The sequence below is a fragment of the Thermacetogenium phaeum DSM 12270 genome, from assembly GCF_000305935.1.
Classification (GTDB): domain Bacteria; phylum Bacillota; class DSM-12270; order Thermacetogeniales; family Thermacetogeniaceae; genus Thermacetogenium; species Thermacetogenium phaeum.
This window is the reverse complement of record NC_018870.1, coordinates 690,404-805,746: the sequence shown is the minus strand read 5'-3', so window position 1 is coordinate 805,746 and position 115,343 is coordinate 690,404. Positions and strand designations below refer to the sequence as shown.

Genomic DNA, 115,343 nt, shown 5'->3' with positions numbered 1-115,343 from the left:
CGGCGGTGGTGTACCGTTTTTGCAGCAGGGCGTCGCCTGCATACCGTTCATTTTTCAGGAGATAGTCTATCGTACTGTAGTGCCACCTGTCTTTTCCGTCCCTTGTGGGGACGCCCTGCGCAGTCAGTTCATCTGCGATTTCGTCCTTGCTTTTTCCGTTCAGATAGCTGTTGAAAACATAGCGAACGATTTCAGCTTCCTGCTCATGGATTTGCAGGGTGCCGCTCTGCAGCCGGTATCCGAGGGGCGCTTTGCAGGTAATGAATGTGCCGTTTTTCATGCGGTGCTGATAGCTCCACCGCATGTTTCCCGATATGGACATGGACTCCTGCTGGGCGTTGCCGGAGAAAAAGGTCAGCAGCATCTCGTTGCTGATTTCTCCGGTATCGATGTGTTCCTTTTCAAAATAAATTGTCACGCCAAGGGATTTGAGTTCCCGGATGGTTTCCAGGCACTCCCTTGTGTTCCGGGAAAACCGCGAGATGGATTTGGTCAGGATTCGGTCGATTTTCCCTTTGCGGCAGTCGCGGAGAAGGCGCTGAAAATCCTCCCGCTTATCCATCCGCAGTCCTGTGACGCCCTCGTCGGCATAAATGTCGACGAGTTCCCAATTCTCGTTTTCCCGGATCAGCGTGGTGTAATGGTTCACCTGCGCCGCGAAGGAGTTCAGCTGGTCGTCGGAGTCGCTGCTGACACGGGCGTATGCCGCGATGCGCAGCTTGTCTTTTTTGACCTGAACGGTCGGATTGATTACAATAACCCTGGGAGCTTCCAGTTGAAGCTCTCCCGCCAATGCTCCGCCAACAATATTCTGGCTTGTTTTCACGGCTTTTCGCCTCCTTTCTTGTCAACAACATACACTACCACACAACCGGCGCCATAGCTATACCCAATAGCGCTAAACAATGAAGATGGAGGCTCCCAATTGTTCGGCAATACGCGAGGCGGTTTTCCTGCCGTCCTCGGCGGTGATCTTACCGGTGGAAACCAGCCAGTTCAAGGCATTGAGAATCCCGATATAGTCGGCGTTGGCGCTGATTCTTTCGGCAGATTCGTTCATACCAGCTTCCTCCTTATTCCATTCTCATGGCGGCAAGGCCACCATACATTTCCTCAAGCCGCGTCAGCTTGATTTCACCCTCCAGCGGGGAATAGAGTCCGATTCCAAGCTGGTCCAGTCCCCGGATGAAATCCATTGTTTTCACGGTGTCCCTGCCCAGGCGGGAGAGATTTACAATAAGCAGCACATCCATCTTGCCTTCAGCCGCGGCCTCGATTACCTCGGTAAGGCCGTTTCTGGCAAAATTCAGGCCGCTGCCGGTGTCCTGGGAGACTCCGACCACTTCAAACCCCATCTGCTCGGCGTAGTCCGCGAGTTCTTTCTGCTGCCCTTTGAGGCGGCCATGCTCGTCTTCTGGAGCGTCGATGCGGCAGTAAAGCCATGCCCTCTTGCTTTGATTCATGATTTTCATCCCTCCTGTTAATTTGAATTGATGTTTGATGCCAAAAGGATGCGGCAGGGCTTTGACGGCTCTGCCGCATAGTTTTTGGTATCAAAAGAAGGCGGTCGCGCCTGTTCTTCGTTTTCGTTTTGGCGCTTAATTCGGCACTGCTCCCCAAGCGCCAATGGCAGCGGCGCAAACTATCCGCGGTCAGCGGATATCACAGGAATTCCACCTCCCCGAGAACCTCCGGGCCGCACTCTGGGACCTAACCTCGACTATGCGGGAGTATCATTATAGGCCGTTCAGGTCAACGCGATACAGTCCACCACAGACTGTTTTATGGCCAGGCATTTCTCGCTCGTCGCCTTTGATGCTATCGTTTTTACGGATAGGCTTGACCGATCCGCAGGCAGTCTACGCGTGCTTGCCAATGTCGCTTTCCGTTTCCGGCTGAACGGCTAACGTATTTGAGCCGCTGGATATGGGACCGGTTATGAGACTCGCAAGCGAGCCTTTGCCGGTAATTTTTCAAAGAGCAATAAGGGATAAAAAATACCCCTTCACTTTTTAAGCCGAAAAAATGAAGGGGTGGACGAAACAAATTTTTATTTTTCAATGATTTTTTTAAGTTTGCTGATAATGCTGTTTTTGCGAGACTGCAAAGTTGTTCTTGGGAGCTTCATTGAATCTGCAAGCTCTCTTTCGCTTTTGCCATTAAAGAACAGTTCGTTAATTATTAACCGCTCGCAATCTGTCAATTCTTCAAGCGCCAGCATCAATTTCTCAAGCATGATTTTTTCAATAATAACGTCTTCAACAAGAAGTTGCGGATCACACATTTTCTGCTCGATAGGATAGTCCAGCTCGACTAGCTGGTCATAAGAAAGATTGTTCTTTATGCTGATTTCCTCTATGTACCTTTCACGTCTTCTCATCTTGTAATAGGCGGTATATATTTCCTTGCTTACAGTAACAATTTCATTTTTCACTCTTATTTTGTATTCTTTCATCTTTCCTTCCCTCCGTTTTGCTTTGTTTGCGGGCCTTAGCAAAACAGAGGAAATCAAGGATACCGGATGTAGTACCAAAACAAACGCTTCACGGATGTCCCCTTTCCGGCATCAAAAAAGGGCCGCACGGTTTTCCGTGCGACCCTTTTTTTGCTGCCTATGTGCAATTTAGGACGGGTTTCAGGGCATTAAAAAAACCCTCGATTCATGGCCGTATAAGCCTGAAATCGAGGGCTTTAAAGTATGCAGTTACCCATCATAATTATCGTAACACCCTGGCAGTTCATATTCAGTACTTGTTATGTAGGTATTTTGTCCTTTATCAGTTCGTATTTAGTTCACATTCCGTTTGCCATATATCCCTTAAAGCAGGTATCACATATCCCCATATGGCAATGCCCATCAAATTTATTGCTTCCTTTTTTCTTTTATAAAAGGTTGTCCTCTCACAATTGAGAGATTCAATAATTTCCTTTTCCGAATACCTGTATTTTACAATGTACTGCTTGTAAAGGATATTGAAATACAAGTCCCCATAATCAGGATAATTCTTTATTTTTAACAATGCCTTGTCCACAATTTCAATAAGCCACTTGCTTTTCAATAATGAGCACAGCTTTTCTTCAAGGTCTTTCTTATTGATATTGGGGTCATAGTCATCCAGGTAATCCAAGGCTTCAGCCAGACGACTGCCTCCCATGGCATAATACTCTGCTTCAATCTCGCATACCCTGTCTTCAATACACCAAACCACATCCCGGTATATTTTCAGCAACAATTTTGTTTTATGATATACCTGCTCTTCATCAATATGCATGGAAGCCAATCCTCGTTTCAACACAGCTAACGCCATTTTTTCAGAACTCATCTGTTTTCACCTCTTTTCAAAATTATTGACATATTTTTTGTTCTCTTGTATTATAATATGTGAACAATATTTTTGTCAATAAATTTGTTCTCTTAATGCATAACTAGTGAACAATATAGCCATAATATTACCGGAGGTGTCTTATCAAATGCAGTTTGGCGAAAAAATTAGATTATTGCGCAAAAGGGCAGGCATTTCTCAGAAAGATTTTGCAGAGCAGCTTGGAATTACAAGACGGGCTTTGGTCTATTATGAAAACGGAGAGCGTTTTCCACGGGAGGCAGGACTAATTGATAAAATCGCCGGTTTCTTTAACGTATCTTCAGATTTCCTGACAGACGATAGTGAAAGCATTGCATTGACCAAGGAAGAAATATTTCTTGAGGAAGCAAAAGCAGAAGATAAGTTGAGAGGAAAAAGCGAAGCAAAAAAATTCATTGAAACTACAAAATGTTTATTTGCCGGCGGAGAATTATCAGATGAAGATAAAGATGCGCTTTTTGAAGTATTAACCGAAATATACTTTGACTCAAAGAAAAAAGCCAAAAAGTATGGTGTCCGTAAGAATAAAGGCAGCAAAAATACACCAACTGATTAGCTGCGGGGTGAAAAGTATGGAATTTATTTTACGAGAAGCCGAGAGGTTGATCCAAAAGCATAAAACCCGAAACCCTTTTGAAATTGCCGATTGTCTTAATATTAATGTTCTCTACAGGCCGCTCGGCAAGCTTAAAGGGATTTACATATACACAAGGCGAAGCCGATATATCTGCATTAACAATGATTTGGACAGTCCTGCCAAACGATTAGTATGTGCTCACGAAATTGGCCATGACCGCTTCCACAGGCACTTGGCCATAATGAACCCCCAGGCCCAGGAGCTTATCAGCTATGATATGTCATCAAAGCCAGAAAGGGAAGCAAACATTTTCGCCGCTGAAGTCCTCTTGCCTGATGATGAGGTTATTAGATTGATAAATGATACGGAAATGAATTTTTTCAGAGCCGCAAGGGAACTTTATGTACCACCGGAATTAATGGATTTCAAATTTCAGATATTGAAAAGCAGAGGCTACAGGCTTGAAGCTCCATTAAATGCGACAGGAGATTTCCTGAAAAAATAGCACCCCGAAACATCACATGTTTTAAGAGATGTACGGGGTGCTTTTGCTTTGTTTATGCTATCGACAACTATTTTATAAGATATTTTGAGAGTGTATATAATTTTGTTCCCTTTAAGCATTGTAAAAGTAAACCCCGGGTTACCTCAGGGTCGATAATTCCTATAGCTATTCACATTGATTCATATAACGCACGCAATTCCTGCCGGCAGCCTTTGCCTCATACATCATGTTGTCTGCCTTATTCACCAATGAATCAACACTATCACCCGGACAATAACCGGCAACTCCGAAACTGGCAGTCACACGACCCACGCCCTGTATATCCATCCGGCTTAAACTTTCCCGCAATTCTTCCGCTAAACGGGCCGCATTTTCCACCGGTGTATCCGGCAACAGCAGGACAAATTCCTCCCCGCCCCAGCGGGCCAGGGTATCTATTTTGCGGATCCTGTTCTTAATCATTTCTGCCATGCTTTTAAGAACTAAATCTCCGACGTTATGGCCAAAACGGTCATTGATGCTCTTAAACCGGTCTATGTCCAGCATGATCAGGGAAAACTTATTTCCGTTCCGCTTGGCGCGCTCTATTTCTTCTTCCAGTTTTTGCATAAAAAATCGGCGGTTATAGCAGTTTGTCAAGCAATCAGTAACAGATAGACAGCGCAATTCCTTTTCCATTCTCTTGTGTTTGGTAACATCTGTAGCATAATGAAGGTAGACATCCTCTCCCAACGGGATCCACCATGTATCCCATATGTTGCCTGCCAGCTCCACTTCGCTGTTTATCGGTTCATTTCTGTCCAAGGCTTCGTCTCCGCGGCAGAAGTAGCATTTGGTGCCGGGCAGTGGTGAGCCGTTTTTTTCAAATGCCTCCCTGTATTCATCCGGCAGGTTTCCCCCGCCAAGGACTCTTTCCCAGCAATAATCACCGACTTTTGACCCAAATAATGACGCCGCCGCTTTATTCTGCGCCAGAATACGGCGCTCCCTTGATACCAGCCAGGCCGGACTGGGAATGCCCTGCAGCATCAGGCGACACAGCTCCTCTTTGCGCCTTTTTTCCTCTTCCAATTGTTTTATTTCGGTCAGGTTAGCCACCAGTGCCATGCATAATTTTTCTCCCCCATAATCGAAAAGCTGTAAATTTATTTCCACAGGATACAGGGAACCGTCCTTCCGGCGGTGCACTGTTTTAAATAGGACCTGCTCCTGTTCCCCACTGACCAGAGGGACAAGGAGTTCCCTGAAACTCTGCAGGTCAAGTTCGGGCTTGAGGTCAAGGGGTGTCATGGTGTTCAGTTCTTCGATTGTATATCCCAGGTTTTTTCTGGCAGCGCGGTTTACAGCAACAAATTTTAAGGACTTAGGATGAAAAATATAGAGTTCATTCAGGGAGTTTTCAAAAAGCCGCTCAAACATTCTGGCATGGGTATTTGCTTCATGAAGTTTCAAAGCCATTTCCACTGTGGATAGCAATGCAGCTTTGTCCGTGTCTTTTAGCACGAACCCATAAGCCTTAACCTCTTTTATTTTATCAATAATTTTCCCGGATGTGTTGGCAGTTAGAAATACAACGGGAATATCCCGGGATTTCATTATCCTGCGGGCCGCATCTATTCCGTCCATTTCCCCCGCCAATTCGATATCCATGAGAACCAGGTCCGGCGGAAAGCCGCCGCTTATCTTTTGCACCGCTTCTTCTCCTGTAATGGCAGTCTCCGTCTCATATCCGTTTTTATTCAAAAACTCCGCTACAACCATGGCAGTTAAGCGGCTGTCTTCCACTAGTAGTATCTTTTTCCTTTTTTGCATATTCTCTACTTGCAATTTTTATCGCCTCTCAGACTGTTGATTTTTACCGTTTTCTCCTTAATCTATTAATTTTGGCTGCTTTCCTCTGATTAAACATTTGTTTTATTTTATCATTCATTTTTATTCCGCATCCCCATTTTTCTCAAATTTAACTGTCCTGAAAATACGGTTTTTATCCTTATGTTGATGCCGCTTCAGCGACATATATATGGTTTTCCAGCGGGAACCCAGATAAGATGCACTGTACGTCTTCAGCGAACTTTTGACATCCAGGCGTTTTTAAATGTGGTCAGCAGTTGCCCGGGTGTTGAGTAAACTGCGTTACTCCATGGTTTGGGCTTTAAGCCTTCTCCTGTTCCGCATCATCTTGGTCTTTTTTATATACTCCTTTGATGCTCTGACAGCTATCTCATTTGCCTTGGCAAACAGGCCATTTCGTTTGTTTACCCTATAGACACTGCTTTCTGAGATGCTGAATTTGCCCATGACGGTTATGGTGTAGGCATGTTCTCTCGGTGTCAGGTCAGGTATCTGCAGGACATATCGTAAAATGTTCAGCGTCAGCAAAAATTGGGCCCTCAATCTCCGTCTGTATTTATTTCCATTTTCGCCGCAGCATCAGTATTTCCTGGCAATAACCGATGACAGACATAGGACTCATCAACATCTGATACAACAGAACATAAAGAACAAATCCTAAACGGTTGCGCCGAATCCGTAAATCAAGTTTTCTAAACACGTTGCGTTGATAGCTATAGAGTATATAGTTTTGAAGCAGGGCAAGGGGAACGACAAACAAGGTCGCGGGTCCCACTATCCAGTATTTACCGAAGAAAGCCAGGATCAGCCCTGGCATCCAACAAAAGGTGTAAACAAGATCTAAATAGGGCATGATCAGGTTAATACCTGTCAGGTATTTGACATATTTAACCGGCTGCTGCCAGGGCTTAAATAGCTTTAGGGCTTCAATCATCCCCCGTGCCCAGCGGCTTCTCTGACGCAGCAGGTGTTTCAACGTCACGGGAACTTCAGTAAAGGCTACGGCTAATGGTTCAAAAAAAACTTTTTTCTCACTGTTTAAGAACTTCCAGGTCAAGACGATGTCTTCACCAATGGCATCAGGCCAGCCACCGGCCTCCCGCAATGCTTCCGCCCTGTACAGAGAATAGGCTCCTTGTGCAACCAAGGTACCCTGATACAAGCCCTGCATGCGCTTGATACTGGCAATGCCTAAAAAGTAGTCCCATTCCTGAAGGCGGGTCAACAGATTTTCCCTGCTGTTTCTGACCAGCACCGCCCCGGCTACCGCGCATACTTCTCTGGGAGCAGATTTAATGCGGGAAACCAAATAACGGATTGCCGATTTGTGCAGTAGGGTATCGGCATCCAGGGTAACTGCATACTCGGTATTTACATGTTCCAGTGCTTTATTTAACGCATTGTACTTTCCAGGCTTTTCTTCAAATAAGACTTGTATGTCAATTCCGAGGTCTTCTCCCGCCTTTTGGGCCGTTTCTGCTGTTTTGTCTATAGACGCATTGTCCACCACAATGACCCGGATCAATCCTTGATAATCCTGACCCTTGATATAGCGAAGTGTATGGCCGATGCTTTTTTCTTCGTTGCGGCAGGCAATGATGATGGTGACCGGGTCTGTAGGGTTAGTAGTCTTAAACTGAGGCTGCCGATCGAACAGTAGGCTTACCGCTATAAACATATTAATATATCCGGGGATGTATCCTATACCGGCAATCAGGATAAAAGCAAGGGGTTTGCCAATGAGGGCACCGAGGTCGTTCAACCAGGGAACGGATACAATGATTGAGAAAAGTAACCATAGCAAAGCCGCACCATGCCCAATCCAAAACTTTTTGGTTACCTCAATATAACGGCGCTTTTTAATGATGGTTTTAATTGGCCATTGTCCCAGCGGCACATTGGGCATTTCCATACGGTCAAACTACCCCCTTTCTGCCTTCTTTGATTGGCATGTAGCAACAAGTTTGCTGTCTGCTACATTTTTTCTTCTGCCTATTTGCCCTTATCCTGTTTTTCTGGTGAACTGGCAAAATACAAGGACGTTCGATGGTGGATTTCCGCTGTATCAGCAAAGCCGACAAATTATTTTTGAATAATGAGCAAATCTTCCCCAAATACTGCAGGTTCATTTGCCAGCCACTCCTGCAGATATCCCTTAAAATATCTATTTATATAAACTATGTGGCTATGACCGTATCTCAGTCTTAAAATAGAATTATACTATTTTTTTTTTTTTTTTCAACGAGTTTCTTTATTTTTCTTTATTTTTCTTTATATTTATTGTTAATTTTACATCATATGACTTTTTATAAAACCTCTCTCACCTGAATATAATGACCCCCCGCCTTCAATACAAACACCACCTCTACCAGCGATACTACCCTAATCTGTTCCACCAGCGCTGCAAATAAATCCTCATCAAATGCCTTTACCACATCACGCTCTCTCAGCATCCTTTCAATCTCCCAAACCCTCGAAAGGGTGTCTTTGCGCATTAACTCCGCCTGCGTAAAAGCCGAATGCTGCTGTCTGAGTTCATCCATCTCCCAGGTTAAATCGGGCATGGTTTTTGGTATTTGTCCCTGTGATTCCCTCGTCGGCATATATATGCATACTCCCAATCCAGGCGCTTTTAGATATAATCGCACGTAATAGGCAACCTGTGTCTCGTAGCTGGAAAGCTGTTTTTCGGTGTCAGTGCTCACACGGCAGTAGGGAGGAAACAGATCCAATTCCTTATAAAAACCCATAAAGCCTTGCTGCGCAAGGCTTTATGGGTTTTTCTTTTAAGCGATACTAAAATGTACCCTATAGATTAGACAGTAGCGGTTTTCAGAACCCCTCAGTTTCGGACAAGTATGTTTTCAAAATCCTTGTCTCTGGACAGAAGAGCTTTTGAAACCCTTAATTTCGGACACAAGAGTTTTGACTCCAATTCAGACAGGTACTAGAATTTATTATATGAATTGGAGGAGAAACATGGCTAACAAAAAATTTACCGAAGAGGAAATGAACCATCTGCGTTCAAGTTCGTATGTTTTGGGGGTATCTCCAAATATTGTGCATTTTTCAGCTGAATTTAAAAAGAAATTCTGGGAAGCTATTATTGCAGGAAAAACACCGCGAAATATTGTTATGAATCTAGGTATTGATCCAGATATCCTTGGAGAGACTCGTTTAAATGGACTTAAAGGGATGATTCGAAATGAAGTTAAGGCCGGTAATGGATTTCGTGATTTAGATACCTACAATAAATATCTGGATGGTTATATAACCCCAGAAGCTAGGATTAAATATCTTGAACAACAATTAGCATACAAGGACCAAGAGATAGAGTTTCTAAAAAAAATTGTATCTTTAAGCCGGGAGGATTCGGAATCATGAATGTTCCCGCATCTGCCAAGTATGCAATCATTCGTGAGATGACCCAGCGAGACAACAACTTGCTGAATATTAGCTGGCTGTGCGCTGCTGCCGGTGTTTCGCGGTCCGGATACTACCATTACCTTCAAACGGAAGGACTCAGACGACAACGTGAAGAACAAGATCAAAAGGATTTCCTAATAATTCTGGAAGCTTACCAGTTTCGTGGTTACAACAAAGGAGCCCGCGGTATTTACATGCGGCTTCTTCATATGGATCCTCCGGTGCACATGAACATTAAAAAGATCCGGCGCTTGATGAACAAATATGGACTTTTCTGTCCTATTCGCAAAGCAAATCCGTACCGGAGAATGGCCAAAGCACTAAAAACCGGCAATGTCGCCCCCAACCTGCTGAACCGGGAATTTGAAACACACGGCCCCCGTGCTGTTCTGCTGACAGATATTACCTACATCATTAATGGGAAGGCGCCACGATGCTATATGTCTACTATCATCGACGCCTGTACAAAAGAGTTGCTCGCTTGGGTCTTAAGCGAATCTCTCGAAATCGATTTTGTTCTGGAAACCGTGAACCAGCTCGTTGAGAATCATGGTATCTCTTTGACAACCGAGACCCTGATTAATTCGGATCAAGGGGCACACTATACAAGTATAAAGTTTATCCAGCTGATAAAGGACAGTGAACTGAGGCAATCCATGTCCCGAAAGGCAAACTGTTGGGATAACGCTCCGCAGGAATCCTTTTACGGTCACATGAAAGATGAAATTGACATTTCTCAGTGCACAACGTTTGAAGAAATTCACCAAGTAATCAGCGACTGGACTGATTATTACAACAACGAGCGATACCAATGGGATTTGGCAAGATTAGCTCCAAGGGAGTATTACAGGTATCTTGAAACAGGAGAATACCCTTTAACAATACCAAAGGCAAAAGGTAAAGATTGAAGGTGGGGCTCTGCCCCACACCCCGAGGTTTTTCGCTTTTGTTTCCAGGGAGGCAATGCTTGCCTGCAATAAAAAGAAGCGATGCTGATGCGCAACGCCTCCCTTGTAAACCCACACGGGCTCTCGGGACGCTCCTCAGCGTTGCCCTATCCTCCCTTGTGGTAAAGCACCGTTAGTATAACATAAATACCTATTTGATTGGAACGTCAAAAACCCAAATTGTCCTTGACATGGGGTACACAATATACCACGGCTTCCACGTGCGTTGTATAGGATTATTTATTTTCGTTGTTTGGGTTGTCAATGGTCATAGGAATAACCTCACTTTTCCTGATGGATTTCTTATATAGTCGTTTCGAAGATTTTTAAAGATATACCTTGCTCATCATCTTCTCTATACAATCATCATCCTCCAGAAAAAGCACATTCCTGCTTTCAAACTCAGGTCTTCTAACTCCAAAATGTGCGCTGGCGTCCACAGCAGGTGTGCCGGACATGATAAAAGAATTCAAAATAATCTGTTTTTCGGTACACGAAGGCTGTAACCGAACTTCCAGTTCTTTTATGGTTTTGTAAAATTGTATTTTGGGGTTATTGATATTCTTTTCCAGCATCATAATGCCCTTTGGGTCAATAAAGGTTATATACTGCTTGTCGTCTTCAGCGATCCACATAATATAATCCGGATAAAAATTGCCTGCTTCAAAAAAGCCCACACCTACTTTGCTCTTGTTGCGGAGCAAGTACAGCCTCTTTTCGATAAAAGCCGACGGATTATCATCGCAATATTTCTTCAGCCTGTCAATAAACAGCTTTTCATCGCTGTTTAGGCTGACAGGCGAAACCTCGATACGGATTCCTTTATCAATAGAGATAAGGGGAGTATAAAGGTGGTTGTAAAAATCAAAGTAGCGGAAATTCAAATGCTTATCCTCGTACTTACCCAAACGCCTGTTTTTTTCCAGAGCCTCCTTGATTCCCTCAAACAGCTGTGCAAACTCGTCAAATCTCTCTTTATTGAACAAGGTAATATTATACTCATCGATAAAATTCTTATCGCTTTGTTTTAAGTCTCCGTAAACCAGGTGCGGCGCTTCCCATTGGGCCTTATGATATTTAAAATATCTGTCCAGATAGTTTTTCAAAAGCATAACACATATATCATTGATTCTGCCAATTTTATCAAAACTGTCGATTTCCATCAGCGCCTTGGGGACAAATAAAGTGTACCAGCCTTTAGTTTTAAGTATTTCCGGCAAAAATGACTTTTCGATGCTGATATTGTAATAAGCCTTTTGGTTTTTATATTGCAGCAGTTCGGCATAAAGCTTATCCACGTCTAAAAATGCAATATGCCTAGACTCTAATACCGCCTCGTCCTTTTGATATTTTATATCTTCACTCTTGGTAGAAGTAAGGCTTTGTACGGTAGCATTATAATCAATCTTGATTTTATTTTTGACCAGGTTGTCCATAAACCCGTCCGAAGGAGTGGTAAGGATCGGCCGTTTCGATTGTTTTTTGAAATTGATACCGTCCTTGACTTTAATCACCTTCAGTTTATCCTTCACATCATGAAAACGGCTTACTACAGGGAGCCTGAATTCCCTGATGGAGTCATTCAGATCCATATCTTCCTTTTCAAGATATTCTTTGAATTGTGCCATATAATCGGCTTTTACGCCAAATATAGTTAGGGTCTCAATTTTGTTAATATACTTTGGCACTTCAACAGGGTAGTCTAGTTTGGAACTGCGCTTTAGGCAGTTTCCGTACCCCTTCAGCCTTACCCCCCTGCCAAAAAGCTGGATGGCCTGGGACCCTTCTCCTTTGGCAAAGTTAATCAGCCCCATGGTGGAAACCCGCCAGCTGTTCCACCCTTCCGTAAACTTTTTAGAACCGATAAGTATGTTAATTTTGGAATTTTTATCGTTTATTTTTTTAAACAGGGATTCGTTCTCAAACTGGTTTTCATCGGTAACAATCCCGGTCTTCCCTTTTTCAATATTCTTAATCAGCTCGCTGTCGCCGCCGGCGCCAACATTGATAACCCCGAAAAATTCATTGTCGCTGCCGATCCTTAAACCAATTTCTCCGCCCAGCTGTTTTAAATTTACCAAGTGCAACCTGCCTGTGGAAGTTGTCTCAAAAACGATTTTTAACACATCGTCATAAACAGAGCCGGCATCTCGCTGAAACAGATTTTGCAGATAGGAAAAATCGCCGTAAAACAGCTCCTGTCCTCTTTCATCAAGGAGCCCGGTATTGTCATCCAGCAGCATTTTGATTCGGCTTACGGCCTTTTCTCTATTGGCTGTAAAACCGTTAATAAAGGCCAAAACTTCCTGCACGTCGGTTAATTCGTCCTTGCTGACGGCTTTATTCACACTGTTGCCCACAAATACAAGCAATGGCTTTTCAATATTGAAGGGGACAAAGGCCCCTCTATCGCTCTGATAAATTTTCATTTGCTGATAAAAACTGAGTAAACAACCCGTTAAATACAGCTCCTGCTGTTCTCTGGAAAGACTCTCTTTCAGGTTATAAATACGGTATTCCTTGCCATAGCCGTCGTTATAGAAGTACTTATAGGAATAGTCAAATATAATGGCCTTGCCGTACTGATGAGCAAGAGCCTCAGCTTCTAACTTTGTTTTTTCCTCCTTGATAGCCTGCTTAAAAGTTGCTGAATACTCAAAGGAAAACCCGTTTTCCGACAACCGGCTGCGAAAATCGTACCACACATTTCCGGAGAGTCCTTTGTGCCCTTCATCAACCAGGACAAGGTTGTTCTGCTCGAAACTGTCCACAGAAACAGTCTTTACCTTCCCCTGCTCTTCCAGCTTGTTAATGTCGATAACCAGCACTTCGTCTTTTTCCTGCAGGGTATCCTTTTCAAAGAGGCGGCAGCGGATGCCGGAAAGCTTCATTTCCTCAATGTGCTGATGAGACAACCCTTCATTGGGCGTAAGGAGAATAATTTTATTTAGTGTCAAACTTTTGTTATATTCCTGTGCTCTCTTAAAATAATGCTGGTATTGTAGGATATTGGCATGCATGATCAGGGTCTTGCCGCTGCCCGTAGCGCACATAAAGGCTAGCTTGTTCAAGCTGTCCGGTGTATAATCCGAAATTGTTTCACCATCGCTTTCAGCATTGAATTCATGCAGGAAATTATTTAAGTCGGCAACAAAGTTTTCCCTATCCAGGAAATACCTGTCGAGATACATCTCGGTAAAAAGCAAAGCAAGATACTGGAAATATTTTAGGGTAAGCCCGCCCCGACCCTCGCCGATATGCTGGACATAACGGAAGATGTTTTCATCATACTCCTTCAGCTTGTCCTTATTTAAAAAGCCCAACTTAACATACTTGCGTACTGTAAATTCATGGAAATAGGAGGTGTTCTCTTCGTTATACCCTTCCAAATCGGCAGACCGCATGTCTTCCGCCAGCTCTCTGAAATCTCTTTTGCCAAAGAGGGAAAGGAAATATTTGTTGAGCACCAGACAGTCATTGAGATTGATGGACTTATTTGCTTTCTTGGTCTTTTTTGCCCCCATCATCACACCTCCTCGAACATCCTCTTCATAAATTCAAGCTCGATTAAATGAACCTTCCACTGTTCCTTTTCGCTCTTGAGGTTTTCCAAGTTGTTATCTCCATTGACATAAATATAGTTAAACTCTCCGCCCTTTATTTCCCCTCGATATTTTTCAAAGAATGCGTCAAGAGCAGCGTTGTCGGCTGTCAGATCTTCGGTAAGATTACGCCAAATAACAAGAGCTTTATCCCCATTAGGCATAATGCCTTCCACTGTTTTAAAGGTATATTTCCCTTCCTTGTCTTCTGTGAGCATTACTGCATTTTCATATTCACCCTTAGGATCAGGGACGGCATTAAAACGGGCAGCAGCTTTTTGTCTCGTAACAGTAAGGCCAAGGAGGTAATTAAAGGTTTCCACCAGGTCAATGGTTGTTTCTTTTGTCTCATTATTTTCAGCAATTTTCATTTTATAGGCAAAAGGCTCCTTAAAGCGGTCAAGGCTTAAGAGGCTGCCCCTGCTTTCAATGTCCAGCATATAGGATACAAGGTACTCGTTAAAGAATTTTGCATCCATCCTCAGCTGCTTTTCCTGCTCAGGCGTGCGGCTAAGCTCGATATTATTCAATGTATCCTCATAGCTTTCCAGACGAATGTATTTAAAAATCTGTGAAACACCGGTATTTCTGTTTTGTGGCTTGCCGTCTTTCCAATCTTTAGCGTAGATAACCTTTTTAATCCTCGGCTTGGTAACTGTGTTGAAATAATTGCCCATTTCCACAAGAATATACTTACGATTGCCTCCGTCTTCGCGGTTGAGGTTTATTACTGCATGACCTGTTGTGCCGGAGCCGGCAAAATAATCCAATACAATTGCGCTTTTATCCAAATGGGTAGCTATATATATACAATCTCTAACCGCATGAATCGATTTGGGATAAGAAAATGGATTTTTTCCGAACAGTTTATTTAATAAATTAGTGCCATGTTCTTTTGCGCTATATTTTGAATCATGCCATACAGTCTTAAAGTTAATTAATTTTTTAGTCCGGATAATTTCTAATTCATCTCTGTTTTTATTATACTTTACGCTTAGTTCGTTTTTTATTTCTTCAACAGTACCCCGTTCAAATAACCATTTTCTTTCTGTACCATCCGCATCAACCGGATACACTGCAATAGTCCCATCATCACAGAGTACATTTGCAGATCCCGGATGATAATCATGATCACAAACATCGCCAAAGCCAATAATTAAGTTGTCCTTAACGTAAATTGGGTAAAAACAGTTCTTGCCACTTTCACGAAGATAATTGCCACCTTCTCCTTTTGCCCCGTTCATAAAACCTCTAACATCCGCATGATCATCGTCCCGGAATTCCTTGGCGAGCATTCCGTCAGTGTCGGAGTAATAAAAATATACATATTCATGGGTTGTGGAAAAGTTTTTTCCTTGTTGTCCTGATGGATTTATTACAACCGAGACTACAGTTTTACCATCAAATGAGGAAAGAGTATCATCAAGAAGAAAACCGAGTTTTTCATTTTCGACTTCGTCAATAGCCGCTATATACACCGAATTTTTATTTATTAACGATTTGGACAGTGTGACTCTATTTTCGATTAAGCTCACCCAGGAAGAATGTTTATAATTATTTTTATAGAGAATTTCACTGGATTTGGCATTGTAGGGAGGATCTATGTAAATGCATTTAACCTGTTTCTGATACCGCTCGCGCAGCAAATTCAATGCCTGAAAATTCTCACTGTGTATTAACAGACCGTTTGTCTCCTCATCTAAATTGCCTATGCTTGCAATCAGCCGCTCCTTGAATTCCGCTGTAAAATGCTTTGTATCCAGCACAAGGTTTTTATTCTGTTTTAAAAAATCTACGGTCAGCGGATTAGAATAGGCCACTGTCATCAAGTCTCCGGCAATCTCATCAATGGCATACAGTTCCACCCATTCCTGCCGTTGGGCATCATTGGCAGCTATTTCAGGATAGAAACTCTCGTCAATTTTATCAAGGGTGATACACCAGTTTGTCTCAACCACAAACTTTTTCTTGAGCCACAGCTTTTTCTGAAAGTCCTCTATTTGCGCCAAAAAGTCAATAATGGTGCGACCTACTTTTTTAATGGCCTTCACCTTGGCAAGGTAGGTATTTACTTTCACTTCATTGTCGGTGTCCAGGTCGTCTAGGTGCATTATCTCGGCTTTTATGTAAAAATCCAATTCCCTGTTCAAGAAACCGCGCAAATCTTTGTGGATAAAATAATCGAAGGTGTTCTTGGCAACATAGGTTTCCAGGTGCTTTTCCAGAATTGTCCGGGTCTTATTTTTGTCTGTTGGAGCAGGCATGTTTATAGCCCAGACAAAGCGCTTTAAATCGGCATTTTCTGAAATGGCGCCTTTAATTTTATCAACGGCGGATTTATTTAATTTAGAATTATCTTTAACCTTGTTTACGCTATCCTGCTCACTTGCAGGAACACGATATTCAAATTTTATTGTGAGTTCATTACCCTCCGCTTCCAGATAGTTTTCATCAAGCAGAATAAATTCGCGCTTTTTGTCATCACTTTCTTTGTTGTTATTTTGCTCGGTATTGGCGTCAACCAGCTTAAAATGAATCGTATACTTTTCTCCCTGTACATCTACCTTAAAGGAATAATCCCTGAAGTTTTCGCTGGTTTTGATATAGTATTGGTCATGGTTGGCCCAATAAAGTTTTACTTCTTCCCCCTCATAGGGAATAGCATAAACCCCTTCTTTATAGCGGCGTTTGCTTATAAAATCTCCCTCATCATAGTAACGGCTGAAAAAGTTATACAAAGCTGAATAAACATCGCTTTCCAACTCGGCAACTGCTGTGCCGGAGGCAAGCAACGCCTTATATTCGGCATATTCTTCTCTCAGCTTGCTGTCCTCTACCTTAACCCCTACGCTTTCACACTGCTTCTCAATTTCTTCAATACGCTTTCTTACCTGGCTGTTGTCGGTAGCATATTTCGATAGTATGGAATTAACTTCACTGGCAAGAGTATTTTCAATGAAGTTATTGATCTCGTTTTTGCGGATATTCATGATGCGGTATATGCCAAAGTCAAGATCTGATTTCTCCAACTCAAACATGTCCCTTAAAAGTTTAGTAAAGCGTTGCAGTTTTTCGCTCATTGCCTAACCCCTCCTGTTCTGGTAGCTATCTTCTTTTGCATGAATCATGGTTTCTTCTCTATCTTCTCTTTTAAACCTTGCATCTGCTGGTTTTGGGGCATCTTTAGGAATTGCCCAGACCCAGCCAAGGCGCTTGGCTCCGTCAACTCTGCCCTGTTCACACAGAACCTGCACCCGCCGTTGGGATATGCCCCATTTTTCAGCTGCTTCTTTCGCAGTAATATAATCCATTTCTCATCCCTCATCGAAATGTAGTTTTCTAGGCTCCAGCAATTTCTTAATCCTCAATCCCATAAAATAATGGTTTATCTTTAATCAGCTCCCCCATCCTTTTAACCACACTATCTATTTCAGCACTTTCTTTAAAATTATTTGATTTCAATGCTTCCATATAAGATTCCAATATTTCAGCAGGTTCTATAAAACTTATATTTTCCGACTTATTGCTGAGCATGACTTGTGCGTCTATAAATGCACCCATACTGTTGATCACTATATTAAGTAATTTTCCCGCACGCTCACAGTTTCCTTGTCTCATCTCATTCCTTGCCTTCAAGGTTAAACTGCGGATATCTTCTCCCCATATGGCATAACGTGAATGTATAGCTTTAGCCTCTTTATCACAATCATTTAAGATGGCCCGCTCCAACCTGTCCATTATCCATTCCTCGCTATTGCCCTCTTTCATGCGCTGAAGAACTACTGGATTTTCTAAACTTTGGAGATTGTAAAAATCCAGTATGCATCTTATTAGAGAATTCATATGCTTCAAGTAAACACCCCCTCCTTCTTGCCATCCATTAATTATTCTGTTACTGCATTTAATGGTTGTGTCATTCTTTTAAGAAGAATCGTACTTCTTATTGTTTATTCAAAGCATCATCTTCAGCAGCACTGGTAGACTTGGTTTCAATAGTTTTCTCTGTTGTCCGTTTAGCAATATATCCCTTGTAGACAATTTTTTTATCTTCATCCTCAACTTTTAGAGGTACATATTCGACCTGGTACCAGTACCGTTCTTCACTAATAATCGTGACGATTTCATTTTTTGTAACGGTATATACAATTGGAGCTGTTTTAGAAGGTTCTTCTCTTATTGCTGCTTTATCTGAAACGACGGTAGCCTGATGCACAAAACCGGCTATCGTTACTATTGCACTTATTATGGTAATTAACGTAACAATTGCTTGTAAAACCCGCATAACTATAGGATTTTTTTCCTGCCATTTTATTATTGCTGCATTTAGCCGTTGCTGCCAGTTTGGAGAAGAATAAATCTCTGTAATATCATTTGCAAGCTCTTCCTCTTCGATAGAGGTTAAAGATACCTCGTCAATTTCACTATCAAAATTGTTGAATATCTGAGAATACTCGTCTTCAGGAAATAAGTTCCCTAACAAATTGTTATAAGCAGTGGTATTTATTATGTTTTGGAAAAGGTTTTGATAAGTATTTAATGAATCTATAATGGACGACAGCCAGCTGTTATTAAAATTAATCCTCTCAAGGATTGCTATAGAATTCTCAAACATACTGCCTAAACGCTTAGGCATAATACCTTCAATCCTATTTGCATAAAGAATTGCCTCTCTGATTGCAGGCGTATTGACAATATCTAAAGCTCTTTGTGCTTCAGGAAAAACTGCAGCATTAGGCAATACAAGCTTTTCTATGCACGGAAAGAGTTTGTCCATTTTCTCTGCATATGAAAATGCAGAAGCAAATTCTGTACCTTTAAAAAGATTGGTAATATAGTCTTGCTGTTGAAGCAACCTACTAATAGGCGTCTCAAACATGGTTGCTGTATTAATCCTTGATGCTATTCCTGTCATCCAACTGATTCTATCCATTTGTTCCATATATCTATTCATAGTCCTGAATGGCTTCTCCATCTTACCCTTTGACATTTCTACCGAAAGCCCCCCACCTAATCGCAAACCGTTCTGATTCAACTTACAGCTAGGCATTTGCATTCTGTTTTAACCGATATATCCCATTGACATATCTCTTAAAAGTTATAATCATACAAAATATATTATATTCGAAACTACGAATAATAGCAAGTATTCCCTTCAAATCGAAGAAAATTTTCAATTGGTGTTCTCCCCATCCAAGGAAATATCTCCAACTATCCCCATAAACTCATAAAGCCTTGCTGTGCAAGGCTTTATGAGCGCAAAGTAGAAGGGCTGTGACGGTGATTATTTTTTATTCCTTGAGTCTATTTTACTTCTGCTTTCCATAAACCATGAAGGTTGCAGTAAGCGTATACTTCCGCATTTTTCTTATCACAGAATACGGCTTTAGGCTCGTCCGTTGGAGACAGTGAAATCCTTTCAGTCCCATCGTCACTAACTACAGCAATCCATTCTATATAGTGCTCTTCTGTCATGGGATGGAGGACTGACCCGACCTGGACGGTTATCTTCCCATTATCCCTTGTTGCAACAGGAATATGCTTTTCAAAGGACGCTTCGGTAGTGTTTGCCTTCAGCTCTGTCATAGGTTTGCCACAACAAACAAGCTGGCCACCTCCACGCTTTATCAAACCTACGAGGTTTCCACATATCTCACATTTGTAAAAAGCTACAGGTGCTTTCATCTTGTTATCCCCTTTCATTTTATACTTGATTCTTTGATATTTTGATATTATTAATAGTTCTCTACAAACAACTCAAAAAATGCCTGTGGATGAACACATGCAGGACATTTCTCCGGCGCTTCTGTGCCTTCATGTACATAGCCGCAATTTCCGCATTTCCACAAAACTTTTTCATCCTTTTTGAAAACTTTGCCATTTTCTATGTTCGCTGCAAGCTTGTTAAACCTTGTCTCATGCCTTTTTTCAGCAGAGGCAATCATTTTGAAGGCTTCAGCAATTTCAGGGTAGCCTTCTTCCTCGGCTACCTTCGCAAATGCCGGATAAAGGTCTGCCCACTCCTCATTTTCGCCACTTGCTGCTGCTTTCAGATTATCAAGGGTGGTTCCCTGTGCCACCGGGTAAGCTGCATTTATTTCTATTGTTGCCGACAGTTCATCTTGGAACCCCTCAAGCAGGAATTTATAAAACCTTTTGGCGTGCTCCTTTTCATTATCGGCTGTTTCAATAAAAATATTTTTTATTTGCTTGTAGCCTTCCTTGTCAGCTACCGACGCATAATAGGTGTAGCGGTTGCGTGCCTGGGACTCCCCGGCAAACGCCTTTAAAAGATTTTCAGCAGTTTTAGTCCCTTTTAAGCCCTTCATAAATTACCATCCTTTCATTTTTACATTTTTCTTTATTATACCATAAAATTCTAATGTTTTCTTCCTCGTCCACGGGAACATGCCCATATCCTTCCAGACACTCTCCAACTCTTGCCGCAATCGTTTTCAAGTGATGGGCTTTCTTTTGATAGATACTGCACACCCCATCTCCGATCTAAAATAAGTGAGTGAATTGATAACTATCCCGGTTTTCTTCTACTGCCGTTTCGCCTAATGCGCAATCACTTCATAATTTACTTTAGAAAAAAGTCATCTATTCCCATGTTTTGAAAGCATCTATAAATCTTTTCTTCCGCATCAGCATCCAATCCAACCAGCAGAGACAATAAAGCTGCACTCTTTTTGTATTCCGCATTCCTTGATTTTTCTAAATTCATCCTATCTTCACCTTTCATGCTATTTATCAATAAAACTATTTTGTTTCTTTGTCTGATGTTGAATATTTCTTAGAGTGGGGAGTTCACTGCATAGCTCACGGTGAACCGTACCACAGTTCACCAAATAAACAGACTGCCCCCTTAGTGTAAAATAAGGTTTTTCAGAGTTACCCCATCCCTGATTTTAAAAAATATATGTTGCTGCTCTTGCCCCCATTCTCACGCCACCGCTGCTCCTTGCGAAGGTAACCGCTCTTTTCAAGGTCTGCGATGGCTCTTTTTACTGTGCTCCGTGACAGCTTCAGTTCTGCGGCGATGGTACCGATCGCCGGATAGCATTTGCCATCCTTGTCCGCCCTGTCACGAAGGTACATGTAGACGGCTACAGCTCTATGGGGAAGCTCCGATGCATAAAGTGATTCAAAATAGCCCATCAAACACCTCCTAATCTGTACGCAGCGGCGGCTCCATTAGCTGCTGTGCTTTTATCTTTGTTTGCAGCCTGGACTTCAATGCTTTCACCTGAATCTCTTCAGCAGGTGCAAGAGACATGCCGCCTTGAGCTGATGTGGAGTATGATTCCTGTTCTTCTATATCCTCATATGATATGTGCCTTTTGACGATTTCCTCTTCAAGTTCTTTTTTATCAGCATAGGCCACCTTGCGGACGGATTTTTCCTGCAGCTCATACACCTTTTCAAACCGGATACCCCATTCAATGAACAGCTTTAAACTGGTTTTCATAGGGCAGGCTCCGGTCTTTGCGACAATGAAGCTGCCTTTGGGCAGGGTCTTTAATTCATCAGGAGTCATCAGGGGACGCTGGATCATTTGCAGGGATTGGGACGGATCATGCTTCCCCCGGGTGACCGAACCTGATAAAACCGTCTTATTACCGAGGCTTCTGGAAAGTATCTCCGCTGACTCCGAGTTAGGAGCAAAACCCCCGAAGATGGTATCCTGGCAGTTGTCGATGATGATGGCAGCCCCTTCCTTGCCATAGTTCTTTTCAAGCTGCGCAAAGCTCTGTATGATGGCCACGATGGAAACACGGCGGGAACGGGAAGCGGAAAACATCATCTCCGCACATTCAATTTTAGGTATGGTGCCGATCTCGTCCAGGTACATCATGACACGGTTTTGAAGCCTTCCTCCCTGCTCATCGGCCACCGACAGTATCTCCCGGTAGAGCTGCTGGACAATGAGGGAGATTAGAAAATATTTTGTGTTGTCTTCTTCCGGCATGACGAGAAAGATGGCAGACTTTCTTTTGCAAAAACGCTCCGCATCAATGGCAGTGTCAAAGCACAGTATCTGTTCCAGTTCTGAGTCCAGGAATGCATTCAACCGGGAAAGGGCTGTCGACAGGACGCTTTGCATGGCCTGCTCCGCAGTGTTTAATGCCGCTCCCGCAAACCATCTTGCCTTATGCTCTGACGGGAGCTTTTCAATAAGCAGCTGGAACTGATTTTTGCCTTTTACGCCAGAGGGAGCCAGCAAGTCCTGTATGAGCTTAAAGACCGATATGATATGGCGTTTTTCGTTTGGACAGTATTCCGCCACCAATAAAATGACGGCGGTCAGCAAGCCTTCGGCTGCATCATAGAAAAATGCATTCTGGCCGTAGGAGCCTGCATCCAGTCCCCCGGAGTTGACGATGGTTTTGGCAATAATTTTTGCATATTTCTCCGCCCTGGCTTTTGCTGGGAGATTATCAGGATTGGCAAGGTATTCATCCATATATTTGTTCACAAGGTGCAGCATATTGTTGCCGTCGCTGCAGGTGGGGTTTCTCAGGTCAATGACGGACACATCATAGCCATAGTAATCCTTGGCGATGCATCCATAATTCCTGTAAAGGTCGCCTTTGGTGTCAGTGGTGATAAAACTCATCCCGGACGCACAGGCATATTCCAGATTGGGGTAGAGGAAATTGGCAGTTTTGCCGACCCCCGCCGCACCGATCATCAATGCATGCACATCCCCCTGGTCTACAAGAGCGGTGACCACCCCTGAAGCCGTTTTGCATCCCACAACCAGACCCTGCACCTTGGGCAGGTTGATGCCCTTGCGCCACCGTTCCGGCTCATAGGGTACATGAGCATAGGTCTTCTTTATTTCATTCTTCGTTGCAAACCTTGCCGTGCCATGCTGGCCGTCACCTACAGTCCTGGCCTTGATGCCATTCAAAGTATAGTAATGAGCCAAGAGAACGATAAAACCGATGACTCCAAACATAGTTGCAGCAGCTATGATTAAAGTAACCACCTGTGATGCTTGCATTGGTTTCCCCCTTCTTTCAAAATTAAGAAAGCCATGCACCAATGTTTTTTCATTTGCACATGGCTTTCTTCAAATATGCAGTTATAATATTGCTAAATACCAGGCTGCAAAAATTCTTCGCAAACAGCCTGCATATAATCGGATCTCTCTTCATTCTGCTTTTGCAGAGCTTCTATTCTCTGTTCCTGCTCTTCAAGACATATAAAAATTAAAGCCTTGACACAATTCAGTGCAAGACTCATATATGATGCGATCAATTTTTGCTTATCCTCAAGGGTACGGATTCCAAATGTGTTGAGCCGAGCATTAATGGCATTGACATCCTGCTGGATATCCTCTGCTTTGGTTTTCAGCTTTCCCCGGTCCTGGTGCGGATGATAGCTGCGACAGAGTTCATCGGTCAGTTGCTTAAAATTCATCGGTTTTTCAAGCTGCCGGTATTGCACAATCACTGCAAACAGCGCATATACCGTCATGCTTAGCAGTTGTTCCACCAAGAAAGCTTTTTGCCCATCGGTTGACCTGGATAACTGCATGAGGAGCACTGCTTTTTCATAGTGCTCCATCAGCATTTCATGGGGATTTTTCACGGATTTGATATGTCCGCACAAGTAACGAATCTCTCCGCACAGCTCTTTGCAGGCTTCAAGCTTCGGATGCGGTTTTGCCGGAATCGGTGTTATGCCATGCTGTGCTTTCAGGTCCTCATTCCAATCCTTGCATGCAGGCTGCAAACATGAAACGCTGGTATATCCTTTCTCATGCAATATGCCTGCAAGTCGCCCGGAAGCTTCTATACCGGCAGGATCATGATCAAGGCACAATACCACATTTTTAAGGTACATATTCTTTGACAACACATGAAGCATGGCATGTTCAGCCACACCGTCCAGCGCTACATAGCTGTGCTGCTGCCAGCCGTTTTTATGCAGGGTGATAAATGACAGCATGTCGATGGGAGCTTCAAACACATAAAGGGTATCACTTGTACCGATGTAATTGAAGCTGTATTTTGGATCGGAGCCTTCCACATTGCCACGGTAACCAGCAGCGTTGGAATAGGTTCCCCTTTTATGTGCATGCCGGGCAGTACCGTTTTCATCACAGCCTACAAAAACAGCATTGTGATATTCCTTATCCTCATATATTTTTTTCTCTCTGACAAAGTGGGTGAGGACATCCCGGTCAATATATCTCTGCTTCAAGAGGTAGGCATATACCCGGCGCATATTATCGGCGGCCTCCGGAAGTATGAATTCTTTTCGTTCTGTTTCCGGGACCTTTTTATCGCTTTGTCTAAACGCCGTACCCTGTTCGCCGCCCAGCAGCAGTGTCACCGCATCAGGGAATGAGAGCCCATAAAATTCCTGCACAAAGTCAATGGCCAGGCCGCCTTGCCCGGCGCTGTGGCGGAACCACCGGTTGCCCCGGATAGTCACGCTGTCATGACGCTTCCACCGCCACTCCCTGCCGGAGCGTATGATCTGCTCTCCCTGCCGTCTGAGAAAGTCCACAAGGTCAACGGAGTTTGCACGCTGTTTCTGCTCATCGGTAAAATGTACGTATTCTGCCATAGCGATTCTCCTTTGTCAGCGTTTCCGCTTGCCCGACCTGCGAAAATAAGCCACCCTTTTCACAGGTGGCTTCAGTCTTGAGAATATATAAGAGACGGGGGGCTTTTCTTTTTTCTTTAGGTAGTTCTTCTTCATGGGAATTCCTCCTAATAGCTTTGATGCGGCGCATGGTCGTTATATGCGTGACCTTGCGCCAGTTTTTTCTCCATGAGTTTTTTGCGGAGCTTTCGGTCAACCTGGATGAGAGGATTGCCAAAAGCTTTCTGATACTCCTCTCTAAAGATATTGCCCAAGTGATGCATCAAGCGTGTTGCTGCAAGGAGTATGGATGGGTCTTTGAAGGAATCCATGCGTTCCAGCAAATACTTTGCATAGATATTTCCCTGTGCTGCAGCTGCCGACAGCCAATGCAACGCTGTTTCCTTATCCTGCCTGACATCATGCCCCAAAAGATACAGTTTGCCGAGGGCATATTGCGCATACTGATTGCCTTGTTCTGCAGATTTGGTCAACAGTTCCACAGCCTTTACGGCATCTTTCTCTAGATGGTTTCCTGTAAGGTACAGCTTCCCCATTGCATACTGTGCGAGAGCATTCCCGTTGTCCGCAGCTTTCCCCAGCCACTGCAATGCCTTTTCTACATTTTCATGCTCGCTGTCCGATTCAAGATAAATCCTGCCGAGCATATACTGTGCGTTGACATTTCCGAGCTTTGCAGATTTCTCAAAATATGTGGTGGCAGCAGCAATATCACCATCATCTTCTATTGATATATTCTGTTCCTCGTCCGGCTCAAAAGTGAAATGGTGACTGCCGATATTTAACGCTTCGGCAATCACCATGTTTTTAATGCTCTTGAATTCTTTCTGCTGTGAAAGCGGAAGAGGCGGCGGCAGCTTGTCAACATAGGTGCTTAAAACTTCATTACGCATTTCGTACCAGCTGCTGTAAAGCTCTGTTACTCTTTCATCCTTTGCAAGCTCATCGACAATCTGATTAACGACTTCCTTGAGGGGAGCCTTCAGATAACCGTATTGCTTCTTGCCGGAAGTATGCTTGAGCTTTTCAGCAAGGCGGGCAATCAATTCCTCTATATTTTTATTTTCACATATCCCTGAACGAATCTGAGTAATGATGTCCTGCATGGCCTCACGACTCTGCCTATTCAGGGAATTGCGTCGTTCAGTCTGCTTCTCATAAATCTGCATCAAGTCCTGGCGGAAGATTTCCCGTGCGAGACTTCCCCGCATATTTTCTATCCCTTGCTTTGTGACATAGGCTTCTTTGGGATTGATGGAGTAAGCAATCAGGTGGATGTGCGGGTGATGGCTCTCATTGTGAAAAGCAGCATACCATCGCAAATTTTCCGGAGCGATCTTCATATTTTCCGCGATAACGTTCCGCTGTGCCCGGATCAAATCCTGCCACGACTTTGCATTGTCATATCCCAGCCTTGACGCATCTTCGCGCCGGAGGGATACAATATTTGTCCACACATTTCCTGTGTGATTGGACACTTCTTCTGCTACTTGTGAAAGCACAATAGGTACACCCTCATCTGTAAAGAGTCCATGATTACCGAGTTTTTCAACTCTCGGGCGATTGGCGATGTAGTCTACAAAATTTTTCTTTTTACCGATCAGGTCAAGACTGTTTTCAAGGGCAATGGAGATAAACTCCGATGCATTTTCCCTTGTCGGATTTTTCAGATAGTCCTCGTACTCGAATAGGTCAGCAGTATCCGGCAGCATTTTCAGGATTTCAGAAATCAACTTCTGCTGGTTTTTTGTCGCAGGAAGAATGTGAGAGCTGTCGGAGACTTTTTCAACACCCTCACGGGTAGCAACATATTCTACCAGATTGGCCAGATGCGCTTTGGGTGTATTTTTCAAGTACCGGCACTTGAATATGATCCTGGGCATAGCATATCACCTTACTTACCCTTTTGATATTTCACTGTTTCCTCAAAGGTAACGGAGCCGATGGTCTTTTTTACATCGTTAATACATTTTCCCCGGAGCTTTTGCAGCAGGGTCTCATCGATCTCAACGGTAGACGCAAGAACATTCATCATCATGGACATCTCCACCGCCAGCTTGAAAAGCAGCCGTGCAATACGGTTTTCGGAGCTTTCAACGATGCCGGAAAGGGTGGAAGTGATTGCACTGGGAAGATATTTGTTGTTTTCACCGGATGTGATATATCCGCTGTAAAAGTGAATGGCCTTTTCTATATACTCGCTCCGGCTTTTGCAGTTGTCCTTCGGGAAAAGCTCATCTACCTTTTTTATGGTTTCGGGATACAGCCACAGGGGAATTCTCTTTTTATTCTCCTCTGCCACTCTCAATCCACCTCCGTTCCTTGTCTGGATTCCATTTACATATTCGGCAACCACCTGTGAGGTGTACCTGTAAAAGCCTTTGCATACAGGAAAAACCCGGATTTTCGACCACCCGCGAGGTAACCGCAGCCCTATTCAGGTGCACCTGCTTTAAAGTCTTTCAGCCCGCATTGCGGGCTGATGTGATTCGAGGGGAGGTCGCCTGCGACCACCCCTCTTTAACCTGCAAGGTTTTCGACCCCATGGTTCACCCCCCAAAAGGGAGGGTAGCTTCCATGCCTGCGTCCGCTTTTTTGTTTTCCCGCTCACAAAGCCCCGATACGGGGCGTTATTCTGCCCGCAGGTGTTATGATGTCACCCCCGCCGCAAAAAGCGGACACAGGGGTACACAGGCGGCGACAGTGCGTCCAAACCGCATTTACGCATTCCCGCCCGCGCTGTTGTTTTTCGCCGGTGCCGATGGAGCGGGGCATGAGGGACGGTTAGGCCTTTCAGGTTCCGGGAACTTCCGGCTTTCAATGTATTCCCGGACGGGAGCGGGAACGTGTTCTTCGTAGAGCTTCTGGAGAAAATCCTCCAGCTCGGCCTGAAACTCCGTGTCCTCTTTGCCCATGTACTGGCGGATGGCGCGAAGCTTCTCGGCGTCGTATTGGATTTGGACGGTTGATTTTCTCATAGTAGGTTCACTCCTTTACAAAATTTCTGTATCGCAGGAAAAAGTGAGCCATGTTGGTGTACTTTCCTGACCCGCCGTCATAACGGCAGCAGGAAAATGAGCCAACATGGTTACAATTCCTCCAGCGCACGGATAAGGCTGCCGGGGAGATCGGACAGCCGAACACCATCATCCGTTTCCTCTGGCAGCGTGGTTTGCGGTGGCGGCGCAGCATTTCGCAGCTCGTCCCTGACCGCCTGCCGGACAACCTGCTCCAGGCTTTCCGTCTGATGTGCCGTCAGGATGCTGGTAACCACATACTCGGTGCGCTGCCTGCTGGCCTGCCGCGCAAACAGTGTCTCGGCTTCCCGATGTCTTGGGTTGTCCATATCGAAGGAGAGATAATATCGTTTTCGCCCGGACATAGGCTCACCCCATCAGGAGCTTGTAGCCGTCCGCATTGGCGAACCGGTTCAGCACAGCCACAGTATTGATGTCGCTCCTGCGCAGCATGAGTTCGAGCAGTTCCGCACCACCGCCCGCGAACACCGTGGGGAGCCGCAGGTCAAGTCCGCGCTCCCGGAGCGCATTGAGCAGCTCCTTGCAGTAAGCCACCACAGCCTGCTCCACCACAGCATGGATCAATTTGCTGTCGGCGTGCTGGATATCCCCGCGGATCGCGTCGGTGATAAGTTCGTCCGACAGGAGGATGTCATTGCGCTGGAGCGTATCCTGAATCCGGCTGTAGAGGGTAATGGTTCCCATGCGCAGGCTGGCGCAGCTCGATCTGTCCAGCCGGAAGTCATGGAGTGTGAGGATATCCACCGTATACCCGCCGATATCCACCAGCGTGATGCTTCGGTAATCCTTCAGCTGCGGATAATACCGGCACAGCGCCGCATGACCCTGCGCGAACACCTTGCACTCGGCGATGCGGCATCGGTAAGACGTTCCCTCGAACAAGAACGAAACATTGTCACGCAGAAAATATCGCCGAAATGCCTCCTTCTGCGTCCCGTAGCTGCCAATGGGCAGGCCCACGCCAAGGGCGATTTCCGCGCTTGTGGTTCCCGCGTGCTTCATCGCATCCGCGATTGCCGGCAGCGTAAGCATAAAGGTATCCGGCTCTCTGGTCTTGTCCTGCTGAAATCGCATGCGGCGCTCGCCGATGGCGTAATATCTGCCCTCGTAGAAGAGCTGCATATCCGGCGTGATGAATTCCTTGTCGCTTGCAGTGTATCCGGAGGCATAGAGCATCCCCTCCGAGGATTTGGTGTTGTAGTTTCCGTTGTCCACACCAAGCTTAATCATTAAAATTAACACCTCCTTTTTCCTTTCCGCTGTTTACATGCTCATGGTCATGCCCTGGGTTTCTTCCTCGGCAGGTCCCTCCGTCCCGGTCTGAGCTTGCGGAGAGGAAGGCGCCTCGGTTGCTGCCTGCTCACGCTGGCGGCGGGTCTGCCTTGGCTGGCGCTGCGGTTCCGTCTGCCGTTCCTGGGCTTCCGGTCCTGGCATCTGTTCCTGGGCAGGCTCCTGTCCGATCCTGCTTTCCACATACTCCCGGACATGGACGGGGACGATCCTCTCATAGGTTTTTTCAAGGTAATCCTTCATCTCCCGTTCGATGTCCAGCTCTTTTTTGCGCATAAAAAAACGGAGGGCCTCCAGCTTCTCCGTGGGGAACAGTATCGTAAGTTCCGTTTCTCTCATGTCTCATTTCCTCCTTTCTACGGCAGATAGCTTCTTGGATTTTGGATTTCTCCATTGATGCGCACCTCAAAATGCAGGTGCGGGCCGGTGCTTCTTCCGGTGCTGCCAACCTCCGCGATGATGTCGCCGGCCTTGACCGCCTGACCCTCGGTGACGAGGATTTTGGAGCAGTGGGCGTAGAAAGTGACAAAGCCGCCGCCGTGGTCGATGGCTAAATGATAGCCGTAGCCCGTGGTCTTATAGCGTGCAAACAGCACCGTGCCGTCCAGCGCAGCGCGGATTGGCGTCCCTTGGGGCGCGGCCAGGTCGATGCCGGAGTGTCCTTTGTGCCGACCAGTGAATGGGTCGGTCCTGTACCCGAATTCCGAGGTCACCATGCCGCGCCAGCCTTCCCCCAGGGGAGAACAGAAGCCGTCGGCTCCGACAAAGGGCGCGTCGGACAGAGGCAGTCCGTTTGACCAGGCGTTGAACGCCTCCCCATAGGTGGGGATGCCGCCGCCGTACAATATGCGGTGGTAAATCTCCGAGGCGTTGGCCCGGTCCTCATGGGTGATTGTCCTGCCCAGGGTGGTTTGGAGGTTGGCGTAGATCTCCGGCAGGGATTTAAGCGGCACGGCCACGGTGTAGGTTTTACCGGTTTTGTTGCCGTCCTCATCCTTTTCGGCGCGGGTTTCGTACCGCACGAAGCAGTCGGCGAAGGCCCGGTAATCCGAGGCGTCCATCCGCAAGTTTTCAGCGCCGAAGAACAGAGAATAAAAAACCGCCTTTATGCGGGTGGCGTCAAGCTGTCCATCCTCCACCTGCGAAGATATGTCGGCGATGGCGGCGTCAAGCTCCGAAAAGCCGTTGCGCATCTCCCGGATATGGGCGGCGTAATCGGCGGGGACCCGGGAAGAGATAGCGCCGCCGTTGAAGCACAATTCTATGGCGTTGCTGTTGTGATCCGCCGCAGCCGAGAGCAGGCTCACGATCATCACGACGATAAGGATAAAGGGCGTCAGGATGGCGGCGACAAGAACGCCGGCAGCCTTCCATGTCCTTTTGTCGGTTGCCGCGGCGACGGCCGCCCTGACCGCAAGGGTGATGGTTGCGGGATCAGCCATGCTCTCACCACCATTTCAGGCCAAACAGGTTCTCCTGTTCCGGCTGCTGTTCCTCGGCCAGCCGGATGGATTTTTCCACCGCCTGTTCCAGAACCTCGGTGTCAAAGCCCGCGCTTTCATAGCCTTCCAGGATGGTGTTCAGGTAGTGATCCGAGGGCGCGCCGAAGGGATGCCCGTCGTTCATGATATACGCCATGGCGGAAACGATCCCGCCTTTCAGCTCCACATTGAGGATTTTCTTGCGGTAAAAGTGGGGATATCCCTCGTAGCGATCGAGAGCCTGCAGGTCTTTTTCCTTCAGCGTCCATAAAAGAACAGGCACACAGCCGCCTTTGCAGGGTTCCACCGTTGCCACCGCGCTATGGCGGCTGCCTCTGAACAGCAGCTCATAATCCTTAAGCTCGCTTGTCCCGACTACTTTGGCGGTGGGGCAGCGGCAGGCCATCTGCGTCAGGTTGAGGTTGCTGCCGTAGGCGATGTATAGGGTTTTGCTTTTCATTTTCTCTCATTCCTCCTTGCTACATGGACATGGAAAGGCCGGGTCCTTCTTCAGTCCCGGCCTGTTCCATGTCTGTTTGATCTTGTTCCTGTGACGCCTGTACGGCCCCGGCGGCCCGCGCCAGTTCCTTTTCTTTTTTCTGCCTTAGCCTTTGTTTTTGCCGTTCCGCCTGGGCGGGGTCTTTCCACGCGATGCAGCCGTCCAGATGTTCCAGGAGATGAAGCCGGGCGGTCTTGAATTCGTCGCCGATAAGGCCTAGCCGCAGAAGCCAGGTGCGGAAGGTATATTTTTCATTGGTGCTTTGGGTTTTGATGCGGCTGGCGCACCTCTGTGTCAGTGCCTGATGGCTGATGGCAAGGCAGATCTGGATGTATGCCTTGATCTTTCCGGCATGGGTGGTGCCGTTGAACAGCCTGAATTCAATCGTGCCCTTCTGGAACACGCTGTGGAGGTTCAAACAGTGGTAGCGGCTGTTGTGGTAATGCTCATGCCTACCGTCGTTACCGTTGTACCAGATCCGGCTGACCTGCTCCAGGGTTTTCGGCTTCTTGCGGTTGAGTTCCTCCAAAAAGCTCTGCTCCACCTTTTTGCAGTAGCGGCGTTCCCGTGCCACGCTCACCTGCAGCGCCTTGTAGATCAAGTCCTCCTTGCTGGCCATGATGTTGGTGATGTTGCGCAGGGTGTTGGCGTTGTGGGGCGAGGCGTCCACGTGGACATGGATGCCGCAGCTTGCGTTGGCGATGGCTCCGGCTGTGCGGAGCTGGCGGACGATTTCCTGTATGGTTTCGATATCCTCATACCTGCAGATGGGGCTGACCAGTTCCACGCTGTAGGTGCTGTCGGCAGGAACAATCCGCCGCCCTTCTTTTTTCTCTGTAGTGATGCTGCCGTCGCTCATGACCTTCCACCGGCGGCTTTGGCCGTCCAGGACGGAATAGATGCCATAATAGCCCCCGTCATTGGAAACCGGCGTGCCGAAGTATTCCGCCAGGACCTGGGCGGCGCGCAGGCGGGACAGTCCTGTCAATTCGATTTCGATGCCGAAGCGCTGTTCTTTCATCTCCAAAATCCTTCACCCCCTCGCTACGGCATTCGCATCCCGCCCATGCTTTTTTTGATCTCTATATTTCTCATCATCTGCCGCCCGCCTTTCCAAAGAGCCTTGCCTTGTGTTCCGGCGCGGTCACCATGAGGTTGTACCGCTCGTTGCCGCATTTGTAGAGGCACACGCCGCGCTGCGGATAGCGGATCAGGTTGTACTCGCTCTGCTCCAATTGAAGGTTTTCGATATAGAATTTGGCGTCGATGTTGCCCGCGTTGAACAGGAACTGGTGCGTAGGTATGGAGAACAGGGGCTTGGTGTATTCGCGGATGCCTTCGATGTCGAAGTCCTCAAGATTCTGCGAGGCGAGAATGACGGCGCTGTCCTTCTTTCTCACACGCTTCATGAAATTCCGGATGTACTCTATCGCCGTCAGGTTTGTGAGGAATAAATACAGCTCGTCGATGGAGGCGGCCGTGTTTCCGGCAGTCAGCAGCTCGTTGCTCATAAAGGACAGCACGTTGAACAGCAGGGCGTTGCGGATGTTCTTCGACGCCTGCAGCAGCCCCTTGACGCCGAAGGTCACGAAGCTGCCGCCAGTGATATTGGTGTGCCCGTTGAAAAAATTGGACTCCGCGCCCTTGCACAGGGAGTGGAGTCCAAGGCAGATTTCCCGCAGCGTGTCGGCGGTGTAGAGCTGGCGGCGGCTCTCGTCGAAGGCTTTGTACTCGGCCTCCACCAGCTCGTACAGGTCGGACAGGATGGGGTAATCCGCGGGCTTCAGCCGGTCGAAATTGCTCCGGTCGGTGATGCCCCATTTGTCGTAGAGCTTGCCCAGCATGATCTCAATGGTGTCGATCTGCCGGTCGTCAAAGTCCTTGTAGCAGCGGAAAAAGTCTTTGAGAAAGCTGATGTGCTGGCTGAGTTTGGATGTCTGCCGGAACGCCTGGGGTGCACCGGTGTCCCCGGGGTCGCCGGATATATCCCATGTTTTCGGCTCCAGCACATTGATGATGTATTCGCCGGACATGAGGTCTATGAAGCAGCCGCCGAGGTTTACCGTCAGTTCCTCGTATTCCATCTCAGGGTCTAAAGCCAGCACATGCATGCCGGACTCCCGCAGATTGGTGAGGATAAGTTTCAATAGATAGCTTTTGCCCTGGCCGGAATTGCCCAGGATCAGGATGTTGGCGTTGGTCTTGTCATCGGCCCGCTTGTTGAAATCCACAAGGATGTTGCTGCCGAATTTGTCCCTGCCGAGGTAAAACCCGCGCTCGTCGGTTTTGCCGCTGTAGTTGAAGGGATAGAGGTTGGCCACTGACGACGCAGGCAGCACACGCTCAAACTGGTCGCCGAACACGTTCCAGCCGGAAGGCATTGCGCAAATAAATCCCTGCTTCTGGCGGAGCAGGAGCCGGTCCACATTGAGCTTGTTCCGTATGAGCTCTGTCAGCACCTCGGTCTGCAGCAGCTTGAGCTGGTCGGGGTCGTGGGCGGACAGTTCGATATATACGGCGGCGTGGAGCAGCGGCTCCTTGTTCCGGTGCATGGAAGCCACGATATTGGCCACGTCCTGCAGGTTGCTCTCGGCGGCGACGGTCTGCTGCAGGTCGTTGGTGCTGCTTCGCTTCATGCGGTTTTTATTGGCGGCGTTTGATATGATTTTTCTTTCCTCCACCGGTGTGACATGGCGGGTATAGATGCGCAGGGTGACGCCATCCTTCTCGCCCAGGTGCCGGAGGATGGCCTGTTCCTCCGTGGCGGTCGGATACTCCCGAAGCGCCCACACGCAGCGGTAGGTATTGCCGCAAATGAAGTGGTCGGTATAGAATTTGACGACCGACGGCGCGATCATGTCAAGGAATTCCTGCACGCGTATGTCATCCTGCCGCGCTGCGGCGGGAGAACGGACTTTTTTGGGCATATGGTATCATCTCCTTAATGAGCGGAAAATTTAATTTTTTCCGGATTTGAACAGAAAAAAAGCCGCTTGCTCTATTTCCACAACAAAGCAAACGGCTTATATATGATGATAATATAAAAGAGCATCAGCCGGTAAAGCTAATGCTCTCTATGCAATAATGACCCTATATTTTTTAGTCTTTATCCCATGAAAATTTGAGTGATGCTGTTCTCTGTCAGAGGCTTGGTTATCTTGATGAACAATTCATTCATTTTGGTATAATCGCATGAGAAGGATGCCACGCTTGCTTCAATCATTTGCTTGTCGGTCACCTCGGAAAAGTCTACGCTATAGCCTGCATTTTCGGCCAAATACTCGATAAAGAGCCTCTGCGCCCTGCCGTTTCCTTCTCTGAATGGATGAAGGACATTGATTTCACCAAGATAATACGCAAGACGGATGGGAATTTCATCTGCGGAGGCATCTTTCAAGTAATTTTCTTTTTTCAGCTTAGCGAAGAGCTGATCGGCGTTTTGTTCGATGAACTCATAGTTGCAAAACATATTTCCTTTTGCGATGTTCACCCATCTGATTTCGCCCGCCCATTCGTAGATATCGCCAAATATATACTTGTGAATCTGTCGTAAATGGAGCAGATCAAAATTGCCTTTTATAACATTTACTTTGGCATTGGCAATTCTCAAGGAAGTTATTTCTCTTTCGGCTATCTGGAGCTTTTCAGCATCCCTGATGCCCAGCTTGTTGATAAGAACATTGGAATGAGGGTAGCAATATCTTTGATCCCACTCATAACTGTATTCATAGTTGCTGCTCATGGCTATAGCTCCTGGCAGCCGTGTGCTTTTTAACGAGCTCAGCTATGGTTTTTTCAACCAGTTTATCATTCCCGGCACACCGTCTGATTCTATCTTTATCATCCTTCGTAAGCGGCATGCCTTCCATTGACATTGAGCCGTTTACCTCATCTATCAGTTTTTCCAGATCTCTCATATGAACACCACCTTACCTTTATATTATACAATATTTTCACTATTAATTCAAACAACACCGGGATATCCTGGACCTTGCTGCACTGCGGTTTATGCATGTTTTTTGTTCATCAGTCTCCGAAAATGATCCACCGCTCTCCGTCAAAATCTTCAAACCGCTCGGTGGTCACGTTTTGCTCGAAATAGACCGCCAGCAGCCGCTTGATATCCTCTTTGCCGGCCCGCTTGACAGAGAAGCCCTGCTCCCGCAGGGTTTTCTCAATGCGGTTTAAGTAGGGGAACACCTCGCTCTCTTTTTCATCGCGCAGCCGGATGATGATGAGAAATTCCCTCGCGGTCGCCATCTGCACCTGGATGCGGTCGAGGAAGGTCAGGTCCGCTTCCAGCAGCTTGCGGACGGCCGGATTGTCCTCCTGTTCCGCGCGGCTTTTCAGGAACCGCTTGTTGTCCTCAAAGTTCTCACGGGAATTCAGGCAGCACATCTCAATCTCCGCCATGCCTTTCAGCACGGTCATCAAGGCGTAGATCCGCGCCGAGACGCTGGCTTCGGACAATACGGAAATGTTGCTGGGCTTGATGATAAAATATACCAGCTCGCCGTGGCCGTAGGTCTGCAGGCTGTAGTCGGTGATGGCTCTGGTGTTGATGAGCTGCCGCGTGGCCTGCCTTTGCTTCTGCTCTTTTTTTTCTTTTCTGCTCATTTGCCCACCCGCTTTCCGTCCGGTTCCCAATGGTCGCCGGATTGCAGCCGCCATTCGTAGAACTGCTGCCCGGTCAGGAAAAAGGCGCAGGCATAGCGGATAAAGTCAAGGATGCTGGTGTCGTCAAATCGAATGGTCAAAAAGGCGTAGAGAGCCGTCGCCACGATGGGAAGCAAAAAACCAAGCTGCGCCAGTGCGAAAACAGAGATAAGGCAACCGATACCGATCACGCCGATGTCCCGGAGCTGCCACAGCCACAGCACCGCCTTGGATTTCAAATTGTCGGGGTAAATATACACTTTTCAGCCCTCCTTATAATTTCATACTCATGCTGGGAGCGGGCGCGTCCTCCGGCTCCTGTTCCATTGGCCTGGGATAATAGGAAACGTTGACCGTCCCGATATTCTTCATAAGCGCTTCGGCCTTGCCCGCCGCTTCCTCATAAGTGTCAAAAGTCATGGGCTTTCCGTCCGACTTGAGCCAGGCTTCCGCCGCGCCGCAGACGGAGGCCGCGCTTCTTTTCGCCCATATTCCGTATTTTTTCATATCCTTCACTCCCGTCATTTCAATTTCGCCGATGTGTTTAATCGGGACGCCGAGCCTTTCGGCCTCCGCGATCTCACGCCGCATGCCCTCGGATATCCGGCCGCCGAAGACCCACAGTTCGGAGCATAAGGCAAGGAGCTGCAGCCCCATTTTGATCCCCAGCTCCCGTTCTTCCGGATTCGCTTCGCAGAGAAATCTCGGCATCAGCAAATGGGGAGCCAGAGGGATAACGCCGTGTTCCGCGGCGTAGCGGCAGTATTTTATTGCCATCCGGGTGTTGTATTCGATATCTCCGGCATAGGGCGAGGCAATATAGACCAGCTTCTTATCCGTCATTTCGCCGCCACCGCCCTTACCACCGTCCTTGTCATGTTGAACGCTGTTTGGGCGGCGTACACGGTGCTCATCAGATTGCCCCTGGTGGAGGTGTCCAGCCCGAATTGCCCCGCGATCCTTGGCACCTCCGAGGCCGCCAGCATCAGGCCGAGGCCTAAAAGCATGCTGCTGTTGAACACCATGAGCCCCGCGATGAGAATGGTGGACTGCAAAAACGCGGTGAGGCACAAGCCCACCACCTGCTTGCACCAGCTTATGAAGCCGTCAATGTAGCCGCGGGGAACGCTGAACATGTACAGGCTCCCCACGGCGATCTGGATCAGCAGAATGCCGCCGCGTTTCAGATTGGCAAAGAACACCTTGATCACCGCGTAGCCCATGAGGATGACGCAGAATAGCCCCATGATGGGGTTGAATCCGAAGCCGCCGACATTGGCGAGGGCGGCAAGCGTCATGGCGCTGATCCCGCCGTTGGCAAGACCGGTGATGCCCGATGTAAAGCTGCCCTGCAGAGTTATCGCCAGCTTGTATAACTCCACCGGGACAACGGTAAACAGTCCGACCGCCATAAATCCCTTAAAGGCGTTAAGAGCTGCGTCTTTGACGCTGCCGCGTCCGGACTGGTATTCAATGGCGCACTCGAAGGCGGAGACCACCAGCCCCGTCACATAAAGCGCCCACGCGAGATAAGAGAAGAACAGCACGACAGCCTGCACCCAGCTCATCTCAAACAACTCGGCGCCCATGTTGCCCATCATGGAGAAAAACTCACCGAGAAATCCAACAATCTGCGCATATATCCAGTCCATGATCTGTCCCAGCACAAGGTCGGCGGCAAAATCCCATATAAACATTGGGCGTGTCACTCCTTTCCCGAAAAGCGGAGAGCCTGCTTTTACACAGGCTCCCGCGCATCATTTTACAGTTGTCACATGCCAAGGATGCTCCAGATGTATAAGGGGGCCGTTAACATAAACACAAGGGTTGCGAACAGGATCGCCGGCGCCGCCCATTCAAACTGCCCGTGTTTGCGGTAGTCGAAGTACGCCATCCCCAGTTTGGCGAAGAAAAACACGGCCAGGATCAGGTCGATGGCGGGGAACACCACCTTGTTGACCACGGTTTTGATCTGCGCGGACGCGTCTTTCCACGTCCCTTCAATCGCCCCTGCCACATCGCCGGTGGGATCGGCATAGGCGGTCACGCAGAATATGCCTGTCAGGACAAGGATAAGGCAAAAGACAAGCAGAAGCTTCTTGGTTTTTTTCATGGTTTTTCCACCTTTCATCCTTTATTGCTGAAAAAGAAAAAACCGCAAAGCTGTTTTTGCCCTGCGGTCCATTCTTTTTCTGATGGTATTTTTAAGGCTTGACCGGCGCAATGTTATCCGAGAACTCGGATAACCTTGCTAAACTGAGATAAATGTTTATCCGAGTAAAACGATGACAAACGGCTGAATAAAAGCTGCTGTCATAAAATTTTACTCGGATAATAATTAACTATCTACCTCTATGCTGTTTGCTTAAAAATGGCAGCATACCGACCGTTGGGTGGTCGGCATACTGATTCTGCAACTCTAAGTCATTCAAAGCCTGCCCCCTTTCCCTTAAATATTTGTTCGCCAGTTCTGGCGTAACATTGGCGTAGATTGTCGTAGTCATAATTGATGTGTGACCTAAAAAAGCCTTAATGACTACGAGCGATTCCCCACATTCAAGCATATGGACTGCGATGGAATGTCTAAAAGAATGTGGAGTATATGTCTTCCTCTTAAAAAGTTGAGGATACGCCTTCTTTGATTTGATGACATATTTTTTAACAATCTCCTCAACACAAGAGATAGACATTTTTTCGTTGGTTTGACTTGAAAAAATATGCTTTAATCTGTCTTTAGGGCTGGAAGAATCTAAATTTCTGCTTTCAAGGTAGTTTTTCAGCATTACGGCGCAGTTTTGTGGTATTGTTACCAAACGCGCCTTGTTACCTTTACCGACAAGCCGGATATTTGTTTCCTTCCCCAAGTAAATATCATTAAGCGTCAAATCGCATAATTCTTGCGCGCGCGCACCGCTAGCATAAAGCAAACTAAGTAGCATTACGTCCCTTTTTCCAATAGCGCGTCCAGTATCCGGCATATTTAGAATAATGGCAATTTCTTCTTTGGTAAAATATTTTATGTCCGTGTTCTTATGCGTGTTTTTCGGCGGTATTTCGGCGACGCTTGAATGGAATTGCAGCGCTTCGCCTAAGTTTTTCTTCAGTGCGAATTTAGAGAACGATGAAATAGCTGTACGCCTTAGATTGCGCGTTGCGGGAGAACAGCCGCGGTTGACTTCAAGCCATGTCAAATATTTTGAAATTATTTCAGAGGAAAGGCTCTTAAATGTTATTTTTTCGGGAGGCAGTCCTTTTTCCTCAAGCAAAAAATCATATAACAGTTGAAAGGCATACTGATATGAAGTGATTGTATTTTGACTGTACCCTTTAACATCCGGTAAATACGACATGAAATAATCGGTTAGTACCGTTAGAAGCGTATTAGTTTTCATCAAAGCTCACCTCCGGGAACAAATTTCCTATTGCAGCGTTTACCCTTTGGTGTGACTGCTCATAAACCGTATGGTTGGAACGCAAATACGCTTCGGTTTCTTTTGCGCTGTCATGTCCAAGATAGGCCGCTAAAAATGGGGCAGTATCCTCGAACCGCCTTCCCTCGTTATCTGATTTCAAGAATGACTTTAGTGTAAAACAGTGCCTTAAACAATGAGGACAAGGCCCGCGTTTTCGGTTATTTAGCTTTGCGTAATTAACGTCTGCGACTTTAAGCACCCTTGTGAACCATTCGTAAAATGTATTATTTTTAAAGGGCTTACCCGGATGAAGGTCGCTTTCAAAAAGATATTCGCGGCAAATACCGTCGCTATGCGTCATCTTTTTGTAATCTTTCAGAAAATTAGTCAGGGAATCGTCCATAGGAACAAATCTTTGCTTTAAGTTTTTGGCTTCTCTGATTGTAAGAACACCGTTTTCGAGGTCAGCATCTGTCCAGCACAATGAGCGTCCCTCTCCCAAACGCAGTCCGCAGCCGTATAGTATGCGAAGAAGAACCGGAAATACCAACACCGAGCGCGTCAATGAGTTCCGTGCCTCAAAGTTATCAGCGGCCGATACTATACGTTTAATCTCTGCATCAGAAAACACATACGGGACGTATTCCTGCTGCATTTTTGGCAACTCAGGGCAGCTTGCTTCGATTTTTAATGAAGCAAGATATTTGACAAAGCCTTTGACATGGGACAGATTCTTGATTTTAGTTTTCATGCTGACATCCCGTGTTTTTAGCCATGCGGATATGGTGTTTGCGTCCAAAACCTTGCTTGTGAACCCATTCGTCACCAAGTATTTATCCAAATCAGTCAAGGAACTCTGGATTTGAAAGATATACTTCCCTGCACTATGAAGCAACGTTAAATGTTGGACCATCTCGGAGGAAAACGCGCTCTTAAATATATATATCATTGGATTTTCCTCCTAACCGCGTTTCCATATATGCGGCATGTTTCCCTGTTGCCGGAGGGATTTCAATCGCACATGAACGCAAAGACTCAATATCAAATTTCACATAGTGCTTGATAGAAACAGGATCATCGTGTCCAAGTATTTTTCTGACCACATCATATGGTACTTTTTCAGCAACTAATTCGCTTGCCAGCGTCATCCGCAATGAATGGGCACCGCTTTTACGCTCACCTATGATAATTCCCGCACTTTCAATGTGGGTGTGTATGTGCGCCCATATTAAACTTGGAGTTAAGGGTCTATAAGGAGCGAGGAGCGACAAGAAAATATTAGGCGAATCACAGTCAGGTCTTGCAGTTGAAAGGTATGATAATAGTGATTTCTCGATTTCAGGCAAAAGTACTAAACGCTGAGGCAGCTGCGTTTTTTCTTGGATAAAGCAGATTTCTTTGTTCGTAAAATTTACATCCGAAATTTTCAGGTTTACAATGTCTCCAGTTCGTAACCCAAGTCGCAATGCCAACATAACGATAGCGTAATTGCGTTTGCCCGTTTTAGTGCTTGTGTCAATAGCTTTCAATAGCTGCGTAATTTCGGATTTCGTATAAATTGATGGTACAGGGCTGGAGTACCTGACTGAAGGGACAAGAACAGAATAATCGTCATGGAGAACTCTATTCTTAAAAAGAAAACGGAGAAATTGCCGTAATGTTGAATAAAAGCTGTTTTTGCGATGAATTCCATTAAATATATTGTATATGTTCGCAGGTACGATATGGGCAATGTTTTTTACTCCGCTCGCATCAAATTCCTTTAACACTTTCAAAATATTAAGTCGATGATCTTCAACTGTTCTTTCCCGATAACTGCGCAATCTCAAGTCTTCCAAGTATTCTGCGAATACTCCCTCAAATTGTATAGGACATTTCCTAACTACACGCGGACTTCGCAAAGCTAAATCTCTGCCGCTCATAAAAGCATCAAAGCGATACAACATCCCCTTTAGCGTTCTAACTGTATTTTCAGTATATCTCCTTGATTCTGACACAGTTGATAAGAACTGATCCGCAATTTCATTTGAATAATTCCTGTAATGATTTTCAAGCAGAAACCGTTCAAATTGGTTTACGATCCATCTATAGTTTTGAACGGTATTTTCGCTATATCCCAACCCGAGGAGGTGATTTAAGAATGATTCCAGTTCCTCATTAAGATAGCTTTCTTTTACGAGCATTGTTTTGGCATGCATACAAATCCTCCATTTTCCATTTTAACTTTTTCAATAAGTTAATTGTTGCCACTCTTGGATTTGTATAATCTTATCCGAGTAGAACTATATGATACTGGCTCTGTTTAGCCATTTATCGTTATTCTACTCGGATAAACATTTATCTAAGTTTAGCGATATGCCAGTCGCTCCAGAGGTTCCCGCTGATGGTCACCGAGTCGGCGAGGTTCATGCTGAGCATCCCCTGGGGCGTCCAGCAGTCCATCAGGTAGGTGTAGGGGGTATAGCTTCCGTCCGGCATCCAGATGGGCGTGAAGTGGGTGCGCCGGTTATAGGTTGAATATCTGTTCCTGGCAAACTCAAACTGGGTGCCGAGGCCGCCACCGGTCCTCTCCAGCAGGCGCCAGTAGGACTGATACCGGAATTCGGGGAAATAGGTGACGGCGGTCTGCGCGGCCGTCACCGCCGAGGATTGGTTGGTGCTGACATTTGCAGTGACGGTCTGGTTGATCCCATACCCGCTTTTCATGGTTTTGCCCGAAGCAGTAGGATTTTTTGCATCCGGAACGACGCTCATGGAGGCCGAAAGGCTTGCGGTGTAAGTGTTCCAGTCGAACTCCCACCAGCCGTGATCACACCAGTACCCCGAATCCTCGTCGGTGGAGTGCCACACCCAATACGCGTGCCACCAGGGACGCCAGACGCCCCATGTGGCGGAGGTTTTCTGCGGGTTGTTCGGAACGGCCGGTTGGGTATAGGAGTCGTTGCGGTCGTTGGCGACGGGGTTTGGCGGCTCATGTCCCGACAGGTCCACAATATTGGCGGTGATGGTACCCTGGCTCGCCCTGCCCCTGCCTGTGACGGACACATGGATGGTCATGGTCTGCGGCGTGGAGGGTGTCGTCCAGCGCACCCACACAAGCTGGCTGTCGCCTTCGGGATAATATATATTATTCACCGTGTAGGTTTGGCCGCCGATGGTAAAGCGCGCCGTCACAGGATGGTCGGGATCGGCCTGGCCTCCGCTGACCGTAACCGAGGTGATGACCTGTGTGTTGACACGGTAGGTGTAGTCATAACCGCTCACCTGGGGAGGCTCCGCCTCGCTGAACCGTATGATGCCAAGGCCAAGGGAGGACTTTATATCCGCATTGGAAGCTTTTGATGTGGTGCTTCCCGACCACGCAGGATAGCCAAGATCAGGCGTTTCCAGAAACATGGCAAGTGGTAGATTTTGGTGTGAAAGAGAAGCCATTTTGCTTCTTAAACCGCCGCCGAGCTGCTCGTCATAAAGGGCAGCTTCTGTTGCAGTCACAGCAATCCTTACGCCTTGAAAGGTCATATATGCAACTGGCTCTAACAGTATTTTGTAGTCACCGTTGATAAGGGTGTCGTAATTGAAACCGGTAACATCGGCAATCCGCATCAGTGTATATTCCGAACAGAAATATCTTTTTATATCATCAATGTTGGCATTACCGCTGCCGGAGCTGATAATTCTCGGAACCGCTTGCGCCGGATTGACATAGGTATACTGCTGCATGCTGGGCGTCAGGGAAAAACCATTTGTGTAGGATATTTTGCTCACCTTTCCGAAGTGCGCCTGTATGTTGTCGGGATGCTTGTTGGTAAAATCAACGGGAATGGTAACCACCGCGTGATCACTGGCTCTGACCACCGTGATCCGCACTCCCTCGTCGCCGGGATTCCAGAAGTTTTCGCTGGTGCCGCTGCCCATGCTGCCGCTTCCATTGTCTATGTTTCCTTCGCCCTCGGCATAGGCGGTTAGGGGAAGCAGGGCGGTCAGCAGCAGGACCAGCACAATAAAAATGCTGAGTGTACGTTTCATAGAGACCTCCTTGAACATCAAAAAACGCGGCATTTCTGCCGCGTTCCCTGGAATGTTTTATTCTATTGTCGGGGGCTAATCCATCGTTCCAACCTGTTTGTTGATATCACCGTCACCGTCTACTTTTGTGCCTGAGCCGCCTGTTTCAGTTACCCAGCCGAAGCCGGGGAGATAAACCTTGCCGTCTTTTCTCTCGCCGCCCTTTGGTTCACCGGTTTGCGTGGCATCCGGTTTCTGCACATTGTTGTGGTCCGTAGCTTGCACATTGTCAACCTTTTCCCCGCTCGGTTTTCGGGTCGGGTCGGTCTTCTGGCTTTCCGTCGGCTCCGGCGGTTTGGTGACTTCCGGCTGCAGGTTTTGCACCGGCTGGTCGGTCTGAGGCGCCGTGTTATCGGCTGGCGCCGCAGTCGGCTCGCTGGCCGGGACGACCACTTCTTTTTCTCCCGCCTTGCCGCCTATATCCGCGCTTGGGTTGACCTCGACCGTGGCGATGGACGCCGGAGCGTTCCCGCCGTCCGGCGGCGTTTCCGTTTTAAATTGAGAGGATATCGCTATAACCAGCGCCACGCATACAATGCCAAGCCCGGCGATGGTCAGACGTTTCTTTGTCTTGTCCTGTATATTCCTCATAAGAATTGCCTCCTTGTCGGTTTTTCGATAGCTCTTTATAGTCCACACCCTACCACAGAAGTTTCGGGAAGTCTATCGTATTTGCGAAAAAGTCAAAATACAGACATATATTTTGCCCGCACCCGGAGATTGATCCCCATGGGCGGCAGTATCTTGCCTCCGAAGGATACCGGAACCTCCAGCCGGATCGCCGCGTCGGCCAGGAAGCCCTGCACGCCGGCGGGATCGGAGGGAGCCAGCGGCGCGTTCCGGATGTCCACCGACAGGCCGGAGAGCTTGTATTCCACACTCTCGCCCGCATACTTCACATGGTACCCGCCGCTTTTTTGCAGGCCCAGAGTTTTGTCAAGATACGCGTAAATATCGCCGTAGTCGACGCTGTCCTCCCAGGAGGCGCCCACTAGCTGGTAGCCCCCGGCGTAGCCCTCCCGCACGCCGTGATAGATGTCGTCATAGTTGTCGTTCACTGTCGAAACAACAGCGGACTGCACCGCGTCCCGAACACCCTGCGCAATCATCATCAGCCGCATGTATTCGGATACGCCGCACAAAATCATCGCCAGAACCAGGGCCACGGCGACAATCAGGGGGAATGACGATCCCTTTTTATTCCTTATTATACCATATATTTCCCTTATTTTCACTTCCAGTACACCTCGCTTTTCCCCGTGGCTTTTGCCGTCAGCGTAATGGGAAAGGAGCCGAAACCGCCAAAGAGGCCGATATCTCTCCGCAGGGTAACGGTCACCGTGAATTCCTGGTTGAGCTGGATTTTGCCTGTCTTTGACCAGGTGACGACGGGATCAAGTCCTGTTTTTTCCCGCAGCACCTGCTCCCGCAGGCTGGTTTCACTGCCCACCCGGCCTGCGATCTCCGCCTCCCGGCACAGCTCCGCGGCAAAGGTGTCCAGCTGGCTTTTGGCAATGTAGACAGGAAGCACCTTGACGGCCAGGGCAACGACCAGCATGGTGCAGAGCACCAGCACAGCCACATCGATGTATCCTTCCCCGCGGCTATCGCGCAGCTTTGTTAACACATCCGCACCCCCTGCTCCTGTCCGGGTTCGAGTTTTTCCCGAAACAGCTCCTTTATTTTCTCAATCCTTTTCATTGCGTTCTCCTTTCCTGGTATAGATTTAAAGCCCACCTTCAGAACATGGCGTTCAGAGACTTTACGATCTCATAGGCGATGACCGCCAGATAGGTGAACAGAAAGCACATCAGCATGATGAAAGAGAACACCCGGATTTTGGACGGTATCTTCTGCGCCTGGCCCTTGAGCCGCTGCAGCTCCAGGGCCTTGAAGTCATGGGCCAGCATTTGGAAATAGACGGCGCTGTCGTCCCCCCGCAGGACGCCGATCAGTCCCCTGACTACGTCCGAGAGCATGGGGGAATTGAGCCTTGCCTCGAACCGGGTGAGGGCCGCCTCGTAGGAGGAGGAGCGCATGTCCGCCGTCACAATGTCCAGCTCGCGGGCGAAGGCCTCCCCTGCGTTTTTCTTGTAGTTCTCCATCATCGCCAGCACGTCGCGGCTGCTTTTCAGCGTCTGTTCGACGGTGGCCACAAACCTCGGCAGTTCCCTTTCGATCCGCTCCCGCTTTTCCCGCAGCTGCTCGTCCGCTTTTCGGGTTTCCTTGAAGTAGACCAGCACCGCCAGGAACACCAGCGCCGGCGAGAGCGGCGGAAGCAGGAGCAGGCAGGGAATGGCGCTAAGAAGGATCATCCCCGCCTTGACCATGGCGTATGCGGCGTAGACCTCCGGCGTTACGCCGATGCCCGCCGCCTTGAGAATGTTATTCATGCGGTTCTTTTTGTACTCATCCATGGGGATGTGTTTCGAGAGCCTGACCGCAAGGGACATGAGCCACGTTTCCATGGTTTTTGCGGCCTTTTTGTCCCGCCTGCCGGTGCTGAGCATGGCCCTGGCCGCGCCGAGGGTGGGCAGCTTCAGCGCGTCGGCCAGGATCAAAAACAGCCCCGCCGCGAGCAGGGCTGCGAATAAAAACAGTAATGTCGGCATATTTCGCTACCTCCTGTACTCAATGGGCTTGGTCAGCCGGATGACGATGGCCGCGCTGATGAAAACGGCCGCCGCACAGACCGCCAGGACGAGCTGCCCCACGGCGGTGTGCATCAGCGTGTCATACCAGCCTTTATTGAGGAAATACATCACGGGGACGTTGCCCATCACCAGGATCACCATGATGATGAATTCCTTGCGCGGTTCAAACACCAGGTATTCCAGCTCGGCGTTGACAATCCGCATGTCCGACAGCTTGCCGACGATGGGCGTCAGGGTGGTCTTGAGGCTCCGGTCGTACTGGCAGGCGGCGATGGCGTCGCACCATTCGTGGAACACCTCGTTTTCGATCCGGGGCTTCATTGCTTTGAGCGCCGCGTTCACATCGGGGTTGATGAGCTTGATTTGAGTGAGGAATTGGGCGAACACGCCGCGCACCGGCGGGTTCAGGTAGTGAATGTTTTCCTCCACCGCCGTCAGGATGTCCTCATTGCGCAGATAGGCCGTGGTGATGATGCTCAAAGCCGTTTCCAGCTCCGCCGCGATGTTTTTCCTGTAGTGGGCCGCCGTCAGCCTGACATACCAGAAGGGTAAAAACATCAGGCCCAGCGCCAGGACGGGGATGAGGAACACGTTTTGCAGAAGGATGGCGATACTTGCGCCGGCGGCGAACAACAAAAGCGAAGACGCACAGATCAGCGGGAAGCGGCCGCTTCGTCCGGTGAGGGCGAGGATATCCTGGGCCTCCAGGATTTCCCGGCGCAGGAAGGACGGTTTTTTACGCTTAACGGCCTCATTGATCTCATCCCGGATACCCCTGGAGCGCCTGGTTAGAAAGGCGAACAGGCCGCCGGTGAATTCGGCGGGCGACAGCCCAAGCAGAATAAAGGCGCCAGCAATCAGGCCGACGCAGGCCATGAGTTGAAGCGTGATCATCCGGCCAGACCTCCTTTCGTGATTTGCGCCAGCACCTCCTGGGGCATGCCGTTTTCCAGGAAGCGCTTTTGCAGGCTTGTGGAAATGCCCATAACCTGCCGGTGCTGTCCCTTAATGATGAATTTGCCGTCCTCCACGCGGTTTTCCGCAATCTGGAACTGGAACAGGGTACGGAAGTTCCGCTGTCCGTCGGGCAGGATTTCGCATTCCATGATCTCCATCATCCGGCGCTTTTTATCCTCAAGCTGCTTGGTAAACACCACGATGGGAAACGCCTCGGTGACAAGGGACATGAGGGTGTCGTCCGCCATGTCGTATTTGCGCTTGCAGAGGGTGACCATCCTGCGCCAGGTGGCTTCGCAGCTGTTGGAGTGGATGGTGGTCAGCACGGTGTGGCCGGTTCTGGCCGCCTCCTGGGCGGCGTAGGCTTCCGACGAGCGCATCTCGCCCACGCAGATGACTTCGGGATTAAAGCGCAGCGCCATGTCCAGCAGCATGTCCTGGTCGATGTTCTGCTTCTCGTTTTCGCTGCTGCGGGTCAGGGTATGGATGACGCTGTTTACTATCTTGCCGTCTCTTTTCCGTACCAGCGCCAGCTCGCGGGAGCCGTTTTCTATGGTAAAGATGCGCTTGCTGTCCGGTATGGTGGTCAAAAGCCAGCCTGCCACGGTGGTCTTTCCAGAGGAAGTAGCGCCGGCCACGCACACCGAAATGCCATAGCGCAGGCACTCTGCGAGGAAGTCCAGCATCTCGGCCGTCGCTGTGCCGCCGTTGATAAAATCCTCTTTTTTGAGACTTTGCGGATTGACAATCCGGATGGAAGCGCAAACACCCACGTCCTCGTCCACCAGGGGCGTTTTCAGCACGGCGATGCGAATGTTCTTGGAAAGATGCCCCAAGATGGCGGGGCTAGCGTTGTCCAGCACCATGCCCGACACGTGGAGCATTCTCCGGATCACGTTGACGGCGTGTTCGGGGGACTCAAAGTGTTCGTCCAATTTGACCGTGGAGCCGTTGCCGTACTGGACCTCGATGTCGTTCCAGGCGTTGATGTCGATTTCCTCGATGCCCGTGCCGAAGATGTATTTGGTGAGGAAGGAAAACTCGGCCATCTCGGTATAGAGGGCGTCCACAAGCTGCTCCTCGGTCATGCCGCTTACGGCGATGCGCCCATCCTGGATGTATTTGGCGATGTACCGCTTGACATTGGTTTTGACTTCGTCCCCGCCGCCGTCAATAATGAGGGTGGAATACTTCGAAGAGATGTACTCCTGCACCTCGCGCAAAACACTTCCAAAATCCCTGGAGCTGTCGTCGGGCGCAAAGAACAAATTGCGGCTGCCGGCCAAGTTCACGGGCCGGACAATTTGCGGCGCTTCCGCCAGGGGAGCGCCCGGATTCTTTATTTGCGGGTTTTCACGGCCTTTTTGCCGGTGCTTTTTGCTCATACGCCGAACACCTCCCTGCTGATTTTTTCAATCTCTTTGCGGAAACCGCGGCTTTCCTTGAGCGTCAGGTCCCGGAACAGATCCCCGGCCAGGGCCTGGCTCTCCAGCTCGCCGGAGTGGGGTATTTTGAACGCCACGTTGCCCAGCACCTGCTCGATGTGTTCGCTGGCCTCATGGGGCTTTACGTTGCTGGCCACCCTGTACTGCTTGTCGGCGTCCCATTTGTTGTCCCGCAAAAGGGGAAGCTGGCTCGACAGGTAGCTGACGGATTTCAGGTCGCAGTTCACCAGCCGCAGCACCGAGTCTGCTTCCATCAAGGCAACGGCGGAGAGGATATCTGTTGCGATGGCGCTGCCGCAGTCAATGATGACATAGGGCGCGATATTCCGCAGATGGTCGATCAGCTCTGTTGCCAATTCGGCACTATAGGGAGGATAGGTGAACACATTCTCCCCCTTGAGCATGCCGATCAGGAGCAGATGGCGATACCGTTTGTGGGTGACGCAGTTCTGTTTGACGAGGGTGTCCGTCACATGGGCAGCCGCCAGGATGCTGCCCAGGGACTTCTCGCATTCCAGGTCGGAGGGCGGGCAGACGCAGGGCAGCATGGGGGCGGTCATATCGCACAGGAGCAGCGCCACATTGCGCTTTTTGTCCGCCAGGTGCTTGGCCAGCTTGACGCTGACGGTTGTTTTCCCCGATCCGGGGCTGCCCCACACGGCCAGCACCTGCGTATCCTTTTCCACCGCCGGACCCTCCGGCTGGTTGCCGGTGTCTCTGGAAAAAAGACTTCCTTTCATAAAGTTGAGCATGGTTATTCGCCCTCGCTTTCCGTTGAGGATTTATCTGTCGGCGGAGCGGCCCCGGTGTTTTCTTTCGTTGCGTCCCCCGCCGGAGCGGGATACAGGGTTTTAAGCGCCTTGTCCTGGGCTTCGATAAACTTCGCGGCATTTTCCTTGCTCCCCCGGTACACCAGGGACAGGTGCAGCTTTCCGTCCGCCTCCAGCCCGGCGAGGATGGTGGACTGCTCCGGAGACACCAGCAGGGTGACGGTGGCCGGAAGCTGCTTTTCGTCCTCTTTTTTCAACCCATGGCTGGTGTCGGTGTCGTAGCCGCTGCTGGCGGTGACGCCGATGACCTCCACATATTTCAGCTCCGGGGGAATGACGGTGGCTCCCATCTTCCTGTAATCCGGCGCGATGACCGAGACGATGTCGCCGGAGATCAGCTTGCCGGACAGGCCGTTGCTGAAGCTCTTGATGGTGACCGACATGGCTTGCTTTTCCCCGGTGAGATTGTACAGGTAGGCGTTTTCCGCCGCGGGCGAGTCGGTCAGCTTGGTGTTTAAGATATAGTCGCCCGGCGCCATGTCCGCCGCCGCATATTTGCCCAGGGCGGCGTCAAGGCTTCTGACCACGTTGTCGGGCAGGTTGTAGCTGCCGACCTCCACGGTTTTCACCATGTCCCTGGTGATTTGCTCCCCGGCTTTGATGTCCCTGGCGACGCGGACGATGTCCGTCTTTTTTGAAATGCCGGAATTGAAAAGCGGAGTGACCGCAAAGCAGATGAAAAGCGACAGCGCGATGCAGATCACGCCGAGAACGGTCCTGTTTCTTAAAAAGCTCATAGTGTGATTCCTCCTTGGAATATGAAATACGCGGCTATACAGCCGGCGGACAGAAAGGGCGCGAGGGGGAACGCCCTGGGGCAGTCCCTCTTGCGCAGCCTTTGCACCATAAAGCAACCGGCATAAAAAAGAAGCATGGCGGCAAGTCCCATGACCATGGCCGCCATACCTCCCCTGAAGCCGAGGACAAAGCCCGCCGCCGCCATCAGCTTGATGTCGCCGCCGCCCATGCCGCCCCAAACAAGGGCGGCAATCAGGAGCGGCAGGGCGGAAAGGCAGCCCAGCAGCTTCACCGGCGTAAAACAGATAAAGCCCGTCAGGGCGATTGCCAGGCAGATGGCGTCGGGGATGATCCTCTTTCTGACATCAATGAGGGACGCGGTCAAAAGCAGGACGATAAAAATGCCGCCCTTGAGCAGAAATAGCGGATTACCCAGACCGCTGAAATCAGCCCCCATAGTTGAACATCTCCTGAATGCGCTGTTTGAGGGTGGGCAGCACCGTGTCGCCGAACAAGGTATACAGTCCGGCCAACAAAAGAGCGCCGATAACCACGGCGATTAATATGCGGATGGCCGAATCGACAAAATTCTCACCGCGTTCAGACCGCAGCAAAGCCTTTGCCAACAATGCTTTGCCGGTGATTTGATCCTTTACCTTGGTTGCAATTTTTCTCATGGCAATTTACCTCCAAAATTCATATTTTCGTTGAGATTTCCGCGCTATGGCGGGGATTTGCATCGTGTGAATCCGTATCGTGCACATCTTCCACAGGAAAAACGGGCAGGTTCTACATGCCGCCCATCCGCATGCCGAAATCCTGTTCCGGCGCTTCTTCCAAAACAGACGGCCCGTCCGCAATTTTTTGCTCAGGGGGCTTTTGTTCGGCCGGTTTTTCTTTCTGCTTTCTTCGCGGCAGTTTATAGGTAAAGGCGGGCGGAATGCCTTCAAGGTCTTTGCGCCTCTTTACCTTGTACCTGTCGTTGTCCTCTTTATACAGGTAGTACCAGTCTTCATCAAAGCTGTACACTCCCACCATGCCCGTGGCGTTTCCGGCCTTGTAAATCAGTTGATACTTGAAAAGAGGATTGGAATCGCGGACAACCCTGATCAGGTCAAGTTCCAATTCTTCCGTAATTACCACCTCCCCGCGCAGGCAATAAAAAAACACCGGTGATTCATTCCGGTGTCTGGATGCGACCTGTGAAATTTTTATCCGGTTCTGTATTCCTCCGTTTCGTCCACATGGAGAAAGCCCCGTGCCGCGGCCTCAACAATTCCGGAAGTTACAAGGGACACAAGCGTGCCGCCCTTGATTAAAAATCCGTCGCGCATCGTATAGTTTTCCGGGAGTTTTGCGTCGGAAGGCCGCGGGTAAGAGGTTTGACCGGTGTTGGCGTCTTTGGATAACAGGCTTTTTTCTTCGCTCATGGGCATCATCTCCGTAAATCTATAATTGGGGCATGATCTTGCTTTGCTTACCCCATCCGCATTCCGGGGGTCTGCTCCGGAGAAGCGAAAGAGGGGTCGCCCTGGGTCTGGTTCCGGCTCATGCTCAGTGCCTGCTGATAGGCAAGGATGACCGCGTCGTTGAGCTGCTGCCTGAATTCCTTGGTCACGGGAAAACAGATGTCCTTGTATTCCCCGTTCTCCGCCTTGTAGCTGGGCATGGCCACGAACAGGCCCTTGCCGCCGTCCATGATTTTAACGTTGCGGATGGCAAAGCAGTCGTTCAGGTTGACCGAGGCTATGGCGCGGATGGCGCCCTCCGGACGGATGGAGCCGATCTTCACATCCACTTTCATGGGCAGGGGCTGCTCCGCGCTTTCCAAAGGGGCGACCTGGGTGTTTTCCGTTTTCTTCATAATATTTTCCCTCCTGTCTGTTTGGTTTTTGGACGCAAAGAGACAGCCGCGCGGCTGTCTCTTTGCTATAGGGCCATGGTCTGGCCATATTGCTGCTCCTGTTCGGGAGACTGGAACGCAATCTCCTTAAAGCCGAAGCGGTCGACGTAGTGGAAGGAGCTGCCGTTTTGGTCGTACAGCTCGATGACGTCCGACATGGAAAGGCTATGGCCCTGATAGCCGGGCGGATGGTCAAGGTTGAATTTTTCATAGATGGCGTCGAGGTCATTGGTTTCAATCTGACCGTCGTAAACTACACGGTAGTTGTCCGGATTCGGCTCGCCGAAGCGCTCCAGCAGCTCATCGTAGCCGATGAATTTCATCATGACATCCACTTCCGGCTTGAGCTGGTGGATGCGGCAGTTTTTCAGGACCGGAGCGTTGCCGTCCGGATCAAGCCCGCCGCCGGCCAGCCGGTCGTACACGCCGTTTGTCCACTCAATTTCCAGGCCCTGCTTCATTGTGAGATAATCCTTTAATTCCTCGCAGTGAAACATGGGGTCGACGATTGCCCTGCCGTTTTCGATGTATCCCGCGGTGTTGCCGTAGAAGAGGACGCGGTGGTTTTTGATGCTGACGCCGTTCATTGGAGATCCCTCCTTTCATCAACGCGCTGTTCACACTATTCAAAGTAATACTTAACCGAATAGGTGATGTTGGACTTGTTGTACATGCAGGTATGGTTGGTATAGTAGTAGAACTCCAACTGGGTATAGACACCTGGAGCCAGCGTCCGACTGAAGGTGATGCCGTTGGTGGTCGTCTGGTAGTCCAGTTGATCCCATTGGCGGGTATTCTTGTTGTAGCCGCGCACCCGGCCATAATCGCTTCCGCTGTGGCCGCTGACCGGGGGAACTGTGAAGGTGTACTCGATGATGGTCGCGCCCTCAATGCCTTCCTCCAGGATGACGGATTCGGGACCCGTCAGGGTCATGCCGCCGCCATTGGTGGAATCGGCCACAAAGAATACGATGGCCGTCCAGGGGGATTCCGCCCCGACGGCGTCCACCGCTTTCACACGGACAGTATTTTTACCCAGCGGATATGTGGATGTTTGAGCCGGTCTGCCCTCCCACACGTAGGTGATGGCGTCTCCATCCGGGTCCGTGGAAGACGCGGTGATGGTGACGGGCGTGCCGGGCGGTACGCTGTTTCCATCCGGCGTCCTTGTGATGACCGGCGTGTTTGGCTCCGAGTTGGCAACGGTAAAGCTGATTGTCGTCCAGTCGGAATACAGGCCATAGGTGTCCTTTGCCCTGACCTTGACGGTGTAAGAGCCAACCGCGTAGTAGCCGTCCGCGCTCTGGCCGGAGTATTCATAGGTCACCGCGTCCCCGTCGGGGTCGGTGGCGGATACGGCAAAGTTGACAAGCAGCTTCCCGTCTTTGGCTGTTCTAGTCACCGTTGCGCTGGCGGTCGGCTTGTTCGGGGCGGTGTTGGTGACGGTGATGTTTTCGGAGTGCGTGAACGTCCTACCCACATCATTGGTGACGCTGGCCATCAGGGTGTAGGTTCCGGTGGCGCCGATGGATATGCCGCCCCCGCCGTTGGTGAGGGTTCCGGTATAGCTTGCCGCACCGCCGTTCTTGGTCAGCGACCATGTGATGCTCTTGCCCTCCAGGCCGGAAACGTTCCCCATCGCAACAGTGAAGCTTGTGCCGACATGAACGGAGGATGGAATACTAAATGGGATTTGCGCAATAGGTTTTATAGCCGCGGTGTTGGAAGCAAACGTAAAGCTGCGGCCGTTTTCATCATTGGTGACAGCCGTAAACTTTACCGTGATGGTCTTGTCCGTGCTGATCCGCACCTCTCCACCGCTATTGCCGAGGGTTCCGGCGGCGTACTGGGTGTAAGGCGCCAACGCGCCTCCGTCTATCGAGATGCGCCAGACCATGTTAAGTCCGGCCAGTTCATTGCCCGAAACTGTGACCGGAAGGGCTTCTCCGCTGTATGTCAGCTGCGGCAGGCTGATTTGCATGTCGGGTATGGGATAAACGGCAACGGCTTTGCTCTGGGAGAAGGTTCTGCCCAGGGCGTCGGTCAGGGTAACAGTCAGCACATAGCCGCCTTTTGCTTTAAAGGCAATATTGCCGCCCACGTTGGAAAGGCTGCCGCCGGCGTACTCGGCGTACGGTTTGCTGTCGCCGCCGTCTTTGGAAATAGACCATGAGGCGGTAAGGTTGTCAAGCTCGCTTCCGCTTACCGACACGGAGGCCGCTTCTCCCACATAGCCAACCTGCGGGAGATTTAACTGGATTTCCGGTATGGGATAGATGGTGATTGCCTCGCTTCTTGCAAAGCTCCTTCCCAGGGTGTCGGTCATGGTGACAGTGAGGAGATAACTGCCTTTGGCTTTAAAGGTAATGCTGCCGCCCTCGTTGGTCAGGCTGCCGCCAGCGTAATCGGTGTAAGCTTTAGCCTCACCGCCGTCTTTTGAGATTGTCCATGAAGCATTTAGGTTTTCAAGATCATTTCCGCTCACGGACACCGAAGTGGTTTCTCCCGCGTAGCCAACCTGCGGCAGCGTTAGCTGTATTTCCGGTATGGGGTAGACGGTAATGGCTTTGCTTTGGGAGAAGGCTCTGCCAAGTTCGTCCGTCATAGTGACGGTCAGCACATAGTCGCCCTTCGTTTTAAAGGTAACGCTTCCGCCCAGATTGGACAGATCTCCGCTGGCATAGTCCGTGTAAGGCTTGCTGTCGCCGCCGCTTGCCGATATGGTCCAGGCGGCGGCGAGGTTTTTCAAGTCGCTTCCGCTGACGGCCGCCGCGGCGGCTTCTCCCACATACGCGGTCTGCGGCAATGCCAACTGGATTTCAGGTATGGGATAGACCGCGACAGAATCCGTATAGGAGAAGGTTCTGCCAAGGGCGTCGGTCATTGAAGCGGTCAGGGTATATTGACCCGCTTGGGTAAAACGGATTTTTCCTCCCTGCGCGTTGAGGGCGCCTTCCACACAGGCGTCAAAGGGTACGGCTATTCCATCCTTGGATACGCTCCATTCTACCGGCAGGACGCCTATATTGCCGCTGGTCCTTAAGTCGATTGTCCGGTCGGGATAGGTTGCCTCCGGCAAGCTGAACCGGATGTTCAGCACAGGATGCACCTCGGTCTTGCTCCCGTTTTCAAAGAGGAACACCCGCCCGGCGGCGTCTGTCGTTCTGGCTACCAGCTCGTAAACACCGGCGTGCTTGAAGCGGATTGTGCCCCCATCATTGTCTAATTTGCCGTCCACATAGGTGGCCCAATCCTGGAAGCCGTAGGTGTTGTCCACCAGCCACTCTACCGTCAGTCCATCCAGCTCGGCGGATGTGGTATCTACCTTGATATCACTGTCGGTGTGCGCTGTGGCCGGAAGCTGAAACGAAAGGCTTGGAACGGGATAAACGGTGACCGGCAAGGAGTAGCCGTAGGTTCTGCCTGCCGGATCGGTAAAGGCGGCGGCCAGGATATATTCGCCCTTATCCTTGAATCGGATGCTGCCGCCGTTGCTGGTCAATGTTCCCTCAACGTAGTCGCCAAGGGTGACCGGTGCGCCGTTCCTGGTCAGCGTCCAGACCGCTGTGGCGGCGTCGATGTTTTCAAAGCTGGCTTTTACAGTCACAACCTTGTCCGTGTGGGTTATTTCCGGCAGATAGAAACCGGCTACCCCAACAGGATACACCGTGGTTTCCGACGTGGCTGCATACTCTCTGCCGGTGGCATCGGTAACCGTTGCGGTTAAAGCGTACACACCTTTTTCTTTGAACCGGATTGCGCCGCCGGCGTTCGTCAATTCTCCCTCAAGGTAATCGCCGATGGCTACTACCTCGCCGTTTCGGGTGAGACCCCAATTGATAGAGAGGCCGTCCATTTCAGACAGGGTTGTGATGAGGTCAATGGTTGTATCGGTGTGCGCTTTTTCGGGGAGTTCGAAGTCTACGCTTGCCACGGGATAGACCGTGATGGAGGAGGAATGGCTAAAGCTGCGCCCCGTATCGTCGGTGACGGTGGCTGTGATGCCATAGCCGCCTTTTTCCTTGAAGGTGATTGTACCGCCTTCGTTGGAGAGGTCGCCGTCGATAGCCGTGTCCCATGCCACAGCCTCGCCGTCTTTGGTGGCTGACCACACGATGTCGAGATTTCCAAGCCCGGTGGTGGCCACCTCGATAGAAACTGTTTTATCCGTGTGGGTGTGCTGCGGCAGCTCAAAGGCTATGCCCACCACCGGATAGACCGTGATATGCTGTGAGCAGCTTGTCGTTTTGCCATCGTAATTGGTGGCGGAGGCGGTCAATGTATAGCTGCCGCTTTCCTTGAATACAATGGTGCCGCCCTCTTTATCCAGGGAACCGGACACGGCTTCCGCAAGGTCAAGGGGCTGCGCGCTGCCGTCCGCGGCTTCTTTTGCGAGCGACCAAGCGAGCGTCTTGGCGTATTTAAGGACAGGCGTTACGGTGATGCTTGTATCGGTGTGCGCCGCGGCAGGCAGTTCAAATGCAACCTGTGCCCTGGGATAACTGGCGGAGCCTCCGCCCGAACTGCCGGAGGGCGGTTTCTTTTCGCCCTCCTTTTCTGCCTTTTTTCTGATTTTTTCCAGTACTTCATCCTGCCGCACAAGCAATGTAAAGGCTTCGGCTCTTGTGGTTTTGCCCTCCGGACGGATGGTGTTGTCGGGATAGCCTTTGACCAGATCGTACCGGATTGCGATGTTGACATAGCCTTTGTCGGAGCTTTTGATGGACTTGTCGTCCGCAAAGCCGGTGTTGTCCGTGGTCTGTTTTGCTTCTTCCCCTTTGCCGATTGCCCGCACCAGCATTCGGATGATTTCAATGCGGGTAATCGGTTCATCGGGTTTTAAGCCGCCGCCATAATCCGCCGGGTCGAGGATGCCCCGGTCTACAAGGGCCTCGATGTTTTTCTCCGACCAGTGGCCGGCAATGTCGTCAAAGGTGGGCGGCTCTCTCCCTGCTGCTGCCGTGTCCACCTTGTGATTCCTGGCCAGCAGGGCGATAAATTCACCTCTGGTGATGGTGGCGTCCGGCCTGACCGTTCCGTCAGGGTAGCCCTTGATCACGCCTTTTTCCGCAAGCTCGATGATGGTCTGTTCCGCCCAATGTCCCTTGATGTCGGGGAACAGGACCGCCGCGGCGTATGCGCTGCCGCAGAGCAGCAAGGACAGAACAAGGGCAAGGACGCAGATTCTCCTGCCTTTCTGTTTCATGTGGTTTTCAATCCTTTCTGTTCGTTTTTTTATGGATTCAAAAAGCCGTGGTCTCGCTTCGGGTCCCCCGGCTCCGTTCCATGCTTGCAACACTCCATCGTCTTTACAGGTTCATGCTCATGCCGCCCCGCGCTTGCTCTTTGCGGAATGCCTCGATGGTTTCCGGTAATGGATAGATGACCTCGCCCCGCACCATCTCGAACACACAGAAGCCGTCGCGGTCGCAGATCATTACCCGGTGCTGGTACTCCTTTTGCATCTCGATGTAGTCCTTGACCTCCTTTTCGCTGCAGAGCCACACGCCCGAGGCGTATCTGCCGTCCGGCAGAAAGCTGTACCCGCTGTACCTCGGCTCATGCTCCCGCGGGTCGAGAACGCCTCTTGGCCGGATTTGCGAAAGGTGCAGCCTGGCGGAGTCGGGCAAAAGCTCCGGCTTCAGGATGCCAAGGACGTCGCCGCGGTTCCACCGCGCACGCTCGCCGTCGGCCAGGGAAACCGTGAAGATGGAACGGTCAATGGGGTTGGGGTTGCTGCCGTTGCCACCTTCGCAAAAGTACAGTTGATGCGCGCCGTCCCAGCGCTCCGGCGGCAGGGAGGACGGCTTCAATACGACGACCTTGCCCGCGATGTACATGGCATACCCGGTTTCGATGCAGTCCTCCTGGGTGAATGCGTTTTTAACCGTCATGTGAAAGCCTCCTTACTCTTTGCTGTTTTCTTCAAGGAGGGAAATGAGCCGCGCCGCGAGGGAGAGGAGGGTTTGCTTTTCCATGGTCTTGACGGCGGAGAACACATACGCCTCCACCGCCTGCGGGGACTGGTCGCCCACCTCGATGAGGTCAACCTTTTGGGCGGTGACGACCCCTTTTTGCACCGCCAGCTTTATAATGTCGCCGTGCTGCATCCCTGCGGCGGCGCGGAGCTGCCTGGGGATCAGGACGCGGCCTTTGTCGTCCAGCACCTTGTAAATACCTTTACCGGCCATCCGAAACACCTCCGCTTCTCATGACTTCCCGGACGGTGTCGGGATGGATGCCGAGATCATCGAACAGCTCCCGCAGCTCATCGGGCAGGCTATCCAGCAGATCGGCCTGCAAAATAACGACCGTGCCCCTGGCGCAGACGATCTCCAGGTCGCTGTCCAAGGGAATCTCCGCCGCCTCCAGCAGTTCATGGGGCAAGGTGAGTTCCGCGTCCTCATCGTCCTTGAGAGCGGCGACGCCGTGCGGTGTCAAGACAAATTCTTTATAGGTGTTGTGGATGGAATCTGTGGAACTGTTGATGTAAGCGAGCTTCACCGTGTCGCCGGGGACCAGTCCCATGTCCTTCAGGAACTGGGCGGGGACAGTGAGCTGGCCCTGTCCGTCCACAATGCTTTGCATTTCAATCATTTTCATAAACTGTTTCCTCCTTGGCGCCCCATCACTGGGGCGTATTCAATTTTTTTCGCATGGTCTTTTTCAGACCGCTATTCCGTGTCGTATAAGTCGTCCATCAGATCAAACAATCCTATCTGCGTGGGGATGTCCCGCATGCGCTCCGAGGTGTCGTAGTTGGAGATGAGGACTTCGGGGAATTCACAGCCGTTATCATATCTTTGGGCCAGGTTGTTGATGCGGCTGACGGCTTCGATTTGATAGTCCTTGTACAGTTCCCGGATGTATTCGCAGTCGTTGTAGGACACCAGCCATTTGCCCTGGCAGCCGGCCAGCGTGTCCCGCAGCCGCGCGTGATCCTCCCTGCGGAATTCCACTGCGTAGTGACCTTCTGTTTCGAAGTACGGCGGGTCACAATAAAAAAAGGCGTTGTCCCTGTCGTACTGACGGATCAACGCCTCGAAGTCCTTGTTCTCGATCACCGTGTCTTTGAGCCTGCGGCTCCCCGACCAGATGAGGTGGAAGGTTTTGCGGATGTCGAAGGGCTGGCAGCCATAGGAAGTGCAGCCGCTGCCGTAGCTGTAGCGGATGAGCTTGAAGAAAGCTGCGGCCCGCTTGACGTCATTCATGACGGCGTTCTCCATGAGGATGGCCTTGATTTCCTCGAACTGCGGCCCGCTCAAGTTTTGCTGGGCCAGCTCCAGTTCCTCCCGCAGGTATTCGCTGGTGAATTCCTCCTTTTCAAGATATTTTTTCAGGACGTTGAATTCGTCCCTGCCGTTTAAGGGCAGGAAGTTCAACTCCTTGAGCAGGGCGAAAGGGCGCTCCTTGACGCAGCGGAACAGGTTGGCAAGGTCGGCGTTGAAGTCGTTGTAGACCTCCATGTCGGCACCGGGCGGCTTTCCGAACAGCACCCAGCCACCGCCGCCGAAGACCTCAACGTACCGTCCAAACTCCTTGGGCATCCGCTGGTAGATAAGGGATCGCAAGGCCTTTTTCCCGCCGACCCAACTGATGATGCTGTTCAATCATCCATCACCTCCCCGGCCTGCCGGCCCGGTCCATCTCGGTGCGCAGGCAGGTTCCGTCCGTGTCCCAGCAGATAAAACCGACGCCGGGATAAGGACAGCCTTTGCACCGGTTTAAGTCTTTGGGAAGGGGGACGGTATAGATTTTTCTTGGCGGCCCGTGGTCGCTGTTTTCTTTTTTCTGTTGTGGTTTTACATCTGTGTCCAAGGTTTTAGTCTCCTTTCCGGCAACAAAATAAGACGCCGCCTTTTCAGGTAGCGCCTTATGCTCATTTGCCTTATCGATATATGTATAGACGGCATGTCTTTCTACACACCGCCCATCTTAGGAATTTCATCCGGCTCATCTTCCACATATTCATATTCGCCGGTGCTTTCATTGTAGATATATCCTGCTTCGGCAAGGTCTATATCGAGTATGCTTGCCGCCAGTTCAAGGGCTTCGGCAGAACCGCCCGCCGGGATATAACAGCTTAAGGTTTTGCCGCTTTTATACTCTGCCTTGCCGGTGTTATGCCCAAAGTCCTCGTCCGCCCATTTGTAGTCGAAACGGATATCCGGAAACATAGAGGACAGCTTTTTCATCAGATCGCTAACGCTGCTCCATGCGGTTAAGAATTTTACTGTGCAGCCGTCAAAATTGTCTGCGGTATGTTCGTCATAGCCATAGCTATTCCATTTCGTTCCCCAGTTTTTTATGCTCCAGTCATACCAGCAGTTTTCAGCACCGTACTTTTCAATCTCCTCCCTGCCCAGGTTCCCCCTGTAGATATGTTCCGGCATCGGTACAATTTTATTGAAATCAATGCTGCCGGCTCCAATCTCATCGTTCTTAATGGCTTCAAACATTGCCCTGACCTTTTCCTTATCACCATATGCGGTAAGTATGTTTGTGATATGATTGGGCATGTTACATTCCTCCCATCGTCTGTTCGCTGAAGTTTTGTTCGTTTTCCTGTTTCAGTTCCCGCTCCGGTTTGATGAAGAAATGATCACTGTTCCAGAAGCTGACGAAGATTTCACCGTCATCCGTTTTGATGGGACGCTGCTCGAACCCCTCGCCCCAGCCGTCAGACATTTGACCAACGGCAAAATCGAGCAGTTTGTCTGTTTCCGCTTCGGTCAGCTCACCATAAACCTCTGCCACCATTACGCCCCACAGCTTGCCGTTCCATTCTTCAACTGTCGGGTGGAGGCTATAGATTTTTTCAGATAGTGCCTGGTCATCGTAGAAGTAAACCATCAGACCACGGTCACCTTCGCTGGGCAGCTTTTCTTTTTCGATAGCGGAAAGGATTTCATCCATGTAATACACCGCCTCTGATGGAGATAATTCTTCAGGCAGATCACCTGCGCCGCACTCGCCGTATTCATGAGAAGGGTATGTTGTAATCGACAGTGGACTGAAAAACTTGACGGTTTGCTTGATGTTTGACATTTGATTTCCTCCAATCGTTTAAATTTTTTATCTAAAAAAGGGCACAAAAAAAGCGGATGCATTTTCATTTGAAAACACATCCGCTCATTTTATTGAAAATCCTTATTCAGCTGTATACGAGGGTTCAATTCTCTCCAGATTGCCAAAAAAGCCCAATGTCATCTCTGATTTTGAAGTGTAAAAAATGGGAGTCTTTACCTCCATAAAAGCCTTATGCCATGCGGGTTTAGCCGCATGGCATCTTTATTTACCTAAAAAGATGGTGGAGGCGAGGGGAGTCGAACCCCTGTCCGAAAGAACGGCTACAAAGGTTTCTCCGAGCGCAGCCGGTGTTTTCCTTTCGCCCTCAGAACGCCCGCCGGCAGGCTTTCTTCGGGCTAGCCCCGTGAGGTTTCCCGCCGCTCCCCCGGGGCCCGGGACCCGGCGGGTGAGCCTGCTGGGTGACGCCCATCACCGGCCCGCAGGCGAGGCCGGGTGGACGGGCCGCTTAATTAAGCAGCCAGAGCGTATTCGTTGTTGGCAGTTATTTTTCTTCCACCGTTTTACGGGCGGGTGGAACCCCGGCTCGCTACCTTTGCTCCTAATTCCCCCGTCGAAACCAGTACGCCCCCAATCGACATCTTCTTCCTCCGTACCTGCCGGTACGGGATTCTGCCACCTTTATTATAACACACCCCCTGATTTTTACAAGATGCCTGCTCTTTTGCGGAGCAGGCCGACAGCAGGAACTGTTCACCGGTAGCGTTGGCGGTCGCTCAATGCCCTGGCAATCTCTCTCTGAGCATCCCGCCTGGCGATATCCTCCCTCTTATCATAAAGCTTCTTGCCCCGCCCCAAGGCAAGCTCCACCTTCACCCAGCCGTTTTTAAAATAAAGGCGTAAGGGGATCAGGGTGTAGCCCTTCTGCATGGTTCGACCCAGCAGCCGCTTGATTTCCCGCTTGTGCAGCAGAAGCTTGCGCGGCCGTTTGGGGTCGTGGTTAAAGCGGTTACCCTTCTCGTAGGGGCTGATGTGCATCTGTTGGAGAAAAACCTCCCCGTTCAGCACCTCGGCATAACTGTCCCGCAGGCTCACCTTGCCGGCACGGATCGATTTCACCTCCGTACCCACCAGGACGATCCCCGCCTCATAGGTTTCCTCTATAAAATAGTCATGGCGGGCTTTCCTGTTTTCGGCCACGACTTTCACCCGTTCCTTCACCATCATCAACCTCGCTGCCAATGCTTTTCCTGAGAAAACCGACGCTCATCGCAGCGGCTGCCGCCCCAAATCATACCCAACCGTCCGAACCGTTCGGGCAGGGCAAGAGAGACATGGAAACGAACACCCCGTCGCCGAAGAAGCCGCCGCACCTTCGATTATATCATTAACTTGCCCCTACCTCTTCTAGAGCAACGCTCAACTGCCCTGTCCCGGCGGCTGCGGCACCAGCTCAAAATCGATCTCCCGGCTTTCAACGCTGGCGCGAACCAGCTGTACCTTAACCCGGTCACCGATCCGGAAGGTCTTCCCGGAGTGCTCACCGGTCAGGGTATAGTTCTTTTCATTGAAAAGGTAATAGTCATCGGTCATCGTGGACACATGCACCAGGCCTTCAATCCCGTTGGGAAGGGCAACGAACATCCCGAAGCTGGTAATGCTTACCACAATACCATCGAAGACCTCCCCCAGGAACTGACTGATATACTCAACCTGCTTCAGTTCGACCGTTTCCCGCTCCGCTTCCTCAGCTATCAGCTCCCTCTCCGATGTCTGCTCGGCATAAACAGGCATCATCTGCTCCAGTTTCTCCCTGCGCTTGGCGGGAATTTTCCCGTGCGCCAGCACCTCCCGGAGCACTCTGTGCACGATCAGGTCCGGATAGCGCCGGATCGGGGAAGTAAAATGGGTGTAATACCGCACCGCCAGCCCGAAGTGCCCTAAAGGTTTGGGATCGTAGCGGGCGTGCTGCAGCGAGCGCAGCATCACCGTCTGCACCACCAGCCGCTCCGGCCGGTCCTCCACCTTATGCAGGATCTCCTGGAAAAAGCGGGGATGCACCCCGTTGGCAGAGGGGATATGAAAACCGAACCCGTGCAGGAACTCGTTAAGGGCGTTTAGTTTCTCCGCTTTCGGCTCCTCGTGGACACGGTAGAGGAGCGGCACCTCCATTTTTGTAAGATGGCGGGCCACCGTTTCGTTGGCGATCAGCATAAACTCCTCGATGATCTGATTGGCGATTGACTGCTCCATGAGCAGGACGTCAACCGGACGGCCCTCTTCGTCCAAGGTCACCTTGCTCTCGGGAAAATCGAAGTCCAGGGCTCCTCTCAGCCTCCGCCTTCGCCGGAGAATGAGGCACAGCTCCTTCATCTCTTGAAATGTCTTGACGAAAGAGGAATAGCGCTGATAAAGCTCCGGAACATCCTCCTCCAGGATTCGGCGCACATTGGTATAAGTCATCCTTTCGTCCACCCGAATGACCGAAGGGCCGATCTCGTAGCGGACCACATTCCCCTCTGCATTGATCTCCATGAACACTGAAATGGCCAGCCTGTCCTCACCGGCATTCAGGCTGCAAATACCGTTTGAAAGCCTGGCCGGAAGCATGGGGATCACCCGGTCCACCAGGTAGACGCTGGTGCCCCGCCGGAAAGCTTCCTTATCCAGTTCGCTGTTTTCTTTCACATAATAGGAAACGTCGGCGATATGCACACCCAAACGGTAGTTGTTGTCCGGCAGCCTCTCCAGCGAAACGGCGTCATCAAGGTCCTTGGCATCTTCACCGTCGATGGTAACCATCGGAAGCTCCCGCAGATCCCAGCGCCCCTCCCGGTCTTCAGGTGTCACTTCCAGGGGGATCGCTTCGGCCTCTTTCATCACGCGGCGCGGGAACTCCTCTGAAAGGCCGTACTTCTTCACAATCGAGAGGATGTCGATACCGGGCTCCCCGACGGCGCCCAGGCGCTCGACAATCCTTCCCTCCGGGTTCCGGCGCGGCCCTGGCCAGGAGGTAATCTCCACAACAACCTTATCCCCCGTTTTAACCCCCTTAGCCCTGGCCCGGGGAACGAATATATCCCACCCGAGCCTCTTCTCATCCGGCACCACAAAACCAAAGTGCCTGTTGGCCTCTTCGTAAACCCCAACGACCCTGGTGTTAGCGCGCTCAATAACCCTGATCACTTCGCCCTCGAGGTGCTTTCCCTGCAGGCTCAAACCCAGAGGGCGCACAATTACCCTGTCGTTGTGCATGGCCCCGCCCAGGTTCTCTCTGGAAATAAAGATATCTTCCATCCTCCCGTCATCGGGGATCAAAAAGGCATACCCGCGCGGGTGCCCCTGAATAGTGCCGACGAAGAGATTCATTTTCTCCGGAATTCCGTAGCGGTTCTTACGCGTCCGGATTACCTGCCCCCGCTCTTCCATCTCCTGGAGCACAAAAGGCAGCTCCCCCGGATCACATCCCAACTGCTCGACAATTTCACTTAAAGACAAAGGCCTGCTGGCTGACCGCAGACAGGAGAGAATAGCCTCCGGCTCCAGTGTGCCCTTTTTTCTGGCGAGCTTCTTGCGCTCTTTCTTCTTTCTCCTCATGCTCTTTACCTCACCCTGATATATACGATAATTGTAATCTTCCCCGGCGTCAAAAACAACTGCCAGCTGCCGTCAGATCCGGTGCGACCAGCTCCACGATTAAAGCAGGCAAACGCACCTTCCCATAAGAGGCGCTCCCCTTCGGAGTTCCTCTTCGGAAATCACTCGCCCTTCTCGTCCCGGTCTAAATCCGAACGTCTGAACTTCCTGGAAACGAAGTACACCCAACGGAGAGGTAGAGAAAGACAGGGTTGAGAGGAAACCCCCCTCAACCCCGACAGCCTCTTGTCAATCTCTCGCACCCTTTTCAGGCATCTAATATCAGTTTTTCCAGCATCAGTGGTTCAATGTATTTACCGTCCTTGTAAGCCCGCATGTTCCCTCCGGAGATCTCGTCGATCAAAGCGATCTTCCTATCTTCGCCAACCCTGCCGAACTCGAACTTGATATCATAAAGCTCGATGCCCTTCTTGGCCAGCTCTTCTTTGATTATAGCGCCGATTTTCCTGGCAAGGTTTTTGACTTCCCGGTATTCCTCCGAAGACATGATCCCCAGCACAACGAGGGCATCCTCGGTTATGGGCGGGTCCTGCCGGGAATCGTCTTTGAGGGGGAACTCCACAAAAGCATCCAGGGGCTGCCCTTCTTTGTCATACATCCCGTAACGGCGCAGAAAACTGCCCACAGCTCTGTAGCGACAGATGACTTCCAGCCCGTTGCCGAAAACCTCCGCCGGCTTAACCGTCATCGTCGCCTCTTCCACATTTGCATCAATGTAGTGAGTGGGTATCCCTTTCTCTTCTAATATTTCTAAAAAGTGCTTCGTCAGCCTCAATCCTGCCCTTCCCGCCCCCTCGATCGTCAAACCGACCGTATTTGCACCGGGGTCGAACACACCATTCTCACCAGTAACGTCATCCTTAAACTTTAAGAGATAATTTCCATCATCTAAGGCACAGACATCCTTTGTCTTTCCAGTATAAATGCGCCTCATCCCGACTGCTTCTCCAAGTAAATTTTTGATCGAATGCTATTTTACCACATTTAATCAGGTACTATCGGATCAACCGAAACCTGGAAGTTTAAACTTGAGCACTGTGGCTCAACATAGCCGCCACCGCCAGGGAGCTGGGAATATGCCGGGCAACGCTGTACAACAAAATTAGAAAACACAACATCGTTATCAAGAGGACTTGCGAAAAATCGGCTCTCTAAGAGCCAAACAGCGCAAATCGCTCACCAGTACACACCCTATGTCAAGCATCAATGAAAATGTCAGGTAAAACTCGTCTGTGAATCTGTCAGGGTAGGAGTGGTATAATTAGGCCTGAGGGGTTTCCATGGTTTACGCCATGGATGATCTTGAGCGGGCCTGCGAACTGAAGAAGCGCCCGCCTTTTTATTAATATTGGCAGAAACACGAGGCTCAACCTTATACTTTGTTTCAGTAGAAGAGGTAACATCCAACGGCACTAACGAGTATATATTACCCTTCCATCCTACATACAAGCGGCCATCAAGGAGCTTATGCACCTCGACCGCGGAGGGATAACAGGCGCACCTTTAGGATTTAACACCTTATAAGCCTTACACTCGAAGCGGATGGTATAGCCGGGGTTCAACATCCTGTGTTCCTTCCAGCAGAAGACATGCTCCAGGCGCAAGTGGGAGGGGATGGGGCGGAAAGCGGAAACCGGATCAGCGGGTTGCACGGCGAACTTTTTGTTATAGCGCACGACAAAGTTTTTAAGGACGGCATTAGCCTGATCGAGGGTAGCAGCACCTGCCAGGCGCAACTCAAGAACGAGCCTTTCCTGGAGGGTCTGGAAGGAACGTTCGATGCGGCCTTTAGCCTGAGGGGAACGGGCGGGGATATGTTGAATCCCTAACTCGTTCAAGATGCGGCCGATTTGAGTTAAAGGACGCTGTTGGCCGAGGAGCTGCTGTTCGACAGTAGTGCCCTTTTCGCCTTTAGGTGAAAAGAAGAGCACTTTGTGCAAAAAGCAGCTTTGAACAGGCTGTGAACGCTGTAACTGAGGCCCTCCTTTACGGGGTACAGGATATAGACAGCCTCATAGCCATCCACAGCAGGATAACAGGCATAATCCCACAACTAGAACCGGTAAAACTTCCCGAAGGGATTCCGGAATTGACAGCATTTCGCTTCAATGCAGAGGAATACGACGAAGCCTTTCTAAAAGGCGGTGTCGATGTATGCTGAAAGACGAAATCGCCGCCTGCTGCAAAGCGCTGAAGCTCAGCCACAATCTATGGACCTGACCCCTGCAGAATGGCGCCAGAAAGAAGCTGAAACCTTAGATCTTCTATGTCAGAACGGAGAGCCTCGTGTTTACCGAAAAGAACTGTTGCATAAAAACCGCTCGCGGATACCTGTAGAAGTTGTCGCTCATGCGATAACCGGTCATGATGGTAAAGTTCACAAGTTCTTGGCTTTTATCAATATTTTGCCAAGGCATAAACATTCCCGAAAATCGTGGAGAAAACAGCGAGCATATTTCACCCTCCTCGGTTATGCGCCCAGCATCTATTATCGTTGCAAAAACGACAGAAAATGGACAATGAAATGGATCGAAGGCGATTGCTACAAACTAACGGGCTACCATGCAGAGGATTTGATCGATAATAAAACCGTGGCCTGGGGGGACTTGATTCCTCCTGATGACCTGGAGCGCACTTGGGATGTTGCCCAGATGGGCCTTCGGGATTCCAGACCCTTCCAGCAAGAATACCGCATCATTACTGCAAATGGCACGGAAAAATGGGTTCTGGAGCAGTGCCTGGGCATCGTCAACAGCAAAGGAGAAGAGTTTTTCGAGGGTTTCATTACCGATATAACCGAGCGCAAGCACTCCGAAGAGCAGCTCAGAGCCTTGCTCAACGATTACGAGAACATGGCCAGTGAAATTAACAACTTAACATCCAAGGTAATCTCCCACCTTTATATGATCCGGGACACCATTGATCACAAGGCCGAGGCCTTGATGATGATTCAAAAAAGTATCGAAGACTTGCTCTGCATCCAGTCACGGCTTAATCTCGTAAAAGAAAGCGTTAAAATCGATTTTCACGCATACGCCCGCCTCGCCGAAGAAGTGGAGTTCATCTACGATGGGAAGGATTATTTCTTTCTGAAATAGTAGTTTCGTTGTTATTCTTTTTCTCCAACCCTTCAATTAAAATGTCCAAAACCTTTTCCAGCGTTTCCGGAGAGAGCCCTTTTTCTTTGGCTTTCCGGGTCAGCTTCAAATAGGGCATGCTGTCTGCGGAAACGATAAGTTCAATGATGTCGGGCGGTAAGTCAGGGAGAACATCCATAGGGAGAGCTGCATCATCGATTTTAAAATAATTGGGGTTGACGCGCAAAGCTCTGGCAAGTTTATCTAAGATTTTATTGGATACCTCCGTGCGCTTGCCGGTTTCGATTAACAATATATATGATCGGGAGACTCCCGATAGCTTGGAAAGCTCGTCTGCCGTTAGGTTTCGGATTTTACGGAGCTGACGCAGCTTATGACCCAGCTTACTCTCAGCCACAGTTCCCCCACCCCTTCTAAAACAAACTAAAACAAACTAAAAACAATTTTTTTGGTTACCTACAGTAACCTTAACATGAGTATATCACGAAATTGTGAATTATAAAACAATTACAATTATATCTCTCGCAATAACCGTTTTCCAGCATCACTGTCAACTCGTATTTACTTATTCAACAATTAGGAGGGATATCCTCCTTTTTCCATATTATTACCTTGTTTCATTGTGGAATACCCCATCTAGCTCCTCCGCAGCTACATCGTAAACCTGGCTGTGAGGTGGTAAAGGCTCATAACGCATGAACTCCGGCGTTCGGTCATCCGCCTTAGTAAATCCTGCAGCTTCATTAAAAGAGCGCTCGATTCTAAGGATTTCCGCACCCATTAACATTACATCATCTGCTGTCCACTCAGTCCCCAGGACTCCGTTACAGGTTTCTACCACGCCTCTGAATCCATCATCAATATCCAATACAGCAAAAAGAATAAACAGGCAAAAACCTGCGGCGTCCAGGAAGGCAGTGATACTCTGAAAATATCTTGATAACTCCGTTTTGCCTGTAGACGCTAAGGGATTAACCCTGCCGCCGATGCCGAATATTTCTGCAGCTGCTGTATAACCGGCAGTATGATCTGACCCCATAGGCGAGGTCATATAGGTTATGCCTAAACCCTTAACTATTCGGGGATCATAACCCGGCATCCCCTGTCCCTTAACTACCGGTACCCTCCGGACACCCAAAAGCCTTCCTGCAGTAGCAGCACCGCTACCTAGAAAGCGGCCTGAAAGTTTTCCCTGGGCACACTCCATCACTAATCTTTTTGCTTCTCGATGACCTCCAAACGGCAAAAGACCTGCTTCCATGGCCACACCTAAAGTAACTCCAACCTCAATAGTATCTAAACCATAATTGTTACAGATCCAAATAAGTTCAGCTATCGCATCGATATCGTCTATCCCGCAATTAGCACCCAATGCCCAAACTGATTCATATTTCAAATCAACATGCTCAACTCCATCAGGGCAAGGCCAAATATGACCGCATTGAATTATACACCCTGGGTGGCATGGGTAACCAATTGTGCCTTCCCCTTTTCTCTGTTTTATCATCTCTACGATAACCTCGCCTGATAATTTGTGAGCCCCCTCAAAACTACCAGCCCTAAAATTACGAGTAGGTAAGGCCCCAATCCGATTTAATACATCCATCAAAAAGCTCATACCATAAGTATTGAGCAAACCACCAGGTTTAGTCATTCTATGTCCTCTCAAAGCTTCTATCAATTTCCGCCGTCCATCTTTAAAATTACCTTGCTTAACGACGGTTACTGACGAATTATTGCAATCATCTTCAATGACAATCGCTTTAAGCCCTTTAGCTCCCATAACAGCCCCCAATCCACCGCGGGCTGCGTACCGATAAGGACGCCCATCTTTATCATTAAAACATACCCCGGCGGCAGGCATGCACTTTTCACCTGCAGGCCCAATAACAGCAAAATCGACCTTGCCGTACTTCTTTTTTACTCGTTCGGCGAATTCATAGATTCCCATTCCAATAAACTCCTCCGCCGGTTCGAGGCTTCCACTACCACCTTTTATCCTCAAAATCCAATAACCATTCTGTACTTTTGGCTGTCCTTGGATAACTATAGCCTTTATTCCCATCTTGGCCAGAGCTTGAGCTGCCGGTGTACCGGCATTAGCCTCTTTTATTCCCCCGGTTAAAGGGGATTTACTCCCTACAGAGATTCGACCAGAACACGGCGCCGTCGTTCCGGTAACAATACCTGGTGCAAATATTAACTTATTAAAAGGTCCCAGCGGATGACAGATTGGAGGCACCTCATCATAAACAAATTGGGAAGTCAGCCAGCGTCCGCCCATCTTTCGATACTTTTCAGGAACCTCTTCAAAGCGAATCTTGAGTTCGCTCATGTCCACATTAACAAAATACTTCATACTATAACCTCCAATTACAAGATTTGTACGACAATACTTGCGATATTTTTAATTGGGTTTACAGTTTGCCTCGGCTCGATACATTTTTCTCTATGAACATTTTTGGGGTTGCTTGCTTCTTCCAGTCGGCTGGGTTTCATTATTACAAAATAATGGAGCGAACATGAAGCCGGACCAATTAATGCCCGGCTCCATCAATCCCCAAATTCTTTAAGGTTCATGAAAGATTCAAGTATTCATTTTTCTTTATAATACCGGCAGCACGATCTTCCTGCTCCAACTCGAGGGCTCGGGGCACAGAAAGCCATGTCGCTAAAGCAATACCAAGGAGTCCTCCAGTTATTTTCCCAAGCATTACACAAGCAATCATGGTCGGCTGAAAATTAGCAGTAAAAGCCATATGATCACCAAATAAAAACGCGCAACAAACAGCAAAGCTTATACACCGAACTTTATCTTTAGGCGGCATGTCTTTGATTATACGATACATCGCCAGAATATTCGCTGATGCTGCCAATATTCCTGCACTTCCAACCGATGTAAATCCACATTTACGCCCTATTCTTTCTAATGGTTTGGCCAAATACTTCTTAATGAGATACACCATTGGAAATGCTCCTGCCAACATAACTCCTATGTAACCAGCTATCTCCAGAGCCCGAAATTGATTTTCACTATCGGCAATAATGGGGTCGAACCCCCAATACCCAAAGATTGTCGAAAAAACCCCCGTAAAATACTCGACTATTGAAAAAACCAAAACTAATTTGATTCCCGTATCCATAATTTTGCCAAACCACAAAAACGCTTTAATCATAAAATTGGGATAATAACGTAGACCAAGGGCAATTAGCACACAAATAATGAACAAAGGCAAAAGATTAGCAAAAATCAAACCAAGATTATAATCAAGGTAATAATTGGGAAGAGCATCAGTTGAAATAATATCTCTTACAGGAGTATTCGTCAAAGCAAGTAAACATGTACTGGCAAGTACCCCTATAGGGACAGTTAAAATGCCGGACATAACTCCCAACGCTAAATACTTATGATCACGTTTATCCAGCATTACCAATCCGACAGGAACACTAAAAACAATTGTCGCTCCGGCCATATAACCAGTGATCATCGCCATAATCCAACTTTCTTTTGTTGCAGCTATAGCCTCAGCCAATTGGTAACCACCCATATCCACAGCGATTATAGTTGTAGCTGCAATCGCAGGATCTGCCCCCACTAGACTAAATAATGGCCCAAATAAGTATACAATTGCTTTTGATAAATAGGGTATCGACGCCATTATGCCTGCTACCGGTATAAAAATCGGACCGATTTGATATATTCCTTGCAAAAATTCATATCCCAAACCTCTCTCACTATCACGAATTGCTGCAAAAGCACCTAAAATAGCACACGCCATAATAACGTAAAGGACATACGTTCCTATCTGAGACATTCACCGATCCCTCCGATAAAAATTTATTTTTTAAAAAAGTAAATCTAAAAGATTATCAAAAAAGAGTTGCCGTCCTATAAATAAATCACCAGTAAAGCTGCTAGTTTTTAATACAAAAATAGTCCTTCCCCATGCACACCTTTGTGCACGAGAAGGACTTCATTGGCCTTCCCTAACCAACAACCATCAGTAGTTTCAAAAGTAAGGCTTGTTTCAGGTTGTCAATTCTTTCAAGAGGAAGCCCCTGATTGTTTCTCTTCCAATTCTTCGATGGAAGGAAGAATCATTTCTACGTCAGGGTGCGGACGAGGAATAACGTGGACAGCAATTAATTGACCTACTCGCTGAGCAGCGGCTGCGCCGGCGTCCACCGCTGCCTTGACTGCTCCAACGTCCCCCCGCACCAGAACCGTAACCAGACCTCCTCCAATAATCACCTTACCGATCAAATGAACATCAGCAGCTTTAACCATAGCGTCAGCTGCTTCGATAGCAGGAACCTCTCCCCGAGTTTCGATCATTCCCAATGCAATTCTCTCTCGATTCAAGCTTACTCCCTCCCAATCAGTGTTTTCTCAGAATTTTATTGGATACAGAAAAACGTGGAATCGTCCAATGCCTGAACCTGACAGCCTTCAGCGGCCTGGTATCCATCACCGGCACCTAAAAGCTGACTATCAGGTAAAACCTTCAGCTTGCCGGTAGACACAAGGAAAAGAGATTTGTGCGGCAACCGCCAAACCTCCCCGCGCGCCAGAGAAACTAAGCCCAAAGTGCACTGACCGCCAGAAGGTAGAGTTACATCTACTCCTTTCCCGCCTGATGACGTTGCCAGCAAATTAGCACGGCTGTAACGCTGCTGGCACTTCATTAAAGAAGATACAACCTTCGTAATCACTTCCTCGGCTATGGGACCATCTCCGAGCTTCTGCCTGGTTATCTCTGTAACTTTAGCAATAAGTTCATCGTATTGTTGTTCTCTAGAATCTTTTTTCTCAGAATCATCTTGCTGTACTTCCAGCAAACCATTCTCTTCTTCTCTTTCTAACCGCTCTTCTGGTTTTTTATCGTAGACCAGCGTTATGCCTGCTTCCCGAGCAAAATCACGGGCAGCAGGAGTAACAATCGTTCCTTTTTCTATAAACACCTCCTTTGAACCCTTTGAGAGAAGGTCTCGCAATCTTATTTCTGTAAGGACTCCCAAAACTTCAAACCCTCCTTACTCCAATAGTAAAGCTAGAAGGCCCCTTTCTTAATTTCTGAAGCAGGTCCGGGGATAACCACCTCTTTCACCAATAGTCCCCTTTGAGCCGCCACATCTGCACCCGCTCTCACTGCGGATTCAACCGCTGCTACATCTCCCGTTATCACCACATAAGACTTTCCACCTACTCCCACAGCCAGTCTAATCTCTAAGGGCCTGACATCAGCAGTCTTCACTGCAGCATCCGCCGCCTCAATCAACGAAGCCACACTGAACGTCTCGATGATACCTAAGGCATCCACCCTCTCGAACTCAACCTGACCGTAAAGCCCTTTTAAAACAAGGGAATGGATGTTGGGAATTACGAAAGTGTCCACTATCATTTCTTCACCACAAGCGATTCCGGCATCCACCGCTGCTCTTACTGCAGCCACATCACCTTCAACTAAAGCAATATATTTTCCCGGGCAGATAGGTCTGGCCAGGACTAATTCAACTCGCCCAGCTTTAACCATTGCATCGGCTCCTTCAATCCCTTTGGCAATACTCTGAAACTCCACAAGTCCAATCGCAGTGATCACTCTTATGCACCCCTCGTAAAAAAATACCTCTTTACGGCTACCTCTCTGCCCTAAGCACAATCACTTCCGAAGTAACATTTTTCACCATACCGTCGATAGATGCATGAAGCAAGGCCCCGATACCATCGACCACTTCAGCAATTAAATCACCTTTCTTTACATAATCCCCTGGGCGAACTCTAGGAACTGCCGGTTTACCTGCATGTTGTTTTAGCAGTAAGCGCACTTCCCGCACCTTTGAATTATCAAATTTCTTATAACCCGCATATTTATCAAAATGGCTGATTCCCAGCCGGCGGAGGACGTTCTTCGAGGGAATTAACCTCATATTTCTGACAGAACGGGGGCTTAATCTATCGTTTCTCCCCTCGTAACGCAATCCTCTCTCTGAAAGCTCTTTCTTCAACCACTGATTAACGTGCATAGGCGAAATATTCATCGGGCAAGCAATTACAGAACAAACTCCACACTCACAGCAAAGATGAGCCAGTCGAAAAACTTCGAGAGTAAGATCATCGCTGTAAGCAAATGCCCTCATGATCCGATGAGGTTCTAAGGGATGACCCAGCAAATAGCGGGGGCACATCTCCGTACAAAACGAACACTGAACACAAAATTTTTTCGAAAGGCGCAGGATGTTTGAAATCTCCGCGCTGCTGCGAATACTAACCGGTAGCCTGGGCGGCAAAACCAGGATGCCTTTCGTCGTCTTCGTCACCGGAGCTTCGGGATCAATGACCTTGCCCATCATGGGACCACCACTGATAACCAGATAATCGTTCTCTGTCGCTCCACCTGCTGCCTCAATAAGCAACCTGACAGGGGTACCTATAGGGACAATAAAAGTGGCCGGTTTTGGAACAGCTCCCGTTATCGTAACCCATTTTTCTGTTACCGGTTGCCCCTTCAGTGCATTGTGAACATTGAGCATTGTCTCGACATTGTTAACGATGATTTTTCTCTGCGCCGGTATGACCCCTGGTGGTAGGGGTTCCCCCGTAACCTCGTAGACCAGAACATGTTCATCACCTGCAGGATAATAATCATCAATGAGCTCAAGGGCCGCTTGGGATCTAGAACAAAACTTTTTGACGATACCGGCGATATCTTCGTACTTCCTCTTCATAACAATTACTCCCCGTTTGGCCCCCAAAGCTTCCATTACCGAACGAAGAGCAGCGAGGACCTGAATAACCCTCAAACGCAGGATTTCCTTGTCAACCCAGAGAAGAGGTTCACATTCAACACCGTTGACGATCACTAAATCTGCCTGTCCCTGGTATTTTATGTGGGTAGGGAAACCCGCTCCCCCAGCCCCCACAACACCAGCGAGCCGGACTTTTTCCACAAGAGGAATCGTTTCGCTCATGACTTGTCTGTGCCCTCCCGGAGCAATCCGGAACGCTCTACCTCAATACTATCGACTATCCCCACAACTGAAGCATCTACAGGAATTTCCTTTCCTGGTATTGCCTTACGGGCAGAACTTCCCTGGGTGACGATGACATCCTCCCCAATTCCGGCGCCAATTTGATCGGCAACAATCATCGTATTTCCAAAGGGGCGTCCCTGGTGATCGATAAGTTGGACCATCAAAAGTTTTAATCCCACTAGGTCCTCATTTTTTTTGGTCGACCAAATATTCCCGACCACTCTCGCTAAAAACATTACTCAGATCCCTCTCCTTTCCTGAAAACCACTTCCATTCCCCGTGCACGAAGTTGATCCCAGGCAAGCGGTGTGATCAAGATTCCCTCTTCCAACACCAACCGCTTCACACTCTGCGGCAAACTAGTAACGTCCTCGGCGGCCAGTAACTTCTTAGAAAAAATCCTGTCTTCAGAATTTTCTGAGTTGCTTTGATGGCCTAACGCTTCTCCACTACCGCCTAAAACTCGTGCCACTTCATTCAGCGGGGAAACAATGCACCCAATGAGGCGCGCCTTTTGAAGATAATCTTCAATAAAACAGCGCAATCCCTGAGTCAATCCTGGTTTAGACAACAATCCATCAGGGCAAAGAATAATCTTTTTCCCTTCATACAGGGCCTTAAATACCGCTTCCGTAGCAAAACGATCTAAGAGCCCCAGTGCTATCCGCGCTAAAGTGTCTTGATCCAGAGCAGGAACGATTACAGCTTCCACTGCATCAAAAATGCCTTCCCAAGAGTCATGTTCCGGCCTCTCAAGAACATCCACTTCAAAATCTCTCAAAACGTTTTTAATTCTCACATCAATATCCTCATCAGGAAGCAGTACACTGAGTTGATAAAGCAGCCGGAGTTCCTTCAAGGACTTAACAAATAAAGCAGGCTCAAGACTTTTTGACCCCTCACGGGTTATTATCAGGAGCAAATGCCGGCGATTTGCCAGTTTTTCCAGGACCCTCTTGACTATATCTTCAATCAGTTCCTTCGTGACCATTTAAGATTGCCTCCCTACAGGCCAAGGCGATCCCTACAGGTGTCACCAACCAGGGATAAGCGGCTTTTACAACCGGAAGACCTGTTCGGCCAGCAATAATTTTTTCTATTCCCTTAAAGGCACTGGTGCCGCCACAGAGATAGATTTCTTTCACTGAATATCCGGATCTACGGCTTTCTCTTTCAATAATAATAGATATTTTTTCCATCACCGGTTTCACCACAGGAAACAACTCCATTTGTAAAGAAGGGTCCTTTTTCCTTTCTTCAGCCTCGTAAAATGGAATCTTATAAGCGCCTGCAATTACCAAGGAAAAGTGTGTCCCTCCTGTAGGCTCGTCAGCAGTGTAAACCACTTCCCCGTCTTTGAGAACGGCTATTCCGGTCGTTCCCCCACCGATATCGACGATCGCTCCATCCTTAACTTGAAGAACTAAGTTCGCTGCAACAGGTTCCTCCAGGGATCGCACACACTCAAAACCTGCGCCTTCGGCAACATATCTAAACGCGTCCACATTCCTCCCCTCACAACCGGGAGGATAAGCTACGGCAGCCACCTCCAATTCAGACCCCAGCGCTTCTTCGACTTCTTTCTTCAATTCTCTTACAATTTTTACAGCACCGACATAATCAACCACAAGTCCATCCCTCACCACTTCAGCACAGCGAAGAGCTCCGCCTGCGGGCCTGCCTTCTTCATCGACAACCGCTACCACCATATAGGTCGTCCCAAGATCAACGCCGGCAAAGTATTGCTTCGCTCCTCTCAGCGCTGTATTGCCTTCAATGTATCCGGCAATCTGACCGACATATTGATTAACGCGGTCGATATCGATCATTTCGGATCACCGCTTTCTAATAATATCCCATCTTCCTCGCACAACCTCTTTTCAACAGTTTTACAGATTTGTTTCCTTCTAGCATCTAATCCTCACCTTTGGCACGGCTATAATACTGGCCGGCCACAACTTTGCATTCCATCACATAGACTGCGCTGCTTAAGCGGTTTAAAGCCTTGATGATATCTGCTCTCTCTGGCGTTCCGTCTTGGTGGAGGTAAGCATCACAAGCGGATACTTCCACCTGACGCACAACGGCACGCAGGTAGTTGAGTTCGGCAATTACCTGTCCCATGTGGTAGCTGGGAGTTAGATGGTTGACTCCGATCTTACTGAAGGGATGATGTGAATATTCACGAATATCCTCCTCAGAGAGCCCAAACAGTCTCAACTCAGGAACCCCATCCCCGGTAACCTCAGCTCGCAATAACTGGCGTGCATAAGCAAGCATCTGCTCTAGGTCACCTACTAATTGCGGCATCCCTTCTTGTTGAGCGGCCACCTGAGTCTTAATAATAACCGCCTGAAGGAGGTCAAGCATCCCCCTCAACTTAATCCGGGGATGAGTTTTGGGAACAAGGTTTTTTCGATCAAGATGAGTATAGTGCTCTGGTTTTTTTTGCCCCTTAAGCTGTTCCTTAGAAATTCCTTTTTCTCGGTCTGTAAAAACGATCTTAATGCCTTGCTCCCGAGCATACTGGGCGGCAGCCGGAGTGATTAGGGTTTCCGGTTCAACACTAATAGTGTCCAAAGGCCCCTCCCGCCTCACCCGGTCCCGAAGTTCTATTTCCGTAAGCACACCCAATATTGCTCAACTCCTTTTACTTTTTCGTCTTGTCTTGGGAACCGGGACGCGGGAGAATGTATTCCACCTCATTATGGGGACGAGGGATTACATGAACAGCTACCAACTCTCCTACCTTCTGAGCAGCAGCAGCACCGGCATCTACCGCCGCTTTGACGGCACCAACATCTCCACGCACCATTACAGCCACCAGGCCACCGCTAGAAAGGTCACGACCAATAAGTCTGACGTCCGCAGCTTTACACATGGCGTCCGCAGCCTCAATCGCAGCCACAAGCCCCCTTGTTTCGATCATCCCTAAAGCAATTAAACTAACCACTTTTCATACTCCCTCCTTGAATTTTGCTTAACGATCGATTTTTGAGATCGGTGAGTTTGCTACCGAACAGCGCCACTCCACTTTTTTGTCGCATCATTTAACAGAACTTTCCTGTAACCGTTTCCACGTCTCCCAAACGATAGACTCAACTTCTTGCAGGCACTTATCCGGACTACGGCGCAGCACCTCCCGAACAATAGCCTCTAAATCTTGCCTCTGCAATGTGCCTGTTGCGCTCCCGAAATTAAGCTCTTCAGGATCCTTAATCCCGGCGCAAAGTCTTTTAATATTGAGAAGATGGTACGGAGTTACATTATCCGCGGTACTGCTTCCTCCCATTGCTCCGCAGCTTAGCGTCAGCGCCGGCGCCAGCCCTGTGGTGAGACCTACCGCTCCGTGGGTTGACGGAGAATTCCAAACTATCCGGGAAATCGGCTTCTTTAAAGCAAACTCCATGACAACAGCTTCATTTTGTGAATGAATTGCCAGAGTGTGGCCTATTCCCATATACTGAAGCAAAGATATGCACAACTCACATGCCTCCACCCAGTTGTCGACAGTGTAGAACCCAAGAACCGGACAAAGCTTCTCGCCGGAAAGAGGCTCATGAGGCCCTACCTGCGAGAGGTTTGCAATAAGAACTTTTGTTCCGACAGGAACCTTGATACCCGCCATTTCAGCAATCTTCGTCGCCGCCTGACCAACGACTTTTGGATTAACGCCTCCGTTGCGGACAACCACCTCCTCAACCTTTTTCTTTTCTGAACTGTCCAGAAAATAGGCGCCGTTTTCTTTTAAAGCCTCTACAACCACATCCTCGATCACCCGCTCGGTCACAACATGCTGCTCAGAAGCACAAACCGTTCCGTTGTCAAAGGTTTTACTCAAAATAATGTAGCGCACGGCTTTTTCCACATCAGCAGTTCGTTCAATGTAGACAGGCACATTCCCGGGGCCCACCCCAATCGCCGGCTTTCCAGAACTGTAAGCAGCATGTACCAGACTCGTGCCTCCGGTAGCCAGAATGAAGCTGACATCCGGATAGGTCATTAATTCTCGAGTTCCCTCCATGGTAGGTGTGTCCATACAACCGATGATCCCTTCAGGCGCTCCTGCTTTTACAGCTGCCTCGTAAACAGTTCTGGCAGCCTCACAGCTGCACCGCACCGCTCTGGGGTGGGGTGAAAAGACAATCGCGTTCCTCGACTTTAAAGCGATAATCGCTTTGTAAAGAACGGTTGAAGTTGGGTTAGTCGTTGGAGTGATGCCGGCAATCGTGCCAACAGGTTCTGCAATTTCCACGATTTTTTTCTCTTGATCCTCATTGACAACTCCAACGGTTCTCATATCTCTGATGTAATCACCAAGAATCTTCGTCGCCAGGAGGTTTTTTACTACTTTATCCTGAACTGTACCCATGCAGGTCTCTTCTACAGCCATTTCCGCGAGCTTCTGAGCAGCATCAGCCCCCGCCTTAACTGCAGCTTCCACAACGCGATCCACCTCTTCCTGAGATGCTTGAGCCCAAATCTTCTGCGCAGCAGAGGCTTTTTTAGCTAAGTCTCGCGCCTGCTGTCTGGAAATTAAATCCTTATCAATACCCACCTGCCTTACCTCCTAGAATTTCAAGGGATTTCGAGCAACATAGAGAACACCTTCCTGAAAAGCGCGGGCTGCAGCACGACACGCGCTTTGAGTTCCCGTCAACAATCCACCGGCAAAGTTGGTTTCGGTAGGCGGTCCATAAAACACGCAAAGTTTAACTTCAGCAGCTTTTAAAGCTAAATCAAGAGCATACATGGCTTCAATTGGAGGGGCAATCAAGTAAGCTATCGGCGTGCCCTCCGGAATTCCACAAACCTTCGAAAGATAACTCCCAGTCCGGGAAATCACATGGGGATAAAAAGCAATTTTCCCATCCGGATCGGCGGCGTAAAACCAGGCCTCCTCTTCCAGACACTGAATGGCTGCATTAAGACCGCTTTGAACTTCCGCAGGGTTAGGGCCGGCAAGAATTCCGATAAATTCTCCGGACAACGGGCCGGAGGCATGAGCTGCCCCGGCATAAAAGGACTTTGCATAAACAACTTCTACGTCAGCCTTTTTTGTTGCCTCATCAATTGCAGTGTAGCCGGCATCATCAATATCACAGGTAATCATGCCAATGCTTCTGTGGTGAGGCTTGAATCCCAATTCTTTACCGAGTTCTGGATAAACGTTGGGAATAATTTTCACGCTGAGTACCCTAGGTTTAATCGCCTGTAAATTATTCACGCTGCTCACCCCCTAAAAGCAGGTACACTTAACTGAGGTTTGCGCCTACGCCACTCTGCCTGGCACGCAGGATCTTCTGAATGAGTTCAAGAATTTCGGCCCCAGCCTCAGCCGGAGACAATCCGCGCTCGTGGATATTGGAGATGACTATTCTGTCAGCATCGGTTTTCCCGAGCCGGGGCTCATATTCCAGATAGGCGCTCATACTCTCCGCAGTCGCCAACCCCGGTCTTTCACCTATCAGCAATATCGCAGATTCTGCCCTGACGATTTCTCCGATGTGGTCAATTACGCCGACCCTTCCGAACTCCACGAATACGGGTTTCCCTATCTTCACTCCTTCCTTCTCCAAGCCCTTCTGAAGGAAAGGTAGAAGTTCCGGAACATTCTTCTCTACAGCCGTCGAACTCAACCCGTCTGCTACAATCAACTGAACCTGAGGCTCAGTTACACCTTCAGCTCGTAAGATTTTCTCTGATTCTTCATCAAGCCGCCTTCCAAGGTCGGGCCGTGTTAAATGTTCATTAATATCGGTTACACGTGTTTTTAAATGTATCAAACCTAAGCGTTTAATGAATTCACTATCAACTCTAATGAAAATAGCATCCTGAGCAGCTGCATGGTCCTCCAGGAAGGATAGCAGCACATCCGTCAGGGGCCGAGGGCCGCATCGTCCTACTCCCAGGCGCGCCGAAGTCGAAGTTTTGATTACTTCTTTCAGGTTGCCGTAATCATAAACACCTTTGACTAAGCCTCGCCCCCCTCTGGCTGCTTCTTTACCCTGAGAAACGTTCTCTTGGGGGGAGTTAACACGTCTTGCTCCACTTTTTCCTTCAAGTTCACTAATTATCTCCTCAACCAAAGCTGCAATTTGTCTCTCATCCATTACCGGCAAAACCTCCTTTTGTAAAGACCCTTGGGTCACCGGCTCGATCGGTAAGTATTCCTTCTCTTATCAACCCCATTTTTTCCATCCAACATTCGAACTCCGGCGCCGGCCTGAGGCCTAGCAACTGACGCAGGGTAGCTATATCGTGATAACTTGTACACTGATAATTAAGCATCACATCATCCCCCATAGGAACCCCCATAAAATAATTGCAATTAGCTGCAGTAAGGAGAACCGCCAGGTTTTCAATGTCCTTCTGGTCGGCCTTCATGTGGTTGGTGTAGCAAGCATCACACCCCATTGGAACCCCCGTAAGCTTTCCCATAAAGTGATCCTCAAGACCTGCCCTAATTACCTGCCGCGAATCATAGAGATACTCAGGTCCTATGAAGCCGACGACCGTATTCACGAGCAAAGGATTATAGCGCTTTGCCAACCCATAGCATCGGGCTTCTAAAGTCAGCTGATCGACACCTTCATGAGCATCGCTAGACAGCTCCGAGCCTTGTCCTGTTTCAAAATACATCAGATTCGGCCCTGCCGCCGTACTATATCTTTTAATCACTTCATAGGCCTCATCAAGAAGGGAGACACTTATGCCAAAAGCCTTATTTCCTTTTTCAGTTCCGGCAATGCTTTGAAAGAAAACGCTAACCGGTGCTCCATTGCGAACAGCCTCCATTTGAGTAGTGATATGAGCCAAAACGCAATTTTGGGTAGGAATACCGAATTCAGTAATCATTTCATGTGTCGCTTCCATAAGACGAGAAACGCTGGCAACACTATCGTTTACAGGATTAATCCCAATTACAGCATCTCCCACTCCGTAGGCTAAACCTTCGCGCATCGACCAAAGAATACCCTCAACATCATCGGTAGGATGGTTTGGCTGAAGCCTAGCGTTTAAAGTCCCTTTGATACCAAGGGTGTTGTTACAGTGTGAAGTAACGACTATTTTAGAGGCTGCATAAATGAGATCGAGATTGCTCATAATTTTGCATACTGCTGCAATCATCTCACTGGTGAGTCCTTGTCTAAGGTACGCAATATCCTCATTTGTGGTAGTGTCTGCCAGAAGAAACTCCCGCAGCTCGGCAACCGTCCAGTTTTTAATCTGATTGTAAATCGGCATTCGGACACTTTCCAAAATCACCCTACTGACTTCATCCTCATCCGGTGAAATTAAAGGATTGTTATAAATTTCCTCCAAGGTAGTCTCGGAAAGGACTCTCTTGGCAGCGATCCTTTCCGCAGCAGAAGAAGCAGCAACACCGGCAAGCAGGTCTCCCGACTTTTCTTCATTGGATTTCGCAAAAACTTCTTTAAGAGAAGAGAATCCAAAAGTTTCACCCCTAACCCTAGCAGAGTATCGTTTCGCCACAAAAGACAACCCCCTTTTTCAGTTGGAAAACACCAGTGTTTTAACGATCACCGGAACAACAGCCCCTATATTTAAAGGCTTGCCGATATCGATAAAATCACCTCCACCAAGCTTTATCTCATCGAGGCAAATCAGGTCTTCCCCATCTTCAAGTCGATTTTCGAGAAGGTACCCAAGCACCTTCCCATAGTTTCCCTCTGTGATCACGACCAGCGGTGATCCTATTCCGTCCTCTTTAACGGTTGCTATTGCATGCGCCAACTGCTCAATCCGGTTAAGTTTCGGGTGCCTCCAGCCGGTAATGGCAATTGCAACAACAGGGTACTTTTCTTGAAATGGGGCTATTGCGGTTTCTAACTTCCTCTTAATGTTTTCCAAATTTTCTTGTTCTTTCAGATGAACAAGAGAAACAGGAATGTTACGAAGAGGAAGAAAATCTTTTTTCTTAAGAAATATCGTGCTCCCACTCAACTTCATGCTATAGACTCCAGCCCCGATCACGGTTGCCCGTAAAGTATGATCAGGTTGAATGATGTGATACCTTTTGAGCATAACGGATTTTTCTTTAATCATTTGTGCAAAATAAGGACCGTAATCTCCGTAGTCAAAAAAATCCTTGATTTCGTTTTCATATACGAAGTGCCCTACTCCTCCGGAGAAAATCAGAGCATCAATTTGATAATCCCTTCTCAAAGGACCTCTCAACAAACCGATTTTCGAAAGGGCACTGATATTTCTCCGCTCTATCACTTCATCAAGAATATCTACCAAGCCCTGGCAAAAAACTTCCACATCATCCGGATTAAGCGGTCGCCCCTTCTCTATCGAAACACCGAGGTAGTCAGCGTACTGACGTCCCACCTTAGTTACCGAATTCACCACAAGAGAATAAGGATTAAAAGTAAACAGTCTTCCACCGACTTGAACGGTAGCTGTGTCACAAAGATCCCCACAACGAAAAACAGCAATGTTGGTAGTACCGCCGCCTATATCAAGATTAGCCACAGTAATCCCTTCTCGCCGGGAGATACGTTGCGCTCCCGAACCTTGGCCTGCAAGAATCGCTTCGAGATCCGGTCCTGCCAACGCAACCACAAAGTCTCCTGCTAAACCCTCGAGAATTTTCGCAACTTCATCGGCATTCTCTTTCAGAGCAGCTTCACCCGTTATAATGACCGCCCCTGACTTCACTTCACCAGGTTCAATCCCCGCTGTTGCATACTCAGTGGCAATAATCTCCTTTAGCCTACTGAGATCGATTTTGTTCTCATCAATTAAAGGGGTAAAATAAATCCGCGACTCATAGATAATTTCTCTGGAAATAATCTCAAAGTTAGCTACGGAGCTGCCTCCTGCCAGATTGACGACATAGAGTCTACTAAAAGCAAGGTGGGTCGTTGTAGTTCCGATGTCGATGCCTACACTAAGAAGTGCATAACCTTCTCCCGATGTTACCATTTGCCCAAGCCCACCCCATCTATTAGAAATAAAAAATCTCTCCTTAGCTCAGCCACGAGCTATGGAGAGACGCCGTTGACTCTCCGAGATATGTTTGAGATCACTTATCACAATTATCAAAGAAAATCAGTGAATATTATCGCTTCAGCAATTTCTTTCATCGGCTTTCTCTGGTCCATACTCAAACGCCGTAATTTTTTGTAAGCAAACTCTTCACTCCAACCATACTTCTGCATTAAAATACCTTTTGCCCTTTCGATTATCTTGCGTGCTTCGAGATCGCCCTTGAATTTCTCTTTTTCTTTTTCTAAAGTCTGCATTCTTAAAAAGCATGAAAATCCTATCTCTACAGCCGGTAATATTTCCTCTTCACTTACCGGTTTAACTATATACCCGACGACTTTTGGAATCTGTTTCGCCTCTTCAATTAGCGTGATGTCGCTGTAGGCCGTTAGGAAAATGATAGCACCCTCAATCTTTTGAGATATTTCTGCAGCTGCCTCAATACCATTTAAATGAGGCATCCTGATGTCCATCAAAACGATATCCGGGCAATAGATTTCGGCAAGCTTCACTGCCGCCAGGCCATCTCCTGCTTCGATTACGACATTGTAACCGTTTTCTTGAAGTATTTCCTTAATGTCCATGCGGGTTATGGGTTCGTCATCAGCAATCAACACTTTTAATCGCGATTTTCGAGCGCTTTTTTCCACTTATCCTTTCATTGCCTCCCTCCCGCACTTAAGTGTTCTTTTAATGTAAACTCACACACCGGCCCTGTCAACATCGAAGGTAATACTGCACCGCACACCTCCCTCAGGATTATTACCTATCTGAAAAGTTCCTTTTAAGGTTTCCCTAACTAACACATCCACCAGTTGGATTCCAAGCCGTGAATCTTTATTTTCTTTAAAATTTGCCGGCAGTCCCACACCATTATCGACAACCTGAAGTTCATAGAAACTGCCCATTTGTTTAGTGTAGATAACGATCTTACCCTTGCTGTTTATGCTTCCCCTGAAACCGTGCCTCATCGCGTTCTGTACCAGTTCACAGATCACCAGAGCTATAGTCGAAGCGTGAAAAGCCGGAATGTTAATGGTATCCCCGTACAGGCAGATTTCAACCTCACAATCGCACAACTCATTCTCAACTTGAACAATTCTCTCTACAGTCATCCGGAGTATTTGATGCAAGTCTATCGTCTCAAGACCACTCTGTGAAAGAAGCTCATGTACCGAAGCAATTGAAAGAATGCGGTTGATGCAAACCCCTAGTGCTTCCCTAACGGTTTTGTTATGCTCTCGGCGCATCTGCAACCGCAGGATACTGGCAATGTTTTGGAGGTTATTTTTAACCCGGTGATGTATTTCTCTAATTACGGCGCTTTTGACCATAAGCTCCTTTTCTTTTTTACGCACATCGGTAATATCTCTTATTAAAACAATACCTCCAACAAACTCCTTGCGAAAGAGAGGCACCCATGAAACGTTGACGATACGATCACCAACCGAGTATTCGCAACAGCGGTATTCTTGGCTGACGCGCATCCTTCCATCCTGTTCTTTCTCTAAAACTATGTCACAGAGTTCCGTTTCGGCAATGTAATTGCCCTCAGACTGCAAAGTCTTTTCAGAGGAAATGATCACATCAGCCAGACGTAAGGCAGATGGATTAACATAAACTATAATCCCATCCTTATTGACGACCAGCAGCCCGTCATGCAGCGCACCCGGTAAAGTGCCGCTTTCTATCGCCACACGAAGCAAATTTTCAGTCAACAATTCAGTGGTTTCTTCCAGGAGCTGCACTTGCTTTTCCTTTTTCATTGCTTCGCTGATATCTCGTTCTCTGATTAATACTCCGATCACCTTTCTCTTCGCATTAAAGATCGGTACAGCGTTTTGGCTGATAAAAACTCCCTCCTGGGAAACCGCTCTGGTACCAACAGTAGGCTCACCCTTTTCTAATGCCTCAAACACCCCTGGTTCGTTAAATCTTATCGCCCTCTGTCCGGAAACTTTCCCCTTGTACAAGCTCTTGCCTGTACGCGGTTTGGCTTCAGCCACAACAATTGCAACATCTCGATCGTTCGTCGGACAATCGATAAACACATCACACTGAGAAACATCTGCAATAAGCTGGAGGTTGGCAGCGATCCCCTCTAATATTTCCCAGTCATCTTCTTCCAATTGAATTTGATAGTAACCGTCGGGATCAGCTTTTACTAACATGACAATCGAATTGCTCTGTCACCGTCCTGTTGCGATTCTCTTGTCTGACGAACAATTCATCTTTGAGTCTTTTTAAACCGAACCCCGTCACAGCACTGACCACATAAATATTCCGAGCTCCTGCCTGCCGAAGCCATCTCTCCGCTCTTCGGTAATCATCCCGGCAACCCAAATCAGCCTTAGTAACAATTCCTATTACCGGTACCAAGAACCCATGCGCAAAGTCAGGTGGAAAAGCGCTCATCCGTTTTGTGCAGTCCTGAATAAAAAGGACCTTACTACAACCCTGTGCTAATGACAGCAAATTCCGCCGATAATGAGGATTCTGAAAATACTCGCCAGGTGTATCCACAAAACAATCCCAATATACCGGTGCCTGAGTCTTGGGAACCGACTCAACCCCTTTCAAAACCGTCTGGATAAGGGTTGTTTTTCCTGCTCCGACCTCGCCCACCACGAGAATTCTTCTCTGCTTCTTGTGCTTCTCCAACTAATTTCCCCCTAGGACTTAGTGAGAAAGGCAGGGGCAAAGCCCAATACTCGGGCCAGGTAATCGTTAGCAGCACTGAGGGAAGCCTCTACTTCGGCGACATCTCCGATAAAAATCAGTCTATTTAGCCCCCTAACGAGATTGGACAGCTAGACCACAATCTGTTACAGTTAAGTAAGGGGGCATGATTTAGTTGAACAGAAAACAATATTCACCAGAGATGAAAATGCAGATCGTGAAAGAAACCCTGGAAACGGGCAATGCCTCGATCGTGGCCAGAAGACATGATATTGCACCCAGTCTAGTCGCCCGCTGGGCAAGGTGCTATAAAAGATACGGCACATTTTACCCGCAAAAGGAGGTACCAGGAACAAACGGCTCCTGTATTTCTCCTGATTACAAGAAGATAACAAAGGAGAATGAACAACTAAAGAAACTGCTGGGCGAAAAAGACCTGGAAATCGCCATTCTTCGTGATTTGTTAAAAAAAACGAACCTACCCTTGCCGATAAAATAGCCGTGGCGCAAAAATGGATCTCTTTGGGATATAAAGTCTCCCTGGTTTTGCGGATTATCGGGATCAGCCGTTCCACGTATTACGCTAATTTAAAGCGCCAACCCAAACCCAGGATCTTTGCCGGCGGCCGGCCTAAATCCCATTATACCTTTACCAGCGATAACAAGGTTGTGAGCAACGAACAGGTCAAAGAATGGTTGTGCGAATTAATTACCGCCGAAGGGTTTGTCTATGGATACTTAAAATTAACCCACTGCCTGCGCCGGAAGTTTCACCTGATCATTAACAAGAAAAAGGTGTACCGGCTTTGCAAGGAACTGGATATCTTAAGGCCGCAGCGGAAAATAAAGCGCAAACACCCCCGCCGGCTGGCCAGGAACCGGGTCATTACGGCTTCCAACCAGCTCTGGGAAGCCGATCTTAAATACGGCTACATTGCCGGGGAAGACAGATTCTTTTTCATCATGCCGATTATTGACGTTTTTGACCGTTGCATTGTAGCTTACCATATCGGTTTGTCCTGTGAAGCGAAGGATGCTGTAATCACCTTTAAAAACGCTCTTTTTAAACGGCAATTATACACAGCTGAACAAAAACCAATCTTCAGATCCGATAACGGGCCGCAGTTTATCAGCAACCTTTTCGAGGAAACGTGCCTGGAACTTGGCATCGAGCACGAAAGGATTCCCTTTAAAACACCCAATTTAAACGCTCATATCGAGTCATTTAACGCTATCTTGGAGGAGGAATGCCTATCGCGTCATGAGTTTGCCAGCTATGCCGAAGCGTATGCAACGGTTGTCGACTTTATCCGCTTTTACAACGAAACCCGGATTCATTCAGCAACTAAATACTTACCACCGCTGGAATGCTATCAACTGCTGAAAAACAACCAGGTAGAGTTAAAACCAGTAAAAGTTTAACATGTTCTTTGGTGGGCCCTGGAGGTCTTTGGGCGGCGCCGTCAGGGAAGCCTTGACGGCCGGGGACCCCGGAGATGGTAAAATGTGTTTTCCGACGGGGCGTGCACACCTTGCCTACATGTTCCCCGGAGCCACCCCGTCGGTAGTTCCTGGCCTACCACCTGCGGGGTGGCAGTCAAGGCCGCCGCCTTCCGACTAAACAATTCAATGATACTTTATGAAATAGTTAGCAATAAAGACTAATTGTCCAATTTTAGGGGGTCAAGCCGCAGTGACCCACTAAACCTGTCGACATAGACCAGTTCGACGTTTGCGGCTTTCACCGTAATGTCAGCTGCAATAATAGCTCCCTCTCCCGGGGTAATGGTCATAATTCCAATCGCGCCCCTGCTGCTAATACCGAGTTTTTCGCACATCTCCGGAACCGGTGCAGCAATAACATGAGCTAAAGTTACCTGCTTTCCGGGCACATACTCCTGAATAATCCGTTCTTTTGTCCCTTCACTCATTTTGATAACTCCTGCCTCGGAAAGCTCAGCCATTCCCGATTTTTCGCCATTTCCCATAACTATAGCATAATGGCATTCCTTACGACAAGAAGCAAGTTTGTAAGGTCAAGGTGGTTCCATGCCTCTTGTTATTTAGCTGGAATTGTAGGGAATGGCCGAAAGGCCATTCCCTCTAAAATATATTACTTCCACCCCTGAGGCAAATAAGACAATTTAGATTTTCCATAGTCAGAAATCTTATACCACAATATCAAATTGTCATTATCATCTAAGTCTACCTTATCTACCTCTACAATCCCTACGGCACGAAGTGACATAAGATGATTTTCTATCGTGGATGGTTTGAATTGTCCTTCATCTCCATATTCACTCTTTAATGAATCTACTAACTGATCGCAGGTAACACCACCGTCACTTTTCGATAGATAATGAATTATACGAAATCTCAGTGGCAATTTCACCGCCATTACCCCCTCTTTGCTGAGATTACGAAACCTTTCGTAAATCCAAAAGTTCTTTGACGTTAGTAACCGACACAAGCGTTCCTATGAAAATCAAGCAAGCCCCGATTGCAAGCGGTAAAGTAACCGGAGTCTTGGTAATAAGCCAGCCGAATACTATTGCCCACAAGCAGTAGGTTATATTGAGAGCCATACCTCGTCCTACGCCGGCCATATTTAGGGCACGATACCATGCCAGGTAAGAAAGAGCCCCTGAAAAAGCAGCGATAATTAAATACATTAGAGCTTGTGGTGCTCCAAAAGCATCCCCAAAGATAACTAAGCCACCGACAAAAGGTAAAACAGCAACCAAGTACACCACACAGGATGCCGCCTCTCTGATTCCAATGGCAATGTCCGGATCAACCATGTCCATGCCGAAAGTAGAAATAACGCCTTCAGCCGCCCAGCCCAGGCATGCCAATAATGACAGAAAAATCCCTTAATGAAAATTCGGGGAACTGCCTTCCGGTGGAGTGTAACCAACGATAACTGCGCCGGCAATACACAAAAACAATCCAATCCAAACCCTTAAAGTGACCTTCTCTTTAAGAAAGATCATGGCTAAAAATGCTCCCACAACAGGATACATTGCTGTAATCGGAAGGGCATATGTTGGTCCCGCCATACTGATCCCTAATAGATAACCAGACATGGCAAGAGGTCCACCGAAAAGAGCAGCTAGGCATACCATCAAGCCCGGTTTAGTAGCTAATGTTCGCAGATACTCCCGCCACTTGCCGGTGAAGATGTTGTATATCAGCAGCCAGAGCCCCGCAAAACCATCATGTAGTGCGGCACCCGCGAGCGGTGCTGCAAAAAGACTGACACCGTTAGTAAAGGGAGCTAAAGATAAGGCAATCCCTAAAATAACTCCATCTAATCCCCAAGTGGCGCCGGATAGGATTCCCCACAAAATCCCAGTTTTAGAGTGTGAGATTTGTCGATCTTCCAGCATTCTTTTCGCCCTAGCTGCTCGCTCCGCACTGCTCTCCATTATCGTACCCATCAGTGACCCTCCTTTAAAAGCTCAACTTATGCAGAAAGAACACTTAAGCTCGACAAAACATTATCTTCCAGCAAAATGGGTTCTGCCCACCGCTCTCGAACTGCTTGGAGACACTTCTCAAAATTAGGGGCTTCTATTAATTTGATGGCTTTCTTAACCTTTGATAAACCAAATTCCCAATACTCATCAAATGGCTTATCATTAGCTATTTGAACGAGCGACCATAGCTCCCAAAGAGCATTACACATGAGCTTTTCGATGACTACCCTCCCATAATCTTCCCACGTAAGGTTACCTTCGAAGTATTCTTCAAGAAAAGCCTTTTCAGCCTCAGGAGTTAGCTCCACCTCTGAAATAAAGTCCCCCAAGTCAAACATCGGGTCATTCATTCCTGCATATTCCCAGTCAATCAACCACAAACCTCTCTCATCTAACATCCAGTTCTCAGCAAGGGGGTCATTATGGCATGGAGTGCACTTGGGGGGATTAATTTTAAAGATTTCTTCAATTTCATCAACTTTATTCCATATACGATCGTGCTCCTCATATATCGGCACATTCTTTGCCTCAATGATTTCGAGGTACTCTTTCTTTACTTTAAAGGGATTGAATTCCGCGATTAATTCTTTTCCGCAGGTATGATACTTACGGAACAGTCGTGCCGCCATTTTAACGATCTCGAGATCTTGGAAATCAGGAATATGAAGAGTCTTGCCGTCGATATATTCACAAACCTGATTGCCGGTTTTGTCATCATAATAGAAAACCTTCGGGCTCACTCCAATATCAGCCATCAATGAAGCAGTATGCTTTTCAGCAACCCGATCTATGTACTCCCAGCTCCCCGGGGCAGCCAATCTAAGCGCATACTCTTCCCCGTTGATAGTTACACGGAAATTGAAATTGGTAAGCCCATATGGCAATACCCCGATTCTCTTGACACGAACCTTTCTTTCAGCAAAGTAGGGGATCTCCCCAATAAGCTGGATTACCTGCCCAAGATGAGACAAATTTATTGATGATTCGACAAAAATTATTTCTTCTCTTTTCTCCATTCGAGTAGCTACCTCCACTTACGGTTTGTGATATCTTATTTAGATAATCGCTTAGTTAGCCCCTACGAGCTTTTTGCAAAGCTCTGCCGCCGACCCGGCATCCGGCGCATATCCGTCTGCTCCAATCTGCCTGGCATACTCCTCCGTTACCGGAGCCCCTCCCACGATTATCTTTACCGTCTCCCGTAAACCCGCTTCTTTAATCGCCTCAATCGTTTCCTTCATGAAGGGCAGAGTGGTCGTCAACAATGCCGACATCCCTAAAATATCCGGCTTATGTTCCTGAATAGCCTTCACGAATGCCTCAGGAGATACGTCCGTCCCCAGGTTAATTACCGCAAAACCAGCACTTTCTACCATCATCGCCACCAAGTTCTTACCGATGTCGTGTAAATCGCTCTTCACCGTTCCGATTAAAAGCGTCCCATGGGTTTTTACATCCTTCCCTTCAAGGTGAGGTCTGATTAGCGACATCCCTTCAGCCATTGTTTTTGCACACATTAATACCTCGGGAACAAACATCTCCCCCGCCTTGAAGCGAACTCCTACTTCATCCATTCCCGCAATTAGCCCCTGGTCAATGATCTCTAACGGATCTTTCCCGCTATCAAGCAAATCTTTGATTAGCCCTTTAACCCGTTCTATATCACCTCCTATCACTGCATTCGCCACATCCTGAAATATCGCCATTTAAGCCTCAGCCTCCCTTTATTGTTGTTAAAAGAAGAAAGAGAAAGAATAGAGGGGGGGAGGGGAGAAGAAGGGAAGAATATGCTCTTCCACTTCTCCCCTAATCCTAATTTCACTACTTCGCCTTGCTTCTTCTCTCGCGTTCTTTAATCTCCCGCGTTTCCTCTTCTGCCTCGGCCAATATACGCTTCAGTTCCCTCTGCACATCTTCAGGAAGCGGTTTTGGTTTGAACGAGTTTAGAATTTCTAAAGCTTTTTCATAAGATCTCTCTACTAAATCCTTACCTCCATCGGCTGACCACGCCTCCCGGCTGCGCCGGTCAAGCAATTCTGCGTGAGATAGCTCTTTAAAATGCTTAAATGTGTGCGGATGACTGATATACTCTCCTCCGGGCCCTACCTCGGAGAGCACTTCAAAGGCAATCTTCTCGTCATTTACAGGAATCCCCCGCACACAGTGCATGATCATTCTCGCCATCTCGTTCTCCATCACTACCATGGCATAATCCCAGGTCAGCCCTCCCTCGAGCAGCCCCATGCCATAAATCATGTTAGCACCTGCTAACGCTGGTAAAGTGGCAGTGAGAGCAAACTCGAATGCTGCCTGAGCATCCGGAACCTTGCTATCAGTCTATCCGCCGCCAACCCAACTCGGTAGGTTGTAAAACTGTGCCATTTTAGCCGTAGCAGCTGCATATAAAGCAAGCTCCGGTGCTCCCATAGCTGCTAATCCTGTCTTCATATCCATAGCCGACGTCGATGAACCGTAAACCATCGGATATCCTTTCTTAACCAACTGACCGAGAACAAACATGCTTAGTTTTTCGGCATTCTCGGTCACCAGCGTTCCCGCCAAATTAACACAGGTGGTACCACCCGGCATTCCTAAGGGATTGATCTTGGCGGGAACTCCACACTTTATTGCCTCGAGTAAGGTATCAACCGCACCCTTCGGAAAAACCAGTGGGCTTACCGGGTCAGTGCTCTGAGAAAATAATGGACGCTGCCGGAACTTATCCTCACCGCCAGCCACCACATAACCCATTTTTGCTGCGGCCCTCATGTTTTCCGGTCGGTTCATTCCAATGTAAGCATGTTTCGTGCAATTGCGGTAAAAGGATTCGGCAACATATACCTGCCCGACATCTTGGTCAACTTCGGACGGTGCCAGCGGCCTCTCAAAAACCACAATCTGATCGAGATACTCACAAATTCTAACTACATCATCAAGGTCTTTCTGGGTCGGCTTTCTTAGCTCCCTCGTTTCAGGATCTATTAACTGAACAGCTTCTCCGAAATTAACGAATCCTGTTCTGTTACCGTCACATATCCAGTCATTTTCCGGATCTCTACCGCAGGCCCGAAAGGTCTTCGGCGCCGTAACTAATGCTTCTTCGACTAAATGCGGGGGAATCTTTACAATTTGAGTCTCTTCATCAACAAGACAGCCGTTGTCGGCATAAATCTGACGAGCTTGTTCGCTCTCGATCTTGACACCCACATTCCAAAGAAGGTCAAGTGTTGCGTAGTGAATATCCCATAGCTCGTCTTCAGTGAACATCCTTAAACCTATACCTTCCATGCGATGTGAACCCGCATGGATCCCACGTCTCACCAACCTCGCCAAAAAATATACCCCCTCTCATCAGGCTATAGTTTTAGATTAGTCCACTCGAAGACCGACAACCCCTCCACCCGTTATGGAATTGATCTGATTCAAGTCTTTCAGTTTTTATGTCGTGCCTTATCCACCGTCCTGTCTGCCTTCGACTATTATTGACACCTATCTCCCTCCCTCCTTAACCTGATCACAAACCACTTCCCTCCTCTTCTTCACTGCTTTCCCCATCAAAGGCACCACTTTTTAAAAGTCGCGCCCCTTCTAACGATCTCTCGATTACAAATACCTCTTTCAGTGACGGGCATTACTTTCCGGCATTATTTCCTTTTATCTTCTCAATGTCAGCCTATCCGTATCTTTTTTCATCTTTTCTCCAGCAAAAAGCTTTTACATTTAGAGTGAAACTTGGAATAACGACAGCAGCAGCAAGAAATTTTGGCATGTGACTCCTGGCGGTGGAAAAGCGTCAGCAAAATAAAGCGGATATGCGTCGCGTTCTAAGCAATCCAAACATCTCTAATGCTCTCCAGGTATATCTGATTGAATACTCTCTATCTTTAAGCAACTGTTGCTGTGATTAAAAGATAAAGGAAATAAGCCAGGCAGGTTTTTTATAAAACTACAGATATACTACATGCGCTAAAAGAAGTCTTGGGTGAGTGTGAGTCGTACAACGAGAATACACGCTGTAGCTATTATCTGGCTTGAGTGGATATAATATTTCCTGTAGTAATATTACAAGTTAAAAAAATATGAAATATCAACTATCTCCGCTACTATATATTATAGTTACTTCTTGTAATAAATCAATACCCTAATTAAAGATATTATTACTCATAGAATTATAATAGATTAAAGACCAATTTCAGGCAGGATTACTATTCTCTAAGACAATTCACAGCCTGGATTCAAAGGCTCGTCGCATCTGCAGGTCCTGCCGCCGCGTTCACTTTCTGCACTGCCGGAAGGCCTTCCCTTAGCCAACATCACCTGTCAGCTTCACCGTTCAAGACCTTTCCCAACAACAAAGATCCGTGCAGAGCGTAAATAAAAAACCCCGAACAGGTAACGTCCGGGGTTTATCCTGCAGGGTCTTTTACTCAATTACGGTTATCAGCATGGTGATGATGAGAAAGGCTGCGGCAAGAACCATGGAAACCTTTCCGAGAAACTCATCAAGCCCCTTCTTCTTGCCCAGCAGGGCCTGGGCGCCTCCGGCGATAGCCCCCGAAAGGCCGGAGGCCCTTCCGGACTGCATCAAGATCGTCGTTATCAGGCCGATGCTCACCAGCACTTCCAGTATCATCAAAATGGTCTTCAGCAAGCCTGGTTCCTCCCTTTCCCGGTGACGCCAGGTGACGGCACCGTTAAATTGCGCCGCTCCCTCCGAAAATCACATTCATTTTAGCATTACCGGAAGCGCTTGTAAAGCAGCCGTTGTGAGCGATGTGGGCGCTTCTGTAAAGTTACGGCAGGGTTAAACCGTTCGTCTTCAAGTATTGCCGCTTACAACAGCCCGGCGTAAAGGGCCGCCTCACCCAGGTCCTCTTCGATCCTGATCAACTGGTTGTACTTGGCCACGCGGTCGGTTCGGGAGGGCGCACCCGTCTTGATCTGCCCGGTGCAGGTAGCCACCGCCAGATCGGCAATGGTGGTGTCCTCGGTTTCCCCGGAACGGTGGGAGATCACCGCCGTATAACCGGCCCTCGCCGCCATCTCTACTGCCTCCAGGGTTTCGGTCAGGGTACCGATCTGGTTCACCTTGATCAGGATGGAGTTGGCAACCCCCTCTTTGATGCCGCGCTCCAGGCGCTTCTTGTTGGTGACGAAGATATCGTCCCCCACCAGCTGGATCTTCCCCCCCAGCCGCTCTGTCAACTCTTTCCATCCCTCCCAGTCGTCCTCGGCGAGCCCGTCCTCTATGGAGACGATCGGGTAGCTGCCGACCAGCTTCTCGTAAAAGTCAATCGTCTCTGAAGCGGTCAGGGAATCACCGGTGCTGCGGAAGTGGTATCTGCCGTCTTTATAGAGTTCGCTGGCGGCCACATCCAAAGCCAGGAATATTTCTTCACCGGGTTTGTAGCCGGCCCGCTGGATGGCGTCCACGATCACCTCCAGGGCCTCTTCATTGGATTTCAAATTCGGGGCGAATCCTCCCTCATCCCCAACGGCCGTATTGTAGCCCTTCCCCTTCAGCACCTTTTTTAAATTGTGGAATACCTCCGCACCCATTCTGATGGCATCCCGGATGCTGCCGGCGCCCCGCGGGACGATCATGAACTCCTGGATATCCACATTGTTGTCGGCGTGCTTCCCGCCGTTGAGAATATTCATCATGGGAACCGGCAGCAGCCTGGCTCCGACACCGCCGAGGTAACGGTAGAGAGGCAGCCCGACGCTGTCGGCGGCGGCTTTCGCAACCGCCAGAGAAACGCCGAGAATGGCGTTGGCTCCGAGCCTCTCCTTGTTAGGAGTGCCATCAAGCTCAATCATGGTCTGGTCGATCAGAACCTGGTCGGTGGCCTCCATCCCCGCCACCTCGGTGGCAATGACGTCGTTCACATTTGCAACCGCCTTCAAAACGCCCTTTCCCAGATAGCGGGCCCCGTCGCCATCCCGCAGTTCCAGGGCCTCATGCACCCCGGTCGAGGCCCCGGAGGGAACGGCCGCACTGCCGAAGCTCCCATCCTCCAGGTAAACATCAACCTCAACCGTTGGATTCCCCCGGGAATCCAGGATCTCCCTTGCAACGACATTGCTGATTTGCGGCATTATTTCCGAACCTCCGTTTCTTTTCGGCAAACAAACTGCCATGAAAATACATCAAGTTCACCCGCCGTCTGCCGCTCGACTCCCGATTCCAGGCCGGACAGGACGACGGCTCGCTTCGGGACAGCTCTGGGATGCTGCGTAACAAGTTGCGAACTGCTTCTGTCAAACGCAGCGTTTGGCCTCGCTGCAAATCCATTCCATCGCAGGTCAAGGGGTGTCTCTACTCGCATCCCGACCTGTCATCCTCGCTTCGCCTGTCCTGTTACCCGGCCTTCCATAGGTCGCTCGCCGGCAGACCGTCGGGTATTTCCATGCTCTGTTGGTGCAGCCCAAGGCGGCGTGAGGGTCGCTTGAGGATCTACCCTGCCAGCAGCGAACGCCCGGTCATCGCCGGCGGCCGGGGAATCCCCAGGATCTCCAGCATGGTCGGAGCGATATCCTCCAGGGCCCCGCCTTCTCGAAGCCGCCTCTGCCGGTACTCATCTCCCACCAGGATGAAGGGCACGGGATTTGTGGTGTGGGCGGTATGCGGCTCCTCAGACTCCTCTTCGAGCATTTGCTCGGCATTCCCGTGGTCGGCGGTCACGAGGGCAATTCCTCCTTTATCGAGAATCCCCTGTACCACCCTTCCCAGACACTCATCCACCACTGCGATCGCCCGGACGGCCGCCTCCAGAACGCCCGTGTGCCCCACCATATCCGGGTTGGCGTAATTCAGGATGATCACGTCGTAAGCGCCCCCATTAATCTCCTTCAGGACCCTCTCCGTGACCTCGGGCGCGCTCATCTCCGGCTTCAGGTCATAGGTGGCGACCTTCGGCGAGGGGATCAGAACGCGCTCCTCTCCCGGGTTGGGCGCCTCTACACCCCCGTTAAAGAAAAAGGTGACATGGGCATACTTTTCCGTTTCGGCGATCCTGAGCTGCCTGAGTCCGTTCCCGGACAGGATTTCCCCCAGGGTGTTCTGCAGGGTTTGAGGGGGGAAGGCAACAGGGGCCGGGATGGTTACATCGTATTGGGTCATACAAACGAAGTGTACATCCGGATACCCTCCCTTCCGGACAAACCCCTCGAAGCGACGATCGGTGAAGGCGCGGGTGAGCTCCCGCGCCCTGTCGGCCCGGAAGTTATAAAAAATAACGGTATCCCCCCGCTGCACCGTTCCTTTGGGACGCCCGCTACCGTCGACAACCACTTTGGGAACGACGAACTCATCGGTAACTTCCTTTTCATAGGAGTCGCGGACGGCAGCGGCGGGCGAGGTCACGGGCTCCCCTTCACCGTAAACAACGGCGTTGAAGGCCTTCTCCACCCGCTCCCACCTCTTATCCCGGTCCATGGCGTAGTACCTGCCGCTGACGGTGGCGATTTCGCCGCAACCGATCTCCCGGCACTTCCTCTCCGCCTCTTCGATATAACCGGCACCGCTGGTGGGCAAGACATCCCGCCCGTCCAGGAAGGCGTGGATGTAAACCCGGGGCAGGCGGAAGCGCTTTGCCATCTCCAGAAGGGCATAGAGGTGAGCTAAGTGGCTGTGGACACCCCCGTCGGAAAGCAGTCCGCACAGGTGGAGTGAAGAGCCTTCTTCCTTCACCTTCTGCATGGCCTCAATGAGTACCGGATTGGAGAAGAACTCTCCCGTCCGGATCGCCTTGCTGATCCTGGTAATATCTTGATAAACCACTCTCCCGGCACCGATGTTGAGGTGCCCGACCTCCGAGTTGCCCATCTGGCCCTCGGGCAACCCCACCCGTTCACCGGAGGCTGCCAGCACGGTATAAGGATAGTTTTCCTGCAAGCGCTGGAAATTAGGAGTGCCGGCCAGGCGAATGGCATTCCCCCGCTCGTGGGGGGACAGACCCCAGCCGTCAAGAATGATCAGAGCAAGCGGGCCTTTCAATCATTGTTCCCCCTTAGATCGGCTGTAATGTCGATAATAGCCGTGAACTGTTCGATATCCAGGCTGGCCCCACCGACCAGCACCCCGTCAATTTCCTCCTCTTCCAGGAAGGCAGGCATGGAGTCAGGCTTGACGCTGCCGCCGTACAGGAAGCGCAGCCTCGCCGAGAATTCACGCCCGAAGAGACGGGCGGCCTCCTCCCTCAGGGCTCCGATGACCTCAGTGGCATCCGCCGGTGTTGCCGTCTTTCCGGTCCCGATCGCCCAGACCGGCTCGTAGGCAACGACGAGGGCATCGGGGACACTGATCTCCATTCCCTCAAGCACATCCTTAAACTGCCGGCGGCAGAAGTCAACGGCCTTTCCGGACCTGCGGGTAGCGAGGTTTTCACCCAGGCAAAAGATCGGACGCAAGCCGCAGGCCAGGGCAGCCCCCACCTTTTTCCTGATCTCCTCGTCCGTCTCCCGGAAATAACTGCGGCGCTCCGAGTGCCCCAGGATCACATAGCGGCAGCCCATCGCCTGCAGCATCGGTCCGGAGACCTCCCCCGTATAAGCCCCCTCGGGCTCCCAGTGCATGTTTTGGGCACCCCAGCCGATCTCGCTGCCGGCAAGCTTCGTGGCCACAGCTGCCAGGGCAGGAAAGGGCGGACAAATGATCACTTCCACCCCGCGCCCGGGGGCAACCCTTTGCCGCAGCAGCCTGGCGAAGTTCCCCGCCTCGGCGGGCGTTTTGTGCATCTTCCAGTTGCCCGCCACCAAAGGAATCCTTCTATTTTTCACAATAATTTCTCCTCTCTTCAGAAACCCTTCGCTTACTTTTCGGCGAGCACCGCCACACCCGGCAGCTCCCGCCCTTCGAGAAACTCCAGCGAAGCCCCCCCACCTGTCGAGGCGTGCGTGACTTTGTCGGCAAGGCCGAACTTCTCCAGAACGGCAAGGGAGTCCCCGCCCCCCACGACAGAGACAACATCCGACTCGGCCAGGGCGCGGGCCACCGCTTTACTCCCGCGGGCGAACTCATCCTTCTCGAACACCCCCATGGGGCCGTTCCAGAAGGCTGTCTTCGCCCTCTGAATCACCCCTGCGTACCGCTCCGCGGTGCGCGGGCCGATATCCAGCGCACGCCAGCCGGAAGGCACTGCATCAGAGTCAACGACCCGGAGGGAGCCGTTCCCGTCCGCAGGAGCGATGGCCAAGTCCTCTGGCAGCTCGACGCGAACCCCCCGCTGTCGGGCCTTCTGCATAAACTCCCGGGCAAAGTCCAGGTGTTCCCTGTCCACCAGAGAGTCACCCACGTCCCGGCCCTGGGCCAGCAGGAAGGTATTGGCCATTCCCCCACCGAAGAGGATGGTGTCCACCTTCTCGACCAGGTTGTTGAGAACACCGATCTTGTCCGTAACCTTCGCCCCTCCCAGCACAGCCACGAAGGGGTGGGCCGGATCGGTCAAAATGCTCCCCAGTGCCTTGACCTCCTTTTCCATCAAGAAGCCGGCGAAGGCGGGGAGAAAGGAGGCCACACCTGCCGTCGAGGCGTGCGCCCGGTGAGCGGTGCCGAAGGCATCATTGACGTAAATATCGGCCAGGGAGGCCAGTTTGCGGGCAAACTCCGGATCGTTCTTCTCCTCCTCCGGGTGGAAGCGCAGATTTTCCAGCAGCAGAACCCCCCCCGGCCGCAGGCCCTGCACCGCCTTCTCCACTTCCGGCCCTACACAGTCGTCCACCCTTTTGACTTCTTGACCCAAAAGCTCACCCAGCCTCTTGGCGACACCGGTCATTCTCAAGCCCTCAACCACCTTACCCTTGGGGCGTCCCAGGTGGCTCATCAGAATCACCCGTGCCCTGCGGTCGAGGAGATACCTGACCGTGGGAAGAGCAGCCTTAATTCTGGTATCATCGGTCACATTCCCCTGATCATCCAGGGGAACATTGAAGTCAACGCGCACCAGTACCCTTTTCTCGCCGACATCGATCTCCCTGATCGTTCTCAGCTTCAACTCTGCCATCCCGCCTTTCCGATCGATTTAAAGCCCCTTGCCGGCAATGTAACGAGCGCAGTCGACAACCCGGAGGGAATAGGCCCACTCATTGTCATACCAGGCAAACACCTTCACCAGTGTTCCGTCTATGACCATAGTGGAGGGGCCGTCCACAATTGCCGAATGGGGATCCCCGTTGTAATCCCGGGAAACCAAGGGAACATCAGAATAGCGCAGGATTCCCTTCAGCTTACCGCCGGCGGCGTCTTTAAAGGCCTGGTTGAGTCCATCCACCGTTGTGGGCTTTTCCAGTTCGGCCACCAGGTCCACCAGAGAAACATTGGGTACGGGCACCCGGATGGCGATCCCGGTCAGCTTCCCCTTCAGTTCGGGGAGCACCAGAGCAACGGCCTTCGCCGCCCCGGTAGTTGTGGGGATCATGGAAAGGGCGGCGGCACGCGCCCTGCGCAGGTCCTTGTGCGCCAGATCGAGTACCCGCTGGTCGTTGGTGTAGGCATGCGTTGTGGTCATCAGGCCGCGCTTTAAGCCGAATTTTTCGTGGATGACTTTGACAATAGGAGCCAGGCAGTTAGTGGTGCAGGAGGCATTGGAGATAATATGATGATTGGCCGGATCGTATTTATCCTCATTGACCCCCATGACGATGGTGATGTCCTCGTTCTTAGCCGGCGCAGTGATGATAACCTTTTTGGCCCCGGCCTCCAGGTGAGCGGAGGCGGTATCCCTGTCCCGGAATTTTCCGGTGGCTTCAACGACGATGCTCACCCCCAGCTCGCCCCAAGGCAGCTTTTTGGGATCCTTCTCGGAGAAGACCCGGATTGCCTTGCCGTTGATCTTAATCTCACCCTCACCGGCAGTTACTTCGCCCTGGAAGGTGCCGTGGACAGAATCGTATTTGAAAAGGTGGGCATTGGTTTCGGCATCGACGAGGTCGTTGAGGGCTACCACATCGATATCGGGACTGCCGGCTGCGGCGCGCAGCACCAGCCGCCCGATCCGTCCAAAACCGTTGATTCCTACTCTCACAGTCATAAATGATATCCTCCCTTCTATTCTCAAACAACAATCGACCCTCTCCAAGCGGCTGCCAGGAGAAATCCGGCACTAATAGTATGCGGTTTTCCCCCCTAATATATTGGACCTGCCGCAAATTCCGGCACTCTTGTGTGCCGGGAAATCATCCATAAAAATAAGCCTCAATCCCCATTTAATATATAACATTTCATTTAAAATTATATACTATTTAAATGGCAATGCAACCCAAGGGGGAGGAAAAAGGAGAGCAAAGCAAATCCTGAAAGAAAAGGGGAGGTAACCCGATGCAGCGTCGGTGCCGGTAACAGAGGGGCTGTCGGTTCCCGCATCAATAGTGAACTGAAAGACTTACAAAAGTGTGCCTGCAAGAACTGGCAAACCTGTTAACTCATGGAGCTTAAGCATTGAAAAAAGTGAAACGGACTTGCTGAAGGATTTACGCCCGCAGGGCTTCAGCAAACCTTACCCGGTGTTCACATGGTTACTGAAGTTTCTGTTGACCCAGATCACGAGAAAAAAAACGGCTTCATCCAGCCGTCTTCACTGCGTATTTATTGAAATCCTGAGGCGATTTACCGTTAATATTTTATCGATAGCGCTTCCGCTGCCGCACAGGGGGGATTCCGATCTCCTGCCGGTATTTCGCCACCGTGCGCCGCGCTATATTGATACCCTTGGCCTGCAGCAGCTCACAGAGCTGCTGGTCGCTGTACGGACGGCACGGATCCTCCCCTGCGATCAGTTCTTTCAAAACCTGCTTGATGCTCTCCGCCGCCACCATCTTACCGGCAAGGACGTTCTCCACCCCGCTGGTGAAGAAGAATTTCAGCTCAAAAAGCCCCTGGGGGGTCTGAATGTATTTATTGGCGATCGCCCTGCTGACGGTAGACTCATGCAGCCCGGCAGCATCTGCAATCTGCTTCAGGTTTAAGGGCTTGAGGTGTTTCACCCCTTTATCCAGAAACTCCTTCTGGAATTCCACGATACAGCTGACTACCCGGTAGAGCGTCAGCCGCCTCTGCTCAATGCTGCGTATCAGCCAGATGGCCGACTTCAGCTTGTTCTGAATAAACTGGGCCGTCCCCGGGTCGCACGATTCCTGCTGGTTCAACAGGCTCTGATAGGTTTTATTGATCATCAAGCGCGGGACGGAGATGTCGTTGACCAGGATTATATATTCGTCATCGAATTTCTCCACAACCACATCCGGGGCGATGTAGCGATTCTCCCCGGGCCGGGAAAAATTCCGTCCCGGTATCGGATCGAGGGTTTTAATCAGATCGGCCATGTGCTGCACGTCCTGAACCGGCAGATCCAGGGCCGCGGCGATCTTCAGCAGATTACCGTTGGCGAGGTCGCCTAAATAGAAGCGAACCAGCTTTTCCAAGGCGGGCGTTCGCCAGCCGCGCTGTTCAAGTTGAATCAAAAGGCATTCAGACAGGTCCCGGGCCCCCACGCCAGGCGGATCGAAGCTCTGAATAATCTTGAGAATGCGCTCGGTCTCCCGAACGGGATAACCGTATGTTCTTTCCACCTCTTCCAGGCTGATCTGCAGATAGCCGCGGTCGTTGATGTTGCCGATCAAAAACTCCCCTATCTTGAGATCACGGGGATCGGAAAGGGCAAGGCGCAGCTGCAGGTCCAGGTGCTCACTGAGAGTAGGCACCTGAGCCACGAAGTGCTCAAAATTATAGCGCTCACCTTCTTCCTCTGCCCAGGCGCGGTCAAAGGACCTGTCAACCTGGCCGCACTCCGAAAGGTATTCACACCATTCCCGCGTAAAATCATCTTTGAACTTCTCGGAAGACGCCACCCCCTCAGCATCAGCATCCTCGGTAACTTCAAGGAGAGGATTTTCCAGCATGGCGTTTTCCACGTATTGAGCGAGATCCACCGCCGAAAGCTGAAGCACAGTGATCGCCTGGCGCAATTCCGGTGTCATGATCAGTTTTTGGGTCTGCTCCAGGTTGATCCCATAACTCAAGCGCATTTCCGCACCCCCCGTTTTATTAACTAAGGAATTCTCCCCCGACCGGCCGGATTCCTGCCTTCTCATTAATAAGATATGCGGTTTGATAAACAAGAAAAAATTCAAAACCGCCCTTAACTCTCACCGCTGTCGGGAGCCCTCCGGTAGATCGGAATATCTCCACCCCCTCGCCGGGAGGGTTTTTGTCTGTTGAGATAGGAGGGAGAGGAGGTGATGATTCCCGCCGAAACAAGCAGCTTAAAGCCGTCTTCGACACTCATCTTCAGGATGCGGACATCACTCCTGGGCACCATGATAAACACTCCCTGGGTCGGGGGGGTTGTCGGAAGGTAAACGTTTAGAAGATCCTCAGCAACATTCTCCTTCACCTCGAAGGGGGCTTCTCCGGTTATAAACCCTAAAGAATAGATTCCCTTGCGGGGGTATTCCACCAGGACCACGTGCCGAAAGGCCGCCCGGCGTTGTGTGGTCAGCACCTCCATGACCTGCTTGACAGCTGTGTAGATGCTTTTGACGACCGGGAGGCGCTCAAAGAGCTGCTCCCCGATATTGAGGAACTTCCTTCCCACCACATTGGTTCCGATGACGCCGGCCAGGAAGATAAGAACCAGGATGATCAATAAACCCAGGCCGGGTATATAGCGGCCGGCAATTCTCTGAATGAGGCTGCGGAGCATTCCATCCACCAGGTTAAAGGCAAACACCAGAATATAAACTGTAATGATCACCGGCAGGAGCACGAGCACACCCGTCAGGAAATAACGGCGCAAAAACCTCCACACCATCGTCCAACCTCCAAAAGCAAAGCATTCGATTTAACGCTGCTGCCACTTTAGCGGTGAAAATGCGAAAATAAAAGACGGCCAGTCGTGGGCTAATTCAGCGGAGAGATCATGAACCGGGATTCCCCTGCCGCTTGCGCAGCTGTTCGGCGAAGCGCTGCATTTCCCTGAAGCGGTGGCTGACCCCGGATTTCCCCAAGGGAGGCATGAGCAGCCGGCCCAGCTCGGAGAGGCTCGCCTCCGGGTAACGCAGCCGAAGCAGAGCCAGTTCCCGCAGCTGCGGCCGCAGGGCACCGAGCCCTGCCAGGGCCTCGATCTCTTTGATCAGGGCCACCTGCTTCAGCCCCGTTTCCACCGTTTTCCCGAGGTTGGCGGTCTCACAGTTCACCAACCTGTTGATCTGATTCTTCATCTCTTTGAGGACACGGCAGTTTTCGAAATAGAGCACCGCCTGGTTGGCTCCGATCACCCGCAAAAACTCCACCACCTGTTCCGCATCCTTAAGGTAAATCCGGTAGGCCTCCTTGCGTTCCCCAATGCCCGACCTCAAACCGAATGCGGAGAGCGCAGCCGCCACATCCTCGACACCCTGCACAGTCTTCAGCACCAGTTCCAGGTGATAGGCCCGATTGGGGTCGCTGACAAAGCCGCAGCCAAGAAAGCAGCCCCTGAGAAATGCCCGCCGGCAGCAGTTTCTCTCAAAAACAGCGGGGTCCAGGCGGGGGAGGGGAATGTTCTCACCGCCGACAAACCCCAGCTGCGGCAGCAGAAGGCGTCCTTCTTCCTCCAGGGGTATGTGAACTGCGAACAACCGGTGGCGCCGCGGCCGGGCATAGCGCCGCACCGTGATCACCCCGCCCCATCCCAACGCCTTGACCAGCCTGAAGATGCGGCGGGCAACGGTAGAGGCTTCGGTGGTCAGGACCAGCTGCCTCTTTTCCTGTCCGAGCAGAATCGTCCCCGCAACCCGCGCCAGGGCCGCCAGCTCCGACCGTCGGCAGCAGTCGTTTCGCAATTCGAGGCGGGCTACCTCATCCTTGACCTGTGCCGAAAAAGACATCTTACCATCACCCTTTCCCCCGTCCTGAAAGATACGCCGCTCTTTATCAATAATTAATAGCTGCACCGCTCTAAAACTTCCGTCGGCCCCGCCCCGGTAACTCCTGTTTTCACCCACTCAAGACGGCTCCGGTCGCCGGATATCCGCTTGTGCCTTCCGCAACTGCGTTATCGCTCTCGGCTCGGCTGGCCTCTGCCGCCGGGGGGTATGTGCCCGCCTAAGAGCCTAAGAACGGCACGCCCCAGCTTCTCAGGGTCATGGCGCACCAGCTCCCTCTCGTCCAGCAGGTCTGCCTTCAGCACCCTCACCCCCATTTTCTCCAGCGCGCCGTAGTCGATTTTGACCGGTGCCGCTCCCTGGCGTGCGTATTTCTCCAGACTGGCCTGGGCAATTTTCTTCGTATTGACCAGCACGTAATCGATCCAGCCGTGCCCGACATGGTCGTAAATCGCCCGCAGGTGATCCGAAGCGGTATAGTTGGTGGTTTCACCGGGTTGGGTCATGATATTGCAGACGTAGCACTTTACAGCTTGGGACTGCTTGATGGCGGAGGCAATTCCCGGAACCAGCAGGCTGGACAAAACACTCGTAAAGAGGCTGCCCGGCCCGAGCAGGATCAGATCCGCCCGGTAGATGGCGTCAATGGCCTCCGGTACCGGCGAGCAGGACTCCGGCGTCAGGAAAACCCTCTTCAAAGGAGCTCCGGCCAGGGGCAGGGTGCTTTCGCCGCTGATCACGGTCCCGTCTGCCAGTTCGGCATGAAGGGTTACCTGGTGCAGGGTAGAGGGAAGCACCTGTCCGCGCACCTTCAAAACCCTGCTGGCCTCCCTGATCGCCGTTTGAAAGTCCCCTGTGATATCCGTCAAAGCGGTGAGCAGCAGATTGCCGAGGTTATGGCCGGTGAGCCCATCCCCCTGGGCAAAGCGGTAGTGAAAGAGTTTATCCATTAGGGTTTCCGTCTCCGCAAGGGCCACCAGGCAGTTTCTGATATCCCCCGGCGGCAGGATCCCGAATTCACCCCGCAGCCTCCCCGAACTCCCGCCGTCATCGGCTACAGTGACGATGGCGGTGATGTTTTCGGTGTACTTCTTTAATCCCCTGAGCAGCACGGGAAGTCCTGTACCTCCGCCCACCGCCACCACCCGGGGGCCGAGCCGGAGGAACTGCCGGCGGTAAAAACGATAAAGCAGAGTGTACAGACTGCTCAGCCTCACGGCTCTTCACCTGACCTTCCCCGTGAAAGGTCGCGGTGCTGAACCTGGATGGAGCAGCACTTCTTTAGCAGTTCGGCCAGCTTTTCTGCCACCGCCACCGACCTGTGTTGGCCGCCGGTGCATCCAACCGCAATCACGAGGTAGGTTTTGCCTTCTTTAATATAATAGGGCAGGAGAAACTTCAAGAGGTTATAAAAGCGGCGCAGGAAGGTGTTCGATACCGGATAAGAGAAGATGTATTGCACCACAGCCGGATCCAGCCCGGTTAACATCTTCAGTTCATCCACATAGTTGGGGTTGGGGAGAAAACGGATATCCATCACCAGGTCGGCATCCAGAGGGATTCCAAACTTGTAGCCGAAAGATACGATTTTAATCGTAAATCCAGGTCGGCCGTCACCGAAAATCTGGGTAAGGTTCTTCTTCAGATCGTGAACGGTCATCTCGGTGGTGTCGAGAACGATGTCGGCCGCACCGCGTATCTCCCGGAGGCGCTTCCTCTCAGCCCGGATAGCCTCCAGGACGGAGCCCTCCCCCTTGAAGGGGTGCTGTCTGCGGGTTTCCTTGTACCTTCTGACCAGTGCCGCATCGGACGCTTCCAGAAAGAGGAGCTCGTATTTAATCCCCTGTTCCGACAGCTTGCGCAGCTCCTCGCTCAGGGAATCGTAGAAAAGCGCTCCCCGGACATCCATCACCAGGGCAACCCGCTTCACCTTTCCCCCGGATTGCTGGCAGAGTTCGGTGATTTTGGGGATCAGCATCGGTGGCAGGTTGTCGATACAGAAAAAGCCCAGATCCTCCAGAATCCTGATTGCCTGGGTCTTGCCCGCACCGGAAAGCCCGGTAACGATCACCAGACGGATGGCATTCGGCTCTTCCATTGCCCCTCTCCCTCCCGTACCTGATCAACTACTGTACTCCGTGTGTACTCCGTGGCCAGTCAGCCATTACAGCTACCGGCCAGCCGCTCAAGGGCGAAAACCGCCGCTCCCAGGACACCCTCCCTGCCCTCCAGAGCGGCAGGGAGAATCTTCAGCGACCCCCGGTAGGGAGGATAGACGTGGCGATAGGCCTCTTCAACGGCGGGCTCCAGCAGGTAATTCCCCACACCGCGAGCAACCCCTCCGCCGACGATAAACACCGCCGGGTTAAGAAGGTTGGCAACACTGGCTATAGCAATCCCCAGGTAGCGTCCGGCCGACGCCAAAATCGACCTGGCCTCGGAGTCGCCTTCCCGGGCGGCCAGCCCGACTATCCGGGAATCGACGGCAGAGAGATCTCCACCAGCCAGTTCGAGCATCCTTCTACCGCTTCCGGATTTTATCAGTTCCTGGGCCTTTCTTTTAATGGCGCACCCAGAGGCAACTCCCTCCAGACAACCTCTGTTCCCGCAGGAACAAAAGGGGCCCTCCGGGTCAACAACCATGTGCCCGAACTCCCCGGCACCGCCGTAAGCGCCGTTATAAAGCCTGCCGCCCAGAACCAATCCGCTCCCGACCCCCGTGCTGACGGTGATATAAACCAGATCCTTAAACCCCCGCCCCGCACCGTAGCGGTGCTCCCCCAGAGCAGCCAGGTTGGCGTCGTTCTCCAGCCAGACGGGCAACCCCAGAGCATCTTCCAGTTCCCTTTTTAAATCCACGTTCCGCCATTTCAAATTCGGTGCAAAGAGGATCCGCTCCGTGCCCGGTTCCAGGTAAGCGGGCACGGCCAACCCCGCTCCACAGGTGTCCCTGCCTGCGGCAACCGCCGCCATCCCCGCCAGGATGCGGTCGGCAACCCCTTTGAAACCCAGACAGGCCTCTGTAAGGCGGACATCCTCCGCGACAATCTCTCCTCCCGGAGTCACCAGCGCCGAACGGATCTTGGTTCCCCCCAGGTCCACCGCCAAGACATTGCTCATCTTTGTTCTCCTATCGGCTTATTCCTTGATTCCAAAGATGCGGCTCCCTTCCCGGTACCTCTCCAATCCCTTCCGGTATTCTTCTTCCCGGTGCCGGTAATCTTTCCTGCCCATCAGGGCATAGGTGATGTGTTTACCCTCCTCAACCCCGGGCTGATCATAAGGGTTAACATTATAAAGCTGCGCCATAAAAACGGTGAGCGCTTCGTAGAAGTAGAAGAGAGCGCCCAGGGCCGGAGCGCTGACATCCCGCAGGGTAATCCTGTAGCAGGGATGCCCTGAATTCACCAGGCTCATCTCTGTGGCCAGCTGCTCGATCTGAAGCTGTTCCTGCATGGTATGTCCCTCAAAATAAGAATATTCGAGCTCTTCCGGGAAAACACCTGCCAGTCTGAGGTCGCGCTGTGCCCGCTCCACTCCGACAAAACCGAAAACCTTATCGTCGGGCCCCTCTTTGAAGAGCTGCAACAAAGAGTGCTGGTCTGTTGCCCCTGTGCAGGCCAGAGGTGTCGTTCCCGCCTTCACCACTTCTCCGGTTAGGGAAAGCCTCTTGCCTAGACTCTCTCCCCAAAGCTGCATGAACCAGAGCCCGAACTCGACCAGCAGGCTGCTGTAATGGAAAAGCACATGAATACTCTTCCCGCGCCGGCTCAATTGCAGAAGACAGGCGCCCAACAGAAAGAGCGGGTTTTCCGCAGGAGGTGCCTCAACTGCCGCTCTGTGCACCGCCTCGGCTCCCTTCAACAGTTCCCTGCAGTCGATCCCGGCCAGCTCCGCAGGGAGGAACCCTACAGAGGACATCACCGAATATCTTCCCTGAAGGGCCGGTGGGAAGCGGAGCAGGTGGCAGTTCAGCTTGCGGGCGAGGTGATTGATGCCGTTGTCCCCCGGGTCGCAGATGATGACGATGTCCCTGTCATCACCACCGGCTTCCCTGTACCTTTGATAAAAATAGATAAAGTTTGCCGCCGTCTCCGGGGTAGCCCCGGACTTGCTGGTGTAGACTAGAGCGGTCTCGCCGAAATCGAGGATGCGCCCCAGCTGTGCAGCAACTGCCGGATCGATGTTATCCAGGACAAAAAGGCGCGGCCGATCCTCCAGGATGTTGTAAGGCCCCCTTAAAAACTGGAGAATGGCCTTCGTTCCCAGAGCGGAACCGCCTATCCCCAGCAGCAGAACGTTCTCGTACTTCCCCCGCAGTTCCGCAGCGATGCCTTTGATCCTGGCGATATCCTCTTCTTCCAGGAAGGAAAGGGTAATAGGAGAGCGTCTCTCTCTCAAATCGACCTGAAACTCCCGAAACACCGTACCGTACCCGGCAATCAGGGAGTCCAGCTCCGCCGCGGAAAGGAAGTGGTCACTCCCCCCCTCAGCCAGCAAATGGCCGACATCAACCTTAATCAGATCCTCCATCCGCCACACCCTTTTTTTCTTTCATTTTATCGCAAATCGCTCTTCCCTATGCCTTTTTCCCCGTCCCCGGCGATCCGCACAAAGGAGGTGTCCCCTTTGAGGACGTATTTTAACAGTGCCTCGGCAACGCCGTCGTCGTTGTTGGAAGCCGTAATATATCGGGCACGAGCGCGCACTTCGGGGTAAGCGTTGGCGACGGCGACACCGATCCCGGCAAAATCCAGCATCTCCAGGTCATTATAGCTGTCCCCGAAGGCCATCACCTCTTCCCGGCTTACCCCCAACCTCTGCGCCAGTTTCTTTAAGGCCGCACCCTTGGTGGCCTGTGGGTGATTAACCTCCAGGTAAGTGGGCTTGGACTTGGCCAGGTAGACGTCCTGCCCCACCCCCTCAAAAAGCTCCCGCAGCTTTGCCGCATGCTCTTGAAGCTTCTCCTCCTCGTCGATAAGCAGCATCTTGTAGGGAAGGCCGGTTTCCAGAAGCTCCTCCAGGTCATCCACTTTCGTAAAGGGCACCCCTGCGTGCCGCTCATAGTGTTCACCTAAGGATGTGATCCTTTCGACGTAGAGCTTATCCTGAAGATAAGAGTTGATGTGGATGTTGTTCCGGCGCCCGTAATGAATAACCAGGCGCGCCACCTCTTCAGGCAGGCTGCACTCGTAAACGACCTCTCCGGAGAAGGCGTTTTTCACCAGAGCGCCCTGGTAGGTTATCAGGGGCATCTCGAAATTCAACTGCCTGGCATAGGGCAGGGCCGAAGGGAACATTCTTCCCGTTGCCAGGGTAACGACAACGCCCCTCTCCCGTACCTCTCGCAGGACACTCAGCGATCGCCTGGAGATGGTCAGGTCATCCCGCAGGAGGGTGTCATCCAGATCGACGGCCACCAGTTTTATCTCACCCATCGGCAATCCTCCGTAACTCCATTATCGGTTGTTTCACCGGATCCCTTATCTTAACGGGCAGCAGTAACACCCGAACAACGGCCTCTGCCCTGAAAATAGACCGCATACCCTGCCGGTCTACCGCTCGACTCCCGTTTTCAGGCCGGACAGGACGACGGTGCCGCCTCCGGCGGCATGGTGGTCTATTGAGCCTCCGGTTGGTGCAGGAATTCGTACAAGGCCTCGGCGGCCTTCCTGTTCATCCCCGGCACCTCAGCCAGCTCCTCAAGGGTCGCCTCCCGCATCCGGGCGAGGGAGCCAAAGCGCCGGATCAGGGCATCCTGCCTCTTCTTCCCGATCCCCGCCACCTGCTCCAGGAGCGAGGCCTTAACCTTACGCCTGCTCAGCCGCTCGCGGTAGCTATTGGCAAACCTGTGCGCCTCATCGCGCGCCTGCTGGAGAAGGTGGAGACCCTGGTGGTTCCGGGGAAGGAGGACAGGGCTCTGGTACCCGGGCAGGTAGATCCCCTCCTCCTCCTTGGCCAGGGAAACTACCGACACGCCGGGAGAGCCGCTGTCCCGCAGCGCCTCCAATGCAGCGTTGAGCTGCCCCCTGCCCCCGTCGATCACCAGCAGGTCCGGCAGGCCGTCTTTACCGGCATTTTTAACCCGGCGCAGAACCACTTCCCGCACTGCGGCGTAATCATCACCCTCTTTTGATGCCTTGAGCCGATAGCGCCTGTACCCCTGCTTGTCGGGCTGACCGTCGCTGAAGCAGACAAGCGACCCCACCGCTTCCTTCCCCCCGAAGTGGGAGATGTCGATGCACTCCAGCCTCCTGGGAGGGCGGTTGAGATGGAGAGCCTCCTGGAGGGCGAGCACCAGTGCCCTCCCTTTCTCCTTGCTTTTCAGGGAGCAGCGGTAGCGCTGCTCGGCTTTGAGGGCGGCGTTCTCCAGGGCCAGTTCCACCAGATCCTTCCCCCTTCCGCGCCTGGGGAAGCGGATCTCCACCTTGCTTCCCCGTTTTTCACCCAGCCAACCGGCCAGGAGTTCTCCTTCCGGGAACGGCGAACTGACAAGCACGTCCTTGGGGATCTCCCTCCCCTCCTGATAGTATCTTTTGATGAAGGAAGCCAGAACCTCCCCGGGGGGGAGCCCCTCGGCTCCGGTAACGAAGTAGTGCTCCTGGGACACCACCTTCCCCCCCCGGGCACGAAGGACGACCACACATACCTCCTCTAAGTAGGCACCAACCGCCAGGATGTCCTGATCTGGGCCGGTTGCCCGGGCCACCCTCTGCTGCTCCCGGAACTTGTTAACGGCCTCCAGACGGTTCCGGTAGCGGGCGGCCTCTTCGAAGTCGAGCCGCTCCGCCGCCTCCTTCATCTGCTGGCGCAGGCGCTTTTCGACCTCATGGGTCCTCCCCTCCAGGAAGAGCACCAGCTGCTCGATCATATCCCCGTACTTCTCGGGAGAAACGCCGCCGGTGCAGGGAGCAAGGCACTGTCCGATCTGACCGTAGAGGCAGGGCCTGCTGCGCGGCGCCGGCCTGCGGTCGGGGCAGGACCTGAAGGGAAAGAGCCGGCGCAGGGAGTTGAGGGTCTCCTTAACCGCCCCTACGTCGGGGTAGGGCCCGAAGTAACGCGACCCGTCCTGAACCAGGCTGCGGGTCTTCATCACCCTGGGAAATTCCTCAGCAGTCACCCGGATGTAAGGGTAAGATTTGTCATCCTTGAGATCGATGTTGTACTTGGGGCGGTACCTCTTGATCAGGTTGCACTCCAGGACCAGTGCCTCCGCCTCGGTGTCGGTAACTATATACTCCAGGCGCTCCGCCTCCTCCATCATGCGCCTGATCCGCTCGGGAATCCCCCGTGCCTGGAAGTAGGACCGCAGGCGGTTGGGGAGAGAAACCGCTTTCCCTACATAAATGGGCCTTCCCCCCCGGTTTCGGAAGATGTAGACACCCGGCCTGTCGGGAAGGTGATCCAGTTCCTTTTTGAGCTCTGCGTTGATATCCAGCGAGGCATCCACGGCTTCCACCTCCAGAAGCTCACCCCGTCGTCAGAACGGTTTTATCCGGCCCCCGCTGCGAAGACCGGTCCATCCCCAGCACCTTTCTCAGATAGCGCCCGGTGTGGGACTCGGGGCAGGCGGCAATTTCCTCCGGCGTTCCCGTGGCCACAACCCGCCCCCCTCGCTCTCCGCCCTCGGGGCCCAGGTCGATGACATAGTCGGCGGTTTTGATCACATCCAGGTTGTGCTCGATGACCACCACCGTATTCCCGGTCTCGACAAGGCGCTCCAGAACAAGGAGCAGCCTTCTGATGTCCTCTTTATGCAGGCCCGTCGTGGGCTCATCCAGAATGTAGAGGGTACGACCGTTGCTACGCCGGGAAAGCTCCGCCGCCAGCTTGACCCGCTGGGCCTCCCCACCGGAAAGGGTGGTGGCGGGCTGGCCGAGTTTGATGTAGCCCAGGCCGACATCCACCAGCGTCTGGAGCTTGCGGCTTACTTTAGGAATGTTCTGGAAGAAATCATTGGCCTCACTGACGGTCATGTCCAGGACCTCGGCAATGTTCTTCCCCTTATACTTAACCTCCAGGGTCTCCCGGTTGTAGCGCCTCCCCTTGCACTCATCGCAGGGGACATAGACATCCGGGAGGAAGTGCATCTCGATTTTGATGATCCCGTCCCCCCGGCAGGCCTCGCAGCGCCCCCCGCGCACATTAAAGCTGAAGCGTCCCGGGCGGTAGCCGCGCCTGCGGGCCTCCGGAGTCAGAGAGAACAGTTCCCGGATCCCGTCGAAGGCTCCGGTATAGGTAGCCGGGTTCGACCTGGGAGTGCGTCCGATGGGAGACTGGTCGATCTTGATCACCTTGTCCAGGTGCTCCACACCGCGCATCTCCCGGAATTTCCCCTGCCTGGTGCGGGTGCCGTACAGCCTCTGGACAAGCCCCTTATAGATGATCTCCTCCAACAGGGTGCTCTTCCCGGAACCGGAAACCCCGGTGATACAGATAAAAAGCCCCAGGGGCAGGGCCACATCGATATCCTTCAGGTTGAATTCCCGCGCCCCCAGCACCTCCAGCCAGCGGTCACCAGGCTTGCGCCTGGCCTCCGGCACGGGGATCTCCCGCCGCCCGGAAAGATACTGCCCTGTGATGGACTCCGGAGCCTGCATGATCTCCTCCAGGGTTCCCTGAGCCACCACCCGGCCGCCGTGGACACCGGCACCGGGGCCGATGTCGATGATCTCATCGGCATTGAGCATCATCTCCTCATCATGCTCAACGACAATGAGGGTATTCCCCAGGTCACGCAGATCCTTAAGGGTCTGGATCAGCCTGGTGTTGTCCCTGGGGTGCAGCCCGATGCTGGGCTCATCCAGGATGTAGAGCACCCCTACCAGTCCGGAGCCGATCTGAGTCGCCAGGCGGATGCGCTGGGCCTCCCCCCCTGCCAGAGTCCCGGCCGGCCGGTCAAGGGTCAGGTAGTCCAGCCCCACATTCACCAGAAATCCCAGCCTGGCATCGATTTCCTTGATCACCTGGTGCGCAATCTTCTCCTCCCGCGGAGTAAGGGAGAGGTTCTTCAAAAAAGAACGCGCTTCCAGAACGGTTAAGCGCGTCACCTCCGCAATGTTCTTCCCACCTACCGTCACCGCCAGGCTCTCCGGGCGCAGGCGCGCCCCTTTACAGGAGGGGCAGGGGCGGGAAGTCATGAACCGCTCGATCTCCTCCCGCACCTCCTCGGATTCCGTCTCCCGGTAGCGGCGCATCAGATAGGGGATTACCCCTTCAAACGCCCCGTACCAGGCCCTGGTCCGGCCGAAAGCATCCTGGTAGCGGAAGCGGACGCGCTCAGAGGTGCCGTAGAGGAGGACATCCTGCACCTCCTCCGGCAGGTCCTGAAAGGGCGTCTCCCACCCGCAACCGTAGTGCTCCATGAGCGACTTCACCATCTGCGGATAGTAATGCTGGGTGGAATGCGTCCAGGGGAGGAGGGCGCCCTCCCGGACGGACCGCTCCCTGGCCACCACCAGGTCCGGGTCCACCTCCATGCGGTAACCCAGCCCGGAGCACTCCCTGCAGGCTCCGTAGGGGCTGTTGAAGGAGAAGAGGCGGGGGGTGATCTCCTCCAGGCTGATGCCGCATTCAGGGCAGGCGAAGTTCTGGCTGAAAACCACCTCTCCACCGTCAGGGTACACCGCCAGGGCAAGCCCCTCCCCCAGCTCCAGAGCCATCTCCAGGGAGTCGGCCAGGCGCGTCCCCAGGCCCGGCCGCACCACCAGGCGGTCGACGACAACATCGATGTTGTGCTTTTTATTCCTGTCTAAAGGGATATCCTCGTCCAGCTCCCTGATCTCCCCGTTCACCCTCACCCGTACGAAACCTTTCTTCCGAAGCTCCGCCAGGAGCTTCGGATGCTCCCCCTTCTTGCCGCGCACGATCGGGGCGAGGATCTGGATCTTCGTCCCCTCGGGGTTGGAGAGAACCTGGTCGACCATACCGGAAACCGTCTGCTGTTGCACCGGCCGGCCGCACCTGGGACAGTGAGGCCTCCCGATCCGGGCAAACAGCAGGCGCAAGTAATCGTAGATCTCCGTTACCGTTCCCACAGTAGAGCGGGGATTGCGGCTCCCGGCCTTCTGATCGATGGAGATGGCCGGGGAAAGCCCTTCGATGTAGTCCACATCGGGCTTGTCGGCCACGCCCAGGAACTGGCGGGCGTAAGCGGAGAGAGACTCCACATAGCGCCGCTGTCCTTCGGCATATATGGTGTCAAAGGCCAGGGAGGATTTCCCCGACCCGGATAATCCCGTAATCACTACCAGCTTGTTGCGAGGTATCTCCACGTCGATGTTTTTCAGGTTGTGGACCCGCGCCCCCCGGATGACAATCTTGTCCCGCGCCGGGAGGTAGACCTTTTTTTCCTGCCTGGCGCACATCTCTCCTTTTGATGCCTCCCTGCCTTTTCCGTCTCAGAATCGGTCAGCACTTCTTTCCTGTCGCTCCCGCCCTTGCGGGACCTGGTGCTCAGTTCTTTGCGCAGTTCGATGATCAAATCCCGCACCTCTGCGGCCCTTTCAAAGGCCAGCTGCCGGGAGGCCTGGCGCATCTCCTGCTCTAACCGGGCAATGAGCTTCTCCAGCTCCTTCTTGCTCATGCCTTCCAGCGACCTTCCTGTGCTGTAGCCCACCTTTTCTTCGG

At 50.5% G+C, this 115,343-nt stretch carries 120 protein-coding genes, 1 other RNA gene and 1 pseudogene (2 of these 122 running past the window's edge); 9 read left to right on the top strand and 113 right to left on the bottom strand.

Going from position 1 to position 115,343, the window contains the following annotated elements; translation table 11 throughout:
• The 5 genes from TPH_RS03945 to TPH_RS03930 all read right to left on the bottom strand — a co-directional run.
• Nucleotides 1-826 carry the 5' portion of a recombinase family protein gene (locus TPH_RS03945; RefSeq protein WP_015049901.1) on the bottom strand. The gene continues 785 nt to the left of window position 1, outside the view, so the window shows 826 of its 1,611 coding nt (coding positions 1-826); its start codon is at nt 824-826; its stop codon lies beyond the left edge, outside the window.
• Between the two features lie 72 nt (nt 827-898).
• Complete coding sequence (locus TPH_RS15540) at nt 899-1,060, bottom strand: hypothetical protein (protein WP_015049900.1); 162 nt, start codon at nt 1,058-1,060, stop codon at nt 899-901.
• Between the two features lie 13 nt (nt 1,061-1,073).
• Complete coding sequence (locus TPH_RS03940; RefSeq protein ID WP_015049899.1) at nt 1,074-1,463, bottom strand: recombinase family protein; 390 nt, start codon at nt 1,461-1,463, stop codon at nt 1,074-1,076.
• A gap of 587 nt (nt 1,464-2,050) precedes the next feature.
• A complete protein-coding gene (locus tag TPH_RS03935) occupies nt 2,051-2,455 on the bottom strand; it encodes an RNA polymerase sigma factor (RefSeq protein WP_015049898.1) in 405 nt (134 codons plus the stop codon).
• Nucleotides 2,456-2,777: 322 nt separating this feature from the next.
• Nucleotides 2,778-3,323 (bottom strand): hypothetical protein, encoded by a 546-nt coding sequence (locus tag TPH_RS03930; RefSeq protein WP_015049897.1) that lies wholly within the window; start codon nt 3,321-3,323, stop codon nt 2,778-2,780.
• Nucleotides 3,324-3,471: 148 nt separating this feature from the next.
• Here TPH_RS03930 and TPH_RS03925 point away from each other — a divergent pair, with 148 nt between their 5' ends.
• Nucleotides 3,472-3,921, top strand: coding sequence for a helix-turn-helix domain-containing protein (locus tag TPH_RS03925; protein ID WP_015049896.1), 450 nt, complete (start codon nt 3,472-3,474; stop codon nt 3,919-3,921).
• Between the two features lie 16 nt (nt 3,922-3,937).
• Nucleotides 3,938-4,447, top strand: coding sequence for an ImmA/IrrE family metallo-endopeptidase (locus TPH_RS03920; protein ID WP_028991090.1), 510 nt, complete (start codon nt 3,938-3,940; stop codon nt 4,445-4,447).
• Nucleotides 4,448-4,612: 165 nt separating this feature from the next.
• On the opposite strand, the gene TPH_RS03915 is transcribed toward TPH_RS03920, so the two are convergent.
• The 4 genes from TPH_RS03915 to TPH_RS03900 all read right to left on the bottom strand — a co-directional run bounded on the left by TPH_RS03915 (nt 4,613) and on the right by TPH_RS03900 (nt 9,048).
• On the bottom strand, nt 4,613-6,274 hold the full coding sequence (locus TPH_RS03915) for a GGDEF domain-containing response regulator (protein ID WP_015049894.1): 1,662 nt from the start codon (nt 6,272-6,274) through the stop codon (nt 4,613-4,615).
• A 306-nt stretch (nt 6,275-6,580) separates the two neighbouring features.
• Nucleotides 6,581-6,826, bottom strand: a complete 246-nt coding sequence (locus TPH_RS03910) for a hypothetical protein (protein WP_015049893.1) — start codon at nt 6,824-6,826, stop codon at nt 6,581-6,583.
• Between the two features lie 28 nt (nt 6,827-6,854).
• Nucleotides 6,855-8,210: a glycosyltransferase family 2 protein gene (locus tag TPH_RS03905; protein WP_015049892.1), complete on the bottom strand. Its 1,356-nt coding sequence runs from the start codon at nt 8,208-8,210 to the stop codon at nt 6,855-6,857.
• 394 nt (nt 8,211-8,604) lie between these two features.
• Nucleotides 8,605-9,048: a hypothetical protein gene (locus TPH_RS03900; protein WP_015049890.1), complete on the bottom strand. Its 444-nt coding sequence runs from the start codon at nt 9,046-9,048 to the stop codon at nt 8,605-8,607.
• A 229-nt stretch (nt 9,049-9,277) separates the two neighbouring features.
• On the opposite strand from TPH_RS03900, the gene TPH_RS03895 reads away from it, so the two are divergent.
• Nucleotides 9,278-9,682 (top strand): HTH domain-containing protein, encoded by a 405-nt coding sequence (locus tag TPH_RS03895; protein ID WP_015049889.1) that lies wholly within the window; start codon nt 9,278-9,280, stop codon nt 9,680-9,682.
• Nucleotides 9,679-10,632, top strand: coding sequence for an IS3 family transposase (locus TPH_RS03890; RefSeq protein WP_015049888.1), 954 nt, complete (start codon nt 9,679-9,681; stop codon nt 10,630-10,632). The genes TPH_RS03895 and TPH_RS03890 overlap by 4 nt, the downstream gene beginning before the upstream one ends.
• Before the next feature lie 365 nt (nt 10,633-10,997).
• On the opposite strand, the gene TPH_RS03885 is transcribed toward TPH_RS03890, so the two are convergent.
• From TPH_RS03885 to TPH_RS03605, 59 genes are all read right to left on the bottom strand, one after another.
• Entirely contained in the window at nt 10,998-14,198 is a 3,201-nt protein-coding gene (locus TPH_RS03885; RefSeq protein WP_201764491.1) for a DEAD/DEAH box helicase family protein, read from the bottom strand.
• Nucleotides 14,198-17,353 (bottom strand): site-specific DNA-methyltransferase, encoded by a 3,156-nt coding sequence (locus TPH_RS03880; protein WP_015049886.1) that lies wholly within the window; start codon nt 17,351-17,353, stop codon nt 14,198-14,200. The genes TPH_RS03885 and TPH_RS03880 overlap by 1 nt, the downstream gene beginning before the upstream one ends.
• A 3-nt stretch (nt 17,354-17,356) precedes the next feature.
• Nucleotides 17,357-17,584, bottom strand: a complete 228-nt coding sequence (locus tag TPH_RS03875) for a MerR family transcriptional regulator (protein WP_015049885.1) — start codon at nt 17,582-17,584, stop codon at nt 17,357-17,359.
• A gap of 46 nt (nt 17,585-17,630) precedes the next feature.
• On the bottom strand, nt 17,631-18,116 hold the full coding sequence (locus TPH_RS03870) for a hypothetical protein (RefSeq protein ID WP_408033289.1): 486 nt from the start codon (nt 18,114-18,116) through the stop codon (nt 17,631-17,633).
• Between the two features lie 97 nt (nt 18,117-18,213).
• On the bottom strand, nt 18,214-19,260 hold the full coding sequence (locus TPH_RS03865) for an SH3 domain-containing protein (protein WP_028991093.1): 1,047 nt from the start codon (nt 19,258-19,260) through the stop codon (nt 18,214-18,216).
• Between the two features lie 314 nt (nt 19,261-19,574).
• Entirely contained in the window at nt 19,575-19,955 is a 381-nt protein-coding gene (locus TPH_RS03860) for a desulfoferrodoxin (RefSeq protein ID WP_015049882.1), read from the bottom strand.
• 50 nt (nt 19,956-20,005) lie between these two features.
• Nucleotides 20,006-20,599 (bottom strand): rubrerythrin, encoded by a 594-nt coding sequence (rbr, locus tag TPH_RS03855; protein WP_015049881.1) that lies wholly within the window; start codon nt 20,597-20,599, stop codon nt 20,006-20,008.
• Nucleotides 20,577-20,729: a hypothetical protein gene (locus tag TPH_RS15355; protein ID WP_155990788.1), complete on the bottom strand. Its 153-nt coding sequence runs from the start codon at nt 20,727-20,729 to the stop codon at nt 20,577-20,579. The genes rbr and TPH_RS15355 overlap by 23 nt, the downstream gene beginning before the upstream one ends.
• Nucleotides 20,730-20,853: 124 nt before the next feature.
• Nucleotides 20,854-20,997, bottom strand: coding sequence for a hypothetical protein (locus TPH_RS15350; RefSeq protein ID WP_015049879.1), 144 nt, complete (start codon nt 20,995-20,997; stop codon nt 20,854-20,856).
• 167 nt (nt 20,998-21,164) lie between these two features.
• A complete protein-coding gene (locus tag TPH_RS03845; protein ID WP_015049878.1) occupies nt 21,165-21,431 on the bottom strand; it encodes a helix-turn-helix domain-containing protein in 267 nt (88 codons plus the stop codon).
• Nucleotides 21,432-21,441: 10 nt separating this feature from the next.
• On the bottom strand, nt 21,442-23,280 hold the full coding sequence (locus TPH_RS03840) for a VirD4-like conjugal transfer protein, CD1115 family (RefSeq protein ID WP_015049877.1): 1,839 nt from the start codon (nt 23,278-23,280) through the stop codon (nt 21,442-21,444).
• 92 nt (nt 23,281-23,372) lie between these two features.
• Entirely contained in the window at nt 23,373-24,854 is a 1,482-nt protein-coding gene (locus tag TPH_RS03835; RefSeq protein WP_015049876.1) for a DUF3991 domain-containing protein, read from the bottom strand.
• Nucleotides 24,855-25,000: 146 nt separating this feature from the next.
• On the bottom strand, nt 25,001-26,776 hold the full coding sequence (mobP3, locus tag TPH_RS03830) for a MobP3 family relaxase (RefSeq protein ID WP_015049874.1): 1,776 nt from the start codon (nt 26,774-26,776) through the stop codon (nt 25,001-25,003).
• Nucleotides 26,777-26,787: 11 nt separating this feature from the next.
• Nucleotides 26,788-27,195, bottom strand: a complete 408-nt coding sequence (locus tag TPH_RS03825) for a hypothetical protein (protein WP_015049873.1) — start codon at nt 27,193-27,195, stop codon at nt 26,788-26,790.
• 418 nt (nt 27,196-27,613) lie between these two features.
• Nucleotides 27,614-27,871, bottom strand: a complete 258-nt coding sequence (locus TPH_RS03820) for a DUF6103 family protein (RefSeq protein ID WP_012281336.1) — start codon at nt 27,869-27,871, stop codon at nt 27,614-27,616.
• Nucleotides 27,872-27,981: 110 nt separating this feature from the next.
• Nucleotides 27,982-28,275: a hypothetical protein gene (locus tag TPH_RS03815; RefSeq protein WP_012281337.1), complete on the bottom strand. Its 294-nt coding sequence runs from the start codon at nt 28,273-28,275 to the stop codon at nt 27,982-27,984.
• Between the two features lie 4 nt (nt 28,276-28,279).
• Nucleotides 28,280-29,161, bottom strand: coding sequence for a ParM/StbA family protein (locus TPH_RS03810; RefSeq protein ID WP_012281338.1), 882 nt, complete (start codon nt 29,159-29,161; stop codon nt 28,280-28,282).
• A gap of 33 nt (nt 29,162-29,194) precedes the next feature.
• The gene (locus TPH_RS03805; RefSeq protein WP_012281339.1) at nt 29,195-29,560 is read right to left on the bottom strand and encodes a DUF6103 family protein; all 366 of its coding nucleotides are present in this window, start codon (nt 29,558-29,560) and stop codon (nt 29,195-29,197) included.
• A gap of 17 nt (nt 29,561-29,577) precedes the next feature.
• Nucleotides 29,578-30,663, bottom strand: coding sequence for a M23 family metallopeptidase (locus TPH_RS03800; protein ID WP_012281340.1), 1,086 nt, complete (start codon nt 30,661-30,663; stop codon nt 29,578-29,580).
• A 4-nt stretch (nt 30,664-30,667) separates the two neighbouring features.
• Entirely contained in the window at nt 30,668-31,162 is a 495-nt protein-coding gene (locus TPH_RS03795) for a gamma-glutamylcyclotransferase family protein (RefSeq protein ID WP_012281341.1), read from the bottom strand.
• Between the two features lie 19 nt (nt 31,163-31,181).
• Nucleotides 31,182-32,222: an amidoligase family protein gene (locus TPH_RS03790; RefSeq protein WP_201764527.1), complete on the bottom strand. Its 1,041-nt coding sequence runs from the start codon at nt 32,220-32,222 to the stop codon at nt 31,182-31,184.
• A gap of 73 nt (nt 32,223-32,295) precedes the next feature.
• A complete protein-coding gene (locus tag TPH_RS03785) occupies nt 32,296-34,128 on the bottom strand; it encodes a VirB4 family type IV secretion system protein (protein ID WP_012281348.1) in 1,833 nt (610 codons plus the stop codon).
• 179 nt (nt 34,129-34,307) lie between these two features.
• On the bottom strand, nt 34,308-34,943 hold the full coding sequence (locus tag TPH_RS03780; protein ID WP_012281349.1) for a Fic/DOC family protein: 636 nt from the start codon (nt 34,941-34,943) through the stop codon (nt 34,308-34,310).
• Entirely contained in the window at nt 34,927-35,118 is a 192-nt protein-coding gene (locus TPH_RS03775) for a hypothetical protein (protein ID WP_015049870.1), read from the bottom strand. Before TPH_RS03775 ends, TPH_RS03780 begins: the two co-directional genes overlap by 17 nt.
• Before the next feature lie 109 nt (nt 35,119-35,227).
• The gene (locus tag TPH_RS03770) at nt 35,228-35,818 is read right to left on the bottom strand and encodes a hypothetical protein (RefSeq protein ID WP_012281351.1); all 591 of its coding nucleotides are present in this window, start codon (nt 35,816-35,818) and stop codon (nt 35,228-35,230) included.
• The gene (locus TPH_RS03765) at nt 35,815-36,117 is read right to left on the bottom strand and encodes a hypothetical protein (RefSeq protein WP_012281352.1); all 303 of its coding nucleotides are present in this window, start codon (nt 36,115-36,117) and stop codon (nt 35,815-35,817) included. Before TPH_RS03765 ends, TPH_RS03770 begins: the two co-directional genes overlap by 4 nt.
• A gap of 13 nt (nt 36,118-36,130) precedes the next feature.
• On the bottom strand, nt 36,131-36,700 hold the full coding sequence (locus TPH_RS03760; protein WP_012281353.1) for a DUF7768 domain-containing protein: 570 nt from the start codon (nt 36,698-36,700) through the stop codon (nt 36,131-36,133).
• Nucleotides 36,697-37,554, bottom strand: a complete 858-nt coding sequence (locus TPH_RS03755; protein ID WP_015049869.1) for a conjugal transfer protein TrbL family protein — start codon at nt 37,552-37,554, stop codon at nt 36,697-36,699. Before TPH_RS03755 ends, TPH_RS03760 begins: the two co-directional genes overlap by 4 nt.
• A 74-nt stretch (nt 37,555-37,628) precedes the next feature.
• On the bottom strand, nt 37,629-37,970 hold the full coding sequence (locus tag TPH_RS03750; RefSeq protein ID WP_012281355.1) for a DUF3852 domain-containing protein: 342 nt from the start codon (nt 37,968-37,970) through the stop codon (nt 37,629-37,631).
• Nucleotides 37,971-38,199: 229 nt separating this feature from the next.
• The gene (locus TPH_RS03745; protein WP_012281356.1) at nt 38,200-39,249 is read right to left on the bottom strand and encodes a tyrosine-type recombinase/integrase; all 1,050 of its coding nucleotides are present in this window, start codon (nt 39,247-39,249) and stop codon (nt 38,200-38,202) included.
• Nucleotides 39,239-40,219 (bottom strand): tyrosine-type recombinase/integrase, encoded by a 981-nt coding sequence (locus TPH_RS03740; protein ID WP_012281357.1) that lies wholly within the window; start codon nt 40,217-40,219, stop codon nt 39,239-39,241. Before TPH_RS03740 ends, TPH_RS03745 begins: the two co-directional genes overlap by 11 nt.
• Nucleotides 40,203-41,468, bottom strand: a complete 1,266-nt coding sequence (locus TPH_RS03735) for a tyrosine-type recombinase/integrase (RefSeq protein ID WP_012281358.1) — start codon at nt 41,466-41,468, stop codon at nt 40,203-40,205. The genes TPH_RS03740 and TPH_RS03735 overlap by 17 nt, the downstream gene beginning before the upstream one ends.
• A gap of 139 nt (nt 41,469-41,607) precedes the next feature.
• Nucleotides 41,608-43,296, bottom strand: a complete 1,689-nt coding sequence (locus TPH_RS03730) for a hypothetical protein (RefSeq protein WP_012281359.1) — start codon at nt 43,294-43,296, stop codon at nt 41,608-41,610.
• A 75-nt stretch (nt 43,297-43,371) separates the two neighbouring features.
• Nucleotides 43,372-43,926 carry a DUF6550 family protein gene (locus TPH_RS03725; protein WP_012281360.1) on the bottom strand — a complete coding sequence of 185 codons (555 nt, stop codon included), beginning with the start codon at nt 43,924-43,926 and terminating at the stop codon, nt 43,372-43,374.
• Nucleotides 43,927-44,018: 92 nt separating this feature from the next.
• On the bottom strand, nt 44,019-44,570 hold the full coding sequence (locus TPH_RS03720) for a hypothetical protein (protein ID WP_012281361.1): 552 nt from the start codon (nt 44,568-44,570) through the stop codon (nt 44,019-44,021).
• Nucleotides 44,567-44,962, bottom strand: a complete 396-nt coding sequence (locus TPH_RS03715) for a DUF4320 family protein (RefSeq protein ID WP_012281362.1) — start codon at nt 44,960-44,962, stop codon at nt 44,567-44,569. The genes TPH_RS03720 and TPH_RS03715 overlap by 4 nt, the downstream gene beginning before the upstream one ends.
• Nucleotides 44,963-45,074: 112 nt before the next feature.
• Nucleotides 45,075-45,947, bottom strand: a complete 873-nt coding sequence (locus tag TPH_RS03710) for a hypothetical protein (protein WP_012281364.1) — start codon at nt 45,945-45,947, stop codon at nt 45,075-45,077.
• Nucleotides 45,948-45,953: 6 nt separating this feature from the next.
• Nucleotides 45,954-46,883, bottom strand: coding sequence for a type II secretion system F family protein (locus TPH_RS03705; protein WP_012281365.1), 930 nt, complete (start codon nt 46,881-46,883; stop codon nt 45,954-45,956).
• Nucleotides 46,880-48,214 carry a type II/IV secretion system ATPase subunit gene (locus TPH_RS03700; protein WP_236608819.1) on the bottom strand — a complete coding sequence of 445 codons (1,335 nt, stop codon included), beginning with the start codon at nt 48,212-48,214 and terminating at the stop codon, nt 46,880-46,882. The genes TPH_RS03705 and TPH_RS03700 overlap by 4 nt, the downstream gene beginning before the upstream one ends.
• 113 nt (nt 48,215-48,327) lie before the next feature.
• Nucleotides 48,328-49,077, bottom strand: coding sequence for an AAA family ATPase (locus TPH_RS03695; RefSeq protein ID WP_236608818.1), 750 nt, complete (start codon nt 49,075-49,077; stop codon nt 48,328-48,330).
• Between the two features lie 68 nt (nt 49,078-49,145).
• Nucleotides 49,146-49,958 carry a Flp pilus assembly protein CpaB gene (gene cpaB, locus TPH_RS03690; RefSeq protein WP_012281368.1) on the bottom strand — a complete coding sequence of 271 codons (813 nt, stop codon included), beginning with the start codon at nt 49,956-49,958 and terminating at the stop codon, nt 49,146-49,148.
• A complete protein-coding gene (locus TPH_RS03685; protein WP_012281369.1) occupies nt 49,955-50,416 on the bottom strand; it encodes a prepilin peptidase in 462 nt (153 codons plus the stop codon). The genes cpaB and TPH_RS03685 overlap by 4 nt, the downstream gene beginning before the upstream one ends.
• Nucleotides 50,406-50,636: a DUF6133 family protein gene (locus tag TPH_RS03680; protein ID WP_012281370.1), complete on the bottom strand. Its 231-nt coding sequence runs from the start codon at nt 50,634-50,636 to the stop codon at nt 50,406-50,408. Before TPH_RS03680 ends, TPH_RS03685 begins: the two co-directional genes overlap by 11 nt.
• A 112-nt stretch (nt 50,637-50,748) precedes the next feature.
• Nucleotides 50,749-51,129 carry a hypothetical protein gene (locus tag TPH_RS03675; RefSeq protein ID WP_012281371.1) on the bottom strand — a complete coding sequence of 127 codons (381 nt, stop codon included), beginning with the start codon at nt 51,127-51,129 and terminating at the stop codon, nt 50,749-50,751.
• Between the two features lie 41 nt (nt 51,130-51,170).
• On the bottom strand, nt 51,171-51,389 hold the full coding sequence (locus TPH_RS03670) for a hypothetical protein (protein ID WP_012281372.1): 219 nt from the start codon (nt 51,387-51,389) through the stop codon (nt 51,171-51,173).
• Between the two features lie 47 nt (nt 51,390-51,436).
• Nucleotides 51,437-51,823: a SpoVG family protein gene (locus TPH_RS03665; protein ID WP_012281373.1), complete on the bottom strand. Its 387-nt coding sequence runs from the start codon at nt 51,821-51,823 to the stop codon at nt 51,437-51,439.
• A gap of 65 nt (nt 51,824-51,888) precedes the next feature.
• Nucleotides 51,889-52,449 (bottom strand): YodL domain-containing protein, encoded by a 561-nt coding sequence (locus tag TPH_RS03660; RefSeq protein WP_012281374.1) that lies wholly within the window; start codon nt 52,447-52,449, stop codon nt 51,889-51,891.
• A 35-nt stretch (nt 52,450-52,484) separates the two neighbouring features.
• The gene (locus tag TPH_RS03655; protein WP_012281375.1) at nt 52,485-57,068 is read right to left on the bottom strand and encodes an S-layer homology domain-containing protein; all 4,584 of its coding nucleotides are present in this window, start codon (nt 57,066-57,068) and stop codon (nt 52,485-52,487) included.
• 103 nt (nt 57,069-57,171) lie between these two features.
• On the bottom strand, nt 57,172-57,756 hold the full coding sequence (locus tag TPH_RS03650) for a hypothetical protein (RefSeq protein ID WP_015049867.1): 585 nt from the start codon (nt 57,754-57,756) through the stop codon (nt 57,172-57,174).
• Between the two features lie 12 nt (nt 57,757-57,768).
• A complete protein-coding gene (locus TPH_RS03645; RefSeq protein ID WP_012281377.1) occupies nt 57,769-58,053 on the bottom strand; it encodes a midas domain-containing protein in 285 nt (94 codons plus the stop codon).
• Nucleotides 58,043-58,465, bottom strand: a complete 423-nt coding sequence (locus tag TPH_RS03640; RefSeq protein WP_012281378.1) for a hypothetical protein — start codon at nt 58,463-58,465, stop codon at nt 58,043-58,045. The genes TPH_RS03645 and TPH_RS03640 overlap by 11 nt, the downstream gene beginning before the upstream one ends.
• A 71-nt stretch (nt 58,466-58,536) precedes the next feature.
• Nucleotides 58,537-59,472, bottom strand: a complete 936-nt coding sequence (locus TPH_RS03635; protein WP_015049866.1) for a DNA adenine methylase — start codon at nt 59,470-59,472, stop codon at nt 58,537-58,539.
• A 7-nt stretch (nt 59,473-59,479) separates the two neighbouring features.
• Nucleotides 59,480-59,680, bottom strand: a complete 201-nt coding sequence (locus tag TPH_RS03630; protein WP_012281380.1) for a hypothetical protein — start codon at nt 59,678-59,680, stop codon at nt 59,480-59,482.
• 101 nt (nt 59,681-59,781) lie between these two features.
• A complete protein-coding gene (locus TPH_RS03625) occupies nt 59,782-60,381 on the bottom strand; it encodes a DUF1281 family ferredoxin-like fold protein (protein ID WP_015049865.1) in 600 nt (199 codons plus the stop codon).
• Between the two features lies 1 nt (nt 60,382).
• A complete protein-coding gene (locus tag TPH_RS03620; RefSeq protein WP_012281382.1) occupies nt 60,383-60,910 on the bottom strand; it encodes a hypothetical protein in 528 nt (175 codons plus the stop codon).
• Nucleotides 60,911-61,170: 260 nt separating this feature from the next.
• Nucleotides 61,171-61,521, bottom strand: a transfer-messenger RNA (tmRNA) gene (gene ssrA / locus TPH_RS14660).
• Between the two features lie 121 nt (nt 61,522-61,642).
• The gene (gene smpB / locus TPH_RS03615; protein ID WP_015049864.1) at nt 61,643-62,113 is read right to left on the bottom strand and encodes an SsrA-binding protein SmpB; all 471 of its coding nucleotides are present in this window, start codon (nt 62,111-62,113) and stop codon (nt 61,643-61,645) included.
• Nucleotides 62,114-62,308: 195 nt separating this feature from the next.
• Nucleotides 62,309-64,486 carry a ribonuclease R gene (rnr, locus tag TPH_RS03610; protein ID WP_015049863.1) on the bottom strand — a complete coding sequence of 726 codons (2,178 nt, stop codon included), beginning with the start codon at nt 64,484-64,486 and terminating at the stop codon, nt 62,309-62,311.
• 307 nt (nt 64,487-64,793) lie between these two features.
• Nucleotides 64,794-65,480, bottom strand: a complete 687-nt coding sequence (locus TPH_RS03605; protein ID WP_015049862.1) for a phosphoribosylaminoimidazolesuccinocarboxamide synthase — start codon at nt 65,478-65,480, stop codon at nt 64,794-64,796.
• 101 nt (nt 65,481-65,581) lie between these two features.
• On the opposite strand from TPH_RS03605, the gene TPH_RS16440 reads away from it, so the two are divergent.
• Complete coding sequence (locus TPH_RS16440) at nt 65,582-65,701, top strand: helix-turn-helix domain-containing protein (protein WP_081578712.1); 120 nt, start codon at nt 65,582-65,584, stop codon at nt 65,699-65,701.
• Nucleotides 65,702-65,985: 284 nt separating this feature from the next.
• On the opposite strand, the gene TPH_RS15075 is transcribed toward TPH_RS16440, so the two are convergent.
• Nucleotides 65,986-66,486: a hypothetical protein gene (locus TPH_RS15075; RefSeq protein ID WP_201764489.1), complete on the bottom strand. Its 501-nt coding sequence runs from the start codon at nt 66,484-66,486 to the stop codon at nt 65,986-65,988.
• Between the two features lie 20 nt (nt 66,487-66,506).
• Between TPH_RS15075 and TPH_RS03595 the strand changes: the two genes are divergently transcribed.
• Complete coding sequence (locus tag TPH_RS03595) at nt 66,507-66,707, top strand: hypothetical protein (RefSeq protein WP_015049860.1); 201 nt, start codon at nt 66,507-66,509, stop codon at nt 66,705-66,707.
• Nucleotides 66,697-67,644, top strand: a complete 948-nt coding sequence (locus tag TPH_RS03590) for a PAS domain-containing protein (RefSeq protein WP_015049859.1) — start codon at nt 66,697-66,699, stop codon at nt 67,642-67,644. The genes TPH_RS03595 and TPH_RS03590 overlap by 11 nt, the downstream gene beginning before the upstream one ends.
• On the opposite strand, the gene TPH_RS03585 is transcribed toward TPH_RS03590, so the two are convergent.
• The 20 genes from TPH_RS03585 to TPH_RS03490 all read right to left on the bottom strand — a co-directional run bounded on the left by TPH_RS03585 (nt 67,607) and on the right by TPH_RS03490 (nt 86,355).
• Complete coding sequence (locus TPH_RS03585; RefSeq protein WP_015049858.1) at nt 67,607-68,041, bottom strand: helix-turn-helix domain-containing protein; 435 nt, start codon at nt 68,039-68,041, stop codon at nt 67,607-67,609. The genes TPH_RS03590 and TPH_RS03585 overlap by 38 nt on opposite strands.
• A 210-nt stretch (nt 68,042-68,251) precedes the next feature.
• The gene (locus tag TPH_RS03580; RefSeq protein ID WP_015049857.1) at nt 68,252-70,003 is read right to left on the bottom strand and encodes an aldehyde ferredoxin oxidoreductase C-terminal domain-containing protein; all 1,752 of its coding nucleotides are present in this window, start codon (nt 70,001-70,003) and stop codon (nt 68,252-68,254) included.
• A 217-nt stretch (nt 70,004-70,220) separates the two neighbouring features.
• Nucleotides 70,221-71,459: an ethanolamine utilization protein EutH gene (gene eutH, locus TPH_RS03575; RefSeq protein WP_015049856.1), complete on the bottom strand. Its 1,239-nt coding sequence runs from the start codon at nt 71,457-71,459 to the stop codon at nt 70,221-70,223.
• Nucleotides 71,460-71,689: 230 nt separating this feature from the next.
• A complete protein-coding gene (locus TPH_RS03570; RefSeq protein WP_081578711.1) occupies nt 71,690-71,980 on the bottom strand; it encodes a BMC domain-containing protein in 291 nt (96 codons plus the stop codon).
• 62 nt (nt 71,981-72,042) lie between these two features.
• Nucleotides 72,043-72,663, bottom strand: a complete 621-nt coding sequence (locus TPH_RS03565; RefSeq protein ID WP_015049854.1) for a hypothetical protein — start codon at nt 72,661-72,663, stop codon at nt 72,043-72,045.
• 32 nt (nt 72,664-72,695) lie between these two features.
• Nucleotides 72,696-73,244 carry a BMC domain-containing protein gene (locus TPH_RS03560; RefSeq protein WP_015049853.1) on the bottom strand — a complete coding sequence of 183 codons (549 nt, stop codon included), beginning with the start codon at nt 73,242-73,244 and terminating at the stop codon, nt 72,696-72,698.
• Between the two features lie 37 nt (nt 73,245-73,281).
• A complete protein-coding gene (locus TPH_RS03555; RefSeq protein WP_015049852.1) occupies nt 73,282-74,613 on the bottom strand; it encodes a 4Fe-4S dicluster domain-containing protein in 1,332 nt (443 codons plus the stop codon).
• Nucleotides 74,610-74,912: a EutN/CcmL family microcompartment protein gene (locus TPH_RS03550; protein WP_015049851.1), complete on the bottom strand. Its 303-nt coding sequence runs from the start codon at nt 74,910-74,912 to the stop codon at nt 74,610-74,612. Before TPH_RS03550 ends, TPH_RS03555 begins: the two co-directional genes overlap by 4 nt.
• Nucleotides 74,912-75,667 (bottom strand): flavoprotein, encoded by a 756-nt coding sequence (locus TPH_RS03545; protein ID WP_015049850.1) that lies wholly within the window; start codon nt 75,665-75,667, stop codon nt 74,912-74,914. Before TPH_RS03545 ends, TPH_RS03550 begins: the two co-directional genes overlap by 1 nt.
• On the bottom strand, nt 75,645-76,505 hold the full coding sequence (gene eutJ / locus TPH_RS03540) for an ethanolamine utilization protein EutJ (RefSeq protein ID WP_015049849.1): 861 nt from the start codon (nt 76,503-76,505) through the stop codon (nt 75,645-75,647). Before eutJ ends, TPH_RS03545 begins: the two co-directional genes overlap by 23 nt.
• 85 nt (nt 76,506-76,590) lie before the next feature.
• On the bottom strand, nt 76,591-77,304 hold the full coding sequence (locus TPH_RS03535) for a hypothetical protein (protein ID WP_236608851.1): 714 nt from the start codon (nt 77,302-77,304) through the stop codon (nt 76,591-76,593).
• 22 nt (nt 77,305-77,326) lie between these two features.
• Nucleotides 77,327-77,605 carry a BMC domain-containing protein gene (locus tag TPH_RS03530; protein WP_081578710.1) on the bottom strand — a complete coding sequence of 93 codons (279 nt, stop codon included), beginning with the start codon at nt 77,603-77,605 and terminating at the stop codon, nt 77,327-77,329.
• 117 nt (nt 77,606-77,722) lie between these two features.
• On the bottom strand, nt 77,723-79,234 hold the full coding sequence (locus TPH_RS03525; protein WP_015049846.1) for an acetaldehyde dehydrogenase (acetylating): 1,512 nt from the start codon (nt 79,232-79,234) through the stop codon (nt 77,723-77,725).
• Between the two features lie 12 nt (nt 79,235-79,246).
• Entirely contained in the window at nt 79,247-79,903 is a 657-nt protein-coding gene (gene eutL / locus TPH_RS03520; protein WP_015049845.1) for an ethanolamine utilization microcompartment protein EutL, read from the bottom strand.
• 28 nt (nt 79,904-79,931) lie between these two features.
• On the bottom strand, nt 79,932-80,789 hold the full coding sequence (gene eutC / locus TPH_RS03515) for an ethanolamine ammonia-lyase subunit EutC (protein ID WP_015049844.1): 858 nt from the start codon (nt 80,787-80,789) through the stop codon (nt 79,932-79,934).
• Nucleotides 80,782-82,173, bottom strand: coding sequence for an ethanolamine ammonia-lyase subunit EutB (locus TPH_RS03510; RefSeq protein ID WP_015049843.1), 1,392 nt, complete (start codon nt 82,171-82,173; stop codon nt 80,782-80,784). Before TPH_RS03510 ends, eutC begins: the two co-directional genes overlap by 8 nt.
• A gap of 18 nt (nt 82,174-82,191) precedes the next feature.
• Nucleotides 82,192-83,631 (bottom strand): ethanolamine ammonia-lyase reactivating factor EutA, encoded by a 1,440-nt coding sequence (locus TPH_RS03505; protein ID WP_015049842.1) that lies wholly within the window; start codon nt 83,629-83,631, stop codon nt 82,192-82,194.
• 116 nt (nt 83,632-83,747) lie between these two features.
• Nucleotides 83,748-84,344, bottom strand: a complete 597-nt coding sequence (locus TPH_RS03500; protein WP_015049841.1) for an ANTAR domain-containing response regulator — start codon at nt 84,342-84,344, stop codon at nt 83,748-83,750.
• A gap of 51 nt (nt 84,345-84,395) precedes the next feature.
• Complete coding sequence (locus TPH_RS03495; RefSeq protein ID WP_015049840.1) at nt 84,396-85,865, bottom strand: sensor histidine kinase; 1,470 nt, start codon at nt 85,863-85,865, stop codon at nt 84,396-84,398.
• Entirely contained in the window at nt 85,849-86,355 is a 507-nt protein-coding gene (locus TPH_RS03490; RefSeq protein WP_015049839.1) for a EutP/PduV family microcompartment system protein, read from the bottom strand. The genes TPH_RS03495 and TPH_RS03490 overlap by 17 nt, the downstream gene beginning before the upstream one ends.
• 193 nt (nt 86,356-86,548) lie before the next feature.
• On the opposite strand from TPH_RS03490, the gene TPH_RS03485 reads away from it, so the two are divergent.
• Together TPH_RS03485 and TPH_RS03480 are read left to right on the top strand one after the other, a co-directional pair.
• Nucleotides 86,549-86,872 (top strand): transposase, encoded by a 324-nt coding sequence (locus TPH_RS03485; RefSeq protein WP_015049838.1) that lies wholly within the window; start codon nt 86,549-86,551, stop codon nt 86,870-86,872.
• 23 nt (nt 86,873-86,895) lie between these two features.
• Nucleotides 86,896-87,795, top strand: a complete 900-nt coding sequence (locus tag TPH_RS03480; protein WP_015049837.1) for an IS3 family transposase — start codon at nt 86,896-86,898, stop codon at nt 87,793-87,795.
• Nucleotides 87,796-88,034: 239 nt separating this feature from the next.
• On the opposite strand, the gene TPH_RS03475 is transcribed toward TPH_RS03480, so the two are convergent.
• From TPH_RS03475 to uvrB, 24 genes and pseudogenes are all read right to left on the bottom strand, one after another.
• On the bottom strand, nt 88,035-88,304 hold the full coding sequence (locus tag TPH_RS03475; RefSeq protein WP_015049836.1) for a BMC domain-containing protein: 270 nt from the start codon (nt 88,302-88,304) through the stop codon (nt 88,035-88,037).
• Between the two features lie 182 nt (nt 88,305-88,486).
• Nucleotides 88,487-88,771: a helix-turn-helix domain-containing protein gene (locus TPH_RS03470; RefSeq protein WP_015049835.1), complete on the bottom strand. Its 285-nt coding sequence runs from the start codon at nt 88,769-88,771 to the stop codon at nt 88,487-88,489.
• Between the two features lie 19 nt (nt 88,772-88,790).
• Entirely contained in the window at nt 88,791-89,237 is a 447-nt protein-coding gene (locus tag TPH_RS15630) for an EamA family transporter (RefSeq protein WP_269077492.1), read from the bottom strand.
• 9 nt (nt 89,238-89,246) lie between these two features.
• A complete protein-coding gene (locus TPH_RS15625) occupies nt 89,247-89,813 on the bottom strand; it encodes an EamA family transporter (RefSeq protein WP_201764487.1) in 567 nt (188 codons plus the stop codon).
• A 26-nt stretch (nt 89,814-89,839) separates the two neighbouring features.
• A complete protein-coding gene (locus tag TPH_RS03460; protein ID WP_015049834.1) occupies nt 89,840-90,868 on the bottom strand; it encodes a choline/ethanolamine kinase family protein in 1,029 nt (342 codons plus the stop codon).
• Between the two features lie 51 nt (nt 90,869-90,919).
• On the bottom strand, nt 90,920-91,558 hold the full coding sequence (locus TPH_RS03455; RefSeq protein ID WP_015049833.1) for a cobalamin B12-binding domain-containing protein: 639 nt from the start codon (nt 91,556-91,558) through the stop codon (nt 90,920-90,922).
• A gap of 115 nt (nt 91,559-91,673) precedes the next feature.
• Nucleotides 91,674-93,119, bottom strand: a pseudogene (mttB, locus tag TPH_RS15900) ([trimethylamine--corrinoid protein] Co-methyltransferase).
• Between the two features lie 1,156 nt (nt 93,120-94,275).
• Entirely contained in the window at nt 94,276-94,503 is a 228-nt protein-coding gene (secG, locus tag TPH_RS03440; protein WP_015049830.1) for a preprotein translocase subunit SecG, read from the bottom strand.
• Between the two features lie 182 nt (nt 94,504-94,685).
• On the bottom strand, nt 94,686-95,951 hold the full coding sequence (eno, locus tag TPH_RS03435; protein ID WP_015049829.1) for a phosphopyruvate hydratase: 1,266 nt from the start codon (nt 95,949-95,951) through the stop codon (nt 94,686-94,688).
• Nucleotides 95,952-96,309: 358 nt separating this feature from the next.
• The gene (gene gpmI, locus TPH_RS03425; RefSeq protein WP_015049828.1) at nt 96,310-97,851 is read right to left on the bottom strand and encodes a 2,3-bisphosphoglycerate-independent phosphoglycerate mutase; all 1,542 of its coding nucleotides are present in this window, start codon (nt 97,849-97,851) and stop codon (nt 96,310-96,312) included.
• Nucleotides 97,848-98,633: a triose-phosphate isomerase gene (tpiA, locus tag TPH_RS03420; RefSeq protein WP_330216582.1), complete on the bottom strand. Its 786-nt coding sequence runs from the start codon at nt 98,631-98,633 to the stop codon at nt 97,848-97,850. Before tpiA ends, gpmI begins: the two co-directional genes overlap by 4 nt.
• 32 nt (nt 98,634-98,665) lie before the next feature.
• Nucleotides 98,666-99,856 carry a phosphoglycerate kinase gene (locus tag TPH_RS03415; RefSeq protein WP_028991098.1) on the bottom strand — a complete coding sequence of 397 codons (1,191 nt, stop codon included), beginning with the start codon at nt 99,854-99,856 and terminating at the stop codon, nt 98,666-98,668.
• Nucleotides 99,857-99,874: 18 nt separating this feature from the next.
• Nucleotides 99,875-100,882, bottom strand: a complete 1,008-nt coding sequence (gene gap / locus TPH_RS03410; protein WP_015049825.1) for a type I glyceraldehyde-3-phosphate dehydrogenase — start codon at nt 100,880-100,882, stop codon at nt 99,875-99,877.
• Nucleotides 100,883-101,471: 589 nt separating this feature from the next.
• Complete coding sequence (rpoN, locus tag TPH_RS03405) at nt 101,472-102,875, bottom strand: RNA polymerase factor sigma-54 (RefSeq protein WP_015049824.1); 1,404 nt, start codon at nt 102,873-102,875, stop codon at nt 101,472-101,474.
• Between the two features lie 113 nt (nt 102,876-102,988).
• Entirely contained in the window at nt 102,989-103,660 is a 672-nt protein-coding gene (locus TPH_RS03400; RefSeq protein WP_015049823.1) for a DUF502 domain-containing protein, read from the bottom strand.
• A 106-nt stretch (nt 103,661-103,766) separates the two neighbouring features.
• Nucleotides 103,767-104,834 (bottom strand): DNA-binding protein WhiA, encoded by a 1,068-nt coding sequence (whiA, locus tag TPH_RS03395; protein ID WP_015049822.1) that lies wholly within the window; start codon nt 104,832-104,834, stop codon nt 103,767-103,769.
• Between the two features lie 50 nt (nt 104,835-104,884).
• Nucleotides 104,885-105,925 carry a gluconeogenesis factor YvcK family protein gene (locus tag TPH_RS03390; protein WP_428837359.1) on the bottom strand — a complete coding sequence of 347 codons (1,041 nt, stop codon included), beginning with the start codon at nt 105,923-105,925 and terminating at the stop codon, nt 104,885-104,887.
• Nucleotides 105,926-105,927: 2 nt separating this feature from the next.
• On the bottom strand, nt 105,928-106,812 hold the full coding sequence (gene rapZ, locus TPH_RS03385) for an RNase adapter RapZ (RefSeq protein ID WP_015049820.1): 885 nt from the start codon (nt 106,810-106,812) through the stop codon (nt 105,928-105,930).
• Nucleotides 106,813-106,871: 59 nt separating this feature from the next.
• Nucleotides 106,872-107,834 carry an ROK family protein gene (locus tag TPH_RS03380; protein ID WP_015049819.1) on the bottom strand — a complete coding sequence of 321 codons (963 nt, stop codon included), beginning with the start codon at nt 107,832-107,834 and terminating at the stop codon, nt 106,872-106,874.
• A gap of 18 nt (nt 107,835-107,852) precedes the next feature.
• Nucleotides 107,853-109,247 carry a hypothetical protein gene (locus TPH_RS03375; RefSeq protein WP_015049818.1) on the bottom strand — a complete coding sequence of 465 codons (1,395 nt, stop codon included), beginning with the start codon at nt 109,245-109,247 and terminating at the stop codon, nt 107,853-107,855.
• A 26-nt stretch (nt 109,248-109,273) separates the two neighbouring features.
• Complete coding sequence (locus tag TPH_RS03370; protein ID WP_015049817.1) at nt 109,274-110,152, bottom strand: Cof-type HAD-IIB family hydrolase; 879 nt, start codon at nt 110,150-110,152, stop codon at nt 109,274-109,276.
• 182 nt (nt 110,153-110,334) lie between these two features.
• The gene (uvrC, locus tag TPH_RS03365; protein WP_015049816.1) at nt 110,335-112,164 is read right to left on the bottom strand and encodes an excinuclease ABC subunit UvrC; all 1,830 of its coding nucleotides are present in this window, start codon (nt 112,162-112,164) and stop codon (nt 110,335-110,337) included.
• Between the two features lie 19 nt (nt 112,165-112,183).
• Nucleotides 112,184-115,081, bottom strand: coding sequence for an excinuclease ABC subunit UvrA (gene uvrA, locus TPH_RS03360; protein ID WP_049886071.1), 2,898 nt, complete (start codon nt 115,079-115,081; stop codon nt 112,184-112,186).
• Nucleotides 115,000-115,343, bottom strand: partial view of an excinuclease ABC subunit UvrB gene (gene uvrB, locus TPH_RS03355; RefSeq protein ID WP_037999102.1) — the 3' portion only. Its footprint extends 1,810 nt past the window's final position; the window shows 344 of its 2,154 coding nt (coding positions 1,811-2,154); its start codon lies beyond the right edge, outside the window; the stop codon is at nt 115,000-115,002. Before uvrB ends, uvrA begins: the two co-directional genes overlap by 82 nt.

Bases quoted from the DNA above. Each gene is read 5' to 3' on its own strand.
- TPH_RS03710 (WP_012281364.1), bottom strand. From the start codon at position 45,947: ATGCCGACATTACTGTTTTTATTCGCAGCCCTGCTCGCGGCGGGGCTG.
- TPH_RS03790 (WP_201764527.1), bottom strand. From the start codon at position 32,222: ATGAAAGAACAGCGCTTCGGCATCGAAATCGAATTGACAGGACTGTCC.
- mobP3 (WP_015049874.1), bottom strand. From the start codon at position 26,776: ATGCCCAGGATCATATTCAAGTGCCGGTACTTGAAAAATACACCCAAA.
- TPH_RS03815 (WP_012281337.1), bottom strand. From the start codon at position 28,275: ATGTCCGGGCGAAAACGATATTATCTCTCCTTCGATATGGACAACCCA.
- TPH_RS03880 (WP_015049886.1), bottom strand. From the start codon at position 17,353: ATGAGCGAAAAACTGCAACGCTTTACTAAACTTTTAAGGGACATGTTT.
- TPH_RS03640 (WP_012281378.1), bottom strand. From the start codon at position 58,465: ATGAAAATGATTGAAATGCAAAGCATTGTGGACGGACAGGGCCAGCTC.
- TPH_RS03885 (WP_201764491.1), bottom strand. From the start codon at position 14,198: ATGATGGGGGCAAAAAAGACCAAGAAAGCAAATAAGTCCATCAATCTC.
- TPH_RS03800 (WP_012281340.1), bottom strand. From the start codon at position 30,663: ATGGCTGATCCCGCAACCATCACCCTTGCGGTCAGGGCGGCCGTCGCC.
- TPH_RS03795 (WP_012281341.1), bottom strand. From the start codon at position 31,162: ATGAAAAGCAAAACCCTATACATCGCCTACGGCAGCAACCTCAACCTG.
- TPH_RS03735 (WP_012281358.1), bottom strand. From the start codon at position 41,468: ATGCATGCCAAAACAATGCTCGTAAAAGAAAGCTATCTTAATGAGGAA.
- TPH_RS03890 (WP_015049888.1), top strand. From the start codon at position 9,679: ATGAATGTTCCCGCATCTGCCAAGTATGCAATCATTCGTGAGATGACC.
- TPH_RS03725 (WP_012281360.1), bottom strand. From the start codon at position 43,926: ATGAGGAATATACAGGACAAGACAAAGAAACGTCTGACCATCGCCGGG.
- TPH_RS03530 (WP_081578710.1), bottom strand. From the start codon at position 77,605: ATGATCGAAACAAGGGGGCTTGTGGCTGCGATTGAGGCTGCGGACGCC.
- TPH_RS03580 (WP_015049857.1), bottom strand. From the start codon at position 70,003: ATGAAGTATTTTGTTAATGTGGACATGAGCGAACTCAAGATTCGCTTT.
- eutH (WP_015049856.1), bottom strand. From the start codon at position 71,459: ATGTCTCAGATAGGAACGTATGTCCTTTACGTTATTATGGCGTGTGCT.
- rpoN (WP_015049824.1), bottom strand. From the start codon at position 102,875: ATGCGCTTGAGTTATGGGATCAACCTGGAGCAGACCCAAAAACTGATC.
- TPH_RS03745 (WP_012281356.1), bottom strand. From the start codon at position 39,249: ATGAAAACTAATACGCTTCTAACGGTACTAACCGATTATTTCATGTCG.
- TPH_RS03835 (WP_015049876.1), bottom strand. From the start codon at position 24,854: ATGGCAGAATACGTACATTTTACCGATGAGCAGAAACAGCGTGCAAAC.
- TPH_RS03545 (WP_015049850.1), bottom strand. From the start codon at position 75,667: ATGGTCACGAAGGAACTGATTGAAGATATAGTCAAGAGGGTCCTGGAA.
- TPH_RS03860 (WP_015049882.1), bottom strand. From the start codon at position 19,955: ATGAAAGCACCTGTAGCTTTTTACAAATGTGAGATATGTGGAAACCTC.
- TPH_RS03730 (WP_012281359.1), bottom strand. From the start codon at position 43,296: ATGAAACGTACACTCAGCATTTTTATTGTGCTGGTCCTGCTGCTGACC.
- TPH_RS03590 (WP_015049859.1), top strand. From the start codon at position 66,697: ATGTATGCTGAAAGACGAAATCGCCGCCTGCTGCAAAGCGCTGAAGCT.
- uvrA (WP_049886071.1), bottom strand. From the start codon at position 115,081: ATGTGCGCCAGGCAGGAAAAAAAGGTCTACCTCCCGGCGCGGGACAAG.
- rbr (WP_015049881.1), bottom strand. From the start codon at position 20,599: ATGAAGGGCTTAAAAGGGACTAAAACTGCTGAAAATCTTTTAAAGGCG.
- TPH_RS03495 (WP_015049840.1), bottom strand. From the start codon at position 85,865: ATGTTAGTAAAAGCTGATCCCGACGGTTACTATCAAATTCAATTGGAA.
- TPH_RS03460 (WP_015049834.1), bottom strand. From the start codon at position 90,868: ATGGAGAAAAGAGAAGAAATAATTTTTGTCGAATCATCAATAAATTTG.
- eutC (WP_015049844.1), bottom strand. From the start codon at position 80,789: ATGGATGAGAGACAAATTGCAGCTTTGGTTGAGGAGATAATTAGTGAA.
- TPH_RS03775 (WP_015049870.1), bottom strand. From the start codon at position 35,118: ATGAGAGATCTGGAAAAACTGATAGATGAGGTAAACGGCTCAATGTCA.
- TPH_RS03665 (WP_012281373.1), bottom strand. From the start codon at position 51,823: ATGAAGAAAACGGAAAACACCCAGGTCGCCCCTTTGGAAAGCGCGGAG.
- TPH_RS03455 (WP_015049833.1), bottom strand. From the start codon at position 91,558: ATGGCGATATTTCAGGATGTGGCGAATGCAGTGATAGGAGGTGATATA.
- TPH_RS03650 (WP_015049867.1), bottom strand. From the start codon at position 57,756: ATGACGGTTAAAAACGCATTCACCCAGGAGGACTGCATCGAAACCGGG.
- TPH_RS03670 (WP_012281372.1), bottom strand. From the start codon at position 51,389: ATGAGCGAAGAAAAAAGCCTGTTATCCAAAGACGCCAACACCGGTCAA.
- TPH_RS03840 (WP_015049877.1), bottom strand. From the start codon at position 23,280: ATGCAAGCATCACAGGTGGTTACTTTAATCATAGCTGCTGCAACTATG.
- TPH_RS03415 (WP_028991098.1), bottom strand. From the start codon at position 99,856: ATGGCAGAGTTGAAGCTGAGAACGATCAGGGAGATCGATGTCGGCGAG.
- TPH_RS03680 (WP_012281370.1), bottom strand. From the start codon at position 50,636: ATGAGAAAAATTGCAACCAAGGTAAAGGATCAAATCACCGGCAAAGCA.
- TPH_RS03925 (WP_015049896.1), top strand. From the start codon at position 3,472: ATGCAGTTTGGCGAAAAAATTAGATTATTGCGCAAAAGGGCAGGCATT.
- TPH_RS03645 (WP_012281377.1), bottom strand. From the start codon at position 58,053: ATGGCCGGTAAAGGTATTTACAAGGTGCTGGACGACAAAGGCCGCGTC.
- TPH_RS03740 (WP_012281357.1), bottom strand. From the start codon at position 40,219: ATGATATATATATTTAAGAGCGCGTTTTCCTCCGAGATGGTCCAACAT.
- TPH_RS03845 (WP_015049878.1), bottom strand. From the start codon at position 21,431: ATGGGCTATTTTGAATCACTTTATGCATCGGAGCTTCCCCATAGAGCT.
- TPH_RS03505 (WP_015049842.1), bottom strand. From the start codon at position 83,631: ATGGTAACATCGGGAGAAGGTTATGCACTTCTTAGTGTAGGCATCGAC.
- TPH_RS03685 (WP_012281369.1), bottom strand. From the start codon at position 50,416: ATGGGGGCTGATTTCAGCGGTCTGGGTAATCCGCTATTTCTGCTCAAG.
- TPH_RS03550 (WP_015049851.1), bottom strand. From the start codon at position 74,912: ATGTTTTTAGCGAGAGTGGTCGGGAATATTTGGTCGACCAAAAAAAAT.
- TPH_RS03895 (WP_015049889.1), top strand. From the start codon at position 9,278: ATGGCTAACAAAAAATTTACCGAAGAGGAAATGAACCATCTGCGTTCA.
- TPH_RS03870 (WP_408033289.1), bottom strand. From the start codon at position 18,116: ATGAATTCTCTAATAAGATGCATACTGGATTTTTACAATCTCCAAAGT.
- TPH_RS03935 (WP_015049898.1), bottom strand. From the start codon at position 2,455: ATGAAAGAATACAAAATAAGAGTGAAAAATGAAATTGTTACTGTAAGC.
- TPH_RS03785 (WP_012281348.1), bottom strand. From the start codon at position 34,128: ATGCCCAAAAAAGTCCGTTCTCCCGCCGCAGCGCGGCAGGATGACATA.
- TPH_RS03760 (WP_012281353.1), bottom strand. From the start codon at position 36,700: ATGACGGATAAGAAGCTGGTCTATATTGCCTCGCCCTATGCCGGAGAT.
- TPH_RS15350 (WP_015049879.1), bottom strand. From the start codon at position 20,997: ATGAATTTAGAAAAATCAAGGAATGCGGAATACAAAAAGAGTGCAGCT.
- TPH_RS03705 (WP_012281365.1), bottom strand. From the start codon at position 46,883: ATGATCACGCTTCAACTCATGGCCTGCGTCGGCCTGATTGCTGGCGCC.
- TPH_RS03865 (WP_028991093.1), bottom strand. From the start codon at position 19,260: ATGTCAAAGGGTAAGATGGAGAAGCCATTCAGGACTATGAATAGATAT.
- eutJ (WP_015049849.1), bottom strand. From the start codon at position 76,505: ATGATCGATATCGACCGCGTTAATCAATATGTCGGTCAGATTGCCGGA.
- TPH_RS03655 (WP_012281375.1), bottom strand. From the start codon at position 57,068: ATGAAACAGAAAGGCAGGAGAATCTGCGTCCTTGCCCTTGTTCTGTCC.
- rnr (WP_015049863.1), bottom strand. From the start codon at position 64,486: ATGAGGAGAAAGAAGAAAGAGCGCAAGAAGCTCGCCAGAAAAAAGGGC.
- TPH_RS03620 (WP_012281382.1), bottom strand. From the start codon at position 60,910: ATGTCAAACATCAAGCAAACCGTCAAGTTTTTCAGTCCACTGTCGATT.
- TPH_RS03770 (WP_012281351.1), bottom strand. From the start codon at position 35,818: ATGAGCAGAAAAGAAAAAAAAGAGCAGAAGCAAAGGCAGGCCACGCGG.
- rapZ (WP_015049820.1), bottom strand. From the start codon at position 106,812: ATGGAAGAGCCGAATGCCATCCGTCTGGTGATCGTTACCGGGCTTTCC.
- TPH_RS03810 (WP_012281338.1), bottom strand. From the start codon at position 29,161: ATGATTAAGCTTGGTGTGGACAACGGAAACTACAACACCAAATCCTCG.
- TPH_RS03370 (WP_015049817.1), bottom strand. From the start codon at position 110,152: ATGGGTGAGATAAAACTGGTGGCCGTCGATCTGGATGACACCCTCCTG.
- TPH_RS03755 (WP_015049869.1), bottom strand. From the start codon at position 37,554: ATGTTTATATGGGATTTTGCCGCCGACCTTGTGCTGGGACAGATCATG.
- TPH_RS03930 (WP_015049897.1), bottom strand. From the start codon at position 3,323: ATGAGTTCTGAAAAAATGGCGTTAGCTGTGTTGAAACGAGGATTGGCT.
- TPH_RS03380 (WP_015049819.1), bottom strand. From the start codon at position 107,834: ATGAGCAATGTCTTGGCGGTGGACCTGGGGGGAACCAAGATCCGTTCG.
- TPH_RS15625 (WP_201764487.1), bottom strand. From the start codon at position 89,813: ATGGGTACGATAATGGAGAGCAGTGCGGAGCGAGCAGCTAGGGCGAAA.
- smpB (WP_015049864.1), bottom strand. From the start codon at position 62,113: ATGGTGAAGGAACGGGTGAAAGTCGTGGCCGAAAACAGGAAAGCCCGC.
- TPH_RS03805 (WP_012281339.1), bottom strand. From the start codon at position 29,560: ATGAGAGAAACGGAACTTACGATACTGTTCCCCACGGAGAAGCTGGAG.
- TPH_RS03470 (WP_015049835.1), bottom strand. From the start codon at position 88,771: ATGGCGGTGAAATTGCCACTGAGATTTCGTATAATTCATTATCTATCG.
- TPH_RS03605 (WP_015049862.1), bottom strand. From the start codon at position 65,480: ATGAGGCGCATTTATACTGGAAAGACAAAGGATGTCTGTGCCTTAGAT.
- TPH_RS03400 (WP_015049823.1), bottom strand. From the start codon at position 103,660: ATGGTGTGGAGGTTTTTGCGCCGTTATTTCCTGACGGGTGTGCTCGTG.
- TPH_RS03750 (WP_012281355.1), bottom strand. From the start codon at position 37,970: ATGAAAAAAACCAAGAAGCTTCTGCTTGTCTTTTGCCTTATCCTTGTC.
- cpaB (WP_012281368.1), bottom strand. From the start codon at position 49,958: ATGAGCTTTTTAAGAAACAGGACCGTTCTCGGCGTGATCTGCATCGCG.
- TPH_RS03570 (WP_081578711.1), bottom strand. From the start codon at position 71,980: ATGATCGAAACTCGGGGAGAGGTTCCTGCTATCGAAGCAGCTGACGCT.
- TPH_RS03555 (WP_015049852.1), bottom strand. From the start codon at position 74,613: ATGAGCGAAACGATTCCTCTTGTGGAAAAAGTCCGGCTCGCTGGTGTT.
- TPH_RS03920 (WP_028991090.1), top strand. From the start codon at position 3,938: ATGGAATTTATTTTACGAGAAGCCGAGAGGTTGATCCAAAAGCATAAA.
- TPH_RS03875 (WP_015049885.1), bottom strand. From the start codon at position 17,584: ATGGATTATATTACTGCGAAAGAAGCAGCTGAAAAATGGGGCATATCC.
- TPH_RS03780 (WP_012281349.1), bottom strand. From the start codon at position 34,943: ATGAGCAGCAACTATGAATACAGTTATGAGTGGGATCAAAGATATTGC.
- TPH_RS03940 (WP_015049899.1), bottom strand. From the start codon at position 1,463: ATGAATCAAAGCAAGAGGGCATGGCTTTACTGCCGCATCGACGCTCCA.
- TPH_RS15540 (WP_015049900.1), bottom strand. From the start codon at position 1,060: ATGAACGAATCTGCCGAAAGAATCAGCGCCAACGCCGACTATATCGGG.
- TPH_RS03905 (WP_015049892.1), bottom strand. From the start codon at position 8,210: ATGGAAATGCCCAATGTGCCGCTGGGACAATGGCCAATTAAAACCATC.
- TPH_RS03900 (WP_015049890.1), bottom strand. From the start codon at position 9,048: ATGGGTTTTTATAAGGAATTGGATCTGTTTCCTCCCTACTGCCGTGTG.
- gap (WP_015049825.1), bottom strand. From the start codon at position 100,882: ATGACTGTGAGAGTAGGAATCAACGGTTTTGGACGGATCGGGCGGCTG.
- TPH_RS03625 (WP_015049865.1), bottom strand. From the start codon at position 60,381: ATGCCCAATCATATCACAAACATACTTACCGCATATGGTGATAAGGAA.
- TPH_RS03660 (WP_012281374.1), bottom strand. From the start codon at position 52,449: ATGAACGGCGTCAGCATCAAAAACCACCGCGTCCTCTTCTACGGCAAC.
- TPH_RS03375 (WP_015049818.1), bottom strand. From the start codon at position 109,247: ATGGAGGATCTGATTAAGGTTGATGTCGGCCATTTGCTGGCTGAGGGG.
- TPH_RS03820 (WP_012281336.1), bottom strand. From the start codon at position 27,871: ATGAGAAAATCAACCGTCCAAATCCAATACGACGCCGAGAAGCTTCGC.
- eno (WP_015049829.1), bottom strand. From the start codon at position 95,951: ATGCCGCAAATCAGCAATGTCGTTGCAAGGGAGATCCTGGATTCCCGG.
- TPH_RS03475 (WP_015049836.1), bottom strand. From the start codon at position 88,304: ATGAGTGAAGGGACAAAAGAACGGATTATTCAGGAGTATGTGCCCGGA.